This window comes from Sphaerimonospora mesophila (genome assembly GCF_001417795.1).
GTDB lineage: Bacteria > Actinomycetota > Actinomycetes > Streptosporangiales > Streptosporangiaceae > Sphaerimonospora > Sphaerimonospora mesophila.
Genome location: NZ_BCBX01000036.1, coordinates 1 through 114392 on the forward strand (window position 1 = coordinate 1; position 114392 = coordinate 114392).

108 protein-coding genes, 4 tRNA genes and 3 pseudogenes are annotated in these 114392 nt (G+C 68.1%); 60 read left to right on the top strand and 55 right to left on the bottom strand.

Features of this window, described 5'->3' with window-relative positions:
• Positions 1-286 precede the first annotated feature (286 nt).
• The 5 genes from AP234_RS15920 to AP234_RS15940 are packed head-to-tail and all read right to left on the bottom strand — an operon-like array spanning position 287 to position 4054.
• A complete protein-coding gene (locus AP234_RS15920; RefSeq protein WP_055480460.1) occupies positions 287-1159 on the bottom strand; it encodes an ABC transporter ATP-binding protein in 873 nt (290 codons plus the stop codon).
• A 1-nt stretch (position 1160) separates the two neighbouring features.
• Positions 1161-1958 carry a hypothetical protein gene (locus AP234_RS15925; RefSeq protein ID WP_055480461.1) on the bottom strand — a complete coding sequence of 266 codons (798 nt, stop codon included), beginning with the start codon at positions 1956-1958 and terminating at the stop codon, positions 1161-1163.
• Positions 1955-2656 (bottom strand): hypothetical protein, encoded by a 702-nt coding sequence (locus AP234_RS15930; protein ID WP_152990441.1) that lies wholly within the window; start codon positions 2654-2656, stop codon positions 1955-1957. Before AP234_RS15930 ends, AP234_RS15925 begins: the two co-directional genes overlap by 4 nt.
• Positions 2653-3498 (bottom strand): hypothetical protein, encoded by an 846-nt coding sequence (locus AP234_RS15935; RefSeq protein WP_152990442.1) that lies wholly within the window; start codon positions 3496-3498, stop codon positions 2653-2655. Before AP234_RS15935 ends, AP234_RS15930 begins: the two co-directional genes overlap by 4 nt.
• Positions 3482-4054 (bottom strand): RNA polymerase sigma factor, encoded by a 573-nt coding sequence (locus AP234_RS15940; protein WP_055480464.1) that lies wholly within the window; start codon positions 4052-4054, stop codon positions 3482-3484. The genes AP234_RS15935 and AP234_RS15940 overlap by 17 nt, the downstream gene beginning before the upstream one ends.
• Positions 4055-4923: 869 nt before the next feature.
• Between AP234_RS15940 and AP234_RS15945 the strand changes: the two genes are divergently transcribed.
• A complete protein-coding gene (locus AP234_RS15945; RefSeq protein ID WP_152990443.1) occupies positions 4924-5358 on the top strand; it encodes a hypothetical protein in 435 nt (144 codons plus the stop codon).
• A gap of 405 nt (positions 5359-5763) precedes the next feature.
• On the opposite strand, the gene AP234_RS15950 is transcribed toward AP234_RS15945, so the two are convergent.
• Genes AP234_RS15950 through AP234_RS39535 form a run of 3 tightly spaced genes read right to left on the bottom strand, consistent with a single transcriptional unit; the run spans position 5764 to position 6753 of the window.
• The gene (locus AP234_RS15950) at positions 5764-6270 is read right to left on the bottom strand and encodes a phosphatase PAP2 family protein (RefSeq protein WP_235558196.1); all 507 of its coding nucleotides are present in this window, start codon (positions 6268-6270) and stop codon (positions 5764-5766) included.
• Positions 6271-6314: 44 nt separating this feature from the next.
• Positions 6315-6443, bottom strand: a complete 129-nt coding sequence (locus AP234_RS39200) for a hypothetical protein (RefSeq protein ID WP_268778061.1) — start codon at positions 6441-6443, stop codon at positions 6315-6317.
• Positions 6403-6753, bottom strand: a complete 351-nt coding sequence (locus AP234_RS39535; protein ID WP_431998660.1) for a DUF6545 domain-containing protein — start codon at positions 6751-6753, stop codon at positions 6403-6405. The genes AP234_RS39200 and AP234_RS39535 overlap by 41 nt, the downstream gene beginning before the upstream one ends.
• Between AP234_RS39535 and AP234_RS15955 the strand changes: the two genes are divergently transcribed.
• On the top strand, positions 6746-7399 hold the full coding sequence (locus AP234_RS15955) for a tyrosine-type recombinase/integrase (RefSeq protein ID WP_431998662.1): 654 nt from the start codon (positions 6746-6748) through the stop codon (positions 7397-7399). The genes AP234_RS39535 and AP234_RS15955 overlap by 8 nt on opposite strands.
• Before the next feature lie 67 nt (positions 7400-7466).
• Positions 7467-7988: a hypothetical protein gene (locus AP234_RS15960; protein WP_063842954.1), complete on the top strand. Its 522-nt coding sequence runs from the start codon at positions 7467-7469 to the stop codon at positions 7986-7988.
• A gap of 187 nt (positions 7989-8175) precedes the next feature.
• Here AP234_RS15960 and AP234_RS36260 read toward each other — a convergent pair.
• From AP234_RS36260 to AP234_RS15980, 5 genes are all read right to left on the bottom strand, one after another.
• Positions 8176-8238: transfer RNA gene (locus AP234_RS36260), tRNA-Arg, on the bottom strand.
• Between the two features lie 312 nt (positions 8239-8550).
• A complete protein-coding gene (locus tag AP234_RS15965; RefSeq protein WP_055480467.1) occupies positions 8551-11541 on the bottom strand; it encodes a DUF499 domain-containing protein in 2991 nt (996 codons plus the stop codon).
• A 52-nt stretch (positions 11542-11593) separates the two neighbouring features.
• Complete coding sequence (locus AP234_RS15970; protein ID WP_055480468.1) at positions 11594-14338, bottom strand: DUF1156 domain-containing protein; 2745 nt, start codon at positions 14336-14338, stop codon at positions 11594-11596.
• On the bottom strand, positions 14335-17502 hold the full coding sequence (locus AP234_RS15975) for a helicase-related protein (RefSeq protein WP_200926545.1): 3168 nt from the start codon (positions 17500-17502) through the stop codon (positions 14335-14337). The genes AP234_RS15970 and AP234_RS15975 overlap by 4 nt, the downstream gene beginning before the upstream one ends.
• 617 nt (positions 17503-18119) lie before the next feature.
• Positions 18120-18851 (bottom strand): hypothetical protein, encoded by a 732-nt coding sequence (locus tag AP234_RS15980; RefSeq protein WP_055480469.1) that lies wholly within the window; start codon positions 18849-18851, stop codon positions 18120-18122.
• Between the two features lie 168 nt (positions 18852-19019).
• Here AP234_RS15980 and AP234_RS15985 point away from each other — a divergent pair, with 168 nt between their 5' ends.
• The 3 genes from AP234_RS15985 to AP234_RS15995 all read left to right on the top strand — a co-directional run bounded on the left by AP234_RS15985 (position 19020) and on the right by AP234_RS15995 (position 20497).
• A complete protein-coding gene (locus AP234_RS15985) occupies positions 19020-19373 on the top strand; it encodes a hypothetical protein (protein WP_055478081.1) in 354 nt (117 codons plus the stop codon).
• A gap of 1 nt (position 19374) precedes the next feature.
• Positions 19375-19836 carry a GntR family transcriptional regulator gene (locus tag AP234_RS15990; RefSeq protein WP_055480748.1) on the top strand — a complete coding sequence of 154 codons (462 nt, stop codon included), beginning with the start codon at positions 19375-19377 and terminating at the stop codon, positions 19834-19836.
• 67 nt (positions 19837-19903) lie between these two features.
• Positions 19904-20497, top strand: coding sequence for an HD domain-containing protein (locus tag AP234_RS15995; protein WP_055480749.1), 594 nt, complete (start codon positions 19904-19906; stop codon positions 20495-20497).
• On the opposite strand, the gene AP234_RS16000 is transcribed toward AP234_RS15995, so the two are convergent.
• A complete protein-coding gene (locus AP234_RS16000; protein ID WP_055480470.1) occupies positions 20438-20914 on the bottom strand; it encodes an NUDIX hydrolase in 477 nt (158 codons plus the stop codon). The genes AP234_RS15995 and AP234_RS16000 overlap by 60 nt on opposite strands.
• Positions 20889-21656, bottom strand: coding sequence for an XRE family transcriptional regulator (locus tag AP234_RS16005; protein ID WP_055480471.1), 768 nt, complete (start codon positions 21654-21656; stop codon positions 20889-20891). The genes AP234_RS16000 and AP234_RS16005 overlap by 26 nt, the downstream gene beginning before the upstream one ends.
• A 152-nt stretch (positions 21657-21808) precedes the next feature.
• Here AP234_RS16005 and AP234_RS16010 point away from each other — a divergent pair, with 152 nt between their 5' ends.
• Positions 21809-22027 (top strand): hypothetical protein, encoded by a 219-nt coding sequence (locus AP234_RS16010; RefSeq protein WP_055480472.1) that lies wholly within the window; start codon positions 21809-21811, stop codon positions 22025-22027.
• Between the two features lie 177 nt (positions 22028-22204).
• On the opposite strand, the gene AP234_RS16015 is transcribed toward AP234_RS16010, so the two are convergent.
• Positions 22205-22585 carry a GntR family transcriptional regulator gene (locus AP234_RS16015; RefSeq protein ID WP_055480473.1) on the bottom strand — a complete coding sequence of 127 codons (381 nt, stop codon included), beginning with the start codon at positions 22583-22585 and terminating at the stop codon, positions 22205-22207.
• A 106-nt stretch (positions 22586-22691) separates the two neighbouring features.
• Between AP234_RS16015 and AP234_RS16020 the strand changes: the two genes are divergently transcribed.
• The 15 genes from AP234_RS16020 to AP234_RS37260 all read left to right on the top strand — a co-directional run bounded on the left by AP234_RS16020 (position 22692) and on the right by AP234_RS37260 (position 36455).
• The gene (locus tag AP234_RS16020; RefSeq protein ID WP_055480474.1) at positions 22692-23030 is read left to right on the top strand and encodes a hypothetical protein; all 339 of its coding nucleotides are present in this window, start codon (positions 22692-22694) and stop codon (positions 23028-23030) included.
• Positions 23023-24375, top strand: a complete 1353-nt coding sequence (locus AP234_RS16025) for an FtsK/SpoIIIE domain-containing protein (RefSeq protein ID WP_055480475.1) — start codon at positions 23023-23025, stop codon at positions 24373-24375. The genes AP234_RS16020 and AP234_RS16025 overlap by 8 nt, the downstream gene beginning before the upstream one ends.
• A gap of 19 nt (positions 24376-24394) precedes the next feature.
• Positions 24395-25099 carry a DUF2637 domain-containing protein gene (locus AP234_RS16030; protein WP_055480476.1) on the top strand — a complete coding sequence of 235 codons (705 nt, stop codon included), beginning with the start codon at positions 24395-24397 and terminating at the stop codon, positions 25097-25099.
• Positions 25100-25118: 19 nt separating this feature from the next.
• Positions 25119-25259, top strand: a complete 141-nt coding sequence (locus AP234_RS37255; RefSeq protein ID WP_160330454.1) for a hypothetical protein — start codon at positions 25119-25121, stop codon at positions 25257-25259.
• A gap of 112 nt (positions 25260-25371) precedes the next feature.
• Positions 25372-26766 (top strand): replication initiator, encoded by a 1395-nt coding sequence (locus AP234_RS16035; protein WP_055480477.1) that lies wholly within the window; start codon positions 25372-25374, stop codon positions 26764-26766.
• Positions 26763-26954, top strand: coding sequence for a helix-turn-helix domain-containing protein (locus AP234_RS16040; protein WP_055480478.1), 192 nt, complete (start codon positions 26763-26765; stop codon positions 26952-26954). Before AP234_RS16035 ends, AP234_RS16040 begins: the two co-directional genes overlap by 4 nt.
• Positions 26951-28312, top strand: coding sequence for a tyrosine-type recombinase/integrase (locus AP234_RS16045; protein ID WP_055480479.1), 1362 nt, complete (start codon positions 26951-26953; stop codon positions 28310-28312). Before AP234_RS16040 ends, AP234_RS16045 begins: the two co-directional genes overlap by 4 nt.
• Positions 28313-28635: 323 nt before the next feature.
• Complete coding sequence (locus tag AP234_RS35020) at positions 28636-29100, top strand: glycosyltransferase (protein WP_235558220.1); 465 nt, start codon at positions 28636-28638, stop codon at positions 29098-29100.
• Positions 29101-29448: 348 nt separating this feature from the next.
• Positions 29449-29916, top strand: coding sequence for a general stress protein (locus tag AP234_RS16055; protein WP_152990444.1), 468 nt, complete (start codon positions 29449-29451; stop codon positions 29914-29916).
• A 22-nt stretch (positions 29917-29938) separates the two neighbouring features.
• Complete coding sequence (dnaK, locus tag AP234_RS16060) at positions 29939-31849, top strand: molecular chaperone DnaK (RefSeq protein ID WP_055480482.1); 1911 nt, start codon at positions 29939-29941, stop codon at positions 31847-31849.
• A 13-nt stretch (positions 31850-31862) separates the two neighbouring features.
• Positions 31863-32357: a nucleotide exchange factor GrpE gene (locus AP234_RS16065; RefSeq protein WP_083502159.1), complete on the top strand. Its 495-nt coding sequence runs from the start codon at positions 31863-31865 to the stop codon at positions 32355-32357.
• Entirely contained in the window at positions 32357-33346 is a 990-nt protein-coding gene (locus tag AP234_RS16070; RefSeq protein ID WP_055480483.1) for a DnaJ C-terminal domain-containing protein, read from the top strand. Before AP234_RS16065 ends, AP234_RS16070 begins: the two co-directional genes overlap by 1 nt.
• A complete protein-coding gene (locus AP234_RS16075) occupies positions 33343-33669 on the top strand; it encodes a chaperone modulator CbpM (protein ID WP_055480484.1) in 327 nt (108 codons plus the stop codon). The genes AP234_RS16070 and AP234_RS16075 overlap by 4 nt, the downstream gene beginning before the upstream one ends.
• The gene (gene clpB, locus AP234_RS16080; RefSeq protein WP_055480485.1) at positions 33660-36278 is read left to right on the top strand and encodes an ATP-dependent chaperone ClpB; all 2619 of its coding nucleotides are present in this window, start codon (positions 33660-33662) and stop codon (positions 36276-36278) included. The genes AP234_RS16075 and clpB overlap by 10 nt, the downstream gene beginning before the upstream one ends.
• A gap of 3 nt (positions 36279-36281) precedes the next feature.
• Positions 36282-36455, top strand: a complete 174-nt coding sequence (locus AP234_RS37260) for a hypothetical protein (protein ID WP_160330455.1) — start codon at positions 36282-36284, stop codon at positions 36453-36455.
• A 37-nt stretch (positions 36456-36492) separates the two neighbouring features.
• Here AP234_RS37260 and AP234_RS16085 read toward each other — a convergent pair whose 3' ends face one another.
• Positions 36493-37011 carry a C40 family peptidase gene (locus AP234_RS16085; protein WP_055480486.1) on the bottom strand — a complete coding sequence of 173 codons (519 nt, stop codon included), beginning with the start codon at positions 37009-37011 and terminating at the stop codon, positions 36493-36495.
• 180 nt (positions 37012-37191) lie between these two features.
• Positions 37192-37395: a hypothetical protein gene (locus AP234_RS39540; RefSeq protein WP_055480487.1), complete on the bottom strand. Its 204-nt coding sequence runs from the start codon at positions 37393-37395 to the stop codon at positions 37192-37194.
• 253 nt (positions 37396-37648) lie between these two features.
• Between AP234_RS39540 and AP234_RS16095 the strand changes: the two genes are divergently transcribed.
• Entirely contained in the window at positions 37649-38188 is a 540-nt protein-coding gene (locus tag AP234_RS16095; protein WP_055480488.1) for a hypothetical protein, read from the top strand.
• A gap of 308 nt (positions 38189-38496) precedes the next feature.
• Here the strand turns inward: AP234_RS16095 and AP234_RS16100 are convergent.
• Positions 38497-38569, bottom strand: a tRNA-Arg gene (locus tag AP234_RS16100).
• A 158-nt stretch (positions 38570-38727) separates the two neighbouring features.
• Between AP234_RS16100 and AP234_RS16105 the strand changes: the two genes are divergently transcribed.
• Both AP234_RS16105 and AP234_RS16110 read left to right on the top strand, forming a co-directional pair.
• Positions 38728-39744, top strand: a complete 1017-nt coding sequence (locus tag AP234_RS16105; protein WP_152990445.1) for a hypothetical protein — start codon at positions 38728-38730, stop codon at positions 39742-39744.
• A gap of 108 nt (positions 39745-39852) precedes the next feature.
• Positions 39853-40974 carry a D-alanyl-D-alanine carboxypeptidase family protein gene (locus tag AP234_RS16110; RefSeq protein ID WP_235558197.1) on the top strand — a complete coding sequence of 374 codons (1122 nt, stop codon included), beginning with the start codon at positions 39853-39855 and terminating at the stop codon, positions 40972-40974.
• A gap of 121 nt (positions 40975-41095) precedes the next feature.
• Here AP234_RS16110 and AP234_RS16115 read toward each other — a convergent pair whose 3' ends face one another.
• From AP234_RS16115 to AP234_RS16135, 5 genes are all read right to left on the bottom strand, one after another.
• The gene (locus AP234_RS16115) at positions 41096-41860 is read right to left on the bottom strand and encodes an SAF domain-containing protein (protein ID WP_055480490.1); all 765 of its coding nucleotides are present in this window, start codon (positions 41858-41860) and stop codon (positions 41096-41098) included.
• A 12-nt stretch (positions 41861-41872) separates the two neighbouring features.
• Positions 41873-42679 (bottom strand): S-methyl-5'-thioadenosine phosphorylase, encoded by an 807-nt coding sequence (locus tag AP234_RS16120; protein ID WP_055480491.1) that lies wholly within the window; start codon positions 42677-42679, stop codon positions 41873-41875.
• A gap of 160 nt (positions 42680-42839) precedes the next feature.
• A complete protein-coding gene (locus AP234_RS35025; protein WP_083502162.1) occupies positions 42840-43244 on the bottom strand; it encodes an FmdB family zinc ribbon protein in 405 nt (134 codons plus the stop codon).
• 350 nt (positions 43245-43594) lie between these two features.
• Complete coding sequence (locus AP234_RS16130; RefSeq protein ID WP_200926546.1) at positions 43595-45139, bottom strand: potassium/proton antiporter; 1545 nt, start codon at positions 45137-45139, stop codon at positions 43595-43597.
• Between the two features lie 202 nt (positions 45140-45341).
• Positions 45342-45917 carry a 5-formyltetrahydrofolate cyclo-ligase gene (locus tag AP234_RS16135; protein ID WP_055480493.1) on the bottom strand — a complete coding sequence of 192 codons (576 nt, stop codon included), beginning with the start codon at positions 45915-45917 and terminating at the stop codon, positions 45342-45344.
• Between the two features lie 25 nt (positions 45918-45942).
• Between AP234_RS16135 and galU the strand changes: the two genes are divergently transcribed.
• From galU to AP234_RS16170, 7 genes are all read left to right on the top strand, one after another.
• Complete coding sequence (galU, locus tag AP234_RS16140) at positions 45943-46848, top strand: UTP--glucose-1-phosphate uridylyltransferase GalU (RefSeq protein ID WP_055480494.1); 906 nt, start codon at positions 45943-45945, stop codon at positions 46846-46848.
• Between the two features lie 52 nt (positions 46849-46900).
• Positions 46901-48085, top strand: a complete 1185-nt coding sequence (glp, locus tag AP234_RS16145) for a molybdotransferase-like divisome protein Glp (RefSeq protein WP_055480753.1) — start codon at positions 46901-46903, stop codon at positions 48083-48085.
• A complete protein-coding gene (moaC, locus tag AP234_RS16150) occupies positions 48082-48603 on the top strand; it encodes a cyclic pyranopterin monophosphate synthase MoaC (protein ID WP_055480495.1) in 522 nt (173 codons plus the stop codon). The genes glp and moaC overlap by 4 nt, the downstream gene beginning before the upstream one ends.
• Positions 48604-48655: 52 nt before the next feature.
• The gene (locus AP234_RS16155) at positions 48656-49144 is read left to right on the top strand and encodes a MogA/MoaB family molybdenum cofactor biosynthesis protein (RefSeq protein WP_055480496.1); all 489 of its coding nucleotides are present in this window, start codon (positions 48656-48658) and stop codon (positions 49142-49144) included.
• Positions 49145-49413: 269 nt separating this feature from the next.
• Positions 49414-50058, top strand: a complete 645-nt coding sequence (locus AP234_RS16160; RefSeq protein WP_055480497.1) for a GNAT family N-acetyltransferase — start codon at positions 49414-49416, stop codon at positions 50056-50058.
• Between the two features lie 227 nt (positions 50059-50285).
• The gene (gene sepX, locus AP234_RS16165; RefSeq protein WP_055480498.1) at positions 50286-50939 is read left to right on the top strand and encodes a divisome protein SepX/GlpR; all 654 of its coding nucleotides are present in this window, start codon (positions 50286-50288) and stop codon (positions 50937-50939) included.
• Positions 50940-50989: 50 nt separating this feature from the next.
• Positions 50990-51066 (top strand) — tRNA-Ala (locus tag AP234_RS16170).
• A 150-nt stretch (positions 51067-51216) separates the two neighbouring features.
• On the opposite strand, the pseudogene AP234_RS39545 reads toward AP234_RS16170, so the two are convergent.
• A pseudogene (locus tag AP234_RS39545) lies at positions 51217-51339 on the bottom strand (MerR family DNA-binding transcriptional regulator); the annotation flags it as partial.
• Positions 51340-51545: 206 nt separating this feature from the next.
• Between AP234_RS39545 and AP234_RS16175 the strand changes: the two are divergent.
• Positions 51546-51926, top strand: a complete 381-nt coding sequence (locus AP234_RS16175; protein ID WP_055480499.1) for a hypothetical protein — start codon at positions 51546-51548, stop codon at positions 51924-51926.
• A 5-nt stretch (positions 51927-51931) separates the two neighbouring features.
• Here the strand turns inward: AP234_RS16175 and AP234_RS16180 are convergent, their stop codons facing one another.
• The 3 genes and pseudogenes from AP234_RS16180 to AP234_RS16185 all read right to left on the bottom strand — a co-directional run bounded on the left by AP234_RS16180 (position 51932) and on the right by AP234_RS16185 (position 53207).
• Positions 51932-52342: a hypothetical protein gene (locus AP234_RS16180; RefSeq protein ID WP_235558198.1), complete on the bottom strand. Its 411-nt coding sequence runs from the start codon at positions 52340-52342 to the stop codon at positions 51932-51934.
• 72 nt (positions 52343-52414) lie between these two features.
• Positions 52415-52546 (bottom strand): annotated as a pseudogene (locus tag AP234_RS39550) (TetR/AcrR family transcriptional regulator); the annotation flags it as partial.
• Positions 52518-53207, bottom strand: coding sequence for a MerR family transcriptional regulator (locus tag AP234_RS16185; RefSeq protein WP_055480501.1), 690 nt, complete (start codon positions 53205-53207; stop codon positions 52518-52520). The pseudogene AP234_RS39550 and the gene AP234_RS16185, both read right to left, overlap by 29 nt.
• An 84-nt stretch (positions 53208-53291) precedes the next feature.
• Here AP234_RS16185 and AP234_RS16190 point away from each other — a divergent pair, with 84 nt between their 5' ends.
• Complete coding sequence (locus AP234_RS16190) at positions 53292-53777, top strand: DUF4188 domain-containing protein (RefSeq protein ID WP_055480502.1); 486 nt, start codon at positions 53292-53294, stop codon at positions 53775-53777.
• Between the two features lie 67 nt (positions 53778-53844).
• Here AP234_RS16190 and AP234_RS16195 read toward each other — a convergent pair whose 3' ends face one another.
• Both AP234_RS16195 and AP234_RS16200 read right to left on the bottom strand, forming a co-directional pair.
• Positions 53845-55143 (bottom strand): hypothetical protein, encoded by a 1299-nt coding sequence (locus AP234_RS16195; RefSeq protein ID WP_055480503.1) that lies wholly within the window; start codon positions 55141-55143, stop codon positions 53845-53847.
• Between the two features lie 84 nt (positions 55144-55227).
• The gene (locus AP234_RS16200; protein ID WP_431998675.1) at positions 55228-56865 is read right to left on the bottom strand and encodes a dolichyl-phosphate-mannose--protein mannosyltransferase; all 1638 of its coding nucleotides are present in this window, start codon (positions 56863-56865) and stop codon (positions 55228-55230) included.
• A gap of 228 nt (positions 56866-57093) precedes the next feature.
• Here AP234_RS16200 and rsmI point away from each other — a divergent pair, with 228 nt between their 5' ends.
• The gene (gene rsmI, locus AP234_RS16205; RefSeq protein WP_055480504.1) at positions 57094-57915 is read left to right on the top strand and encodes a 16S rRNA (cytidine(1402)-2'-O)-methyltransferase; all 822 of its coding nucleotides are present in this window, start codon (positions 57094-57096) and stop codon (positions 57913-57915) included.
• Between the two features lie 16 nt (positions 57916-57931).
• Here rsmI and AP234_RS16210 read toward each other — a convergent pair whose 3' ends face one another.
• Positions 57932-59461 carry a hypothetical protein gene (locus AP234_RS16210; protein WP_083502165.1) on the bottom strand — a complete coding sequence of 510 codons (1530 nt, stop codon included), beginning with the start codon at positions 59459-59461 and terminating at the stop codon, positions 57932-57934.
• 95 nt (positions 59462-59556) lie between these two features.
• Here AP234_RS16210 and AP234_RS16215 point away from each other — a divergent pair, with 95 nt between their 5' ends.
• Together AP234_RS16215 and metG are read left to right on the top strand one after the other, a co-directional pair.
• Positions 59557-60780, top strand: a complete 1224-nt coding sequence (locus tag AP234_RS16215) for a glycosyltransferase (RefSeq protein ID WP_063842955.1) — start codon at positions 59557-59559, stop codon at positions 60778-60780.
• A 56-nt stretch (positions 60781-60836) separates the two neighbouring features.
• Positions 60837-62456, top strand: a complete 1620-nt coding sequence (gene metG / locus AP234_RS16220) for a methionine--tRNA ligase (protein WP_055480505.1) — start codon at positions 60837-60839, stop codon at positions 62454-62456.
• Between the two features lie 132 nt (positions 62457-62588).
• Here metG and AP234_RS16225 read toward each other — a convergent pair whose 3' ends face one another.
• The gene (locus AP234_RS16225) at positions 62589-63278 is read right to left on the bottom strand and encodes a hypothetical protein (protein ID WP_055480506.1); all 690 of its coding nucleotides are present in this window, start codon (positions 63276-63278) and stop codon (positions 62589-62591) included.
• A gap of 483 nt (positions 63279-63761) precedes the next feature.
• A complete protein-coding gene (locus AP234_RS16230) occupies positions 63762-64148 on the bottom strand; it encodes an SCO5389 family protein (RefSeq protein WP_055480507.1) in 387 nt (128 codons plus the stop codon).
• Positions 64149-64303: 155 nt separating this feature from the next.
• On the opposite strand from AP234_RS16230, the gene AP234_RS16235 reads away from it, so the two are divergent.
• From AP234_RS16235 to AP234_RS34295, 6 genes are all read left to right on the top strand, one after another.
• Positions 64304-65161 carry a TatD family hydrolase gene (locus tag AP234_RS16235; RefSeq protein ID WP_055480508.1) on the top strand — a complete coding sequence of 286 codons (858 nt, stop codon included), beginning with the start codon at positions 64304-64306 and terminating at the stop codon, positions 65159-65161.
• Positions 65162-65232: 71 nt separating this feature from the next.
• Positions 65233-66096, top strand: coding sequence for a 16S rRNA (adenine(1518)-N(6)/adenine(1519)-N(6))-dimethyltransferase RsmA (gene rsmA / locus AP234_RS16240; RefSeq protein WP_431998680.1), 864 nt, complete (start codon positions 65233-65235; stop codon positions 66094-66096).
• Positions 66097-66451: 355 nt separating this feature from the next.
• Positions 66452-67399: a 4-(cytidine 5'-diphospho)-2-C-methyl-D-erythritol kinase gene (locus AP234_RS16245; RefSeq protein ID WP_055480510.1), complete on the top strand. Its 948-nt coding sequence runs from the start codon at positions 66452-66454 to the stop codon at positions 67397-67399.
• A gap of 29 nt (positions 67400-67428) precedes the next feature.
• Positions 67429-69255, top strand: a complete 1827-nt coding sequence (locus AP234_RS16250; RefSeq protein WP_055480511.1) for an ABC-F family ATP-binding cassette domain-containing protein — start codon at positions 67429-67431, stop codon at positions 69253-69255.
• Between the two features lie 598 nt (positions 69256-69853).
• The gene (locus AP234_RS38020; RefSeq protein ID WP_200926547.1) at positions 69854-71488 is read left to right on the top strand and encodes a trypsin-like serine peptidase; all 1635 of its coding nucleotides are present in this window, start codon (positions 69854-69856) and stop codon (positions 71486-71488) included.
• Between the two features lie 542 nt (positions 71489-72030).
• Positions 72031-73548: a trypsin-like serine peptidase gene (locus tag AP234_RS34295; protein WP_063842956.1), complete on the top strand. Its 1518-nt coding sequence runs from the start codon at positions 72031-72033 to the stop codon at positions 73546-73548.
• A gap of 431 nt (positions 73549-73979) precedes the next feature.
• Here the strand turns inward: AP234_RS34295 and AP234_RS34300 are convergent, their stop codons facing one another.
• From AP234_RS34300 to AP234_RS16295, 7 genes are all read right to left on the bottom strand, one after another.
• Complete coding sequence (locus tag AP234_RS34300) at positions 73980-75461, bottom strand: trypsin-like serine peptidase (RefSeq protein ID WP_063842957.1); 1482 nt, start codon at positions 75459-75461, stop codon at positions 73980-73982.
• A 462-nt stretch (positions 75462-75923) separates the two neighbouring features.
• Complete coding sequence (locus tag AP234_RS38025) at positions 75924-77438, bottom strand: trypsin-like serine peptidase (RefSeq protein WP_063842958.1); 1515 nt, start codon at positions 77436-77438, stop codon at positions 75924-75926.
• 387 nt (positions 77439-77825) lie between these two features.
• Positions 77826-79334, bottom strand: coding sequence for a trypsin-like serine peptidase (locus tag AP234_RS34310; RefSeq protein WP_063842959.1), 1509 nt, complete (start codon positions 79332-79334; stop codon positions 77826-77828).
• A gap of 385 nt (positions 79335-79719) precedes the next feature.
• Positions 79720-81480 carry a trypsin-like serine peptidase gene (locus tag AP234_RS38030; RefSeq protein WP_200926548.1) on the bottom strand — a complete coding sequence of 587 codons (1761 nt, stop codon included), beginning with the start codon at positions 81478-81480 and terminating at the stop codon, positions 79720-79722.
• A 355-nt stretch (positions 81481-81835) separates the two neighbouring features.
• A complete protein-coding gene (locus tag AP234_RS16285) occupies positions 81836-82384 on the bottom strand; it encodes a MarR family winged helix-turn-helix transcriptional regulator (protein WP_055480512.1) in 549 nt (182 codons plus the stop codon).
• Positions 82385-82651: 267 nt separating this feature from the next.
• Complete coding sequence (locus AP234_RS16290; RefSeq protein WP_055480513.1) at positions 82652-83566, bottom strand: TetR family transcriptional regulator; 915 nt, start codon at positions 83564-83566, stop codon at positions 82652-82654.
• A gap of 142 nt (positions 83567-83708) precedes the next feature.
• On the bottom strand, positions 83709-84647 hold the full coding sequence (locus AP234_RS16295) for an acyl-CoA desaturase (protein WP_055480514.1): 939 nt from the start codon (positions 84645-84647) through the stop codon (positions 83709-83711).
• Between the two features lie 432 nt (positions 84648-85079).
• Between AP234_RS16295 and AP234_RS16300 the strand changes: the two genes are divergently transcribed.
• From AP234_RS16300 to AP234_RS16355, 12 genes and pseudogenes are all read left to right on the top strand, one after another.
• A tRNA-Gln gene (locus AP234_RS16300) sits at positions 85080-85150 on the top strand.
• 181 nt (positions 85151-85331) lie between these two features.
• Positions 85332-86783: a bifunctional UDP-N-acetylglucosamine diphosphorylase/glucosamine-1-phosphate N-acetyltransferase GlmU gene (gene glmU / locus AP234_RS16305; protein WP_055480515.1), complete on the top strand. Its 1452-nt coding sequence runs from the start codon at positions 85332-85334 to the stop codon at positions 86781-86783.
• A 231-nt stretch (positions 86784-87014) separates the two neighbouring features.
• Positions 87015-87992: a ribose-phosphate diphosphokinase gene (locus AP234_RS16310; protein ID WP_055480516.1), complete on the top strand. Its 978-nt coding sequence runs from the start codon at positions 87015-87017 to the stop codon at positions 87990-87992.
• A gap of 448 nt (positions 87993-88440) precedes the next feature.
• Entirely contained in the window at positions 88441-89031 is a 591-nt protein-coding gene (locus AP234_RS16315; RefSeq protein WP_055480517.1) for a 50S ribosomal protein L25/general stress protein Ctc, read from the top strand.
• Between the two features lie 220 nt (positions 89032-89251).
• Complete coding sequence (gene pth, locus AP234_RS16320; protein WP_055480518.1) at positions 89252-89875, top strand: aminoacyl-tRNA hydrolase; 624 nt, start codon at positions 89252-89254, stop codon at positions 89873-89875.
• Between the two features lie 183 nt (positions 89876-90058).
• Positions 90059-90703, top strand: a pseudogene (locus tag AP234_RS16325) (sugar transferase); the annotation flags it as partial.
• 2 nt (positions 90704-90705) lie between these two features.
• On the top strand, positions 90706-91494 hold the full coding sequence (locus tag AP234_RS16330) for a 3'(2'),5'-bisphosphate nucleotidase CysQ (protein WP_055480756.1): 789 nt from the start codon (positions 90706-90708) through the stop codon (positions 91492-91494).
• A complete protein-coding gene (cysD, locus tag AP234_RS16335; protein WP_055480520.1) occupies positions 91481-92395 on the top strand; it encodes a sulfate adenylyltransferase subunit CysD in 915 nt (304 codons plus the stop codon). Before AP234_RS16330 ends, cysD begins: the two co-directional genes overlap by 14 nt.
• 108 nt (positions 92396-92503) lie before the next feature.
• Positions 92504-93766 (top strand): sulfate adenylyltransferase subunit CysN, encoded by a 1263-nt coding sequence (gene cysN / locus AP234_RS16340; protein WP_055480521.1) that lies wholly within the window; start codon positions 92504-92506, stop codon positions 93764-93766.
• 298 nt (positions 93767-94064) lie between these two features.
• Positions 94065-95030 carry a sulfotransferase gene (locus AP234_RS16345; RefSeq protein WP_055480522.1) on the top strand — a complete coding sequence of 322 codons (966 nt, stop codon included), beginning with the start codon at positions 94065-94067 and terminating at the stop codon, positions 95028-95030.
• Positions 95031-95079: 49 nt separating this feature from the next.
• Positions 95080-95502 carry an aspartate 1-decarboxylase gene (gene panD, locus AP234_RS16350; protein ID WP_055480523.1) on the top strand — a complete coding sequence of 141 codons (423 nt, stop codon included), beginning with the start codon at positions 95080-95082 and terminating at the stop codon, positions 95500-95502.
• Positions 95503-95629: 127 nt separating this feature from the next.
• Positions 95630-95959, top strand: a complete 330-nt coding sequence (locus AP234_RS16355; RefSeq protein WP_055480524.1) for a hypothetical protein — start codon at positions 95630-95632, stop codon at positions 95957-95959.
• Between the two features lie 44 nt (positions 95960-96003).
• Here the strand turns inward: AP234_RS16355 and AP234_RS16360 are convergent, their stop codons facing one another.
• Positions 96004-97017 (bottom strand): EamA family transporter, encoded by a 1014-nt coding sequence (locus AP234_RS16360; protein WP_235558199.1) that lies wholly within the window; start codon positions 97015-97017, stop codon positions 96004-96006.
• Positions 97018-97123: 106 nt separating this feature from the next.
• On the opposite strand from AP234_RS16360, the gene AP234_RS16365 reads away from it, so the two are divergent.
• Both AP234_RS16365 and AP234_RS16370 read left to right on the top strand, forming a co-directional pair.
• Entirely contained in the window at positions 97124-97624 is a 501-nt protein-coding gene (locus AP234_RS16365; RefSeq protein ID WP_055480525.1) for a MarR family winged helix-turn-helix transcriptional regulator, read from the top strand.
• Between the two features lie 128 nt (positions 97625-97752).
• On the top strand, positions 97753-98430 hold the full coding sequence (locus tag AP234_RS16370) for a hypothetical protein (protein ID WP_055480526.1): 678 nt from the start codon (positions 97753-97755) through the stop codon (positions 98428-98430).
• Between the two features lie 130 nt (positions 98431-98560).
• Here AP234_RS16370 and AP234_RS16375 read toward each other — a convergent pair whose 3' ends face one another.
• Positions 98561-99487 carry a hypothetical protein gene (locus AP234_RS16375; protein ID WP_055480527.1) on the bottom strand — a complete coding sequence of 309 codons (927 nt, stop codon included), beginning with the start codon at positions 99485-99487 and terminating at the stop codon, positions 98561-98563.
• Between the two features lie 338 nt (positions 99488-99825).
• On the opposite strand from AP234_RS16375, the gene AP234_RS16380 reads away from it, so the two are divergent.
• Positions 99826-100206, top strand: a complete 381-nt coding sequence (locus AP234_RS16380) for a hypothetical protein (protein WP_152990446.1) — start codon at positions 99826-99828, stop codon at positions 100204-100206.
• A gap of 78 nt (positions 100207-100284) precedes the next feature.
• Here AP234_RS16380 and AP234_RS16385 read toward each other — a convergent pair whose 3' ends face one another.
• Positions 100285-101181: a LysR family transcriptional regulator gene (locus AP234_RS16385; protein ID WP_055480529.1), complete on the bottom strand. Its 897-nt coding sequence runs from the start codon at positions 101179-101181 to the stop codon at positions 100285-100287.
• A gap of 163 nt (positions 101182-101344) precedes the next feature.
• Here AP234_RS16385 and AP234_RS16390 point away from each other — a divergent pair, with 163 nt between their 5' ends.
• On the top strand, positions 101345-102223 hold the full coding sequence (locus AP234_RS16390) for an oxidoreductase (RefSeq protein WP_055480530.1): 879 nt from the start codon (positions 101345-101347) through the stop codon (positions 102221-102223).
• A gap of 137 nt (positions 102224-102360) precedes the next feature.
• On the opposite strand, the gene ehuA is transcribed toward AP234_RS16390, so the two are convergent.
• From ehuA to AP234_RS36275, 10 genes are all read right to left on the bottom strand, one after another.
• On the bottom strand, positions 102361-103122 hold the full coding sequence (gene ehuA, locus AP234_RS16395; RefSeq protein WP_055480531.1) for an ectoine/hydroxyectoine ABC transporter ATP-binding protein EhuA: 762 nt from the start codon (positions 103120-103122) through the stop codon (positions 102361-102363).
• Positions 103123-103168: 46 nt separating this feature from the next.
• Positions 103169-103822: an ectoine/hydroxyectoine ABC transporter permease subunit EhuD gene (gene ehuD, locus AP234_RS16400; protein ID WP_055480532.1), complete on the bottom strand. Its 654-nt coding sequence runs from the start codon at positions 103820-103822 to the stop codon at positions 103169-103171.
• Complete coding sequence (gene ehuC / locus AP234_RS16405) at positions 103819-104592, bottom strand: ectoine/hydroxyectoine ABC transporter permease subunit EhuC (RefSeq protein WP_063842971.1); 774 nt, start codon at positions 104590-104592, stop codon at positions 103819-103821. Before ehuC ends, ehuD begins: the two co-directional genes overlap by 4 nt.
• Before the next feature lie 17 nt (positions 104593-104609).
• Complete coding sequence (gene ehuB, locus AP234_RS16410) at positions 104610-105554, bottom strand: ectoine/hydroxyectoine ABC transporter substrate-binding protein EhuB (protein WP_055480533.1); 945 nt, start codon at positions 105552-105554, stop codon at positions 104610-104612.
• Between the two features lie 510 nt (positions 105555-106064).
• Complete coding sequence (gene thpD / locus AP234_RS16415) at positions 106065-106946, bottom strand: ectoine hydroxylase (protein WP_431998686.1); 882 nt, start codon at positions 106944-106946, stop codon at positions 106065-106067.
• 28 nt (positions 106947-106974) lie between these two features.
• Positions 106975-107370, bottom strand: a complete 396-nt coding sequence (locus tag AP234_RS16420) for an ectoine synthase (protein ID WP_055480534.1) — start codon at positions 107368-107370, stop codon at positions 106975-106977.
• 67 nt (positions 107371-107437) lie between these two features.
• Positions 107438-108697, bottom strand: a complete 1260-nt coding sequence (gene ectB, locus AP234_RS16425; RefSeq protein ID WP_055480759.1) for a diaminobutyrate--2-oxoglutarate transaminase — start codon at positions 108695-108697, stop codon at positions 107438-107440.
• 61 nt (positions 108698-108758) lie between these two features.
• Positions 108759-109235, bottom strand: coding sequence for a diaminobutyrate acetyltransferase (ectA, locus tag AP234_RS16430; RefSeq protein WP_200926550.1), 477 nt, complete (start codon positions 109233-109235; stop codon positions 108759-108761).
• 381 nt (positions 109236-109616) lie between these two features.
• Entirely contained in the window at positions 109617-110501 is an 885-nt protein-coding gene (locus tag AP234_RS16435; protein ID WP_055480536.1) for a hypothetical protein, read from the bottom strand.
• The gene (locus AP234_RS36275) at positions 110413-110892 is read right to left on the bottom strand and encodes a hypothetical protein (protein WP_152990448.1); all 480 of its coding nucleotides are present in this window, start codon (positions 110890-110892) and stop codon (positions 110413-110415) included. The genes AP234_RS16435 and AP234_RS36275 overlap by 89 nt, the downstream gene beginning before the upstream one ends.
• A gap of 187 nt (positions 110893-111079) precedes the next feature.
• Here AP234_RS36275 and AP234_RS16440 point away from each other — a divergent pair, with 187 nt between their 5' ends.
• Positions 111080-112174, top strand: a complete 1095-nt coding sequence (locus AP234_RS16440) for a glycoside hydrolase family 26 protein (protein ID WP_055480537.1) — start codon at positions 111080-111082, stop codon at positions 112172-112174.
• Positions 112175-112189: 15 nt separating this feature from the next.
• Here the strand turns inward: AP234_RS16440 and cysC are convergent, their stop codons facing one another.
• Both cysC and AP234_RS16450 read right to left on the bottom strand, forming a co-directional pair.
• Entirely contained in the window at positions 112190-113443 is a 1254-nt protein-coding gene (gene cysC, locus AP234_RS16445) for an adenylyl-sulfate kinase (protein WP_431998689.1), read from the bottom strand.
• A gap of 72 nt (positions 113444-113515) precedes the next feature.
• Entirely contained in the window at positions 113516-114250 is a 735-nt protein-coding gene (locus tag AP234_RS16450) for a methyltransferase domain-containing protein (RefSeq protein ID WP_162842203.1), read from the bottom strand.
• Between the last annotated feature and the right edge of the window lie 142 nt (positions 114251-114392).

Consider the following 114392-nt stretch of genomic DNA (forward strand, 5'->3'; position numbering starts at 1 on the left):
CTCTCCTGACTTCGGCTTGTCGCCCACTCCTGTCAGCTGTCAGGTCATCTCCTTGGAGGGCCGGGGTGCAGGGGGCGGAGCCCCCTGCACGGTTGTTGACCTCAGGAGCGGGTGCGTTCGATCGGCGGCCATGACGTCGGGAGCGGCGCGAAGGTGTTGGCCAGTCCGGAGCGGGACACGCCCGCCGGCGGGCCACAAGCCCGTCACGGATCTGTCGCAGACGGCACCGGTAGCGGCGTCGCGGGGAGCGGAACCACCGGCCCGTTGGCCGCACAGGGGGCAGGGATCACGCGGGTGCGGTGGTCTCCATCAGCGCGAGGTAGCCGTCCTCCAGGGTGGGCTCGGCGGGTTCGGCGGCCGGGGCGGGCGGTACGGGGGCGACGACCCGGTAGCGCATGCCGGCGCCGTGAGGGAGCGCGGCAACGATCCGGCCTGTCGACGGCGCCGTGCCGGAGGTGGTCACCGTCCACACCTGCCGGTACGCCCGTGCCACCAGCTCGCCGACGTGGCCCTGGAAGACCAGGCGCCCCCTGGCCAGCACGGCGAGGGACTGGCAGGTCTGAGCCACGTCTTCCACGATGTGGGTGCTGAGCAGGACGGTGCGATCCCCGGCGAGATGGGAGAGCAGCGTGCGGAAACGGATACGCTCCTCCGGGTCCAGACCGGTGGTCGGCTCGTCCACGATGAGGAGACGGGGGTTGTTGAGCAGCGCCTGGGCGATGCCCACGCGGCGCAGCATCCCGCCGGAGTAGCCCTTGAGCCTGCGATCGGCGTGCTCGCCGAGGGCGACGACCTCAAGCAGCTCGCCGATCCGCCGCCGCCGGTCGGACCGCCCGTCGATGCCCTTGAGCAGCGCGATGTAGTCGAGGAACCGCCGTGCGGTGAGGTCGGGGTAGACGCCGAGGTCCTGGGGCAGGTAGCCGAGTGCGCGCTGAACGGCGAGCCTGCCGTCCTGGGTGGTGATGTCGTGGCCGCCGAGGCGAACCGTTCCGGAGGTGGGCCGCAGCAGCCCGGCGAGGGTCCGCATGAGCGTGGTCTTGCCCGCCCCATTGGAGCCGAGCAGGCCGTACATGCCGGTGGGCACGTCGAGGTCGATCCCTTTGAGGGCGTGCACGCCGCCCTTGTACGTCTTGGTCAGCTGGGAGATCTGAATGCGCATGTCAGGACTCCGATCGGGCGGCGTGGAGGCGGGTGATCAGGAGGATCGCGATTGTGAGCGCGACCATGACGCCCATCCAGAGGACGGCGACGGCGGGGCTCGCCACCGGGCGGAGGGCGTTCAGCGCGGCATCCGGCCACGGCCCGTAGGCCAAGCCCTCGAACGTCTGACCGAAGAGGCCGTACGCCACGTATTCATTGGACGCCGCGAAGATCGTGTGCGACAGGGTGGGCATCATGTCGGCCGGGATCAGGTTGCCCCAGAACCAGTAGGCGACGAACAGCACCCGGAACGGCAGCGGAGGCATCAGCAGCGGCCCGGCCAGGGCGAGGGCGCCCAGGAAGGCCAGTCCGGGGAGGACGGCCGTCGGGAAGACCGCCACCGACCAGGCCAGTGCCTCGACCTTGCCTTCGGTCATCGCGTAGACGACGGCCCGCCCGAAGAAGGCCAAGGCGATCGGTACGGCCGTCGCCGCGCATACGCCCAGGTATTTACCGGTCAGGCGGCCGAACGGGTCGGCCGGCGAGGCGTCCATGATCGTCGCGACGCCGAGCCTTCGATCCCGGATGAGCCGATCGGCGATCAGGCATCCGTAGACGATCGGCAGCAGCACCATGATGAGCTTGGCCGACGTGAGCATGGCCAGTTTGGGATCGTGCCCGCCGTCGTCGGTGAAGGACAGTGTCCGGTACGCGGGCCAGAACACGGCGACGAGCGTGATGTAGGTCAGCCCGTACACGATCCACATGATGGGCCTGCGGATCTGCATGAGGAACTCGTAGCGCAGGGTGGCGATCATTCCTTCTCACCTCCGAGGATGCGCTCGGGGCGGCCGAGCAGGGGCCAGGCGGCCGCGATGAGCGGTACCGCGGTGCACAGCAGGACGACCCGGTTGGCGGTCCAGTCGCCGGGCACCGTTCCGCGCATGGTGGCGAACAGGTAGAACAGCCGGGACGCAGGGACCGACTGCAGGGTTTCGGTGGCCACCTGCTCGGTGATCCAGACGAACGCGACCGTGGTGGTGGCGGCGACGGCGCTGCCGAACGCGGCCGAGGCGAGCAGGCCCAGCGCGGCCAGCCACAACGCGGGAGCGAGCCAGACGAGCTGGACCGCCAGACCGTTTGGCGCGCCCGGGACGAGCGCCCACCAGCCGCCCAGGGTCAGTACGGCCGAGCCGGCCGCGGCGCACAGCCCGGTCCAGCCCGCCATGACGGCCAGCCGGCGCAGCACGGTCGAGCGGTAGCTCACCGGCAGGGTGAGCTGGAGCTCCACGGCGTGGTCCCGGCCGAGCGACGAGGCGGCGGCCATGCCCGTGATGAGCGGCATCGCCATCTCCAGGGCGCCGGCCAGCATGAACGCGGTGGTCGATTCCCGGGAGCCGAGCCACGCCCCGAACATGGAGAGGAGCGCCATGAGCAGCACCAGGGCCGGGGGCCCCGCCAGCGCGGCGGGTCCGGTCCTGCGCAGCTCATGCGCCCACAAATCGAGAGGTTTCACGGTCGGTGGGTAGCGCCGCCGAAGCGGATCGGTTCACGCCTGCCCGCCGCGATCACGGCGGCGAGGGCGAGTACGAGCGCCAGACCGAGCGTCATCGGGCTGCTGGCCCAGAAAGCGCGCATGCCGTCCATGGTCGGCAGCTCGACGAAGGTCAGCGCGTAGAGCGTCCAGACCGCGACCGCGACGCCGATCGCGCCCTCGGCGTGCCAGCACACCGCGAGCAGCAGGCTCAGCGCGGCCAGCAGCGCCATCGGTCCCAGCCATGCGATGACGAGAGCCGACATCCCCTCCGGGGCCGAGCCGTAGGCGTGTGCCACGGCCGAGCCGAGCAGCGCCAGTCCCAGGTCGTAGCCGAAGGCCAGTGTCATCCGCGCCAGCATGATGACGCGGCGTGATGTCGGGGTGGTGGCCACCAGCTCGGCTGCGGTGTCGCCGCCGCGTCCCGGGTCGTACGAACCGGCGACGCCGAAGCCGGCGATCAGCGGGGCGGCGAGGGACAGCATGAGCCGGGCGCTGTCGCCCCTGAGCAGAGCGAATCCCACGCCGGTCGCCATGATGAGCGCCGACACCAGCCAGATCGACCTGCGCATGATCTGGGCCTCGATCGTCAGAAGCGTCCACGCGCGTGCGATCGGCCCCGACGGGAGCCACCGCCGTGACCGGCAGGCGCCTCCCGCGTCCACCGGATCCTCCTCCCGCGGCGCGGGCGTCCTGTCGAGTGCGGAAGCCAGCAGGACGGCTCGTACGATCTCCGGCCCGGGCGGCTCCGGAACGCCGTACCGGAGGCCGCGCAGTTCGGGTGGCATCTCCGGTGGGCCGGAAGATTCACTCCATTCGTGCATCGACGTACCTCCTCAGTGTCGCGCGGGCGTGGTGCAGGCGGCTCTTCACCGTGCCTACGGGGATGTCCAGGATCTCGGCGATCTCCTTCAGGCCGAGATCGTCGAGGTAGGCGAGGACGACCACCTCCCGCTGGGCCAGCGGCAGGCGCTTCAGGGTCTGCTGCACCTGGTCGCCGCTCACCGCAAGCTCCTCGGGGCCCGCCTCCGGGGCGGCGCCGTCGGCCGGGTCCGCGGGCAGCGGGGGCGGGATGCCGCGTAACCGGTTGTGCGCCTGCCTGCGGGCCACGCCGAACAGCCAGGTGCTCACGCGTGAGCGGTTCTGGTAGGTGCCCGCGGACCGCCAGACGGCGAGCAGAGTGTCCTGGAGGATCTCCTCCGCCGTTCCCCGGTCTCCGGCCAGGCGGTACAGGAAGGCGAACATGGGCCGCGCGTAGCGTTCGTACAGTTCGCGGAGCGCGGATCCGTCGCCGTCGGCCACCCTGGCCAGGAGGTCCGCGTCTGCGGCCACGGCGGCAGGCGACCGGCGTTCCGCCGCATGGAACCAGCGCAGAGCCACGCCTTCAGCTCCTTCGTTCACGATGCGTAGGTAGCGCCGTGCCCGCCGCGGGGTTCACCGGTCGTCCAACCGGGTTCAGACGGTCGTCGGTGGATCCTACTGGCAGCACCCGGCTCCGGCGGCCGGTGCCTCCGCCTGCCTATCGCCGGATCCTGGCCCCGGGCTGGCGAAATCGTCGCCGCCATCACCCGGCTGCAAGCGCTCCCGATGCCGACCTGACCAGCAACAACCCACCCTGACGACGCAGAAAAGACACCCCGCGGGCCCATGAACCCCGCCCACCCGACGCGACAGCCAGGCCACCAACTGACCATGACCCCGAAATCACACTCCAGCCGAACCGCTCTCGACCGGCGCATCAGCCCGGCGAGGACCCGGCAGCCCTGCCAATCCGCGACCACACCCGACGCCTGATCGCCGAGTGCCTGCGCCTGGGCGCCCTCGACGAGCTGGCCGACCTCCGCCTGACCCAATGGGCGCACACGCTCACTTCCGCGGCTGGTTCTCCATCCGCTCACGCCGCTTCTCCACCACCCTCGGTGAGATCTGCACCGAACGGTAGGAACACGCCCGCGACGAGCAGATCACCACGGGCCGCCTGCCCCGCTGCGATGAGGGCACCTTCCTCGTGGTCACGCATCGGGAGTACGCAGGAAAGCCGCCGTCAGTCGATTACCGACAAGCCACCCGACGACCAGGGTTAGTAGGGCAACCTACTTCACCTTGGCCCCGGCCTGGCAGCCGAGGCCTTTCGCGTTGTCATCTCGACAACCTTTCACCAAGGCGGCGTCCCGTACGATGCGCTGGTGATCGAGAAGGTGAGGCGAGAGCGAGTCGGACGCCGGGCGTGGCCCTGGATGGTCTTGGCGGTGCTCGTCTCGACGGTGCCGTTCCTGCTGATGGCCATGACCGAGAGCGGCGGCATCGATTACCTGCCGATCGTCTCTTTCGCCTGGCGCTTCATCGGAGTCGAGGCGCGATACCTGCTCCCGCTCGATTTCCTCGTGGCGGGTGGCCTGCCGCTGCTCGTCCTGGTCGCGGCCGGCGCCTCCTGGCAATGGTGGCCGACGGGGATGGCGGGTGCCACGCTCCTCGGCGCCCTGGCGGTGGTCAACCTGGTGGTCTTCGTGGACGACTACCCGTGGCCGTTCACGCCGGCCGACATCAGCGCGGGTAGCCAGCCGGATTACTCTGCCGGTTTCGGTGATTCATGGGCGCCACCGCTGGCCGCCATCGCTTGCACTGTCGGCGCCGTAGCCCTGTCTATGGGCTCCCGGCGCCTGCGGGCGAACCGCCGCCGATGAGGAACGGGCGACACCCGCGCTTGTGACCTCCTGCCGTTGGCCGTATCAAGACGGCCTACGAAGTGCGGAAACGGCGCCACGTTTGGCTTGCGATCATTGGCCTACGGCTGCTTATCGCTGCTCTCGGCTGCCTCTGGGCTGTCACCTGCTCCTGTCAGTAAGCGCAGGTCAGAAGGCAAATCACAAGGTCAACTAGGTGCCTCGGCGAGGGACCGAGAAGAAGGGAAACCGGAGACACCGCCTCTGACCAGGTAGTTAGCGCCCGACAGCTCACGATCGAAGCGGTCCAACCCCTTCCACAGCGCCGTGTCCGTACGCTCCGCCTCGTTGCCAAGGGATGAACACGATGCATCATCCAACCGCTGGACATCCGTGGGGTAGTGCGTGAGCCATCGGCGCCCACGATCATAGGAAGATCGCGAGCGTGAGCCACGTCGCGGCTCCGCCTGCGAGCACTCCCGCGAGGGCCTGGGCGGGGCTGTGATCACGGATGACTATCCGGGACCAGGCGATCGCCGCCACCACCACGGCACCGGCCGCGTAGACCGGAAGCGGGGGCAGGATCCACGCGAGCATCACCACGCCGCCGGCTGCGACCGCCGTATGAAAGCTGATCTTCCACCAGAGCGTGATTGGACCGGTCACCGCCAACGTGGAGAGCATGGCGGTCGCGCCGGCGACCATAAGGCGTGGAGCGCCGAGCATGATCATCAGCGCCAGCGCGGCGACCACCAGAGCGACGATCAAACCGATCAGTTTCGGTCGCTGGGCACGGTCCTTGACGTGCATGTCGCCGAATCGTCCCGACCGAACGCCTACGAGAAGCACCCCGAGAGGAATCCCTCCGCACAGCACCGCGGTCAGCGCACCCCAGGCGACGCCCGCCTGACCGCTGGTGATCGCGCCTACCACCGGCGGTAGTCCTATGACGATGTGCGCGGGTGCGAATACCTCGGTCAATCCACGGGCGAAACGGTTTTCTCCTGGGCGACCTGCTTGTACGCCGCTGCGACCTGCCGAAGCCACTTGGTCTCCCTCTCGATGTCATCGGCGAGATCCGGTCCCGGAATGATCCCGGATGGCATGCCCCGCCCCTGTTCCACGTGGCTTGTCTGCAGCGCGGACGCGACCCATGCCGCCACTTCGCGTGAATCTTCGCTCGCTGTGTGGCGTGACGGAGGTGAGTGACAGCATCCCGTCGCGGATCTCCAGCATGCGCCGGTAGAGCCGGAACCGAAGCGATCCGTCCAAGTCCAGCACGATATCTGGATACCGACGAATCAGCGCTTCCCACAGCGGTCGCAGTTCGTGCAACGCGCTGGCAAACCCGCTGCACGCGGTGAAGTGGAAGCCTCCGAAAGCCGCCGGGACCGTCGACCCGTGAACCGTGGTCAACCCGGCTCAGGCGCGGGCGCTGCTCGACGCGGTGACGCAGGTGGGCCGGACGCGCGGCCTTCGGATGACGGCCATGTTCGCCTGTATGTACTACGCGGCCCTCCGCCCGGAAGAGGCTTCGGGGCTGCGTCGGCAGAACTGCGACCTGCCCGCCGAGGGGTGGGGCCTGATCACGCTTGAGAAGGCGCGGCCACAGGCGAACAAGCGACGGACGAACTCGGGGGAGACCCACGACGAACGCGGTCTCAAGCACCGTGCCCAGGGCGACACCCGCGAGATCCCGATCCCACCGGTCCTCGTCGCGATCCTCCGCGAGCACATCGAGACGTACGGCACGGCGAAGGACGGCAGGCTCTTCCGGACGAGCAAGGGCCGGCCTTTCTCCTCCTCGGCCTACTCCGCGGTCTGGCAAGAGAGTCGGCGGCTGGCCTTCACCGTCGAGCAGGTCGTGTCCCCGTTGGCGGCTCGCCCGTACGACCTCCGGCATGCGGCGGTCTCCTTGTGGCTCAACGCGGGCGTCCCGCCGACCGAGGTCGCCCAGCGTGCCGGGCACGGCGTTGACGTGCTCCTACGCGTCTACGCGAAATGCATCGAGGGGCAACGGGCGCACGCCAACGGGCAGATCACTAAAGCCCTGGAGCTGTAAGGTTCCGCCCTGCTGGTCTCAAGACAAGCGGTCGGGTCGTTGACCCGGCCGCTCTTATCGTTGAGAGGTGCCGGAAACCCTCGCCTACCGAGATCAGACCTTCATCAACTTTCGTGACTTCCGCTTCGACTCCCCAGCCGGGCATGCGTTCCGATGGGTCGACGTCAAGCGGTTCGATCTGCCTCGCTCTGATCCCGGCGACGACTGGTTGTTGACGGCGTTGATCGGCCATGTGGCCTTTCGAGACGACTACGCAGGGGGAGGCGTAGAGGCCGAAGGACTGCGGCATGGGCCCTACTGGCTGCGGCACATAACCCCAGCCCGATATGTCCACATCGATGAGGGGCGCGTGAACGAACTCCTTCGCGGCTGGGCCGAACAGTTCGGGGCGCTTCCCCCTGCCCTGACCGCTTGCCTGGAACGAGAGGTCTACCTATTGCTCGCGGTGGCGACGAACCGATATCAGCTTGAGGACCTCGGTCGCGAAGCCTTCCATGACTGGGGCGGAGTCCACACCGACTTCCACGAACTGATCCTCATCGACCGCGCGGCGGGTGTCCTCTCGCTGCTCGTGGCCGCTGATGACTGATGCGAAACCTGGCCGGAGAACCCCCCACCATCTGCGTTGACCTGGCCGAACGGCCCAAAGATCATCCCGTGCATATTCCGTGAACGGTGATTCAGGGCTGCTCCCGGTGGCCTATACCTGCACACAGGCGGAAGCCGTACCGGGGGAGAAGTCCCAGGTCAGACGGCAAGTTGCATGGTCAACTAGGTGCCCCCGGCAGGATTCGAACCTGCGGCACCCGCTTTAGGAGAGCGGGGACTGTACGGCTGGCTCATATGATGTGAGCTGCGCGAACGCCCCAAGGGTCCCGCTCCCTCCGCAAGATCATCCCGTACATGTCCCGCCGTTGACATGAGTTCCTCTTGAAGTCCCTGCGGGCAGGTGGGCACTCGCGGCCCGTCCACCACAATGCCAAGGACCATGTCAGTAGTTGATGTAGCGCGAACACCAACGCCCTGACCAGGACCTCCCCACGGATCCCGGTCAGGGCGCGTGTTCACCTCTCGACATCTCCCCCTGGTTTCCCCGCGTGATCACGCTTCTCGTGCCGGAGACAGCTGCCTCCGCGTACTGGACAGGGTCCTCAGATGTCCTTGAAGGTTGCGGTGATCCCCAACTCCTCCAGCCGCTGGCGGAGCTGTCCGGCTGCCTCGGCCTGCAGCACCATCTGTATCGTGCCCTGCAGATAGCTAATCTGCCGTTCGTCCAGCGACATGTAGAAGGCCCGGAACAGTGCGGCGAATTTATCGGTGGCATCGCCGCTGGCGAGCAGATTGCTGGTGAAGGAGAAGGCGACCTGCTGATCCTTGGCGACGGCTGGCTCCGGGTCACCGCCGCCGCCTCCGGGATCGGAGGATCCGCTGGTCCCGGCTTCTCCAGATCCACCCGGGGAACTCGATCCCGAAGTTTCGTCGTCTCCTGGATCGCCTTTGGCTGTGCATTCGCCCTCATGGGCCGGCTGGCCGCACTCTGAGCACACCTTCGGTTGGGGCTTGGCCAACCTCAGGCCGGTGCTTGAGAGATTGACCTGACCAGGAGCGGTCACCGCGACCTCGGCACCGGCCCCGTCCACGATACTTACCAGCCCGCCGCTGACGGCATCGTAGATCGCCTGCTGAAGGTCCCGGTCGCCGCTGTAGAGCAGCGGCAGCCGAGGGGCGCTGTAGAACGCGGCCCGAATGTCGGAGAGGGTCTTCCCATAGTCCTGGTCACGGAGGTTGTGCAGTAAAGCCTTGGCGCCGAATTGTCCAGAGTCGAAGACCTTGTCTCGGTCCGCGAGCCCCTTCCAGACGGTGGTGCCGTCGAGTGCGGTGAGGTTCTCCTCGTCGAACGTCAACTGATCCAGATACCGTTCCCCGTTTGGGTCCGGCTGAGCGAGAAAGACGACATGCTGGTAGGCCCTCTTTACGGACTTCTCCAGTTGCTGCTTCGCGTCACTGAGTTCCTTGGTCCCGACGGCCTTGAGTTCGTCATCGTTCTGGATTTCCGGCGCGGCCAGGGCCCGCTGTCGCGCCAGGTACTCGACCGCCATCCCGCGAGCCAGGCTGCGCCGCTGGGTGTTCGCCACAGCGAATACCGCGCTGCTGGCCCACTGTACGGGGAGTTGCTGGGCACCCTGGCCGAGCCCCATCGCGACGGTCAGCGCCTCGATAGTCGTCTGCTCCATGCCGTTGCGCAGACTGAACTGGGCGGGGTCGAGGATAAACAGCCGAGTGGTGTAAGCGGTGTCCAGGCCACCGGTGGCCAGAACATCGGCCGCAGGACGTGAGAGGTCAGCGGGAATGAATTTGTGGTCGCGGAACGGGCCGCTGCTGGCGATCTTCTTGGCGAATTCAGCGATGACTTCGTCCCGCTCCGCCGGGGTGATGGTGCGCCGGATGTTGCTGACCAGCATCCGGTGGGTCAAGCGGGTGGACAGGAAGTACCGGGCTGGCTTGTTGTTACCCTGACCAGGAACGATGTCGAGCGCGCTCATGCCGCGATCAGGATGGACCAGGCCATCAACCACGACATCGGCATCGGTGATCGTGTAACGCACGTCCGGAACGCTGGTAGCCGCCTTGACCTCCGGCGCGCTGGCACCGCGCCCGCGACCAGGCCGCAAGGTGCCGACGATGCTGGCCAGGAAAACGAACGTGGCCGCGCGCTCGGCCGCGCTCGGATTGGTGTCGCTCCAAGGCGCCGGGTCGCGCCCAAGGTCCTGCTTACGGGCAGTACCGGCCGTGCCATCGTGGTTGACAACCTCGATCTCGGCCAAGCTTCGGTAATTCGCGATCGTACGGTCGTCCTCAACCAGACCGCTGCCCAGCAACGCTTCTCGGACCGTACTGTCTGACAGAGGTAGGTCGCCAGGGCCGATGAGCACAGGTACCCACCCACCTGCCTTGCCGCGCTGTTGTAGGGCGTACACCGTGGCGGCGAAAATGCGAATGGTTGAACGGACCCGCTGAAACCCGGTGACCTTGCTCCATTCTTCCTTGGCGAGGTTGATGAGCATGGGATGGAAGGGATAGCTGGCGGCGACCTCGGCCTTCCACTGGTGCCGCCAGTCAGCTCCGATGGCATCCCAGACGTTCTTGGCCCATGCCTTCTCCTCGTGAACGGGCTCGAAGAGCGCGGCCGTAGCCTCGACCACCTCGGCGGCGGGCTCAGCGTCGAAGAGCCGTCGCCGCAGGATGTCGGCGAAGTCGCTCACTTCGGTGACGGTGGCAGGAAAGCCATTGCGTTCGAGCAGGGTGTTGAGATCGTCGCGACGTTCCCTACCGGCCTTGGACAAGGCGGACTTGTCGGCATCAGAGGCGATCATCACGACGAGCATTGCGACGTGCGGCACATCGTTGACAACGTCGAGTAGTGCGCGCAGGAAGGCCATGTCTTGGGCAGACAACTCGGGCTTGTTCGCGCCGTCAAGCCCGTTGCCGACGTAATCGAGCAACTCGTCGACAATAAGCAACAACGGCCGATTCACGGCACGGATAGCCTCGGCGATCTTGTGCTTGTCGTTCCAGAACGGCAGGTAGCGCTCATAGAGCGAGTAGTCCTTGGAGAACAGCCGCCACAGGAAACGCTCGTAGAGGCTGTTTGCCGGCCCGTCAATCTCCTGCACCCCTGCGCCTGGGGTCATGTGGTCACAGGGCAGGACGACAACGTGCGGACGCCCGAGATCGCTGGGCAGCTCCCGCCCCATCTTGGTGCGCGCCCGATTGGCGACCTGCTGACCGAGTTCCGTGCCGAGCAAGGTCTCAGGGTGGGCGGCCAGGTGGTAGGCGCCGATGCAGGCGTGCGACTTACCGCCACCCATGCCCTGGTCAAGCCGAGTGACTGCCCGTGCCTTCAGATAGTCGGCGCCGCCACCGACGCGGACGGCGATCTCAGTGAGCAGATCGATGAGCCGCTCCGTGGGGTGAGTGATCTCCCCGTAGTACGCGGCATCAGCGTACGGCGGCCGATCTGCCCCCTTGCCGTACACAGTACGGAACAGCGACATCTGCACGTCGTCGATCTGCCCGGACGCACTGAGGATCTCTTGGCGAAGCTTTAGGGCCTTCCACCAAGGCGTCACATTCGCCGTCACGGTAGTTCTCCTAGTGTGTAAGACACGGATACGCATTGGCTGCTCATCGTCGTCAGATCAACCTCAGCTGAGCGTCGTCAACCTCTTGGCGAAGGGCGCCCTCACGGCTACTCGCCGCGATCGACTCGGCCGCGTTGCTAATCCCTGTCCTAGTCCGCAGTACGCGGGTAAGCGCGACGGAATCCGGGTCGTTGGCGGGAAGCCGATCGGCCAGGAATTGGACAGCCGACCACAGATGGGTGTCGTTCCCTGTGCGTCCCGAGGCCACCAGTACCTGCCCCATAGCCTGCAGCCCCTCCTCCGACGCGGCGGCGAGTGCCAAGGCTACGTCGATGACGGCCGAGTCGCTATTGATCTTACCAATATGATCACGAGACGTGATGAAACGGACGCCTTTACCGACATCAGTCACCAGGTCACGGACCGCCGTCAGATCGAGAGAAGAGGCGAGAGCCTGCCAGCGCAGCTCGGACTTCGCTTGCGCCTGGCGGCCGTAGAGCCTGACCCACCACAGCGCGAATCTGGTTCGGGTGTCAAAGGCATCCAATGGCTCGTGGTTGATCTCGACAGCCATAGCCTCCTGGACCGCCGCACGCGCCAACGGCAGGAATGTGTAGATGTCGACGGGCTCGCCCTTGGCATCGAGAACCTCGCTGTAGCGGCCGACCGCTTCCATAGCGGGCCCCGCCGCTGCCATCAACATGTCCGCGGGCGCAAGACCCCACCGCTCCCAGTCGAGGTAGCGCTTCTTGATCTCCGACTTGATCTCGGCTTCGACGACACCCTTCCTGCCAACGGGGCGTCCGGAAGGGGCAGGGCGGCACGCCATCGTCAGGGTTGTGACGATGTTGGTGAAGCCAACCTTGCCACCCGCCTCGGTCTTGGCCGGCCATGCGCCCGTGAGGACGAGCCCAGCGTCGCGGATCGCGGTGAGTAGCCGTTGCCAGACCTCTGGTTCACCGTGGCCGAACACAATGGTGACGACACCGTCGTGTGCGACGACGCGCTGCGCCTCCCCAAACGCCTTGGTAATCAAGGAGTCGTAGTGCTGGCGGTTGCGGTGGTCGTTGTTGCTCGTCCCTCCCTTTTTGACGATGATTTCTTCTCGTTTCTCCTGCACACCGAATTCATGTGCGGTCATGCCCAACTCCGGCCAGGAGTCGACGAGGGCTCGTTTTATCCAAACGTAGAACAGATCGCTCGCGTCGCTGTAGTCGATCATCGCATCGTAAGGGGGGTCCGTGATGACAGCAGTGATGCTGCGGTCTCGGAAGGGGAGACTAATTGCCGAGCCGCGCGTCACCTCGCAGGGGACTGCATCCGGAAGCGGCATGGTTGTCTCAAGCGCCTTGAGCGTGCCATCAGCCACAGATGCCCAGCTTCCCGGACCGTCGGCCAGACCAACCTCGAAATAGTCGAACGAGAAGTTGAGGCTGGACTCGGTGGCGAAGATGTCGTGGACCCCGGCCCGGCTGACGTCAAGTGTGCAGCCCCGGGTGGCACGTCGGATCTTCCTAGCCAGTACTGCAGCGGCGTAGCCGGTAAGGGCCCGGATGTGATGGTCGCTGTTACCGTTTTTGGCTAGTTCCGCGCCGATATCGCGGATGCACTGCGCCAGCATGATGAACGACAGCGTCTGACGGGCGTTCATCATGTCGCCATAGGTGCGGGCGCCATAGACGGTCGCCTGCACGGTCCAGGTATTGCCATCGGGAATGCGCTCGTCGGGAACAGCGGCGAGGAAATGCCCGAATCTTGGTTGTTCTCGCAGGGCGACAGCGGCGGCCTCGATGGCGTCGAGTTCTTCCCGCTCCAGGAGGCGATAGGACTTGCCAACATCTGGGTCGATGTCGGCGGCGAGCAGTGGCGCGTCCTTCTGCAGGCCCTTCTCGAAGATGCGCATCTGCACCTGACGGTCGTGCGCGTGCGTACAGAAAGGGCACACGGCCAGGCGGCCGTTGCTGTCGTACTTGCTCTTACCGGGTGGAACCTGCCGTGTGGGTGCCCGTCTTGGGGAGCCTTCGTGAACAACTACGGACCAGGTGCCGCTGTCGTTGTCGGTGTCGATGTAGTACGACTGCCCGGGGTCGTGAAAGGTTTCCTTCGTGGTGCGGCTCTTGCGCTTGCTCGCCTTGCGCAAATCGAGTTGGCCGATGAGGGGAAAGTACCGCGAGCACTCCTGGCAGGGAATAGTGATTGCCCAGAGGTACCCCCAAGGATCCCGACCCGCGACCTGCGGGTAGTACTCCTTCATCGCGTCGCGGTGGCGTGTGCCGATCTCACTGAGTACCGCTTCGACATCCTGCACGAGCCGCGGCCTGGTCTCTACGAGAGTGGTGCCCTCCTTTTGGAAGGGGATTGCGGGTTCGTCATCCCAAGACCGGCAGGGGTAGTCCGTGAGCAGCCGGGAGGCCAGCACAGCGACCGGGCTGTAGTCCAGTGCGTGAGCGCTGATGCCCAGCCGTGCGGCTTCAAGTGGAATCATCCCGCGGCCGCTGAAGGGATCGAGGGCACTGACGCCTTCACCATGGCTGCGGATGATCTCACGCCGGATCTCCTCAGCCTTCGCGTAACGGCCCGTCATAGCGTCGCGGACCAATTGCTGGAGCCGCTGTTGTTCGACAGGGTCGTCGGGCCACGGCAGCAGAGAGCAGATGGTCGCTGCTTTGGCTTGGGCGGAGGGGCGCTTGGCAAACCACGTCATCACACCGACTTCGGCATTACCGCTGCCCCATCCTGATCGGCTGTTGGCGCTGACCTCCGCACAGGGGAACCATCGTTCGATCATGCGGGTCATACATTGCTCCCGGGTGCGTTCTTGAGGCTGCTGCCAGGAACGCGGAAGATCGCGCTCCCGACCATGTCGTCGGCGAAGAGGGTCGCGGGGTCCTGGTAGGCACCGAAGAAGCGCCCCTTGCCGTCGGCGCACTGGTCGACAACGTAGAGCCAGTACTCCTTGCGGTGCTGGGTTGCGATGAGGACTTCGTTCCCGGTCATCCGGATGCCCTCGCTGGCCGCACTGCTCAGGACGCCCTTGACTTCGATGTGACGGACCTGGCTGTTACGGCGGGCTTCCAGGTCGTACCCACGGCTTTCGGTGTGGACGTCCTCGACTACCCAGCCGTCGTTGACGAGTAGCTGCTGTACGTGCTGCATGGAAACCAGCTCGGCATCGATCTCGGCCTTGACGCTGATATCTGCTGCGGCTAGGACACGGATCCGCCCGACGAGCTTCGGCTCGGTGAGGTGCACGTCCACGAGCCGTTCGAGTTCTTTGAGCCGCTGCGCGGTCTGGGCCTGGAGCTGCCGCCGCAGCTCTAGCCGTGTGTCACGATCGTCGATTGTCTCAGTCAAGCTCAAGGGCAGGTTCATCAGATCCCTGCGAGCCTGGGCGAACCAGTCGGAGCGTACCTTCCGGTGCTCAGCGATAGTCTCCGCCGCCACGATGTTGGCTGCCGCGTCCGCGCTGTTCTCGCGCGCTGGATGTGGTGCGGTGCCGTGCTGATTGGTGGCCACGAGGTTGGCCAGGGCCTCCCACCGAACTGGCCGCGCATTGCCACTGTCATCGACTTTGATCAGGGTCGCCCACACACTGGCTCGCTTGCCGTCGTTTTCTGTCAGGGTCGCCTCGTAGGCGTAGAGGTCGTAGGGGGTGAGACTGGTCGGGTCGGCCGCCGCTCCGGACTGATAGAGGTCTTCGGCCAAACGCTGTGCGGCCAGGTCAATCAAGTCTGGGAACCCGGGCTCTCCCGGCCCGAGCGTGATGGTGTCGCCGATTTCGATGCTTCCCTCAGCTTCGCGCACCGCGTCCCCGCTAGTGGCTATATGGACCTCACTGCCGCCACCTAGGCTGGGAGGGAACGTGGCGCCCCCAGTGAGGGACAGCCGCCGGAACCCGATTCCCGCAGCGGTCGGCGCCGATCGCAGGATTCCGGCTGCCATGAGCCGGTCGAGGTATGCCTCGACGATCGCAGGATTGATTCGCGCGAACAGGTCGCGCTGCAGCAGCGTCAGCGCTGCTACCGCATCAACCTGGCTAGCCAGACGCCGTTCGTTGTCTCGGACCTGCCGAGCCACCCGAGCGAGTTCTTGAGCCTGTACGGCGCGGCCGGCTTCGATGGCCTGCTGCTTCTTGAGCTCATCGTCGCCGTACAAGTCAGAGAGCCACTTGTCGTAGTCGACGCCCGTGAGCTCAGCTACTGCCGACAGGCTGTCGAACATCTGGCCACGAAGCTCGTTCGCCGCCGTGACGAAGTTATCCAGCAACCGCAGGAGGGTCTCACCCTCACGGGTGTCGGTGGCGACCAGGTTGTAGAGGAAGACGTCGCGCTGCTGACCGACACGGTGGATGCGGCCCATCCGTTGTTCAAGGCGGACCAGGGACCACGGGATGTCGTAATTAACCAGGATATGTGCGGCCTGTAGGTCGATGCCTTCGTTACCAGCGTCGGTGGTGACGATGATCTGGAACTCGCCACGCATGAACGCCTTGCGGACCTCGTCGCGTTCCGGCTTGCTCTGCCGGCCCGAATACAGCCGAGCACTGTAGCCCTCGGCACCGAGCCGTTCGGCGATCCATGCGGCAGAGTCTGCGTACTCGGTGAAGATGACTGCCTGCTCGCCGTTTCCAGGATGAATCCCGTGCTTGGCCAAGCAGTCGTCCCTGAGCCGGTTCCATTTCGAGGGTCGCCAGCGGGGATCCCTGATCGTGGCATCGATCTGTTCCGCAAGGCTCTTGATCGCGGCGCGTTCGGCCCTGGCGGAGGTCGAGCTCGCGTTGACGACCTTTGCCTCCTCAACCTCGGCTTCGTCACCGGGATCCGCGCTCTCGGCGATGAGTGCGGCCTCGGCTTCGCTCATCGCTCCCATGTGGTCGTAGCGCCTGCGCAGGGTCTCGGCGAGGGCATGCAGGCTGGAGGCAGCGCGCTTGCCATACACCATGCGGGCCAGCCGCTGCGCGGTCGGCGGAAAGAACTGGTCGACCATGTCCAGGGCGGCCTGGTAGTAGCTGTACTCGATTTGCGACAGCGGCACGTTGTGGTTCTGGGCCGTGCGGCCCTTGAACAACCTCGTCTTGCCGTCGTAGTCGACCAGGTCCTCCTTCATTCGCCGAAGGAAATGGATCGGGCCGGGCCGCAGGGCGCTGAGCTTGACATTGGGGTCACTGCCTGGATCCGGGTAGATCGCCGGGTCGACGAGGTGTAGCAGATGCCGGAAGAGCCATTCCTTACCCCGGTGGGGGGTTGCGGTCATCAGAACCGCACGAGGAGTGTTCTTGGCTAGCAGTCGTCCGACCTGGTGGAATCCGGCCGCAGTTGGGGTCAGCCGGTGCGCTTCGTCGAAGACCACCAGATCCCATCCAGCCTTGTCCGGTCGGATGGCATCTTGGACCGCTGGGTTGACCGCCGCCAGCTCCAGCGACACCACCCACAGGTCGTTGGAGTTCAGTGCGTCCTCGCGCACGGTGGCCGATGTGAGCTGACGTAGCCCGCCGCCCAGTAGGCGTTGGAAGTCGTCCACCCACTTTGTGGCGAGATTCGCAGGGCACACGATTAGTGCGCGTTTGACCAGCCCCAAACGCTGCATCTCCCGGATGTACAGGCCTGCCATGATCGTCTTGCCGGTGCCTGGCTCGTCAGCCAGCAGAAACCGCAGCAGCGGCTGCGGCAGCATTGCACCGTAAACGGCGGTCGTCTGGTGCGCGTATGGCTTCAACGGTGTCGACGCCATCGCGCTGGACTCGGCGTTGGTGGCCGCCGCGTCCATCCACCGGGTCCACATGGCGGCCAGCACCCGGGCGGAATCGGCCCGTCCGTCGCTGACCAGCGGCCGGACCGTGACTGCGTCACCAGCCGCGAGATTCACCTCGTGTCGGCGATCCTCGTCATCAACCAGAATGAGGTCCCACGACCCAGGCTTGTCCCCCGGGAGCGCGAACCGGATCGTCGCGAACTCGGGCACTCCGTCCTTCTGGACCCGGACCCGTTGCCCCCGCTCAAACACCGCTTCTCCGTGAGGTTGCATGCTCATACGCGCGTCTCGTAGGTGTTCCGGATCTTTAGGGCCAGCATTGGGTCAAGCACCAGCACGTCCTTGATCATGTCGGCCTCGTGCCGACGGCCGACCATCCGCTCAGGCGAAACCGCCCGTCGACCTCAAACGAGGTCATGGTTTCCGACATCGCCGACTCCAAGAAATCGCTCCAAGACTCCGCATGGAGGTACGCAGAAGGGTACTCGTGCGGTACGCCCACGGTAGGTCCATGTCCCGCTCTGGCTGGAGTCCGCCACCCCGTCATTCGATGGCAAGGCCCGACGAAGGAGGGCCGCGGCAGCCGATCGCCCCAGCCCCGTACGGGACAAGCCGAAGCCGGCGATCGTCACGGCCGGGCCCTGAACAAGCAACTTCAGGGAAAGACGGACGCGGCTTATGAGCGCGCGGGCGGCGTCGGCAGGGACCGGCCGAAGAGCCGCATGCCCGGCCGGCTAACCGACCGGCGCGCGAGGCGGGCCGCCGTAGGCTGCTCGCCCTTGATACCGGGAAGAGAAGTTGCTTTCGATCATGATGGGGCGGCTGGGTCAGTCTGTGTTGATGCGTTCTGCGGTTGTCCAGACGGCTTCGAGGCTGGCGAGGTAGACGGCTGCTGTGCCCTCGTCTGCGGTTGTCCTCATGTGGATGACGGGGGCGTGGGCTGCTGGGGTGCCGTAGGCGTGGGTGTTGACGAGAAGGTCGTCGTCTGCGCGGTAGATGGAGTTGTAGAGCACGGTGCGGTGGAGGCGGATCTCGATGTCGTCCACGTCCTGGAGTTGGCGGTAGAGGGTGAGTGCGTTTCTGGTTCTGGCGGCCATGACGTCGGGGCCGATGCCTTCTTCGGTTCCTCGGGCTGCTACCTGGGGGCTGTCGGGGTCGCCGAGGAGGATGCGCACGCGCACGCCTTCGTGCGCGCGGCTGGCGAGTAGGCGGATCATGCCGGTGTCTTCGGCGAGGAACATGCCGCTATAGGTGAGGATGTCGATCTGCCGGGTGGCGGCCTGGAAGTGGCGTCGCCAGACCGCTTGCGGGACGGTCCAGCGGTGGGCGTAGACGGCCTGGACCTCGGAGACGATGGGCCGGCGGGGTTTGACGATGTCGGGCCAGAGGTCGGCCTCGTCTACATGGAGGAGATCAGCGATGGCCCACCGGTGGCGAGGGTAAGGAATGCGGCCTTTGAGCCAGCGGTCGACGGTCTTGGGATCGACTGCCAGGGCGGCGGCGACGTCGACGGTCTGGAGCCGGGCGCGGGTCAGGGCGTGGCGCAGGTTGTCGCTCACCGGTGGTGCACCTCCTGTGACGGGGGTTGCTTCTGCCTGCGACGTTAACATGAGACGTCCCTAGACGTCCCTGAGTTGCGGTGTAGAGGTTCCCTTGCTCTGGCGGACGCTCGTACGGCAATCGGCGCGACACCGGGCGCGCCGTACGAGTCGAAGGGAGCACAGGGCATGGAGCCGATGCGGACGATCCGCGAGAAGCAGCAGGAATACCAAGAGAGGCTCTTGACCGAGCTTCGGGATGAGCTGGAGGAGCGCGGGCTGACCACGGTGTTGATCGTGGATCAGAAGGGGCGGCCCGCGCTGGAGGTTCTCGATCGGTGCTTGCGGTCGCGCCGGGTCTACGTGCATCTGGCGTTCCTGTGGTTCTACTGGGGCGACCAGCTCGACGAGCGCGTCTCGTGCATGCAGCTGCTGCCCGCGGCTGCGCGGATCGAACAGGCCGCGCAGGAGGGCTGGCGCGAGGGGGAACAGGGAGACCTCGGCATCAACCTGAACAAGATCCTCGATGCGCACCGGTCCTGACATGCCTAAGCGATGGCTGACCGGGTGGCGGGTGCATGGGCAGATCGCCGAGCGGCTGCGTGAGCGCATCACCACGGGCGCGTATCCGGCGGGGTCGGCGCTGCCGTCGGAGGCGGTGCTGTCGGCGGAGTTCCGGGTTGCCCGCAACACCGTTCGCCGGGCGCTGCACGCGCTGGAGGTCGAGGGTCTGATCGTGACGGTTCCGGCCAAGGGGCGGATCGTGCGGGCCGATGGGTACGTCGTGGATTCGGCCTACCGCTATGAGGTGATCGCTCGGGACCTTCGGGGGCGGATCGAGCGGGGTGACCTGGCCCCTGGGGACGTGCTGCCCAGTGAGGCGGAGCTGTGCTGGTTGTATGACGTGTCGCGCAACACGGCACGGCAGGCGTTCACGATGCTGGAGCGGGAGAAGCTGATCGTGTCCCGGCACGGCAAGGGCCGGTTCGTCCGCCCTCAAGGTTGAGACGTCCTGGGACGTCTGAGTTGGCACCCTAGGTCTGGATGGGCCTGGGGTGCCTATCGTCTATCCCGTGGGACACGTTGAGTGGGCGCGCGACCTGGCCGAACGACTCCTTGCAAAGCCGCTTTCCCGGCGGTGGGCGCATACGCAAGGGGTGGCGGCGCGGGCCGCATCCCTGGCCCCGATCCTCGGCGACGACTCCGACACGCTGACCGCCGCTGCTTACCTCCACGACATCGGCTACTCGCCCGAGTTGGTCGACACCGGGTTTCACCCCCTCGACGGCGCCCGATACCTGCGCGATATCGCCGGGGCCGATGAGACGTTGTGCCGGTTGGTGGCACATCACTCGTGTGCGGTCAACGAGGCGACCGAGCGCGACCTGTACGACGCCTTGACCAAGGAGTTCCTCCCGGAGCGGCGGGAGCTGGCCGACGCGCTGACCTACTGCGACATGACCACCGGCCCGGACGGGCGGCACCTGGACGTGCTCGACCGCCTGGCCGAGATCCATTCTCGCTACGGCCCCGGCCACCTGGTCAGCCGCTCGATCACCGCCTCGACCCCGTGCATCCTGACCGCCGTCCGCAGCATCGAGACGGCACTAGCCGATGTGCGGGAGACCGGTTCCGCTGAGGTAGTGGCCGACCCTCAAAGCCATTGACCGGTCCATCTGCAGGGCCTCGACCTGGTCGCGGGGGACCCAGCGGACTTCGGTGGATTCACTGCTTGGGGTTGGCTCGCCGTCGACGGCGCGGGCAGTGAGCACAATGGAGAACTCCTGGCGAGCCTCACCGTTGCTGGTATAGAGGATCACGTGCTTGGGATCGGTGTACGTCCCTACCAAGCCTGTGATCTCGCACAGGATGCCGGTCTCTTCGACGGTTTCCCGTACGGCGGCCTGCGGCAGCGACTCGCCGAGGTCGATCGCGCCACCGGGGACGGCCCAGTTGCCGTTGTCAGAGCGGCGGATCATCAGCAGGTCTCCGGCGTCGTTGGTGACCACGACGTTGACGGACGGCACGAGGCTGTTCGGCTTGGGAGCGTCGGGGTCGTCATAGAAGTCGATCCGGCGGGCCATGCCATGACTCTAACGGTCGGGCCTGCTCCCACACCCGTTCGAAGCTGTCGAGGTAGGTGGTGACCATGTCGCCGCCGAGGACCTTGCGCAGGTGCAGGACGGGGGCGTTGCCGGCGGGCATGCCGTACACGTGGGTGTTGACGAGAAGCTGATCGTCTCCGCGGTAGATCGAGTTGTACAGCACCGTGCGGTGAAGGCGGAACTCCACCCCCGATAGTCCCCGGATGGGCTTGTACAGGACGAAGACGTTGCGGATCTTGGCGGCCATGCCGTCGTCGATGCCCTCGTCCGCGCCGCGCTGGGCGACCTCGGCACTGTCGGGATCGCCGAGCAGGATCCGCACCCGTACCCCGGCCCCGGCCTTCTCACCGAGCATCCGCACGATCCCCGCGTCGTCGGCGAGGAATAACCCGCTGTAGACGAGGACGCCGATCTCTTGAGTGGCGGCGGCGAACAGCCGTCCCCAGGCGTCCCGGGGGACGGCCCAGCGGTGCGGATAGACGGTGACGATCTCACTCTCTGATGCTGAGGCGACCTGTTCACGGGTCAGCGCCTCCGGCCACAGGTAACTCTCGTCCATGCCCAGGTAGGCGGCCACGGCGTAGCGGTGCCTGCGGTAGGGGGCACGCCCTTTGGTGATCCAGCGTTCGACGGTCTTGGGGTCCACCTCGATGGCGGTCGCCAGGTCCGCGATGCTCACTCCGCGTTCCAGCAGCGCCGCGCGCAGCCGATCGTTGGCCATCTCACCTGCCACGTTCGAGGACGTCCAGGGACGTGGCAATCGTAGGCCGGACGTCTTGAACATGTCCCGTCGTGTAGTGATCTCGTCCTGCTCTTCTCGCGCACTCTCGGTGTCACAACGCAGCACCGACAGCGACGAAAGGAGCAGGAATCATGACGAACACGACGATCAGCCCGGTCGACGAGCCCGCCGGTTGCGAGTGCGGGGCGGCCGTGGAGGAGGGGCAGGCCCGCTGCCGTAAGTGCCTGGCCCGTGACCGGTGGGGCCGGCGGCAGGCCGCCCGTCGCAGGGCCGACAAGCGGCGCGCGATCACCCGGCGTCCTCCGCGCGGCCCGCTCGGTGCTGCCGCGCTGGGAGTGATCTGGTCATGAGCATGCTGCCGCTGATCCTCGCCGTGATCCTCACCGCAGGGGTTGCCGTGGGCTACGTGGCGGTCCTGGTCGGCATCCGCCGGGAGGACAAGGCGATGAGTGGTGGGGTCGCCTCGCCCGAGGGGGCGGCCCGGCTCGCCCGGCACGTCACCGGGCTGCACGTCCGGGGCGGCGGCCCTAACTCCCGGATCGCTGAGACAACCGTTCTTCGATGCGGGACAAGCGCCGCGACAGGTCCTGTACGGCGGTGCGCAGCTTGACGACCTCACCCGCCAGATCCTCGGCCGCTGCCGTGCCGGCCTCGTCGGCCTGGACGCTCTCGGCGGTGTCGTCGCTCTCCCGGACGAATACGCCCTTGCCCTGCTGGCCGATGACCAGGCCCTCGTTCCGTAACAGCCCTACCGCCATCTTCACGACGCTGAGTGATGCGTCGTACTGCTCGGCGAGCTGGGCCGTGGACGGCAAGGGCGCTCCGGGCGGCAGAGATCCGCCGCGGATCTGCTCACGCAGATCGTCGGCGATCTGGAGGTAACCGGGGCGTCCCGTCTTCTTGACCATCGCCTCTATCACACCACGACATGGCGACCAAGCCAACCGAGAGAACATTGACAACCAGGCCAACCTAGTTAACTATGTTGGCAACGAGTCGAAGGAGGTCCACACCATGCGCACCATTCCGATCCCGGTCGACGTGACCAAGCTGCAGTTCGTCTGCGTCCGCGCGCCCCGCCCCCGCGTCCTCAACCAGGACACCGGCGAGATCAAGACCGACAAGAACGGCAACACCGTCTACGAGATCGTCCTGTCGGTAGAGGACGAGTTCGGCCGCATCGAACTCGTCAAGGTCGGCACCTCCGGCGAACCCCAGATCACCGCCGGGCAGGACGTCACCCCGAACGGCCTCGTCGGCTACGTCTGGGAGATGACCCGGGGCGGTGAGGCCCGCTGGGGCATCAGCTACCGCGCCGCCTCCATCATCCCCGCCGGTGGCGCCCATGCCTGACACCCTCCCACCGCTGCTCGCGGGCCTGGCCGCCCTGGTAGCCGGCCTGTGGGCCTGGCGCCGCTACCACTACCGGTCGTTCTGGCTGCTGATCGGCTTCCCGATCGTCGCCGTGACCGTGCGGGCGACCTGGCGCACAGTCGCCCTCGGCTGCGGCCTGACCAAGAAGCGGCAACGCTGGTGGTTCACCACCGTCCCCGGCGCGATCGCCTCAACCGGCATCGTGAAGGTACGGCGGCGCTTCCAACGGGTCGCGGTCGACACCAAACCGTTCATGCTGCTACCGCGCCCAACCCGGTACGGCTGGCGGGTCACCATCCACACCCTGGAAGGGCAAATCCCCGCCGACTACGCCCAAGTCGCCGAACGACTCGCCCACTCCTGGGGCGTACACGCCGTCCGCGTGTCATCCCCACGTCCGGGCCGGATTGTCCTGGCGGCCACAGTGCGGGACCCGCTCGTCCGCCTCGACCACCTCCCGCCGTCAACCGAACTGCTCACCGTGCACGTCGGCAGGTTGGAGACCGGCGGGCTGTGGACGATCGACTTCCGCATGATCCCGCACTGGATCAACGCCGGGGCCACCCAATCGGGCAAGTCCAACCTCGCCAACGCCCTCTTGGTCGGGCTGGCTCCGCAACCGGTGGCGCTGGTCGGCATCGACCTCAAAGGCGGGGTGGAGTTCACCCCGTACGCGCCGCGGCTGTCGGCCCTGGCCACCACCCGGGCCGAGAGTGTGAGCCTGCTGGATGACCTCGTGGGCCTGATGGTCGACCGGATGGGGCTGTGTCGTACGGCAGGAGCGCGCAATATCTGGCAGCTCCCGCCCGGCGTGCGCCCGGTGCCGGTCGTGGTCTTGGTCGATGAGTTGGCCGAGCTGTACCTGATGGCCGACAAGTCCGAGAAAGACGAGATTGCCCGTACTTCTACGGCGCTGCTGCGGGTGGCTCAGCTCGGGCGGGCGTTCGGGATCTACCTGTTCTGCTCCGGTCAGCGGATCGGCTCCGACCTCGGCCCCGGCGTCACCGCGCTCCGTGCGCAGTGCTCGGGCCGGATCTGCCACCGGGTCAACGACCCCGAGACGGCCACGATGACGCTTGGTGACCTCGACCCGGCCGCCCTGGTCTCCGCGCGGGCCATCCCCGCCGAGACACCCGGCGTCGCGATCGTCGCCTCCCAGGACGGCCAGTGGTACCGCGCCCGCTCCTTCTACGTGAGCGAGCAGGCCGCCGAACACGCCGCCCACACCCACGCCCACCTGACCCCGGACTGGGTTGAGATCACCCAGCCCGCCCGCTCCGCTCAGGTGGGCGGGGCAGGCCTGTCCGAACTCCTGTCCGCCTGAGCGATGAAAGGGGGTAACGATGCGACGCCTGGCCTCCTGGCTGCTCGACTCCGGGCCGGTCCTCGTCCTGGCCGCGATCGCGGGTGCCGGATCGTTCACCCACATCCGCGACACCGCCACCGACCACGGGCAAACCGGCTGGATGTCCTGGGCGGTGGCGGTCTGCGTCGACCTCACCTGCGTCATGGCCGCCCGTGAACGCCAGCGGGACAAGAAAACCGGCCGCCAACGCAACGGCGCGGTGTCGTGGCCGACGCTCGTCCTGACCGGCGGGATCGTCCTGTCCCTGGCCGCCAACCTCCATCAGGCCGAACCCACCGTGTGGGGTTGGATGACCGCCGCCACCCCGGCCGGGGCGTTCCTCATCGCGGTCTCGATGCTGGAACGCCGCGCCTCCGGCCCTCGTCCTGAGCCGTCCGCGCTCGTGTCGTCCCCGTCTCCGGTTTCGTCCGCGGACCTGTCCTCGGCGGTCCCAGGCTCGTCCGCACCGGACGGCCGACCGTCCCGCCTTTCCGTCCTCGTCCCCGCCGAAGAGGACGGGCAGGACGGCGAGACTGGGCCGTCCCTGGCGCTGGTCGAGTTCGCCCGGCGCGTGGCCGACGAACACCACGCCAAGCACGGCAAGCCGATCACTCGTGACTTGCTGCGCGCCCGGCTGGGCGTGTCCAACCAACTCGCCTCCGACCTGCTGCGCACCTTGCGCACGGCTCCGGAACACGCCTGAAGGAAGGAGACGACACCACATGACCGACACCGAACAGGTCCCGTCCCCGACAGCCATGGAGATCACGCCCAAGCGGTGGCAGTGCTGCCACTGCGGCGGGGGCGGCCTCGACTCCCACGGCGACACCTGCCGCCACTGCGAGGGACTCGGCTTCTGCTGAACCTCTCCGCCCGCTGATCGCAGCGCCCCCGGCCTGGCCGTACATCCGCCAAGACACACGCCAGGTCGGGGGCCATCCCCTCACCCGCAACGAGTGAAAGGAGGTCTCCATCTTGCCCGCATCTGTCGTCAACGCGCACGCGATCCGCGACGCCATCGCCCGGCTCGATGACCCGAACTACTCCCGGTGGGCCGCCCAGATCCGCCGCGCGGGCGGCTGCCGCCAGCCGATCCACCTACGCGGCCGGGTCGAACACTGGGACACCGTGACCGGGACCCTGCTGCACCACTACACCACCCGGGCCGAACCCGACGGCATCCTCCGCGTCCCGTGCAAGAGCCGCCGCGCCTCGCGCTGCCCGTCCTGCGCCGAGACCTACCGGGCCGACACCTTCCACCTGATCCGCGCGGGCCTCGTCGGCGGCAAGGGCGTCCCCGACACGGTGACCGCGCATCCGTGCCTGTTCGTCACGCTCACCGCGCCGTCCTTCGGCATCGTCCACGCACGGCGGGAGAAGAACGGCAAGATCCTCCCCTGCCACCCCCGGCGCGACGCCGAGACGTGCCCACACGGGCGCGTCCTGTCCTGCACCGCCCGGCACGGCGCCGACGAAGACTGCCTCGGTGAGCCGCTGTGCCCGGACTGCTACGACTACACGGGCTCGGTGCTGTTCAACGCCACGGCGCCGCTGCTGTGGAAGCGCTTCGCCGACGCCCTTCGCCGGCACCTGGCCAAGCTCGGCGGCCTGACCCTGGGCGAGATGCGCGAACAGCTCGTCGTGTCCTTCGCCAAGGTCGCCGAATACCAGCGGCGCGGCGTCGTCCACTTCCACGCCGTTATCCGCCTCGACGGCCCGGACGGGCCGGTCTCGCTGCCCCCGGCCTGGGCAACGCTCGACCTGCTCGGCCAAGCCGTACGGCACGCCGCCTCCGTGGTCACCGCGAAGATCCCCGCCGTCGACGGCCAACCGGCCCGGGTGCTGCGCTGGGGGGATCAGCTCGACGTCCGGCCGATCAGCATGGACGGTGAGGTGACCGATCAGGCCGTCGCCGGCTACATCTCCAAGTATGCGACCAAGGCGGCCGAATGCGTCGGTACCCTCGACCGGCGCATCAGCCCGGCCGAGGACCTGGCCGCCCTAACCATCCGCGACCATGCCCGACGCCTCATCGCCGAATGCCTGCGCCTGGGCACCCTCGGCGAGCTGGCCGACCTCCGGCTGACCCAGTGGGCGCACATGCTCGGCTTCCGCGGCCACTTCTCCACCCGATCACGCCGCTACTCCACCACCCTCGGCGAGATCCGTGCCGAACGGCAGGACCACGCCCGCGACGAGCAGATCACGACAGGTCGCCTGCCCCTCTTCCACGAGGACACCGTCCTCGTGGTCACGCACTGGGAGTACGCCGGAAAGGGCCTATCGCCGGGTGACGCCCTTGTCGCCGCGCTCAACGGGTCGCCGCTAATGCCGCCCTCGCCGTCACCGTTCGGGGGCGATGCCCGATGACGCGCAACGACCGGCTCCTGACCGTGCCTGAGGTGCTTGCCGAGCTGGGCGGCGTCTCCCGCCGGACCTTCTACCGTTGGCGCGAACTCGGCCACGCGCCCAAGTGCATCAAGCTTCCCAACGGAGAGATCCGCGTCTGGCGGAGCGACCTCTCGGCCTGGCTGGACTCCCTTCGGGAGGCTGCGTGAACACCTCCTACGACGTGAAGTTCTGGGAGATCCAGCGCCGGACGGACAGGAAGACGGCGGCCTTCCTCGTCCGCTGGACCGTGGACCGCAAGGCCAAGTCCAAGAGCTTCCGAACCAAAGGGCTGGCGGACAGCTTCCTGTCCGACCTCCGGCAGGCCGCCAAGGCAGGGGAGGCGTTCGACGTCGTGACAGGGCTTCCGGTATCGATGCTCACGCCGGAGCCTACGGGGCCTTCATTCCTGGAGTTCGCGCAGTCCTATGTGCTCCGGCGCTGGCGTACCTCGGCGGCCAGGACTCGGGAAACGGACGCTTACGCGCTGCTCACCTTGGTGCCCGCGCTCGTGGCTGACGTTCCGGGGCGTCCCGATCCCGAGGAGCTACGCGCTGCGCTCCGGGCTCATGCCCTGCTGCCCGAGGACCGGCGGGCCGAGCTGACGAGTCAGCAGGCCGCGGCTCTGCGCTGGGTGGAGAAGGCATCTCTCCCGATGTCGTCGCTGGGGGAGCCTGCCACGTTGCGCCTGGCCCTCGACGCGATCTCGGCGACCTTCTCGGGCAAGGCGGCCGGAGCGAACACGGTACGGCGCAAGCGGGCGGTCCTGCATCACCTCCTGGAGTTGGCCGTGGAACAGAAGCTCTTCCCCGGCAACCCGCTGGACGAGATCAAGTGGACCCCGCCCAAGGCTGTCACCGTTGTTGATCCTCGGACCGTCGTCAACCCGACTCAGGCCCGCGACCTCCTCGACGCTGTCTCCAAGGTGGGACGCAAGCGCGGTGCCCGCCTCAAGGCGCTGTTCGCCTGCGTCTACTACGCTGCACTCCGGCCGGAGGAGGCCGCCGACCTGCGGGAAAAGAACCTCACCATGCCCGACTCCGGATGGGGACTGATCGTCTTGGAGCGTGCGCGGCCCCAGGCAACGAAGCGCTGGACCGACACCGGCCAGACTCACGAATCCCGTCGTCTTAAACACCGTGCGGACAAGGAAACTAGAGAGATCCCGATCCCTCCGGTCCTCGTCACCATCCTCCGAGAGCACATCAAGGACTACGGCGTCGCCAAGGACGGCAGACTGTTCCGCACCGCTACAGGCGGCTTTTACTCCAGCTCGGCCTACTCCTCCGTCTGGCAGGAGGCCCGCAAGCTAGCTCTCACTCCGGCTCAGGTCGCCTCATCCCTGGCAGCACGGCCGTACGACCTGCGGCACGCCGCCGTCTCGCTCTGGCTCAATGTGAGCGTCCCGGCTCCAGAAGTAGCCAAGCGCGCCGGCCACAGTGTCGATGTCCTCCTTCGCGTCTACGCAAAGTGCCTCGACGGGCAGCAGGACCACATTAACGGAAAGATCAACGACGCGCTCGAATAGCTCCAACCCATCCACCTCGGCCCCGGCTCACATCGCCGGGGCCTTCTGCTTGCCGTACGGCTGGCCATTGCTCTTCCGATCCTCGACGGCACGTCAATCGCCGGGCTGAGGAGCTCGTCAAGGCGGAGCGTCCGGAGCGGAGGGAGGAGGTACCACCTTGACCGGCGAGGAAGAACAGCCAAGGTCAGAACGCCGAGGGATCGAAGGGGTAGGCCTGTTGACGATCAGATGGTAAGGCGGCGCGATGCTGTCGCCGACCGCCTATCCGGTGCTGTCCGCGCCCGGTCAGGAGGCGGTCAGCCGCCTGGGCGGCCGGCCGGTCCATCGTCCTTGCGGGCAAGCAGACGGAAGGAGCCGAACAGGCGTACTTCCGGGAGCACGTCGAGCCGCTGCTCGGCCGGGCGGCGCGGCACGTAGGCGAGGCTGACGCCGCGCTGAAGCGTGACCTGCTGTCCCGGGCTCGTTGCCTGGTGTTCCCGGTGCAGTGGGAGGAGCCGTTCGGCATGGTCATGATCGAGGCTATGGCCTGCGGCACACCGGTGGTGGGACTGGGCAGGGGTGCGGTTCCCGAGGTCGTCCTGGATGGGGTGACGGGCAGTGTCCGTCACGAGGTCGGGCAGCTCCCGATCGCCATCGAGGAGGCCGGGAGGCTGGAGCCGGCGGCCGTGCGCGCCTACGCGCTGCAACACTTCGACACCCTGGTGATGACCGAGGCCTACGAACGCGTGTACCAGCAGGTCTTCGCGCGGATACATGACCCGGGCCGTCCGGCGGGACGGGAAGGGTGAATTCCGGGGAGCCACGACGCCTGACCGAGTAAGTACGGAGTTGCTTCGCATCTGGCGCTCCCCCTGGGCGACCTGCCACTGCTCATGAGAGGCAGATGAGGGGCAGGAAGGGTGGTGTGAGGGAACGGCAGGCGGGATCCTGGTATGAGGGAGACGAAAATTCCGTCGGGGTGTTCCACAAGCCGACGGGGGATACGCGTCACAGGGATTTATTGTTCTCGCTGGTAGAGCCCTGACACCGCCAACGTCGAAGGTGGCGTGGATTCCGGTTCTCCCGCTCGGGCCGATGCGCATCGGCGGCGGAGCGAGTTGTCTTCACGAGCTGGAATAGCCTAGGGGGTTGGTCCCGTGAGCGTCCCGAGAACAGCAGGGTCCCACAAGGTGGTGCTGGCCACCTACAGCGGCTACGACGCGGCCCAGCACGCGGTGGACGTCCTGGCCCGCCACGACTTCCCGATCGCACACGTCACCATCGTGGGCTGCGATCTGCGGTGGGAGGAGAAGGTGCTCGGGCGATGGGGCCTCGGCAGGGCGCTCGTCACCGGCGCGGGTACCGGCGGCTGGATCGGTCTTCTCATCGGCTTGATATTCGCGATCTTCAGCCCGTGGGCCGGGTGGGCCATCGGCTCCTCGATCGTGCTCGGGCTGATCTTCGGCCTCGTCTGGGGTGCGATCAGTCACGTGGTGCAGCACCGGGCGTTCGCCTCGATGCCTGCGGTCGTCGCCGACCACTACGACATCCTCGTGGACCCGGAGTTCGCCGACGAGGCCCGGCGCGTGCTGACGCACGCTCGTGAGGCCGCTGCGCTCAGGTGAGCGTCAGGAGGGGGATGAGGACATGGCCAAGGCGGTGGGCATCGACCTCGGCACGACGAACTCGGTCATCGCGACCACCGAGGACGCGCATCCGACGGTCGTCCCGAACGCCGAGGGGTCGCGCACGACTCCCTCGGTGGTGGCCTTCACAGACCAGGGTGAGGTGCTGGTGGGCCAGATGGCCAGACGCCAGGCGATCCTCAACCCGAAGGGCACGATCTATTCGGCCAAGCGCTTCATCGGGCGCAAGTTCGACGAGGTGCAGAGCGAGATCAAGGCGGTCTCGTTCGACGTCGTGCCGGGCCCGGACGGCGCCGTGCGGTTCAAGGTGCGCGACAAGCTGTACGCGCCGGAGGAGATCTCCGCCTTCGTGCTGCGCAAACTGGCCTCGGACGCCGGGAAGTTCCTGGGGGAGAAGGTCAACGAGGCCGTCATCACGGTGCCCGCGTACTTCAACGACGCGCAGCGGCAGGCCACCAAGGACGCCGGCAAGATCGCCGGCCTGGAGGTCCTGCGGATCATCAACGAGCCGACCGCGGCGGCCCTGGCATACGGCCTGGACAAGAAGGGCAACGAGACCGTTCTCGTGTTCGACCTGGGCGGGGGCACGTTCGATGTCAGCGTCCTCGACATCGGCGAGGGCGTCATCGAGGTCCGCGCCACCTCGGGCGACACTCACCTGGGCGGCGACGACTTCGACCGGCGCATCGTCGACCACCTGGCCGACGAGTTCCACAAGCAGCAGGGCATCGACCTGCGGCGCGATCCGCAGGCCCTCCAGCGGCTGTTCGAGGCCGCGGAGAAGGCCAAGGTGGAGCTGTCGGCGGTCACGCAGACGCAGGTCAGCCTGCCGTTCGTCACGGCCGACGCGACCGGCCCCAAGCACCTGAACACGACGCTCATGCGCTCGACCTTCGAGCAGATCACCCACGACCTGCTCGAACGCTGCCGGGGCCCGGTGGAGCAGGCCATGGCCGACGCGAAGCTGACGACGAACGACCTCGACGAGGTGATCCTCGTCGGCGGCTCCACCCGCATGCTGGCCGTGCAGCAACTTGTGCGGCGGCTGACGGGCAAGGACCCGAACATGACGGTCAACCCGGACGAGGTCGTGGCCGTCGGCGCGGCCGTCCAGGCCGCCATCATCAAGGGCGAGCTGAAGGACGTCGTGCTGCTCGACGTCACGCCGCTGTCGCTCGGCGTCGAGACGCTCGGCGGCGTGATGACGAAGATCATTGACAGGAACACCACGATCCCGGCCCGCCGCACGGAGACGTTCAGCACGGCGGACGACAACCAGTCGGCCGTGGACGTGGTCATCCTGCAGGGCGAGCGCGAGCGGGCCGCCGACAACCGGGTGCTCGGCCGGTTCCGGCTGGAGAACATCCGGCCCGCGCCGCGCGGGGTGCCGCAGATCGAGGTCACCACCGACATCGACGCCAACGGCATCCTGAACGTCTCCGCCAAGGACAAGGACACCGGCGCCGAGCAGCGCATCACGATCAGCGAGAGCTCCAACCTGGACAAGAGCGAGATCGACCGGATGATCGCCGACGCGGAGCGGCACCGCACCGAGGACGCGCAGCTTCGCGCCGCGATCGACGCGCGCAACGAGCTGGACTCGGTCGCCCACCAGGTGGAACGCCGGCTGTCGGAGCTGGGCGAGGCCGTCCCGGTGCACGAGAAGGCGCGGGCCGAGCAGCTGATCATGGAGGCGCGTCAGGCGATCAAGGAGGAGGTGCCCGTCGACCGGCTGCGCGGCCTGACCGCGGAGCTGCAGCAGGTCTACCACGGCCTCGGCGTGGCGGCGTCCGCCGCCCAGGCCCAGACCCAGGCCCAGACCCAGGGGCCGGCTCAGGCCGGGCCCGGCCAGGCCGCCGCCGGCCCTTCGGACGAGGACGTCATCGACGCCGAGTTCACCAGCTCCGAATAGCCCGTGACATGACATGACCGAGCGGAATGAGACACCACCTCCGGAGCCCCGGCAGGCCGTCGACGAACCCGTTGCGGAGAAGCTCGCCGAGCTGGAGGACCGGTGGCTGCGGGCCGTCGCCGACCTCGACAACCTCCGCAAGCGTGTCGCGCGCGACATGGACCGGCAGCGGATCGACGAGCGCACGCGCGTCGCGGCCGAGTGGCTGCCGGTGATCGACAACCTCGAACTCGCGCTGAAGCACGCGGGCGCCGACGCCGACGCGGTGATCGAGGGGGTCCGGGCCGTCCGCGACCAGGCGGTCGGCGTGCTCGCGCGCCTCGGCTTCCCGCGCAGGGACGACGTCGGCACGCGGTTCGACCCCGCCAGGCACGAGGCGGTCAGCACGGTCGCCGTCCCGGACGCCGACCCCGGCACCGTCGTCGAGGTCGTACGGCCCGGCTACGGCGACGGCGCGCTGCAACTACGCCCGGCCTCCGTCGTCGTCTCCACGAAAGCCGACGAGTGATGGCGGAGCGCGACTTCTACGAGATCCTGGGCGTGCCGAGAACGGCGGACCAGGACGAGATCCAGCGGGCCTACCGGAAGCTGGCCCGCACCTACCATCCCGACGTCAACAAGTCCCCCGACGCCGAGGACCGCTTCAAGGAGGTCTCGGAGGCGTACGAGGTGCTGTCGGACCCCGGGACGCGGCGGCGGTACGACGCGTTCGGGCCGGACTTCCGCCGGGTGCCCGAGGGCGTGGACCCGGCGGCGTACGCGCGCGCCCGCGCCGGAGCGGGAGCCGGCGCGGGGCCGGGCTGGGCGGGGCCGGGGCCCGCCTGGGCGCGCGGACCCGGCGGGGAGGAGATCCACTTCACCACCGGCGAGGGCTTCGAGGGCATCGACCTCGAAGACCTGCTCGGCGGCGTCTTCGGCAGGCGCAGGCGCGGCGCGACCGGCCGCGGCTGGGGCCCGGTGCCCGGCGCCGACCAGGAGGCCGAGCTGCCGCTCACGGTCGAGGAGGCCTACCGCGGCGGCCGGCGGACCATCACGATCCCCGGCCCGGGAGGCGGGCGGACCCTCCAGGTGAACATTCCCCCTGGCGTGACCGACGGCCAGCGGATCCGGCTCGCGGGCCAGGGCGGCGCGGGCAGCGACGGCGCCAGTGCGGGCGACCTCTACCTGATCGCGCGGATCGCCGACCACCCCCGCTACCGCCTGGAGGGGCGCGACATCCACGTCCGCCTCCCGCTGACGCCGTCGGAGGCCGCGCTGGGGGCGACCGTCGCGGTCGACACGCCCGGCGGGGAGGCGAAGGTCAAGGTGCCGCCGGGTACCTCGTCCGGGCGCCGCCTGCGCCTGCGCGGACAGGGCATGCCGAACCCGCGCGGCCGGCCCGGAGACCTGCTGGCCGAGGCCCGGATCATGGTGCCGCCCACGCTCGGCGACGAGGAGCGCCGCCTGTACGAGCAACTGGCCAGGATCTCGGCGTTCAACCCGAGGAGCCCGTCATGACCTATCCGCTCGTCCGGCTCGCCCAGGTGGACGTCGGGCACCTGGACCTGGAGTCCTTCTCCCGCGCCACGGGACTGCACCCGGAACTGGTGCGCCGCCTGGTGGCGCTCGGGCTGATTGACGCCTGGACCGGCTTCTCGGGCGGCCTGTGCTTCCCGCCCACCCAGGTCGCCGCCGTGGGGCGCCTTCAGCGCCTGCACGCGGGGCTCGCCGTCAACTACGCCTCCCTCGGCCTCGTGACGGACCTCCTGGACCGCATCGCGGAGCTGGAGGCGGCTCTGCGCACCCATACGAGATGGACCGGAGACAGATCGTGGACCTGAACCGCCTGACGCAGAAGTCGCAGGAGGCCCTGCACGACGCCCAGACCGCGGCGATCCGCTTCGGACACACCGAGGTCGACGGGGAGCACCTGCTGTTGGCGCTGGTCCGGCAGCCCGACGGGCTCGTCCCGCGCCTGCTGTCCGCCGCCGGCGCCGACCCGGACAAGCTCCGGCTCGAACTGGAGCACGAGCTGGAGCGGCGGCCCCGCGTCACCGGTCCCGGCGCCGCCCCCGGCCAGGTCTACGTCACCCAACGGCTGTCGCGGCTGCTCGATGCCGCCGAGCGGGAGGCCGGCCGGCTGAAGGACGAGTACGTGTCGGTCGAGCACCTGCTGATGGCGCTGCTGGACGAGGGCGTCGACAGCGCGGCGGGCCGGCTGCTCAAGGGACACGGGCTGACCCGTGAGCGCTTCCTGCAGGTCCTGACGCAGGCACGCGGGAATCAGCGGGTGACCTCCGCCAATCCGGAGGTCGCCTACGAGGCGCTTGAGAAGTATGGGCGCGACCTCGTCGCCGCGGCGCGGGCGGACAAGCTCGACCCGGTCATCGGGCGGGACGGCGAGATCCGCCGGGTCGTCCAGATCCTGTCCCGCAAGAGCAAGAACAACCCGGTCCTGATCGGCGACCCGGGCGTGGGCAAGACGGCGATCGTGGAGGGCCTCGCGCAGCGCATCGCGCGCGGCGACGTACCGGAGGGCCTGAAGGACAAGACGATCTTCAGCCTGGACATGGGCGCGCTCGTCGCGGGGGCGAAGTACCGCGGCGAGTTCGAGGAGCGCCTGAAGGCCGTGCTCACCGAGGTGACGGCGTCCGAGGGACGCATCCTGCTGTTCGTCGACGAGGTGCACACGGTGGTCGGCGCGGGCGCCGCCGAGGGGGCGATGGACGCCGGCAACATGCTGAAGCCGATGCTGGCCCGCGGCGAGCTGCACATGATCGGCGCGACGACCGTGACGGAGTATCGCAAGCACATCGAGAAGGACGCCGCGCTGGAGCGCCGCTTCCAGCCCGTCTTCGTCGACGAGCCGTCAGTCGAGGATTCCATCTCCATCCTGCGCGGGCTGCGCGAGCGGCTCGAGGTCTTTCACGGCGTGAAGATCCAGGACGGCGCGATCGTCGCCGCGGTTGTGCTGAGCCACCGCTACATCTCCGACCGCTTCCTCCCTGACAAGGCGATCGACCTTGTCGACGAGGCGTGCGCCATGCTCCGTACGGAGATCGACTCGATGCCCGCGGAGCTGGACGAGCTGACCCGCCGGGTGACGCGGCTGGAGATCGAGGAGGCGGCGCTCGCCAAGGAGGACGACCCGGCGAGCCGGGAGCGCCTGGAGACGCTACGCAAGGAGCTGGCCGACCTGCGGGCCGAGGCCGACGCCATGCGGGCCCAGTGGGAGGCCGAGCGGCACGCCCTGCGCAAGGTACAGCAGCTGCGCGAGGAAATCGAGAGCGTACGCCGGGAGGCCGAGCAGGCCGAGCGCATGTACGACCTGAACCGCGCGGCCGAGCTTCGACACGGCAGGCTTCCCGAACTGGAGCGCAGGCTGCGTGCCGCGGAGGAACAGCTGGAGAGCAAGCAGGGCGGGCACCGGCTGCTGCGCGAGGTGGTGACCGAGGAGGAGATCGCCGGCATCGTGTCGCGGTGGACCGGCATCCCGATCAGCCGCTTGCAGGAGGGCGAGCGGGAGAAGCTGCTACGGCTCGATGAGATTCTGCACCAGCGGGTGATCGGCCAGGACGAGGCCGTGCGGGCGGTCGCCGACGCCATCATCCGGGCGCGCTCGGGGATCAAGGACCCCCGCCGCCCGATCGGGTCGTTCATCTTCCTCGGGCCGACCGGAGTCGGCAAGACCGAGCTGGCCAAGACGCTGGCCGAGGCATTGTTCGACACCGAGGAGAACATCGTCCGCGTCGACATGAGCGAATACCAGGAGCGCCACACCGTCAGCCGCCTCGTCGGCGCCCCGCCCGGGTACGTCGGCTACGAGGAGGGCGGCCAGCTCACCGAGGCCGTGCGGCGCAAGCCCTACTCCGTGGTGCTCTTCGACGAGATCGAGAAGGCACACACGGACGTGTTCAACACCCTGCTGCAGGTGCTGGACGACGGGCGGCTCACCGACGCCCAGGGGCGCACGGTCGACTTCCGCAACACCGTGATCATCATGACGTCCAACATCGGCTCGCACTACCTCAGCGAGAAGGCGGCGCCGTCGGGCGAGATCGACCCGGAGGTGCGCGAGATGGTCATGGCGGAGCTGCGCGCCCGCTTCCGCCCCGAGTTCCTCAACCGCATCGACGACATCGTGCTGTTCAAGCCGCTCACCGAGGCCGAAATCGAGCAGATCGTCAAGCTGATGTTCAACGACATCAGAGCGCGGCTCGCCGAGCGCAGGATGACGCTCGAGATCAGCCCGGAGGCGGTCCGCCACATCGCCGAGCGCGGGTTCGACCCGATCTACGGAGCCCGTCCGCTGCGCCGCTACATCGCCCGCGAGGTGGAGACCTGCGTCGCGCGGGCGCTGGTCGCCGGCGACGTCCGCGACGGCGCGACCATCCGGGTGGAACTGTCCGGCGGCGAGCTCGTCGTCACCTACGACAACCCGGAGGGCTGACCGATGCCGCCGAAGGTCACGGAGTCGAGCGTCGTCCGGTGCCCGCACTGCGGCCGCAACAATCGCGTGCCCCGGGCGGGTGCCGGGGTCCCGCGCTGCGGCGAGTGCCGCAAGTCGCTGCCCTGGGTGGTGGACGCGGGGGACGAGGACTTCGCCGAGGTCGCCGAAACGAGCTGACCGCCGAGGGGATCTCCGCAGCCGAGGCCGAAGGCCGCTACTGCGGCCGACCGCCCGCACTGGCCGGCGCCCGACTCGAGGAAGTGCGGGCGGCCTTCCGAGACCAGGGCACCTCGATCGCGGCCCTCGCACGTACCCATGGGGTGAGCCGGGCCGCTGTACGGACCGCTCTAGCCGAGCTACTGCCCGACCAGCCGGTCCTGCTGCAGCGGGCCTCGATGGCCTGGCCGTCTCCGATGACGAGGGCGACGTGCCCGGGACGGCCGGGGCCGTTGCCCGGGCCGGTGGAGAAGAACACCAGGTCGCCGGGCTGCTCCTGACCGGCCGGGACGCGGATGCCGAAGGGCCACTGCTCGAACGTGGTGCGCGGGATGGTCAGGTCCGCCGCCTTGTAGGCCGCGTAGACGATGCCCGAGCAGTCGTACCCGGCCGGGCCGGTCCCGCCCCAGATGTAGGGCCTGCCGATCTGCCGTCGGGCGTAGGCGATGATCGCCTCCACGAGGTCGCCGACAACGCCGTACTCGCCGGCCTTGGCCAGCACCCGGTCGCGTACCACCAGGCGTGGTAGTAGGCGAACAACGCTCGCCGCATGTCGGTGGCCGCGCCCGAGGCGCACAGGTACGCGGCCGCACTGTAGATCGCATCCGCGGGGTCGTGCGGCTCCTACTCCAGCTCGGCCTACTCCTATGTCTGGCAGGAGACACGCAAGCTGGCGCTCGCTCCGGCTCAGTTCGCCTCATCCCTGGTCGCCCGGCCGTACGACCTGCGGCACGCCGCCGTCTCGCTCTGGTTGAACGCCGGTGTCCCGGCCCCAGAGGTCGCCAAGCGCGCCGGCCACAGCGTCGATGTTCTTCTTCGCGTCTACGCGAAGTGCCTCGACGGCCAGCAAGACCACATCAACGGCAAGATCAACGATGCCCTCGACGGATGACTCACCCATCCACCTCGGCCCCGGCTCACATCGCCGGGGCCTTCTGCTTGCCGTACGGCTGGCCATTGCCCTTCCGATCCTCGACGGCACCTCAATCGCCGGGCTGAGGCTCGTCAAGGCGGGGCGTCCGGAGCGGAGGGAGGAGGTCAGCCAAGGTCAGAACGCCGAGGGATCGAAGGAGTAGGCCTGCTGACGATCAGATGGTCATTCGCTCCAGAATTGCGCAGCCACCCCCTGATTCCCCTCACTGGAGAGGTTGCCGATGCCCCTCGTCACCGGAAGATCTGCGTGGTGCTACCTGCGTTGGTGGGTGGCGGCGCTCGTGGCCTGCGTCAGCGGCTTTGCGTCCCTCTGGCTGCCGCTGCTGTTCGAGGGTGATGGTGCGGTCGGTTGCGCGGGCTACAACCCTCTCCCGCCGGGCCTATCGGCTCTGTGGCCCGACCTTGAGCGGATGTGGCTCGATCTCCGCCAGGCTCTCCATCTCGTAGAGCGCTGGGTGTCCTATGCCTGGAACCTTCTACCGTCTACCGTCGCCCTGCTCGGAGGGGTGCTGAATGTGTGGACTGGGCGAAGGTTCGGCAATGCAATCGGCTTATTGGCTGCCCTGTGTGTCGCGGTCGTGGCGCTGGACTGGGCCTTCTGGTCGTTTTCGTACCTCATGATGCTCAACTGCGGTGGATGGGACGGCAGGGTCTTGTGGTTGCTTTGGCGGATGCTGCCAATGGTCTGCTACGCGACAGCAGTCGGCTTGCTGATCAAGGCGATTCGCGCACGGCGACAGGTGCCTGCCTCGACGCTGTGACAAGGAGGGCCGCTATCGCGTCAATCGGCCATGGTCACCGATGCCGCGGGGCCGGCCAACGAGGTTCTGCGGCGATGATCGCCCCCGGCCCCGTACGTTGCTCAGCCGTCGTGGGCGATCGTCACGGCCTGAGTTCGCACTCTCCTGTGAGAGGCCGCCGAACTGGGCAAACGCCTTCAAGATTGGTTCGCGTATGGTTCGCGATCACTGGCCTACGGCTGCGTTTCGCTGCTCGCGGTGGTCTATCAAACAAAGGGCCTGCGGCAGAGAAACCGCAGGTCGGATGGTGTTTTGCCTGATCAGATACGTGCCCCCGGCAGGATTCGAACCTGCGGCACCCGCTTTAGGAGAGCGGTGCTCTATCCCCTGAGCTACGGAGGCTTGTCGCGCTATGTAAGCCTAGCGAAAGGTTGGGCCAGCTCGCGCCTCCCGGGGGGAGTGTCGCTCGAGCCGGGCCGGTCATCGCTTGGCTGACGTGCGGTAAAGGGCTGGCAAGTGGTCGTGTTCCGGCTTGCTTGCGACGGTTACCGTCACGGTTCGTGACCGTAAAGCGACGTACGTATGTCCATAGGCTGCGCCCGCTGATGTTCATCACCGCGATGATCGTGCCTGCGATCCTGGCCGTGGTCATGCTCATGGCGAAGCTCGCCGGCTACGAGGACGCGGCGCGGGGCAGCGTCGCCGACGGCGAGAAGGCGGCCGCGCAGGTGAGCCAGCCCTCGGGAACCGCTACGCCGGAGACCGAGACGCCCGCCGGAGCGCCCTACGTGACCGTCCTTCCACCCACGGTCACACCGCCGAGCGGCCGCAGACGGGAACATGCCGAGGCGGAGGATCGACGGGACGGCGCGGGACGCGAACACCGAGGCGACGCAGTGCGGGACGACGCGGCCGCCCCGACTCCGTCGCCGAGTCCCGGACCGTACGGCACGGCCGAGGCGGCGAGCAAGGACCATCGAAACGCGGGCCGTCAAGACGTCGCTCCTAGCCGGCCCGACCCCAAGAACAGTGAGAACCCCGAGAACGCCGGAAAGACCGCGACCGTCGAGAACGGAAACGGCGGCGAGACGACGGGGAGCCGGGAGAACACGGGCGACGGGACTCCTGTCAACGGAGGACAGGAGAACGACGCCGGTGTCGCGGCGGCGATGGCCGTCGACGGTACGGCGGGCGACGCACAGTCGGCGACGTCCGTACAGGCCGGGCGGGACGCGGTGCTGGATCCTACCCGGGTCCCCGAGCCTCTCGGGCCGGTGCGGGTCTACGGCGGCCTGATCCGGATCCCGCAGCCCGAGCCCACCCCGCAGGCTCCGCCCGCGGTCGTCAGGCGGACGCCGAAGCCGCCGGCACCGACCGCACCGAAGGAGCCGAGTGAGCCGGCGACCGTGGAGACGCCGCTCACCTGCTCGCCCGAGTGGCGGGACACCTGGCTGTGGGAGCTCTGCCGGGAACACACGCTGGCTCTGGAGACATCCCCGCGCACTGGCGAGACCTTTCCGCGCCAGGGCGCGGTCCGGCAGGGCAAAGCGCTCGAAAGGGACGTGACCGGTAGATAGCACATCTGGTGAGCGAGGTCCGGTCACACAGCTCTCTGTAGTAACGTGCGTCCCTGACCCAGGTCACGAGTTCGCATGGAGGAGACGATCGTGCCCTCTCCTCGATCAGTGGGTCTGATCGCGGTCGTCACGGTGATGGCTTCGCTCTCCGCTGGGATCCCGTACGGCACGGCCGCGGCAGCCACCCACGCCACGGCCGCCCAGGACACCGCCACAAGGAGTGTCACCACGCGGAGTGTCGCCGCCCGGGGCGCCGGTGCCGCCGAGGGCAAGGATCCGACCACGCTCACCGAGTTGCGACGCCAGGCGCAGCAGGCCTACCAGGGGATCGAGGACGCCACGAAGGTCCTCAAGTCTCGGCAGAAGCGGTTCGAGTCGTCGCAGAAGCAACTCGTGGCGAAGCTGACCCAGCTTCAGACGGCCTCGCAGCAGCTCAGCAAGCTGCGCAAACCCCTGTCCGATCTCATCCAGGTCATTTACCAGGATCCCGCCATGTCCGGCATCAGCCCGTTCAGCGCGAGCGGCGACGACAGTGGGGCGCTGCGGGCGATGAGCGACCTGGATTATCTGGCCAACGCACGTAACACGGTGCTCACCGACGCGGCGCGGCTGCAACGGCGGCAGGAACGGCTGGCGGGCGAGGCGCAGGAGCTGCGCGCGGCGAATCTCCTGCAGGAGGCCCAGCTCGACGCGGAGATCAAGATGCTGCGGCAGCGTTCGTCCAAACTCGTCAAGTCCCTGACCAAGGCACTCGTCAAGCTGGGGGTCAAGCTCGGAAAGGCGAACAAGAACGGGTGCGACCCGACGAGAGTGGGGATCGCCGAGCAGTACCCGAACGGCCTGCTCCCGCAGAGCATCCTGTGCCCGCTGCCGCAGCGAGGCGAGGAGTTGCGCGCCGACGCCGCCATCGCCTTTGCCGACCTCAACCTGGCCTACCAGAAGCGGTTCGGCAAACCGATCTGCGTTTCCGACAGCTATCGCAGCCTCGGAGAGCAGCAGGCGGTCTACTATCGGCGTCCCGGATTCGCCGCCACGCCCGGCAAGAGCAACCACGGCCTGGGGTTGGCCGTCGACCTGTGCGGCGGCATCCAGATCTTCCGCTCGGCGGAGTTCAACTGGCTGGAGGAGAACGGCAAGCGGTTCGGCTGGATTCACCCCGACTGGGCCTACCGCAGCCCCTTCGAGCCCTGGCACTGGGAGTACGACCCGCAGGTCGGCTCCCTCCTCTGAGAAGCCGACCCCAGAAACCGATCCCAGAACAGAAACCGCCCCCAGAAGCCGGCCCTCTCGAGAGACCTCCCCAAAAGGCCGGCCACGCCGCCGACTTCGCACCGGCGGATCCCGGGGGGCCTCAGCGGGGATGGATCGCGACCGAGAGTCGCCCGTGGGCCTGTGCCTGCGCGAGCCGGGCGGCCTGGCCCGGGGTGGTCGCCAGTACGAGCAGGACGCCCTCGCCTCCCTCTCCGGATGACGGCGGCGTCATCACCCGCACCTCACGCGCGACCATGACGGCCTGCCGCGCGGCACCCTCCGATGACGCCCTCTCGAAGCCACCTGTGTCGTCCGCCGCCGCGCTCCCGGCCGGCTCCTCCGGCGGCGCCCCCGCGAGCGGGTCCGCCCCGAGTGGGCCCGCCGCGAACGGATCCGTCTCGAACGCGGCGAGGACGTCGACGACGTCACCGGGTGAGAGCAGCTCGCCGGCGGCCGGGTCGGCGATCCTGACCGGCGTCGCCACCATTCCCGGCCCCTGCGTCGAGAGCATCCCCCGCCCCAGGATCCGCGCGTCGGTGAGCGGCTCGCCCCGGCGCATCGGCCCGGCGACGACCCGTCCCGTCAGCGTGGCTCCCGGACGGAAGACGCCGTCGGGCACCGCGTCGGGCGGCAGCCGTACGACCATGACGTCGGAGGCGGACAGCCGACCCCCACCCAGATCGTGGGCGGCGGCGAGGACCTCCACGCCGCCCGGCGGCCCTATGGATGCCAGCGCGCATGCCATGGCCGCACCCGCGAGGACCGCCGCGATCAGGCGGCGATGAGCGGCGAGGCGGCGGGTGATGGAACGACGGCGCTGAGTAGTCGTGTGATGGCGCGCGAGCAGACGGCTCAGGGCACTCATGGCGCGTCCGGGCTACGGCAGGTCGAAGGGGAGTTTGACGCCGTCGAGGGCGCTGCCGCAGGCGCAGTCACGTTCGACCGGGAGGGCCTCGGCGACCGAGCCGACCAGCGTGCGCATTCGCTCGACGTTGGCGGCGAAGAAGGCGAGGACCTCCTCGTGGGTGACCCCCTCGCCGGCCTCGACGCCCGCGTCGTGATCCGTGACGAGCGACAGCGCGGTGTAGCAGAGCGCCAGCTCCCGGGCGAGCACGGCTTCGGGATGCCCGGTCATGCCGACGATCGACCATCCCGCCGCCGAGAACCACTTCGACTCGGCGCGGGTGGAGAAGCGCGGCCCCTCGATCACGACCAGGGTGCCGCCGTCGACCGTGTCCCACCCCGCCTCGACCGCCTTGGCCACGGCGGTGGCCCGGCCCAGCGGGCAGTAGGGGTCGGCGAACGACACGTGTACGGCACAGCCGGTGTCGTAGTAGGTCTGCACCCTCCCGCTGGTCCGGTCCACGAGCTGGTCGGGAACCACCAGCGTGCCCGGCCCGAGCTCGGGGCGCAGCGAGCCGACCGCGTTGGGCGCGAGCACCTGACGTACGCCGAGGGAGCGCAGCGCCCACAGGTTCGCACGGTAGGGAATGCGGTGCGGAGGATGGACGTGGCCGCGACCATGCCGGGGGACGAACGCCACCGACCGGTCGCCGATCCGGCCCAGTGCGATCTTGTCGCTGGGTGGGCCGTACGGCGTCTCCACGTCGACCTCCTCGGCGTCGTCGAGAAGGGAGTAAAGCCCCGAGCCGCCGATGATGCCGATCTCTACGCGATTGACCATGTCGCCGACCCTAACGAAATCGTCCTGCTCCGGCGGCAGCCGACGGCGTCCTGTGGATAACCGTCCGCACCCCGGATCCGGGCGGCCCGAATTCCAGGAAACCCAGGACCTCAGAGCCTCGGGAAACTCAGGACCTCAGAGCCTCGGGAAACTCAGGACCTCAGGCCGCCGTGGTCGAGCCCGACGAACCAGAGGAACCCGACGAACCAGAGGACGAAGAAGACGAAGAAGACGAGGAGGACGCGGCGGTCTCCTTCTTGCCCGATCCACCCGACGACTTCGACTCGCCGCCCGAACCGCTGGAGCCGTTCGCGCCACTCGAGTCGTTCGACCCGCTCGACCCGTTGGAGCCGTTCGACGAGGCCGCCACCGACGACGACGAACCGGAGGAACGGCTGTCCGTGCGGTAGAAACCGGAGCCCTTGAACACGATGCCCACGGCGGAGAAGACCTTGCGCAGCCGCCCCTGGCAGGACGGGCACTCCGTGAGCGGGTCGTCGGAGAACTTCTGGACGACCTCCAACTGCTCGTCGCAGGCCGTGCAGGCGTACTGGTAGGTGGGCACGCGTTCCTCCCGGAACTAACACTTGAAACCAAGGTCGTGTTCGGCGAATCGACTTCTGCCGCATGGGCGCGGACGCCGTTCGCGACCGACAGCATTCACCGAAAACTGTCTAGCACTCGGCTAGGACGATTGCTAATGGTAAGCAACCCACGAGGCCAAACGCCACTCCGGACCGGTTTATTGCCGTCCGGGTCGCCTGTCTCGATTGTCCCGTTCGTGGGTCGCCCATGCTCCCGGCTGTCCGTCTGAGCCCGCGACTGTCCGGCTGTCCGTCTGAGCCCGCGACTGTCCGGCTGTCCGTCCGAGCCCGCCCCCATCGTGCTCACGTCTCACAGATCACGGCTCATAGATCACAGACCGCGTTCGCCGTACCAACCGGCCAGCTTGCCGCGCCGGCTCACGGCTCGCAGCCGGCGCTCGACGGCCTTCCGCTGGCTGGCCGTGACGACGATGAGGAGCTGGTCTCCCGCGACGAGCCGCGTGGTCGAGGTCGGCACGAACGACTCACCGTCGCGTACGACCAAGGTCACCATCGCGTTCGCGGGGAGACGCAGCTCGAAGATCTCCACCCCGTGCAGCAGGGAGCCGGACGGGATGCGCACCTGGAGGAGATCCGCGTCGAGCTCCTCAAGCGGGGCGGAGTCGACGTCGAGCTCCCGGGCCTCGCCCTCCGACGTCACCCCCAGGAAACGTGCCAGATATGGCAGCGTCGGCCCCTGCGCGAGGGTGAAGACGACGACGATGATGAAAACGTCGTTGAAGAGGCTTTTGGCCCCCGGCACCCCGGCGTTCCAGGGGATCGTGGCGAGCACGATGGGTACGGCTCCGCGCAGGCCGGCCCACGACAGGAACGTCTGCTCACGCCAGGGGATCACCCCGATCCGGGTGAGCCGTGCGTTCCGAGGGAGTCGGACATTCCAGGCCAGCCGTACGAGCACGGCCGAGACGGCGACCGAGAGCGGCCGGGCGAACAGAACCAGAGCAATCCCGGAGACGAGGGCCGGGATGATCACCTCGGGCAGCTCCGACGGGCTGGCCAGCATGCCGAGCATGACGAACAGGCCGATCTGGGCGAGCCAGGCCGAGCCCTCGGCGAACCCGCGAGTGTCGGCGGCGTGCGGGAGCCGGGCGTTGCCCAGCATCAGTGTGGCGACGTAGACGGCGAGGAACCCGCTCCCGTGCAGCAGTGCCGCCCCGCTGTAGGCGATGAAGGCCAGGGCCAGGACCGCGAGGGGATAGAGCCCCGATGCGGGGAGCGCGACCCGGCGCAGCGCGAAGATCCCCGCCGGTCCGACCAGCACGCCCACGGCCGCGCCGATCGCGAGCTCGATCGCCGTGTGCAGCACGATGTTCCCGGGCGCGGGCAACGGACCGGCGGCCACGCTGAGCGTCATCACGATGATCACAGCGGGCGCGTCGTTGAACCCGGATTCCGCCTCCAGGATTCCGGCCAGCCGGGGAGGCAGCGGGAGACGCCGGAGCACGGAGAACACGGCGGCGGCGTCGGTCGGCGCGAGCACCGCGCCGAGCAGCAGCGCACTGCGCCAGTCCATGCCCAGCAGGGCGTGTACGGCCACCGCGAGCACGACGACGCTGACCGCGACGCCGAGCGTGGCGAGGACCAGGGCGGCGGGTACGCAGTCGCGGACGTTCTTCCAGTTGGTGGTCAGGCCGCCTTCGGCGAGGATGACGGCGAGCGCGATGAGGCCGAGCTGCTGAGCGAGCTGGGAGTTCTCGAACTGGATGCCGCCGATCCCGTCCTCGCCGATCACCAGGCCCAGGCCGAGATAGATCAGCAGACTGGGCAGGCCGGTGCGGTGGGCGATTCGGACGGATGCGATGGCCGCGATGACGACGGCGGCGGAAACGAGAAGCCAGACGTTCAGACGCTCCACCCGCTTCCCGTCTCGATTGTGCCGATCGATCCCTGTTTTTCTGATGTATCGGTAATCCGTGGCCCGGCTGTTCCGGCTACCCGTTTCGCCAAGCGTCAGACGCCCTGAACGACCCAAGCGCGCCGGAGGTCGGCCCCGTGCCCGATGTCCCGCCGGCTTCAGGCGCCCCGACAGGCTCCGGACGCGGAGAACCGCCGGATCGTCAGGGGACCGCCAGGTGGACGATCCCGCTGGGCAGAGCGGCGTGACTCACCCGTCGATCGTGCGGCTCCGCCGGGACGCCGTCGAGGAGTTCGCCCTCGTGCAGCAGCGCCACCGTCGGCACGTTGGGCCCGACACGGGCCAGCGCCCTGTCGTAGGACCCACGGCCACGGCCGAGCCGTACGCCCGTCGTGCGGTCGACGGCGAGGGCGGGCACGAGGACCAGGGCCGCGGTCCGGATGGCGTCGACCCCGCGCCGAGTGTCCACCGGCTCCATGATCCCAGACGGGCCGGGAGCGAGTGAGTCCGGCCCGTCGTAAACGGCCCAGTCGAGGTCGCCGTCCGGTAACTGCACCGGAAGGATCACGGTCGAGCCGTGCTTCCACAGCGCCAGGACCAGCCCGTGGGTCGACGGCTCGGTGCCGATCGACCAGTAGCACGCCACCAGTCCGGCCATCTGCACCCATGCCTGGTCGAGCAGGGTTTCGCGCGTCGCGACCGACGACTCCCGCAGCGTCGCGGCGTCGAGCCTGGCCCTGCCGTCCAGGATCAGCCGACGCAGGTTCATCTTGTCCATGGGCTGCTCCGTTAGTGTTTCAGTCATGGCTGACTTCGACCCCGTGACCAAAGCCGTCGTGCCCGCAGCGGGTCTGGGCACCCGATTCCTGCCCGCGACGAAGGCGACCCCCAAGGAGATGCTGCCGATCGTCGACAAGCCTGCCATCCAGTACGTCGTGGAGGAAGCGGTATCCGCAGGCCTGCTCGACGTGCTGATGGTGACCGGCCGCAACAAGCGGTCCATCGAGGATCACTTCGACGTAGCGTACGAGCTTGAGGACGCGCTTCGCGCCAAGGGCGACGAGGAGCGGCTCTCGCAGGTTCAGGAGCCGGTCGACCTCGCCATCATGCACTACGTACGGCAGGGTGAGCCGAAGGGGCTCGGCCACGCCGTGCTGTGCGCCAAGCAGCACGTCGGCCACGAGCCGTTCGCCTGTCTGCTCGGTGACGACCTCATCGACCCGCGTGATCCACTGCTCAAGCGCATGATCGAGGTGCGTGCCACCTATGGCGGCAGCGTGGTCGCGCTCATGGAGGTGCCGCGCGAGCAGATCTCCCAGTACGGCGCCGCCGCGATCACGCCGACCGACCAGGACGACGTGGTCCGCGTCACCGACCTCGTGGAGAAGCCCCCGGCCGACGAGGCCCCCTCAAACTGGGCGATCATCGGACGGTATGTGATCGATCCCACCGTGTTCGAGGTGCTCGAGAACACCCCGCCCGGGCGCGGCGGCGAGATCCAGCTCACCGACGCCCTGCGCACGCTGGCCGCCCGCGGACCCGGGGACGGTGGTCCGGTGCACGGAGTGCTGTTCCGCGGCCGGCGCTACGACACCGGAAACAAACTCGACTACCTCCGCACGGTCGTGCAGTTCGCCGCCGACCGCGACGACCTCGCCCCCGAGTTCCTGCCATGGTTGCGGGAGTTCCTCGACGACGCGAAGTCGTGAGGGCAGGCCGTGGCGGAAAGCGAAGCCCAGTCATAACGAAAGCGGGATCATGATGAAAGCCGTCGACCGGCATCTCGCCGACATCCTCGGGGCCGTCCGGCCGCTGGCCCCGATGGAAGTCGACATCGAGAACGCACTCGGCACCGTGCTCGCCGAGGACGTGGCCTCGCCCATGCCGCTCCCGCCGTTCGACAACTCGGCGATGGACGGCTATGCCGTACGGGCCGAGGACGTCGCGGCCGCTCCGGTCACCCTGCCGGTGATCGAGGACGTGGCGGCCGGGGACGGCGGGGTGTACGCCGTCGGGCCGGGGCTGGTCGCCCGCATCATGACCGGGGCGCCCGTGCCCGCCGGCGCGGACGCCATCGTGCCGGTGGAGTGGACCGACGGCGGCACCGCCCGCGTCACGATCAACATGCCGGCGCCGTTCGGCAACGCGATCAGGCGGGCGGGCGAGGACGTGGAGGCGGGCGACCTCGTGCTCCGCGCGGGCACCCGGATCGGCCCCGCCCAGGTCGGCATCCTCGCCGGGGTCGGCCGCCGCCAGGTGATCGTACGGCCCAGGCCCCGGGTGGTGGTGCTGTCCACCGGCGCGGAGCTGGCCGAGCCCGGCACGCCGCTCGGGCCCGGACAGATCTGGGAGTCCAACAGCTTCATGCTCGCGGCGGCCGTACGGCAGGCCGGGGGAGACGGCTTCCGTGCCGGGGTGGTGACCGACGACCCGAGGGAGTTCCTGGAGGCGCTCGACAACCAGCTGCTGCGGGCCGACGCCGTCATCACCAGTGGCGGGGTCTCGATGGGGGCGTACGAGCCGGTCAAGGAGGCCCTCGCCCCGCTGGGCAAGGTCGCCTTCGAGAGGGTCGCCATGCAGCCGGGCATGCCGCAGGGCTTCGGGCTGGTCGGTCCGGACGCGGTGCCGATCTTCACGCTGCCCGGCAACCCGGTCTCGTCGTTCGTGTCGTTCGTGCTGTTCGTCAAGCCGGCGCTGCTGGCCATGCAGGGGCTGCCCGCCGGGCCGCCGCCGACCGTGCGGGCGGTCACGTCCGCGCCGTTGCGGTCACCGGAGGGCAAGCGGTCCTTCCTGCGTGCCGTGCTGTCCGGCGGCGTGGTCGCCCCCGTGCACGGACAGGGCTCCCACCAGCTCGCCGCCCTGGCGAGCGCCAACGCCCTGATCGTGCTCCCGGAGGACGTGACACAACTGCCCGAAGGGGCCGAGGTGGAGGTGATCCCGCTGTGAACCGCGACCCCGCGAGCAGTCGCACCGGAGGTCTCACGCACATCGACGAGTCCGGCGCGGCCCGGATGGTCGATGTCTCGGAGAAGGGCGTCAGCGCGCGTACGGCCACCGCCACGGGGCGCGTCCTGCTCGCGCCGGAGGCCGTCGCCGTGCTGCGTTCTGGGGAGGTGCCGAAGGGTGATGCGCTCGGGGTGGCCAGGATCGCCGGGATCATGGGGGCCAAGCGCACCCCCGACCTGGTGCCGCTCTGCCATCCGATCGCGCTGCACGGGGTGAAGGTGGAGCTCACCGTCGTCGACGCCGGTGTGGAGATCACCGCCAGGGTGAAGACGGCGGACCGGACCGGGGTCGAGATGGAGGCGCTGACGGCCGTCGCGGTCGCCGGGCTCGCCCTGATCGACATGATCAAGGCCGTCGATCCGGGCGCCGTCATCACCGACGTCAAAGTGGCGGAGAAGACCGGCGGCAAGACCGGCCGCTGGACCCCTTCCGACGCGAGCCGATCGGAGCCCGGCTGACCCGCCGGGTGGGGCACTGAGGGTCGGGTGGGACAGAGAGAGGAGCGCGGCGGTGCGTGCGTTGGTTGTCACGGTGTCGAACCGGGCGGCTGCCGGGATCTATGAGGACAGATCCGGTCCGCTGCTGGCGTCACTGCTGGCCGAGGCCGGCTGCGACGTGGTGGACGGGCCGCGGGTGGTGCCCGACGGCGAGCCGGTCGAGGCCGCGCTGCGCGAAGGCGTGACCGAGGGATACGACGTGATCGTCACGACCGGCGGCACCGGTGTCACCCCCGGGGATCTCACCCCCGAGATGACCCGGCGCGTCATCGGCCGCGAGATCCCCGGCATCGCCGAGGCCGTACGCCTGGTCAACCGCGATCGCGTGCCGACGTCGATCCTCTCGCGCGGCCTCGCCGGCCAGGCCGGCCACACCTTGATCGTCAATCTGCCCGGCTCGTCCGGTGGCGTACGCGACGGCATGGCCGTACTCGCGCCGATCCTCCGGCACGTCGTCGACCAGATCCACGGCGGAGACCACCCCCGCCGCCCCACCACATGACCCGCGTTGAACCCCACCCCGTGATCTTGCGAATTCTGGCAGGGGAGCCCGTTGACCTGCCCGACCTCCCTTCGTGATCTTGCAGAAACTCGCACGCAAGGCCGCCCACCAGGGCGAATGCCTTTCGTGATCTTGCACTGCGCGATCGCGTACGGCCGTCCCGGCATGTCGGCCTCGGCGTCCGCGCCGTGATTCCGAACCTGCCGACCTTCGCGCGGCACGCCGCCCCCACATGGCGCGTTGACCGTCCTTCGGAGGATGATTGAACGATGGATCGACTTCGCGGCTGGCCGGCGACCCTGGCGGAGGGGCCGGTGGGGCTCCGCCCGCTACGTCTGCGTGACGTCCGGAACTGGCGCGACACCCGCCTGCGCAACGCCGAGTGGCTGCGTCCGTGGGAGCCGAGCAACCCCGAGACCCCGCTGTTCCGGACCGGGCTGGGGCCGTACGTCTCGATGGTGGGGACGCTCCGCCGCGAGGCCAGGCAGGGGCTCGCCATGCCGTGGGTCGTGACGTACGAGGGCAGGTTCGCCGGTCAGCTCACGATCGGGGCGGTCGTCTGGGGTTCGGCGCGCTCCGCCCAGGTGGGGTACTGGATCGACGGCGCCCTCGCCGGGCGTGGCATCATTCCGACGGCTCTGGCCATGGCGGCCGACCACTGCTTCTTCACCACCGGTTTACACCGTTTGGAGGCGAGCATCAGACCGGAGAACCACGCCAGCCGCAGGGTCGTGGAGAAGCTCGGGTTCCGGGAGGAGGGCATCCGCAGGCGGCAGCTCCACATCGACGGCGCGTGGCGTGACCACATCTGCTACGCGCTGACCGTGGAGGACGTGCCCCGCGGGCTGCTCGTCCAGTGGCGCAGGACGAGGAACGAGGCGGCCGCCCGGCGGAGCGAGTCCAGCCCCGGCTGACGCGGGCAGCGTGATCGTACGGAGCCGCACCGGGGAGATGCGGCGCGGTTAACCGGCCGGGATCCGGGCAGTGCGGGATCGAATTACAGGAAGGGCTTTGACGATCTCGCGACACACCGGACCGAATGCTCGTCAATCAGTGACAGTCCGCTCTACCGTGCGTGACGTGAACACTGCTCCGCCGACACTGGTCCCCGGCAGTGTTCACGCTGCCCGGAGGTGGCCGTATGGGTAGCGCCATCCTCTACTTCGCCATCGTCGTGATGTGGCTGAGCGTCCTGCTGCCCATGTGGCTGCGCCGCGACCGGCACGTCGACGAGGAAGTCTTCAACGATCATCCCACCGACGACACCGACACCGACACCGACACCGAGGGCGAGGCCGACACGGTCGTCGAGCCGCCCGCCGAGCAGTCCGGACAGGAGGCGAGCCCACCAGGCGAACCCACTGACATCCCCTCTCCCGTCGAGGCCACGACTCCGGAAGAATCGGCTGCCGCCGCGCCCCGCCCCGCAGCGGTACGGCAGCACGCCGGCAAGCGGAGGGCCCGCATCCTCGCCCGCCGCCGCAGGCGGCTGCTGTGGAGCGTTCTGCTCGTCCTCGCCTCCGTGGTCACCGCGGCCGTCCGGGTGATGCCGTGGTGGGGGGTGGCGCCGTCGGGCGTCCTGCTCGTGGGCTACCTCGCCGTGCTGCGGATCGCCGTACGGATCGATCGGGAGCAGCGGGAGCGGGCCGCCGCGGCGCGGGCGGCGTACCTGCGCAGGCAGCGGGAGCGGCGCCGAGCCATGGCCCGGGAGGCGGAGATCATCGAGTTCGAGGCGCGCAGGCAGGTCAAGGTCTTCGACCAGTACGCCGAAGGCCGCCGTGCGGTCGGAGACTGAACGGATGGCGCGAGAAGCCCACAGAGTTTGCTAACCTAGTCGAGGTCGTTGGGGCTATAGCGCAGTCCGGTAGCGCACTTCGTTCGCATCGAAGGGGTCTGGGGTTCAAATCCCCATAGCTCCACCACGACAGAGGCCGGTTCCGCCTAGCGGGACCGGCCTTCTGGTCTTCTGGGTGACTAACTGAGTGACTACGGGTTGAACAGATCATCCCTCGTCGCCGTGCCTTCCAAGAGGATCGGCCGGAGCTTGAGACGCTTCGGCGCCGGAACAACCGCACCAGCTCGACCGCGTCCTCGCCGTAGCGACGCTGCCCCGAAGGCGTCCGCTCCGGGCTGAGCAAGCCCTGCTCTTCGTGGTAGCGCAACGCACGCCGCGAGCGGATGTCCGGGGCCGACATCGTACGAGGCGAGAGCGTCGTCCCAGATCACCCGCGCGGGCTGACTCATGCATGCTCCCGATTTCCCTCCTCTTGTGGCTCCGTCGCGCCACACCGGAAATGACTCATTGAATCGACTTGATTACTTAGAGTGTCCAATGAATAGGCACCGATGCTTGCCATTCGCCTCGGTGCCGCACTGCGAACGGAAGGACAACGTGATCACTATGACGTCGCGCGCACGCCTGGCAGCCGGAGTGCTGGCCGCTACCGCGATCCTGACGCCCACCACGGCTTACGCGGCGGCACCGTCGCCCTACGCTCAGGCCGCCGCCGCCGTCCAGGCCGACGGCACTCTTGCCTACGGCAAGAACATCGTCTCCGTCTCACGGTGGGGCGTCGGCCGCTACTGTGTCCGCGTCGGTGCCGACATTGACCTCGCCCGCGAGGTGGTACAGGTCACTCCGTGGAAGGACTACAACAAGACCTACGGAGTCTGGACCCCGCACAGCCACTGCAAAAACCAGGTCAACACGCTTCTGGTCGCCATCAACGAAAGCGACACCAAGCAGCCCGCCGACGCCGGCTTCTACCTGACGATCCCGTAAGGGTCTCACTGAAAGATCGCCTCAGGAGGGCGCGGCTCGCGAGATCGGGCGGCGCCCTCCGGGCTTCCGGGGGCGAGAAGTATGGCGAGCGCGCGGGCACGGACGTCCGGGCCGATCCGTTCGGCGGCCCTGGCCGACCCGATCAGCAGCGCGATCAGCTCGGGTACTCCGATGTCCGTGCGAATCGCGCCCGCGTCCTGTGCCCGGGTGAGCAGTGTGCCGAGCGCCTCGGCCAGCTCCGTGCCCACTCGTGATACGGCTTGCTCTCCTCCGGCGGCGTCCGCCGCCTCCGACAACGCGTCGGCGTACGCGCTCTGCCCGGCGGCCTGGTCCACCGCGTAGGTGAAGAAGGCGAGAAAGGCGGCGCCGCCGCTCGCTTCCGAGAGGGACTCGGCCTTTTCGGCGAGCTTGCGCACCTGCCGGAGGAAGACCGCCTCGATCAGCGCTTCCTTGGTCGGGAAGTGGCGGAAGACGGTGCCGATGCCGACGCCCGCCGTGCGCGCGACGTCCTCGGCGGAGGCGGAGGTGCCGTGGGCGGCGAAGATGGTTTCGGCGCCCTGGAGGATGCGTTCCCGGTTGCGCCGCGCGTCGTCACTCTTCGTCCGAAGGCCCTTTCTCAGGAGCGGCGGCGCAGTCGGCCGGCGGACGGGTGCTGAAGTGCCGGGCCGACTCGGACTCCTGGGCGAGGCGGCGTAGCGCGTCGAACGCCTTGCCGTACAGGACCTGGCAGATCACGAGGGCCTCGACCGTGGTGTCCCGCGGACCGTCCAAGGGAATCTTCCTGATGTCGTGCTCCTTGACCAGGGTGTCCGCGGCTCTCGCGTAGGGGAGCAGGTCGTCACGCGTCGCCGGCATGCCGAGGTGCTTCAGAGTGACCAAGGTCTGCGCCAGTTCGTCGCGAGTGGGGGCGTCGGGATGCACGCGGTGCCAGTCGAGGTCGGCGACCAAGTGATCGACGATCTCCCGGGCGGAGCGCCAGTCCTCGTCGTCGGGGACCGGCTCGGGTGCCGGGCTCAGCGCGTAATGAGCGGTCCCCAACATCCCATGGATGTCGGTCCCCTCGTCCTCGACGGCTTCGATGATCTTGCGGATCACCGCCACCGGCAGCCGCCCGACCTCCAGGAGCGCCCGGATGAGCCGCAGCCTGCGCAGATGCGACTGGTCATACTCCGCCCGGGTGGCCGACGTCTGCTCGCCCTGGGGCAGCAGCCCCTCGCGTAGGTAGAACTTGATCGTCGGGATGGCCACCCCGGATTCGGCGCTGAGCTGGGATATCCGCATAGCTGGATAGTACTACTTGCCAACCTCGCTAGATAGCTCTAGTATCCAATCATTGAATAGTGACAGTATCCAAGAGGGGTGGTTATGCGGCACAGCGCGCGGATCGACGGCGACTTCGTCGTCTTCCTGATCGGGATGCGGATCAATCGGTTCAGGGCACTGCGCAAGTGGTTTCCGGTGGCCCGCACGATGGCCCCGATGATCAAGGAGCTGCGGGCCGACCCTGCCCACGGGCTGCTGGGCTTCGAGAGCTTCTTCAACGGCAGGACCACGCTGATGGTGCAATACTGGCGGAGTACGGACCACCTGCACGCTTACGCCAAGAACCGCGACGGGAACCACTGGCCCGCCTGGAAGCGCTTCTTCCGGGAGGCGTACCGGAGCGAGGCCGTAGGGATCTGGCATGAGACCTACACGGTCAGCGGATATGAGACCGTCTATGTCAACATGCCGCCGTTCGGCCTCGGCCAGGCCGGAGAACTCGTGCCCACGGCACGGCTGGGCAACACATCCGCAGAGCGCCTCGCCGCAGGGAACCTACACCTCGAGAGCGCTTCACAGCCTGGCTGAACCCAGCCCCCTGTGAACCTGGCCTCCTGTGAACAGGGCCTCTCCAACCCGGCCCGCCGAGCCCCGTCTAGCCGAGCCCCGCGTACTGCCGCGGACGCAGGGCCTGGGCGCGCAGCGCGGCCAGCGCGGCCGACCGGCCGGCGGCGCTGAGCTGCCAGGGGGAGTTCCACCCGCAGTCGACACGCAGGCCGAGGGCGTCGAGGCGGCGCTCCAGCTCACCGAGCGGCGCGGTCAGATCGAGGGTGGACACCCGGTCGCCCCGTGCCGTACGCCAGCCCTCGCCGTTCACCACCTCGGCCACCCGGGCACGCAGCTCGCCGAAGTCCAGCGAAGCGCCGTCGGCGAGCAGCATCAGCGCAGACTCGCGTGCGGAGATCTCGAACTCGTGCTCGCCCGCCGCCGGGGTGAGCAGCGCGGTCGTGGCCGCGGTCCACAGTGCTCCCCGGTCGTCCAACAGCTCCCGTCCGGTCGGGGTGAGGATGAGCTTGCGACCGGTACGGCGCAGCACCCGCAGCTCCCGGACGGCGATGCCCTTGAGCGTGGTCAGCGCGAACACCTCGGCCTCACTGCGGACCGATCCCGTCGTGTTGGTCTCCCAGCCGAAGCGCTCCACGGACTCGACGGCGACGGCCCGGGCCAGGTTCAGCCGTTCGGTGAGGCGGATGCCGTGCCGGGCCAGCCCGAGCAGCCACCGCAGCGGCTCCAGATGCGGACCCTCCGGCGGCGGGACGGGGGCGTGCAGCCGCACCTCGAAGGGCTGGGCGAGCTCACGGCGGGCCGGGCCGCGGCCGAGCACCCAGCGGTTGAGCCGCTCCCCGTGGACGCGGTGCAGCCAGCAGTCGCCGCCGAGCTCCGTGCGGGGAACGGTGAGCCAGCGCCGGGTCAGCTCGGCCCGGTCCACCGGCTCGCCGGACACGATCGCGAGCTCCAGGGCGGCGGCACAGGCGACGTGCGCGCCCATCTCCTCCGGCCCCATGATCGAACTCCAGGACAGCTCCGCGATGTCCGGGGGCACCACCCCGGTCGCTTCGAGCGCCTGGTGATAGGCGGCCATTCCGGCCTCCTCGCCCTCCCGGGCGTACGTCCGCAGGATCCGTGCCGTGACCGGTGAGTCGCAGAGGGCGGCGTATCGTTCCATGCCACCCAGCCGCAGCAGTTCGCCGAGCGCCCGCGCGATGGTCCGGCGGTCGCCGGCCACCTTGACGGGCAGGGTGTACCAGAGGAACTCGCATACATCGAGCTGGCTGATGGTCTCCAGCGCTTCGCCGCCGGCGAGCCATTCGACGGCCACACGGGCCGACTCGGCGATGTGCGGCTCCGAGCGCTCCAGCCGTGCCAGAAGCGCGGCCACATCAGGTGCGGGCATGACCCGCAGTCTGCCGTATGGACCCCATCGTTGACGACGACCCGGCATCATGGCGACCACCCCCGCGACCAACGATACGGGGGATCAAACCCACGATCGGAAAAGCATCCGGGCAAACCAGTCGTCGTACGGTAGGACCTCGGCGGCGATCACCGGATAGAGCCACCAGAAGTTGGCCAGCGCGAGCAGGGCGAACGTCCCGGCTCCCACGATTCCGCCGAGGCGACGCCGGCGCGAGGTGTCCGTGCCCCCGATGAGGAGCCCGAGGGCCAGCACGATCGCCAAGACCATGAACGGCACCAGCGGCATCGCGTAGAACAGGAACATCGTCCGGTTGCCGGCGATCGCGAAGTAGAACCAGGGCAGCCATCCGGCGGCGTAGCCGACGAGCACCGCGCCCGCACGCCAGTCGCGCGTCGCCACGTACCAGGTGACCATCGTGATCAGGGCGATCAGCCCGCCGTACCAGATCACCGGGGTTCCGGTGCCGAGCACCGCCCACGAGCACGACGACGTCCCGCAGGTCGTCGGCTGCTCGTAGAAGAACGCGACCGGCTTCAGCAGCAGCGGCCACGACCACGGGGTGGACTGGTACGGATGCGAGGTCTGCAGCCCCTCGTGGAACGTCAGAACCTGGACCTGGTAGTCGATCCAGGAGCCCAGGGACTTGGACACGAAGTGGAACGGCCCGCCCGACGTCGCATCGGCCCAGTTGCGGCCGTAGCCGCCGTCGGTGGCGAACCAGCCGGCGAACGACGCGACATAGGCCACCGCGGGGATCAGGCCCGCCCAGAGGGCGGCGAGCGGCAGATCCCGCCGGAACATCCCGATGTACGGCCTGCGCACGCCGACGGCCCGCCGCGCACCCGCGTCCCAGACCAGCGACATGATCCCGAAGGCGAGGATGTAGAACAGGCCGGTCCACTTGGTGGCCAGCGCGGCGCCCAGGCACAGGCCGGCCGCGAGCCGCCAGGGCCGCAGACCGAGCGACGGGCCGACGCCCCGGGCGTCGTCGGAGGGCCCGGCCTCGTGCCAGTCGGCCAGCCGTGCGCGCACCCGGTCGCGGTCGACGACCAGGCAGGCGAACGCGGCCAGGACCCAGAACATCAGGAAGATGTCCAGCAGCGCCGTACGGGACAGCACGAAGTGGAGGGCGTCGAGCGAGAGCAGGAACCCGGCCAGGCAGCCCAGCAGCGTCGACCGGGTCATCCGCCGGGCCACCCTGGCGAGGATCAGGATGGAGATCGAGCCCACCAGCGCGGCGGCGAACCGCCACCCGAACGGGTTCATCCCGAAGATCATCTCGCCGAGACCGATGAGCCACTTGCCGAGCGGCGGATGCACCACGTAGTTGGCGCACTGGTCCACCTGCTCGCAGTGCTTGAAGATGTTCAGGTTGCCCGCGTTCACCAGGGCGTCGGCGCCGTCGACGAACTGCCGCTCGACGCCGAACTTGATCGTCGAGTAGGCGTCCTTCGCGTAGTAGGTCTCGTCGAAGACGAGGACCTTGGGCGTGCCGAGATGCAGGAATCGCAGGACCGCACCGAACGCCGCGACCGCGATCGGGCCGATCCAGCCCCACAGAGCGTCGCCGCTCAGGGGCGGGACCAGCCGGTCGCGCAGGGAGACGGCGGGCGAGTCGGATGAGTCCGGGTCGCCACCTCGGGAGGTCGGGGACCCCTGCTCGGGCTGTTCGAACGCCTGGTAAGGGGAATCGGTCACGGCCACTCCGACAGCGTACTGGCGAGGGCGGGCCTCGAACATGGCCTACGCGAGGATTGGGGATATCTGGCCGTTCACGGGTGAACGTTTCAGCTGGAAACGGTGAGAACTCTCCAAGGGCTTATGCGCGACCTTTCCGAGAACTCACCCGCGTCTTTCCGAGGGCTTACGCGTCGAGCGGCTCGACCGTTTACGACTGAGAAGTCGGCGAGGTCATAGGCTGGATCGGTGCTGATTCTCGCAGGAGCCCCGATCGGCCGTACGGGAGACGCGACGCCGCGGCTCCGCGAGGCACTGGGAACCGCCGACGTGATCGCCGCCGAGGACACCCGGCGGCTGAGACGGCTCGCGGCCGACCTGGGCGTGACCGTGACCGGGCGCATCGTTTCCTATTACGACGCCAACGAGAGCCGGCGGGCCGCCGAGCTGCTGGAGGCACTGGTCCAGGGCAGCACGGTCGTGGTGATCACGGATGCCGGCATGCCGGGGGTGTCCGATCCCGGTTATCGACTCACCCGGCTGGCCGTGGAGGCGGGCGTGCCGGTGACCGCCCTGCCCGGCCCGTCGGCCGTCACCACCGCGCTCGCCGTCTCCGGCCTGCCCAGCGACCGCTTCTGCTTCGAGGGGTTCCCGCCGCGCAAGCCGGGGGAGCGGGCCAGACGGCTCGCCGGCCTGGCCGCCGAGGAGCGCACGATGGTGTTCTTCGAGGCGCCGCACCGCCTGCGCGCCTGCCTGGAGGCGATGGCCGAGGCGTTCGGCCCCGACCGCGAGGCCGCGGTCTGCCGCGAGCTCACCAAGACGTACGAGGAGGTGCGACGCGGCACCCTCGCCGAGCTGGCCGCCTGGGCGGCGGGCGAGGTCAGGGGGGAGATCACGCTCGTCGTGGCGGGACTGCCGCCCGACGTCGCGCCGCCCGACATGGCGGAGCTGGTCGACGAGGTGGCCCGGCGGGAGGCCTCGGGCGTGTCGCGCAAACACGCGATCGTCGACGTGGCGAAGTCGGCGGGCGTTCCCAAACGCGACCTGTACGACGCCGTCCACGGCCGCTGAGATCCCCGCCGGACGCCTACGAGGGGCGGCGGCGCCACCCGGACCAGCCCGGCCGGCCGGGCGCGTCCGGCCATCCGGGGATGGCGAGGTCGTCCACCGCGGGTGAACGCCGCCCGGCGATCGCGATCGCGGCGGCGAGGCAGGCGAGCGGGATCGCGGGAACCAGATAGCGGTAGTCGAACTCCGCTGTCGCCGCCGGCGCCAGGATCAGCCCGGCGCCGCCGAGGAACGGCAGCAGGGCCGGCCCGCCGAGCTCCCGCCACCGCACGGCCACGCCGTACAGGCCGACGAGCAGCAGCAGGCCCAGCCCGAGGCCGGGGAACCGCACGATCTTCTGATAGCCGATCATGATGTCGGACCACGGCGAGACCGCTCGGGTGGCGGCCGGGCCGTTCTCGTAGGCCTCGACGTCCCGATCCGTCGTGCTGCCGTACGAGCTCCACTTCGGGATCGAGCGCGTGTACTCGTTGCTGAACTCGTACAGCTTGAAGGTCTTGGCGTCCGGGAACTGCGGCCGGTCCCAGCGGAAGGCCCGGAAGAAGTCCTTGGCCACGGCCGCCAGGTAGTCGCCAGGCTGGGCGAGGATCGCCTTCTTGGCGAACTCGCTGGCGTTGGCGTTGATCTCCGGGGTGAACTTCATGCCGGAGCCGAAGACGTGCAACTGGTTCTGGTCGTCCCACCACAGGTAGGCCTGGGCCGAGGGCACGCGCTGCTCCGGCGGCGTGTTGATGCACAGCAGCGCCAGCTCGAGCTCCTCGCGCTTGTCCACGTTCATCTTGTGGCAGTCGGCGAACAGGGACGTGCGCATGTACAGGATGACCCCGTCGCTGTTGGTCATCGCGAACTGCCCGTTGACCGCCTTGAACCAGCTCATGTACGCGACGACGGGCAGGGCGCACGCGACGACCATGGCGGCGATCGGCCGCCACCCGGCCCGCTTGATGAGCAGGTAGCAGACGACCAGGACCAGGATCGGCAGGCCGATGCTGCGGGTCAGCGCGGTCATCGCGAGCAGCAGCCCGACGGCGGCCCCGACCCGCCACGACATCCTGCGATGCCACAGCACCAGCGTGACGACGCCCACCACGAGCAGGATGAACATCGCGTCCGACATGATGAGCTGCTCGAGCTGGATCTGGTACGCGTCGAACAGCACGGGGGCGGCGGCGAGCGTCGCCCCCCAGGGTGGAATGCCGAATTTCCTGGTCAGCAGTGCATAGATCAGCACGGCGGTCGCGAGGCCCATGAGGTGCTGGGTGAAGACGACCAGGGCGAAACTGTGCAGAGGCTTGAGGATGAGCAGCCAGAAACCGTAACCGTCGGGGCGGATCGGATGCGGCCGGGGCCGCAGCGCCACCGACACGTAGTCGTAGGAGTCGTTGAACCACATGGCCGGGCCGAAGCCGAGCATGGTGACGACCCGCAGGACGGCTCCCAGCACGAGCGCGGCCGTGAAGAGCCGGTGACGGCGCGGCAGGGCGGTCAGCCGACGCCACCCCCGGACCGGGGAGGCGACGACTACCGGAGGATCAGCGACCGCGACCATGGTTACAGAATGCCAGCCGTTTCGGGGACTTGACCCGGGCGCTACAGGGAAGCGGGCATCATTGGTACCTGGCGTCATATGCAAGGAGTTGCGACGTGGAACTGACCGTTGTCATGCCATGCCTCAATGAGGCCGAAACCGTGGAGACCTGCGTACGCAAGGCCCTCGCCTGCATGCGTGAGCACGGGATCATCGGCGAGGTGGTGATCGCCGACAACGGCAGCACCGACGGCTCCCAGCAGCTCGCCAGGGACGCCGGAGCCCGCGTGGTCCACGTCGACCAGAAGGGGTACGGCAACGCCCTGATGGGCGGCATCCGGGCCGCCCGCGGCAAGTTCGTCATCATGGGCGACGCGGACGACTCCTACGACTTCACCGGCCTGCTGCCGTTCGTCGAGCAACTCCGCGACGGCGCCGACCTGGTGATGGGCAACCGTTTCAGAGGCGGGATCGCGCCGGGCGCCATGCCGCCGCTCCACCGCTACCTGGGCAACCCGGTCCTGTCGTTCATCGGCCGGCTGTTCTTCCCGAGCGAGATCGGGGACTTCCACTGCGGCCTGCGCGGGTTCCGCCGCGACTCGATCATGCGGCTCGGCCTGCAGACGGGCGGCATGGAGTTCGCCTCGGAAATGGTCGTCAAGGCCACGCTGCAGGGGCTGGACGTCAGGGAGGTGCCCACGACCCTCTCGCCCGACGGCCGCTCGCGTCCGCCGCACCTGCGCTCCTGGCGGGACGGCTGGCGCCACCTGCGTTTCCTGCTGCTCTACAGCCCCCGCTGGCTGTTCTTCATCCCCGGCCTCGCGCTCATGACCTTCGGTCTGGTCGCCGGAGCCGCGCTGACCTTCGGCCCGGTCTACATCGGCAAGCTCGCCTTCGACGTCGACACGCTGGTCGGGGCGTCGGCCATGGTGGTGATCGGCTTCCAGGCCGTGCTGTTCGCGCTGTTCACGAAGGTGTACGCGGCGGAGGAGGGCTTCCTCCCCGAGGACCGCAGGGTCCGGCGGCTCGTGGACATCATCACGCTGGAGAAGGGCCTGATCGCGGGCGGGCTGCTCGCGGTGGCCGGTCTCGGCGGCCTGGTCGCCTCGCTGGCCCACTGGGGCGGACGCGGGTTCGGTGAGCTGATCCCGGCCGAGTCGCTGCGCCTGGTGGTGCCGTCGGCGACCGCGTTCATCATGAGCTTCCAGACGATTTTCGCGGCGCTGTTCATCAGCATCCTGGGCATCCGCCGTTCGAAGGAGACCCCGGTCGACATCGCGGCGTCGGCGGCCGAGGAGGCGGCGGAGGCCGTCAGCCACGAGCCCGCCGTCGGCGCGTAATCGCCGCGGGGCCCTAATCGCGGGAGGCATGGGCGCCGGGCCGATAGGATTTCGGCATGGCGGCTACAGGATCGACTACAGCAGGGGAGTCGGCGTTCTACGTCACGACGCCGATCTACTACGTCAACGACGCTCCCCACCTGGGCCACGCCTACACGACCGTCGCAGGGGACGTGCTCACGCGCTGGCACCGCCAGCGCGGCGAGAAGGTGTGGTACCTCACCGGCACGGACGAGCACGGTCAGAAGATCATGCGTACGGCCGAGGCGAACGGCGTCACACCGCAGCAGTGGTGCGACAAGCTCGTCGAGGAGGCATGGAAGCCGCTCTGGTCGCATCTGTCCATCGCCAACGACGATTTCATCCGTACGACCGAGCCGCGCCACACCAAGCGCGTGCAGGAGTTCGTGCAGGACCTCTACGACAAGGGCGAGATCTATCGCGGCGGTTACGAGGGGCCGTACTGCGTCGGCTGTGAGGAGTACAAGTCGCCCGGCGATCTGCTGGAGGGCGACCTGTGCCCCGTCCACAAGCGGCAGGTCGAGTGGCTGAAGGAGGAGAACTACTTCTTCCGCCTGTCCGACTACGGCCCGCGCCTGCTGGAGTTCTACGAGAGCAACCCCGACTTCATCCAGCCCGCGTCCGCGCGCAACGAGGTCCTCCAGTTCGTACGGCAGGGCCTGCAGGACCTGTCGATCTCGAGGTCGACCTTCGACTGGGGCATCCCGATCCCATGGGACCCCAAGCACGTCATCTACGTCTGGATCGACGCGCTGCTCAACTACGCGACCGCCGTGGGGTACGGCTCCGACCAGATCAAGTTCGACGCGACCTGGCCGGCGAACGTGCACCTGGTCGGCAAGGACATCCTGCGGTTCCACGCCGTGATCTGGCCGGCCATGCTCATGGCCAACGGCCTGCCGCTGCCCGGCAGGGTCTTCGCCAACGGCTGGCTGATGGTCGGCGGCGAGAAGATGAGCAAGTCCAACCTGACGGGCATCTCGCCGCGGCAGCTCACCGACCACTTCGGCGTCGACGCCTACCGCTACTACTTCCTGCGGGCGATCCCGTTCGGCCAGGACGGCTCGTTCTCCTGGGAGGACTTCTCGGCCCGGTACACCTCCGAGCTCGCGAACGACTTCGGCAACCTGGCATCCCGGGTGGCCGCCATGGTGGGCAAGTACTTCGACGGCGTCCTGCCGGAGGCGGGCAACAGCGGCACTGCGCCGGAGGCGGTGGCGTCGGGGCCGGCCGAGCAGGCGATCGCCGACGGGCTGGCCGAGTCGACCGCCCGAGCGGACACGCTGATCGGCGACAACCTGGACTTCGCGGGCGGCATCGCCGCGATCTTCGACTTCGTCAAGCAGGTCAACGGCTATCTGACCGAGCAGGCGCCGTGGAAGGTCGCCAAGGACGAGTCGCCGGAGGGCCGGGCCCGCCTGGCGACGATCCTCTACACGGCGGCGGAGTCGCTGCGCGCGATCGCGGTCCTGCTCAACCCGGTCATGCCCGCCACCTGCGCGAAGCTGTGGGCCTCGCTCGGAGCCGAGCCCCATCTCGGGCCGCTCGCCGACCAGCGCGTCGCCGACGTCGCCCGGTGGGGTCGGCTGCCCGCCGGTGCCCACGTCACCAAGGGCGAGATCCTCTTCCCCCGCCTCGAAGACCCCAAATCCTGACGTTCGAGACAGGCCAGGAACCGGAGGCCTCGGGTTTTGAGCGAGCTTCCTGATCGATCTTGACGTTGTTGCGCGAAAACGGCCCCTCGGGGAGCAATAACGTCAAGATCGATTACGTGGGCGCGTCCTCGGCTACGGCATGACCCCCGCTCGCCGGAGCAGACCGCCTATCTCCCGCACGATCAGGTCGGGCGTGTGGTGCATGTGTGCCTTGGTGTACCGACGTAGTGCCCATCCCGCATTGAAGATCCGGTTCTGCCGGTCCACATCGTCGAGCCAGCGCCGCTCGTGATTTTCCCCGTCGTACTCGATTCCCAGCTTGATCTTCGGATAGGCGAGATCGACCCGGCCCATCAGCAGGAAGTCCTCGTTGTAGATCTCGTACTGGCTGACCGGTGGCGGAAGCCCACCACGAACGAGCAGCAGCCGGAGCCTCGTCTCCATGGGCGACTCGGCGAGCGGGTCGCTGAGCCGTACGATCTCGGGCAGTCGGCCCACCCCGCGTACGCCGGGATGACGCGCTGCGTAGTCAAGCAGGGCCGACGGCGCGAAGTGGCGATGCGCGGCGATCCGGGCCAGCGCATCCACGATCACGACGGCCTCGCAGAGGTCGGGCTCGCTGCGGGCGAGATCGAAGGCGATCCGGAGCGGCCGCAGCGTGGGCAACCGCCGCACCATGCGGATTTCGTCATCGGCGAGCCGGTAGGAGTGGACGACGATCCCGGGACGCGACCGCATGTACGTCCCAGGTGGGATCACGACATCGACGGGGTCGTTGCGCTCCTTGCTCAGCAGGTTGGCCCCATACAGCCATGCGGCCACCCGCCCTCCGATGACCCCGCCCCTGGGTAACAGCAGCGAGGCACCCGCAGCCCGCACCCAGGGCGTGATGGGGACATTTTCGTGAACGTACACATCACGAAATATCCGAATCCAGGGTGGTTTGCGGAGCTGTGCCATCGTCACGATCCGGGCGCGGACCGCCGCCGAGCCCAGAAACGGGCCCTTGAGCAGCTTTCGCGGCGGGGCGGGAGCTGGGGGCACGCACCAAGACTGCCAGGCGGCCCTAATCGATGCGCGGCTCTTGCCAGAACCTGCGCCTGAGCTTATCGATCTTGACGTTGTTGCGCGAAAACGGCCCCTCGGGGAGCAATAACGTCAAGATCGATATTTCCCTGTCCTGAGAGTGGGATCGACGGGGTCACGGAGCATGGCGGGACCCCGTTAGGGCGGGGGAGAGGCGGCAGGAGACTTCGGCAAGGAAAGAGCCCCCGGCGGAACCGGGGGCTCTCAGATCTTGATGGGTCAGCAGTTGACCAGCTCGGGGCTCTGGTTGAGGACCTGGGCCTCCGGGGTGACGAACTCGGCGTACGCCTTCTCCGCCGACGGGTCGAAGACGGCGACCCGGTGGCAGTTCTGGAAGGCCAGGCGGACGCCGAAGTGATCCTCCAGCGCCTTGCGGATGGACGTGCTGGCGAGTGCCCGGAAGAGCTGCCCGTAGGCCGCCTCGTCCGGCGGGGCGACCTGATTGTCGACGAACTCGGCCCCGGTCGCCTCACGGCGTCGGGCCAGATCGCTGACGAGAGACCAGGCGAAGGGCAGGGAGTCGCGGATGCAAGCGAGGAAGGCGGTGTTGTCGATCTTTCCCCGTTGAGCTTGCTCCAGCAGATCAGGGGGTACGGTCAGTGACATGTCACCTCCATTGGGATATCACCGACGCTAGGTGGCCCTGACCGCAGAGTCTATCACCTAGTGGTAATGGTTGTCATTCCGCTGAGGGCACTGGAGGGTGACCTTCGACCGCGGCGTGGAGAACGGGCGGGACGCCGGGCGGTAGGTTTGGGGACATGTCGCATGAGCTTCCCCCGACGCCGGAGGCGCTGCCCGCCGAGGTTTTCGACAGCCACTGCCACCTCGACATCATGGTCGGCAGGCGGAAGGTCACCTCAGGCGATCCGATCGCCCAGGCGGCCCAGGCGGCGGCCGCCACGGTCGAGACGATCCTCGACGAGGCGAGAAGCGTCGGCGTCACCCGGCTGGTGAGCGTCGGCTACGACCTGCCGTCGTCCCGATGGAACGCGGACACGGCCGCGGCGCACGCGGACGTCTACGCGGCCGTGGCGATCCACCCCAACACGGCGCACGCCGCCACCCCCGAGACGTTGGCCGAGATCGAGGAGCTGGCGCGGCGGCCGTACGTGCGGGCGGTGGGGGAGACCGGGCTCGACTACTTCCGCGACAGCGCGGCCAAGGAGGACCAGCACGCGAGCTTCCGGGCGCACATCGAGATCGCCAAGCGGACCGGCAAGGCCCTCGTCATCCACGACCGGGACGCCCACGACGACGTGTTGAAGGTGCTCGCCGACCAGGGCGCCCCCGACATCGTGATCTTTCACAGCTTCTCCGGGGACGCCGACCTGGCCGAGCAGTGTGCCGCCGCGGGCTATTACATGTCGTTCTCCGGTCCGGTGACGTACAAGAACGCCGGTTATCTCCGCGAGGCGGCGCGCGTCGCGCCCCAGGAGCTCACGCTCGTCGAGACGGACGCGCCCTATCTGCCTCCCGTGCCGCACCGGGGCAAGCCCAACGCGCCCTACCTCATCCCGCTGACGCTCCGCTGCCTGGCCGAGGTCAAGGGCGTGGACGTCGCCGACCTCGCAGCCGCGATCATGGCGAACGGCGAGGCCGCCTTCGGCGCCTGGTGACGCCCCGCGTCCCTGGCCGGGGGGCGTGACGAATGGCGCGGAGCCGCCTTCCGATGCCCGACACTGGAGGCATGAGTCTGCTCGGGCCGGTCGAAGTGCGCGCGTTGGCGGAGAAGCTGAACATCCGGCCGACCAAGAAGCTGGGGCAGAACTTCGTGATCGACGGTGGCACGGTCCGCCGCATCGTCCGTGTGGCCGAGGTGACCCCCGAGGACGTGGCCATCGAGATCGGGCCGGGGCTCGGCTCGCTCACGCTCGCCCTGCTGCCCGAGGTGGCGAAGGTCGTCGCGGTCGAGATCGACCCGGTGCTCGCCGGACAGCTGCCGTCCACCGTGACGGAGATGGCCCCGGAACTCGCCGACCGGCTGACGGTCGTGCACGCCGACGCGCTCCGGGTCGGGCCCGCCGATCTCGGCGCCGACCCGACCGTGCTGGTGGCCAACCTGCCCTACAACGTGTCGGTGCCCGTCGTGCTGCACCTGCTCGAGGTGCTGCCGTCGCTGCGCCGGGGCCTGGTGATGGTTCAGGCCGAGGTCGCCGACCGCCTCGCCGCCCGCCCGGGCTCCAAGATCTACGGCGTGCCGTCCGTGAAGGCGGCCTGGTACGCCGACGTGCGCCGCGCCGGTCCGGTCGGGCGCAACGTGTTCTGGCCCGCTCCGAACGTCGACTCCGGCCTGGTCTCCCTTGTACGGCGGGATCCGCCGAAGACGTCGGCGCCCCGCGAGGAGGTGTTCGAGGTGATCGACGCGGCGTTCGCCCAGCGCCGCAAGACGCTGCGTGCCGCGCTCGCCGCCTGGGCGGGTACGGCCGCAGCCGCCGAGGAGGCCCTGGTCGAGGCGGGGGTGGACCCGTCCGCGCGGGGCGAGCAGCTCGGCGTCGAGGACTTCGCCCGAATCGCCGAGCATCGCCGTACCGTCGCACGTTCGACCCGCTGAGTATCGCCGTACCGTCGCACGTTCGACCCGCTGAGTATCGCCGTACCGTCGCACGTTCGACCCGCTGAGTATCGCCGTACCGTCGCACGTTCGACCCGCTGAGTATCGCCGTACCGTCGCACGTTCGACCCGCTGAGTATCGCCGTACCGTCGCACGTTCGACCCGCCGAGTATCGCCGTACCGTCGCACGTTCGACCCGCTGAGCATCGCCGTACCTTCGCACGCTCGACCCGGAGGATCTCTTGGCTTGGCGTAGGCGCAGGTCGCGTTAGGCTCGTGGTTCGTGTCCGTACTGAAGCCCAGAGCGATCCGACCGGCCGGCGAGCGCCCGGAGACGGTGGCGGTGAACGGCTGATGCGCGCGATCACCGTGCGCGTCCCCGCGAAGGTGAACCTCCAGCTCGCCGTGGGTCCGCTCCGCGAGGACGGCTACCACGACCTGGTGAACGTCTTCCACGCGGTCTCCCTTTTCGACGAGGTGACCGCGGCCGAGCCGGGCGATCTCGTCGATCCGGGCGATCCGAGGGGCCTGGGGGGCCCGATCAGGGTCATGGTTCGCGGGGCGTCAGCGGCAGAGGTGCCCGTGGACGAGAGCAATCTCGCCGTCCGGGCGGCTCAGGCGCTGGCCAGGTCAGCGGGCCGTTCCTACCGTGCGGAGCTGGTGATCGACAAGGCCATCCCGGTGGCCGGCGGCATGGCGGGCGGCAGCGCCGACGCCGCGGCCGCACTGGTCGCCTGCAACGAGCTGTGGGGCCTCGGCCTGCCCGTCGAGGACCTCATGGAGATCGCTGCGGACATCGGCAGCGACGTGCCGTTCGCGCTGCTCGGCGGCACCGCCGTAGGCACCGGCCGGGGTGAGCGGCTGACGCCGCTGGAGACCACCGGGACGTTCCACTGGGTGTTCGCGCTCGCCGACGGCGGACTGTCCACGCCCCGGGTGTACGGCGAATGCGACCGGCTGCGGGCGGCCGCCGGGGCCGGTGTGCCCCGGCCCGTGGCGAGCGAGCCGCTTCTGGCCGCGCTGCGGGAGGGAGACGCCGAGGGGCTCGGGCGGGCGCTGTGCAACGATCTGCAGCCCGCCGCGCTCTCGCTGCGCCCGTCGCTGGCGCGTACCCTCGAGGCGGGCCGTGAGCTGGGCGCTCTCGGCGCGATCGTCTCGGGCTCCGGCCCCACCTGCGCATTCCTCGCGGAGTCGCAGGCGCACGCGGCCGGCCTGGCCGCCGCGCTCGGAGAGGACGGGGAGATCTGCCGGTCGGCCGTCACCGCCTCCGGGCCCGTCCCCGGTGCGATGCCGGCCGACTGAGGCGACCGGCCGGATAGGCTTTACAGGCGATGAACCTGGTCAATCTCGAATCTGTTTCCCATGCCTTCGGGCCCAAGCCGCTGCTGTCCGACGTCTCCCTCGGCATCGAGCAGGGCGACCGCATCGGCGTGGTCGGTCGCAACGGCGGCGGCAAGACCACGCTCATCTCGATCATCGGCGGCGACCTGCCGCCCGACAGCGGCCGGGTCACCCACACGCGCGGCCTGCGCGTCGGCATGCTGTCGCAGCGGGACGACTTCGAACCGGCGGCGGCCGTACGCGATCTGGTCCTCGACGGCCGGGCGGAGCACGAGTGGGCCGGGGACCCCGCGATCAGGGAGATCCTGTCCAACCTGCTCGCCGACATCGACCTGTCGTCGCGGGCCGGCGACCTGTCCGGCGGGGAGCGGCGCCGTACGGCCCTGGCCCGGCTGCTCATCGGCGAGCACGACCTGATCATTCTCGACGAGCCGACGAACCACCTGGACATCGAGGCCATCGCCTGGCTCGCCCGGCACCTCGCCCAGCGGAAGTCCGCGCTGCTGGTGGTCACCCACGACCGGTGGTTCCTCGACGCGGTGTCCACCCGGACATGGGAGGTCGTGGACGGATCGGTCGAGCGTTACGAGGGCGGATATGCCGCCTATGTGCTGGCGAAGGCCGAGCGGGCGCGGATCGCACAGGCCGCGGAGGAACGCCGGCAGAACCTCATGCGCAAGGAGATCGCCTGGCTGCGGCGCGGTCCGCCCGCCCGTACGTCCAAGCCCAAGTTCCGCATCAACGCCGCCGAGGCGCTCATCGCGGACGTTCCGCCGCCTCGGGAGACCGTGGAACTGCTGCGGTTCGCCTCGGCCCGGCTCGGCAAGACGGTCGCCGACCTCGAGGACGTGACGCTGCACGCCGGGGGTCCCGGCTCCGGCCCGCTGGTCCTCGACCGCTGCACCTTCCAGTTCGGCCCGGGTGACCGGATCGGCCTGATCGGGGTGAACGGTTCGGGCAAGTCGTCGGTGCTGCGCCTGCTGTCCGACACGGTCGAGCCGGACTCGGGCCGGGTCGTGCGCGGCAAGACCGTACGGCTGGCCCACCTGTCGCAGGAGCTCGGCGAGCTCGACCCGTCGCGACGGGTGCTGGAGACGGTCGAGGAGATCCGCAAGTACGTCCAGGTCGGGAAGAAGGAGTGGTCGGCCTCCCAGCTCCTGGAACGCCTCGGCTTCCGGGGCGAGGCCCAATGGAAGGTCGTCGGCGACCTGTCCGGTGGTGAGCGCCGCCGTCTGCAGCTGCTCAGGCTGATCATGGACGAGCCGAACGTGCTGCTGCTCGACGAGCCGACCAACGACCTCGACATCGAGACGCTCACCGAGCTGGAGGACCTGCTCGACGGCTGGCCCGGCACGCTGGTGGTCGTCAGCCACGACCGCTACTTCCTGGAGCGGGTCGCCGACCGCTGTGTCGCCCTGCTGGGCGACGGCAGGCTCTCGATGCTGCCCGGCGGCGTCGACGAGTATCTGGAGCGCCGGGCCGCGGGAACCGCCCTGTCCGCCCGTGCGGCCGGTACGGCTTCCGCCGCCACGGCGGCGGCCCCGACAGGCTCTCCCGGGGCCTCGGACTCCACCGGCTCCTCGAGTGGGCTGTCCGCCAAGGAGCTGCGGGAGCTGCAGAAGGAGCTCGGCCGCCTGGAGCGGCAGCTCGACAGGCTGAGTGAAGAGGAAACGAGCCTGCACGCCGAAATGGCCCGGGCCGCGACCGATTTCGAGCGTCTGGCGAAGCTTGACGCCGAGCTGCGCGACATCGGCACCCGCAAGGAGGCCGTCGAGGCAGAGTGGATGACCCTCGCCGAGCGCCTCGACTCTGCCTGAGCCTTCCACGCCGTTCCGCCGCCCCTCATCTTGTGATCTTGTGAATCGCGTACCCCGGGTGGCCGGTCGGCGATGACCCCTGCCGTGATCTTGCGGTTGGTGTGCAACTGCAAGATCACGTCGCATGTTTCCGCAGCTCATCGCCCCTTCGGCAGAGTTTCTGCAAGATCACGCTCGAAGAATCGCCAGGTGGGCGCTGCTCGCTGCGAGAAATCGCAAGATCACGACGGGGATCGGAGTGGGGGCTCGCGGGGTGCGGGGTGCGGGGTGCGGGGTGCGGGGTGCGGGGTGCGGGGTGCGGGGTGGAATTCTGACGTGATCACGAGGGGTTTTGGTTTCATCCAAAATTGTGGCCTTTGTCACACTTTTGCCGTGAGTCTGATGGGAGAAAATCCGGGTTTTTCGCTGTCCGAAACCCCTCATGATCAGCGTAAACATCGAAAAAAGACCTGGTCGTACGGGCGGCGCTCGGTGGCGGTGTGCGTCGGGGGAGGGGGTTTGTGCACCTGGCCTTTCCCAATTTTTGGGCTAGCTTGCTGGGTGTTCCTTTACTGACGCATGGGGCGCAGGCGCCCCACGCCAGACCAAGGAGATCGTTTTGAAGCGCACTCTCGCTTTCGGTGGCGTCGTCGCCACCGCCGGCCTGCTGGCCGCCGGCCTCGCGGCCACTCCGGCCGTGGCCGCCGACAAGCCTGCCGACGTCAACCTCGCCAACACCAACGAGGCTGCCCGCCAGGTGGCGACGTTCTGGTACGGCGAGAACAAGGCCAAGCTGATCCAGGCCACGCCGTACGCCGTGGAGACCACCGTTCCGGCCAAGCACGTGTCGGGTGGCGGTCCTGCCGCGGACACCAAGCCCGGTGTCGTTCCGGCGATCGGCGACGAGAAGAAGGCCGCGAGCAAGTCGAAGAACGTCAACCTGCCCAAGACCTCGGGCAAGGTGTTCTTCATCGGTGCCGACGGCAAGCCGCACTGGTGCTCGGCCTCCTCGGTTCAGTCGCAGTACCGCAACCTGGTCGCCACGGCCGGGCACTGCGTGTACGACACGAAGTCCAACAAGGCGACCCTCGACAAGTGGGTCTTCATCCCCGGGTACTACCAGGGCAAGACCCCGTGGGGCATCTACGTCGGTAAGACCGCGTACACCCACTACGACTTCGACGTCTACGAGGACGGCGACCGCAACTACGCGTTCGTGACCGTCTACAACGGTGTGCTGCCCACCACCGACCGTCCCACCTCGGGCAAGGACTACTCCTACAAGTCGGAGCTCTTCCGGACCGAGCGCGAGGCCAAGGCTCACCTGGCCAAGCTCAAGGCCGACAAGAGCACCGTCTGGTCCGCTCTGAAGATCGAGAAGGTCGAGGACAAGGGCGGTAAGGGCAAGGGTGGCAGGCACCACCACCAGTACCAGGAGGTGCCGGCCGGCGTTGCCGAGGTCAAGCGCGCCAACCCGCGGGCTGACCTGACGGCCGCCAAGGTCGACCTGAGGAAGGGCTGGAAGGCCGGCGACCCCGTCGAGGTCACGGGCAGGGAGTACGGCCAGACCCGGGACGACTCCTACGTCAGCAGGGACGGCAAGACCCTCTACTGGCGTGTCAAGGTCGAGAAGCAGGACGACCGTCGCGACGACCACCGCGGTCGTGGCGACGACCACCGGGGTCGTGGCAACGACCACCACAACAAGGGTGGCAAGCACCACACCGAGTACAAGTACTACAAGCGGACCTTCACCAAGCTGGTCAAGGCGCCGGCTCGGTCCGTGACGAAGTACCAGGTCGTCGGCTGGAAGCTGACGATCGGCCTGAAGGACGTCGGTCGCCTGGGTGACAACGTGGGCGGTCAGGGCCTGGCCTACAACCAGAAGGTCGGCTCGAACGTCTTCGTGTTCGGCTACCCGAGCGGGTCGCACCCGGACGGCAACTACGCCTTCTCCGGCCACACCCTCAAGTGGGCGTACGGCAAGACCTTCGCGGCGACCGCGCCGGCCATCAAGGGCGAGGAACTGCTCGGGGTCAAGTCGTCCTTCACCGGTGAGGGCTCGATCGGTTCGTCCTGGCTGCTCAAGTACCAGAGCGCCAAGCGGATCGGTTACCTGAACGGTGTGACCATCGCGGTGGCCGACCGCGATGGCAACAAGCGGATCGACACCAGCCTCTCGCCGTACTTCGACGGTGAGACCTACGGTGTCTACCAGGCCGCGGCCAAGAGCTGGTCCGGCAAGATCGTCTAATCCCTTCCCGGATGACGACAGAAGGGGCCCGGCGGTAAGCCGGGCCCCTTCGTGTTTCCTGAGGCGGCCACTTTCCTGAGGCGGCCTTTCCTGAGGCGGCCACCGAGCCCTCTGCCTGCGATCACGCCCTGGCCGGGGAGCCGCCTGAAGGCTCTCTGCGGGCCGTTCGAAGGGCTCGGGACGTTCATCCCCGGTGAAGCGCCGGCTCGCCGGTCTGCCGCCGATTGGCGGGCGCGGAGGCGGGACGTCTCAGACGTGATCACAGGCCCTTTCGGTTTCCTCCATCTAATGTGACCTTCGTCACATTTCTGCCTTGCCTGTTTGGGGGAGCGTGCCGGGGTCCGGGCCGACTGCAACCCGTCATGTACAGGGGAAACGTGCTGTCAACGGGGGCGTGAGGGGGCGGGTGTCGGGCCCCTTGGCGACGGAAGACGTGACTCACCCGCCTACCTTTTCGCAATTTTCCCGTATACCTTGCTGACCGTTCCTTTACTGACGCATGGGGCGCAGATGGTGCCTCACGACAGACCAAGGAGATTCCCTTGAAGCGCACTCTCGCATTCGGTGGCATCGTCGCCAGCGCCGGCATGCTGGCCGCCGGCCTCGCCGCCACCCCCGCTCAGGCCGCCGGTGACGTCGCCAGCGACACCCTGGCCAACACCAACCTTGCCGCGCAGCAGGTCGCCATGTTCTGGTATGGCGAGAACAAGGCCAACCTGCTCAACGCCAAGCCGTACGCGGTGGAGACCAAGGTCTCCGCCAAGCACGTTTCGGGTGGTGGCCCGTCCGCGGACACCAAGCCCGGTGTGGTTCCGGCGATCGGCGATGAGAAGAAGACCGCGTCGAAGTCGAAGAACGTCAACCTGCCCAAGACCACGGGCAAGGTGTTCTTCATCGGCGCCGACGGCAACCCGCACTGGTGCTCGGCGACCTCGGTGCAGTCTTCGTACCGCAACCTGGTCGCCACGGCCGGACACTGTGTGTACGACACCGAGTCCAACAAGGCCACGATGGACAAGTGGGTCTTCATCCCGGGTTACTACCAGGGCAAGACCCCGTGGGGCATCTACGTGGGTAAGACCGCGTACACGCACTACGACTTCGACGTCTACGAGGACGGCGACCGCGACTACGCGTTCGTCACGGTGTACAACGGTGTTCTGCCCGACGGCGCCTGGGGCAGCAAGGACTGGAAGTCCAAGTCCTTCAAGAAGGAGAGCCACGCCAAGTACTGGCTGAAGAAGCTCCAGAACGACAAGAAGACCGGCTACTCCGACCTGCAGATCGTGGCCACCCCGGACATGAAGCAGAAGGTGAAGCTCGGCACGCCGGACTCCACCAAGGTCGAGCCGGCCAGTGTGGCCGACCTCGCGGTCGACCCGGCCACCGTCAACGGAGCTCGGACCACCCTGGAGAACCAGGCCAAGCAGGGTACCTCCACGTACAGCGATGGAACGTGGGGCGTCACCGTCAAGAGGGTCTGGCGCGGCCAGGAGGGCTGGAACAGCACCGACCCGGCCAAGCAGACGGTCTACACCTTCAAGAAGGACGGCAAGACCTACCAGGCGACCTTCTGGGGCGCCTTCAAGGTCAAGGACTACGTCATCACCGGCAAGATCCTCCGGATCGGCCTGAAGGACGTCGGCCGTCTGGGCGACAACGTCGGTGGTCAGGGCCTGGCCTACAACCAGAAGCTGGGCAAGGCGCACTTCGTGTTCGGTTACCCGAGCGGGTCGCACCCGGACGGCAACCACGCGTACACCGGCAAGACCCTCAAGTGGGCGTACGGCAAGACCTTCGCGGCTACCGCGCCGGCCATCAAGGGCGAGGAGCTGCAGGGCATCAAGTCGTCCTTCACCGGTGAGGGCTCGCTGGGCTCCGCCTGGCTGCTCAACTACAAGAGCGCCAAGCGGATCGGTTACCTGAACGGTGTCACCATCGCGGTGGCCGACCGTGACGGCAACAAGCGCATCGACACCAGCCTCTCGCCGTACTTCGACGGTGAGACCTACGGCGTCTACGCCTCCGCGGCCAAGAACTGGTCCGGAAAGATCGTCTGATCCCTTCCCGGCGGACGACAGAGAAAGGGCTCGGCAGCCAGCCGGGCCCTTTCCCGTGTCCGGGGTCAGTCCGATTCGTACGCCTGCGGACCGGGCGAGCCCGGCTCTCGCCGGAATCGGCACCCGACCCGATCGATCACGACGTTATTGCGCGAAAACGGGCGCCAGAGCAGCAACAACGTCATGGTCGATTGGCTTCGATCATCGGCGGGCCGGGGTACGGAGATTTCCGGCCCGCGGATTTCGTACGGAACGGTCCCGGTGGATCGACGGGTGGGAACGGGAAAGGGCCCGGCCGGAGGGGCGGCCGGGCCCTTGGACCTCCGCCTACCCGGAGGCCTTTTCATCGCCGCCCGGAACGGTGACCAGGGAAGCCGGACCGGGCGGACGGATGGGCGGGGTAACCGCCGGCCTCGTCGGGAGGCGAAGACTCAGGCGATCTTGCCGGACCACATCTTGGCGGCGGCCTTGTAGACGCCGTAGGTCTCACCGTCGAAGTACGGCGAGAGGCTGGTGTCGATGCGCTTGTTGCCGTCGCGGTCCGCCACCGCGATCGTCACACCGTTCAGGTAGCCCAGACGGCGGCTGTTCTTGTAGTTGAGCAGCCAGGCGGAGCCCAGCGAGCCCTCACCGGTGAAGGACGACTTGACGCCCTGCAGTTCCTGAGCCTTGATGGCCGGGGCCTGCGCCGCGAAGGTCTTGCCGTACGACCACTTGAGGGTCTTGCCGGAGTAGGCGTGGTTGCCGTCCGGGTGCGACCCGCTCGGGTAACCGAACACGAAGACCTTCTTGCCGATCTTCTGGTTGTAGGCCAGGCCCTGACCACCGACGTTGTCGCCCAGACGGCCCACGTCCTTCAGGCCGATCTTGAGGACCCTTCCGGTGATCTTGTAGTCGAGGTCGTAGTTGATCCAGTAGGTGCGGGTGACGTACTTGTCACCCTCCTTCTTCCAGTAGAAGGTCTTGCCGTCGGCCGACTCGTGGCCCTGGTTCCAGCCGGCGGGCTTGGTGTCACTCTTCTTGGTGGTGACGCCGGTGCCCTGCTTGAACGGCCCGTTAGCGGGGGTGCCCTCGGGGTTCAGCTTCTTCCAGTCGGCCCGCTTGACGTAGACCTTCTTCGACTCCCTCGTGCCCTCCTTGACGACGTGGCGGGTGTCGATCACCGACCGGATGCGGAGGTGGCTGTAGCCGGTGCTCTTGTCGGCCCGGAGCTTCCGCAGCGCCCGCGTGGCCTGCCAGTGGGTCTCGTAGTTCTTGGACTGGTACCTCTTGCTGCCCCCGGTCGAGGTGGGCAGCACGCCGTTGTAGACGGTCACGAACGCGTAGTCGCGGTCGCCGTCCTCGTAGACGTCGAAGTCGTAGTGGGTGAAGGCCTGCTTGCCCACGTAGATGCCCCACGGGGTCTTGCCCTGGTAGTAACCGGGGACGAAGACCCACTTGTCCATCGTCGCCTTGTTCGACTTGGTGTCGTACACGCAATGGCCGGCGGTGGCGACGAGGTTGCGGTAGTGCGACTGCACCGAGGTGGCGGTGCACCAGTGCGGCTTCTTGTCCGCGCCGATGAAGAAGACCTTGCCCGTGGTGCGGGGCAGGTTGACGTTCTTCGACCGGCTTCCCGAGGTCTTCTTGTCGGCGCTCGACGGCACGATCCCGGGTTTGCTGTCGGGAGCGGGCCCGCCCTTGGAGATGTGCCTGGCCGGGACGGTGGTCTCCACGTTGTACGGCTTGGCGTTGCGCAGGTTGGCCTTGTTCTGGCCGAACCAGAAGGCCGCGACCTGCTGCGCGGCGAAGTTGGAGCCGACCAGGGTGTCCTTGGAGACATCGCCGCCGGCGTTCGCGGGGGTAGCGGTAACGACGGCCGAGGCCAGCAGGCCGGTGGCCGCGATGCTACCGAGAGTGAGGGTGTGCTTCAAGGGTGTGCTCTCCTTGCTCTGTCGTGGGGGCCGTTCCACGCCCCAAACGTCAGTAAAGGAACTCCCTTAGCAAGCTATAAGAGGAATCTGTGAATAAAACAGGTCAACCGCCGCGCCGGCCGTCGGGGAGGATGCGCTCTTCCTTGATCACCTCTGGCGGGCGATCGAGTTTCTCCTGTTGAGGGGTGAGATCGCGAAAGGCCTGATCACATGGGGTGAGTGATCGTACGGTGAGAAAGTGTGATGTAAATCACATCTTTGGAAGGAAACCGAAAGCCCATGTGATCACGTCTGATATTGCCCGCAGCGGCACCCGGGCATCCTCGACGGAACGCCCCCAGGCGGGCGCCGTCTCGGCCGTACGGCCCGCTCCGCTCCGTGTGGGGGAGCTTCCGGGGGGAACGGGAAAGGGCCCGGCTGGTGACAGCCGGGCCCTTCCTTGGGTCGTCAGGAGGCGATGCCTTAGACGATCTTGCCGGACCAGTTGTTGGCCGCAGCCTGGTAGACGCCGTAGGTCTCACCGTCGAAGTACGGCGAGAGGCTGGTGTCGATGCGCTTGTTGCCGTCACGGTCGGCCACCGCGATGGTCACACCGTTCAGGTAACCGATCCGCTTGGCGCTCTTGTAGTTGAGCAGCCACGACGAACCGACCGAGCCCTCACCGGTGAAGGACGACTTGATCGCCTGCAGTTCCTCGGCCTTGATGGCCGGGGCCTGCGCGGCGAAGGTCTTGCCGTACGCCCACTTGAGGGTCTTGCCGGAGTAGGCGTAGTTGCCGTCCGGGTGCGACCCGCTCGGGTAGCCGAACACGAACACGGCCTTGCCGATCTTCTGGTTGTAGGCCAGGCCCTGACCGCCCACGTTGTCGCCCAGGCGGCCGACGTCCTTCAGGCCGATCCGGAGGATCTTGCCGGTGATGACGTAGTCCTTGACCTTGAAGGCGCCCCAGAAGGTCGCCTGGTAGGTCTTGCCGTCCTTCTTGAAGGTGTAGACCGTCTGCTTGGCCGGGTCGGTGCTGTTCCAGCCCTCCTGGCCGCCCCAAACCTTCTTGACGGTGACGCCCCACGTTCCATCGCTGTACGTGGAGGTGCCGACGACGGCCTGCTCCTCCAGCGTGGCCCGGGCGTTGTCGATGGTGGAGGGGTCGACCGCGAGGTCGGCCACGCTGGCCGGCTCGACCTTGATGGAGTCCGGCGTGCCGAGCTTCACCTTCTGCTTCATGTCCGGGGTGGCCACGATCTGCAGGTCGGAGTAGCCGGTCTTCTTGTCGTTCTGGAGCCTCTTCAGCCAGTACTTGGCGTGGCTCTCCTTCTTGAAGGGCTTGGACGTCCAGTCCTTGCTGCCCCAGGCGGCCTCGGGCAGCACGCCGTTGTAGACGGTCACGAACGCGTAGTTGCGGTCGCCGTCCTCGTAGACGTCGTAGTCGTAGTGCGTGTACGCGGTCTTACCGACGTAGATGCCCCACGGGGTCTTGCCCTCGTAGTAGCCCGGGATGAAGACCCACTTGTCGAGGGTCGCCTTGTTGGACTCGGTGTCGTAGACGCAGTGGCCGGCCGTGGCGACCAGGTTGCGGTACTGCGCCTGGACGGAGGAGGCCGAGCACCAGTGCGGCTTGCCGTCGGCGCCGATGAAGAACACCTTGCCCGAGGTCTTGGGCAGGTTGACGTTCTTCGACTTCGACGCGGTCTTCTTCTCGTCGCCGATCGCCGGAACCACGCCCGGCTTGGTGTCCGCGGTCGGGCCACCACCCGACACGTGCTTGGCCGGAACGGTGGTCTCCACGGCGTACGGCGTGGCCTGGATCAGGTTGGCCTTGGCCTCGCCGTACCAGAACGCCGCCACCTGCTGCGCGGCGAGGTTGGTGTTGGCCAGGTTGACCGCGGCGGGCTTGTCAGCGGCCTGAGCCGGAGCGGCGAGACCGGCGGCCAGCAGGCCGGCGGAGGCGACAATGCCGCCGAAAGCGATCGTGCGCTTCAAGGGGGTTCTCCCTGGTCTGTCGTGAGGCGTCACTTGCGCCCCATCCGTCAGTAAGGAACGAGATGAACGTTATACGAGGAATGAAGGGAAGATCTGGTAAGAATGCGGTGCCAGATCCGGCGACAAATATTTCGGCCGCCGCCCTCTCATCTAGAAAGAGTTGCGGTCGGAGACGTTTCCGCTGATCATCGCCTGCGTTCCGTCATCTAGATCACGGGGAGTGATGGATCGATCCACCAACCTGTGTGACGTAAATCACACAGGTTCGTGAAACGGTTGGTCCCCCGGAGTGCGTCTGAGCCTGCCGACATCGCTCGGCCGGGACACGGGAAAGGGCCCGACCGGAGACGGTCGGGCCCTTCCTTCGGGTCGTCAGGAGGGGATGCCTCAGACGATCTTGCCGGACCAGAGGCTGGCCGCGGCCTTGTAGACGCCGTAGGTCTCACCGTCGAAGTACGGGGAGACGCTGGTGTCGATCCGCTTGTTGCCGTCGCGGTCGGCCACCGCGATGGTCACGCCGTTCAGGTAGCCGATCCGCTTGGCGCTCTTGTACTGGAGCAGCCAGGCCGAGCCCAGCGAGCCCTCACCGGTGAAGGACGACTTGACCCCGACCAGCTCCTCGCCCTTGATGGCGGGGACCTGCGCGGCGAAGGTCTTGCCGTACGACCACTTGAGGGTCTTGCCGTTGTAGGCGTGGTTGCCGTCCGGGTGAGACCCGCTCGGGTACCCGAACACGAAGACGTTCACGCCGACCTTCTGGTTGTAGGCCAGGCCCTGCCCGCCCACGTTGTCGCCGAGACGGCCGACGTCCTTCAGGCCCACCCACAGGACCCTGCCGTGGAGCACGTAGTCCACGTCGTACTCGATCCAGTAGGTGTGCTTGTAGTACTTGCCGCCGGAGGTGTAGAAGTACGCCTTGCCGTCGGCCGAGACGCCGTCGTTGCCCGCCTTCGCGGCGGCCTTGGCGGTCTCCCAGGCCTGCTTGGCGTTGTCGCCGGTGAACTCCTGGCGGTTCACGCCCGTGTGCGGGGCGTAGGTCGCCGGGTAGCCCTTGCTCGCGTTGTTGCCGACGGCCTTGAACGCGGCGCGGGTGACGTCGGTCTTCTGCACCTCGGAGCCGGCCGGGTCGGGGCCGATCTTCTTGGTGTCGACGACACGCTCGATCCAGAGACGGGAAGCCCCGTTCTCCTTGTTCGCCTCGATGTCGGCCTTCGCCTTCTCGGCGAGCGCCTTGGTCTCGAAGGCCACCGGGTCCTTGGAGACGGCCGCTCCGGTGGGCAGGACGCCGTTGTAGACGGTCACGAACGCGTAGTCGCGGTCGCCGTCCTCGTAGACGTCGAAGTCGTAGTGGGTGTACGCGGTCTTACCGACGTAGATGCCCCACGGGGTCTTGCCCTGGTAGTAGCCCGGGATGAAGACCCACTTGTCGAGGGTCGCCTTGTTGGACTCGGTGTCATAGACGCAGTGGCCGGCCGTGGCGACCAGGTTGCGGTACTGCGACTGGACCGAGGTCGCCGAGCACCAGTGCGGCTTCTTGTCCGCGCCGATGAAGAACACCTTGCCCGAGGTCTTGGGCAGGTTGACGTTCTTCGACTTGCTCGCGGCCTTCTTCTCGTCGCCGATCGCCGGAACCACACCGGGCTTGGTGTCCGCGGCAGGACCGCCACCCGACACGTGCTTGGCCGGGAGCGTGGTCTCGACGTTGTACGGCGTCGCGTTGATCAGGTTGGCCTTGTTCTCGCCGTACCAGAACTTGGCGACCTGCTGGGCGGCGTAGTTGGTGTTGGCCAGAACATCCTTGGCGACCTCGTCGGCGGCCTGGGCGGGCGTGGCCAGACCGGCGGCCAGCAGGCCCGTGGCGGCGACGATGCCACCGAAGGTAATGGTGCGCTTCACGGGGGGTCTCCCTGGTCTGTCGTGAGGCGTGACTTGCGCCCCATCCGTCAGTAAGGAACGAGAAGCACGTTATATGAGGAATGACGGGAAAATCTGGTAAGAACGCATGTCGGATTTACCGACGAATATTCGGTCGCGCCTCTGGCGTCTGGCGAGGGCGGCGATTCGCGTCGTTTCCGCTGATCATCGCCCGCATCCTGTCACCTGGAGAGCGGGGAGCGGTGGATCGATCCATCAGCCTGTGTGACGTAAATCACACGGCCTTGAGGAACGGATATCCCTCTCGACTACGTCTGAGATTGCCGGCATCGCTCGGCCGGGACACGGGAAAGGGCCCGGCCGGAGACGGTCGGGCCCTTCCTTCGGGTCGTCAGGAGGGGATGCCTCAGACGATCTTGCCGGACCAGAGGCTGGCCGCGGCCTTGTAGACACCGTAGGTCTCACCGTCGAAGTACGGCGAGATGCTGGTGTCGATGCGGTTGTTCTTGTCGGTGTCGGCGATGCCGATCGTCACACCGTTCAGGTAACCGACGCGCTTGGCGCTCTTGTACTGGAGCAGCCAGGACGAGCCGATCGAGCCCTCACCGGTGAAGGACGACTTGACTCCGACCAGTTCCTCGCCCTTGATGGCCGAGACCTGCGCGGCGAAGGTCTTGCCGTACGACCACTTGAGCGTGTGGCCCGTGTAGGCGTAGTTGCCGTCCGGGTGCGACCCGCTCGGGTAGCCGAACACGAAGACGTTCGCGCCGATCTTCTGGTTGTAGGCCAGGCCCTGACCACCGACGTTGTCGCCGAGACGGCCGACGTCCTTCAGGACGATCTTCACGTACGGCTTGGGCTTGCTGTGACCGTTGTGCTTGGACTTCGCCCAGAAGGTCCGCTTGTAGTACTTGTAGCGGTCCTTGCCCCTGTCCTTGTCCTTGCCCTGGTCTCCGTGGAACCGGGCCGAGGTCGCGGTCTCCGTCGGAGTCGGGGTCGGAGTCGGGGTCGGGGTGGCGGTCGTGTCCGGGGTGGCGGTCGTGTCCGGGGTGGGGGTCTCGGTCGGCGTGGAGCGCGCCGCCTCGTCCTGCTGCCCGCCCTTCTTCCAATCGTCGCGGTCGCGCCAGTCACGGTCGCGGTCGTTCCGATCGCGGTCGTGGTCGCGGCCGTCCCGGACCTTCTTCTTGAAGTAGAGGGTCTTGCCGTCGCGGCTCACGTACCAGTCGCGGCGGTCCTGGTACTCCCTCTCGCTGATCTCCTGGGTGGAGGCACCCGTGCCGTTCGCCCAGGGGCCGTTGCCGGTCAGGTCGCGGTTCCCGTTGAGGCGCTGGAACTCACGGACGCTGATCTGGCGGACCTTCGAGTGGTCGTCGTGGCGCCCGCGGTCGTTCTTCCACTCGCGGTCATCGTGACGATTGTCGTTCTTCCCCCGGTGGTCGTGGTCCTTCCCCCGGTGGTCGTGGTCCTTGCCGCGGTGGTCGTGCTTACCGCGGTGGTCGTGGTCCTTGCCATGGTCGCGGCCGTCGTAGCGGACCACGGTGGGCATGACGCCGTTGTAGACGGTCACGAACGCGTAGTCGCGGTCGCCGTCCTCGTAGACGTCGTAGTCATAGTGGGTGAAGGCCTGCTTACCCACATAGATGCCCCACGGGGTCTTGCCCTGGTAGTAACCCGGCACGAAGACCCACCGGTCCAGCGTGGCCCGGTTGGACTCGGTGTCGTACACGCAGTGCCCGGCCGTGGCGACCAGGTTGCGGTACTGCGACTGGACCGAGGTCGCCGAGCACCAGTGCGGCTTCTTGTCCGCGCCGATGAAGAACACCTTGCCCGTGGTCTTGGGCAGGTTGACGTTCTTCGACTTCGACGCGGCCTTCTTCTCGTCGCCGATCGCCGGAACCACACCCGGCTTGGTGTCCGCGGACGGGCCGCCCCCCGACACGTGCTTGGCGGAGACCTTGGTCTCCACGCCGTACGGCGTGGCCGCGATCAGCTGTGCCGCGTTCTCCGCGTACCAGAACGTGGCCACCTGGCGAGCGGCCTCGTTGGTGTTGGCGAGGATGACCGACGGTACAGAGTCCCCCGCGGCCTGCGCGGGGGTGGCGGCGAGACCGGCGGCCAGAAGGCCGGCGGTGGCGACGACGCCGCCGAAAGCGAGTGTGTGCTTCAAGGTAGATCTCCCTGGTCTGTCGTGAGGCGTCACTTGCGCCCCATTCGTCAGTAAAGGAATGACTAGAAAGCTATCCGAGAGATCAGGCGGCGATTACGCTTTTTTCGGTCTACTTTTGGGCTGACCAAAACTTACCCATCTGGGTGCGCCTCGGGTCGCCGCGACGGCGCCTCGGCGTCTTTGCTGATCACGTGGCATTACGGCCGACGGCGCTTCACACAGCGTGAGGGAACGATCCGGCTCCTGTGTGAGGTAAATCACACAGGAACGGGGGCACGGGTGGTACGGCGCGACACGTCCGAGAACGTCTCCGCCGGGATCCGGCCGTCCAGGGCCTGGCGGTGGGACGGGAACGTCAGGTGCGGCCGGAGGACGAATGTGCTCCGCCGTTCTCGGCGGAGGCGTCGAAGGGGACGAGCAGCGTGCGCAGCAGTCCGGCGAGGGCCTGTCGTTCCTCCTGCCCAAGGCCGGCCAGCAGCTCGTGTTCCCGGCGCAGCAGGTCGGTGAAGGCGGCGTCGACCTGGGCCAGCCCGGCCTCGGTCAGGCGCACCAGCACGCCGCGGCGATCCTCCGGGTCGGGGTTCCGGGTGACCAGTCCGGCGGCGGCCAGCCGGTCTATGCGGTTCGTCATCGTCCCGGAGGTGACGAGCGTGGCCCGCAGCAACGCCCCGGGGCTGAGTTCGTACGGTTTGCCCGCGCGGCGCAGCGCCGTCAGCACGTCGAACTCCCATGACTCCATGTCTTGCCCGGCGAAGGCGGCACGGCGCTCGCGTTCGAGATGCCGGCTCAGCCTGGACACCCGGCTCAGCACCTCGAGCGGGGAGACGTCTAGATCGGGCCGCTCCTGTCGCCATGCCGCGACCAGCCGGTCAACCTCGTCCTCGGCGGGCCTCGAGAAGGTCATGCACTGAGTCTAGCTGTCTTGATGTCGAGATATCCCGGAAAATACCCGGCGTTCTGACATCGGGATCGGGGCGCGACGAGCGGCGGGGGATGGAAGTTTACGCCGTCCGCGGCAGCCGTACGGCACGGTGTGCCCGCTCCTGCGGATCTTCGCCGGGGCGCGCCTCCGATCGGCCACCCGGCGTGGATCGAGCGGGGCCGATCGGACTCAAGGGTCCTGTTCGGCCTCGGAAGGATGCTGAGCTCGATCAGAGGGTTCCGATCGAGCTCAGAGGGGTCTGACCGGTTTCGGGCGGTGCTTCTCCTGCTCGCGCTGCTCCCGCTCGCGATGCTTGGCCCGTTCGCGCTGCTCCCGCTCGCGGAGCTTCTCCTGCTCGCGCAGCGCCTTCTGCTGCTCCTTGAGCTCGCGCTCGCGCTGTTTCTCCTGCTCGCGGCGGAGCTTCTCCTGCTTCTTGAGCTTGCGTTCCCGGGCCTTCTCCAGCTCCTTGAGCTCCCGTTCGCTCGGCCGGGCCGTACGGAACTCCGACACGGAGGCGAGCACGAGGCCGCGCGATCCCGGGCTGAGGGCCGGATTCGGATCGAGACCGGTGAGGCCGTGCCACGAGAGGTTGACCAGGTGGGCCGCGACCTCCTCGCGGTGCGGTTCGCGGACGTCGAGCCACCACTGGCCGGTCAGCGCCGTCATCCCGACGAGCATCTGGGCGTACATGGGGGCGAGATCGGGGTCGTAGCCGCGTTCCCTGAACTCGTCGGCCAGCACGTCCTCGACCTGGCTGGCGATGTCGCTTATCAGGCTCGCGAAGGTGCCCGTTCCGGATGCGGCGTGGGAGTCGCGCACCAGGATGCGGAATCCCTCACTGCTCTCCTCGATGTACTGCAGGAGCGCGAGCGCGGCGCGCTCCAGCTTCACCAGCGCGTGCGACGCCGAGAGGGCCTGGGTGACCAGGCTGAGTAACCTCTGCATCTCGCGGTCGATGACCACCGCGTAGATGCCTTCCTTGCCGCCGAAGTGTTCATAGACGACGGGCTTGGAGACCTTGGCGTTGGCGGCGATCTCCTCGACGGAGGTGCCGTCGAAGCCCTTCTCCGCGAACAGGGCCCGGCCGACCTGGATCAGCTGCTCGCGTCGCTCCGCGCCGGTCATGCGTTTTCGGGTCCGGGAGGATTCGCTCACGGTTTCCATAATGACGTGTCCTCTCGGGCGGAGCCGGTCGGCGGGCCACCGCAGGGGAATTCGACCCACGGGCCGGAAGTGCGCCGGGAGGATCCCGCGGTCTCACTCCCATCCGCTCGGCTCCCCTGCGGTGCCGTGGCCCACGGAGCGGTCAACCGAGCCGCTTCGCCGCCAGGCGCTCCGGATTCGGCCAGCGCACGTCGTACACCCAGCCGGCCTTTTCGAACCAGCGGATCAGGCCGGCGCTCAGGTCGATCTGTCCCTTGAGTACGCCGTGACGGGCACAGGTCGGGTCGGAGTGGTGCAGGTTGTGCCAGGACTCGCCGAACGACGGGATCGCCAGCCACCACACGTTGCGCGACTTGTCGCGAACCTCGAACGCCTCGTCGCCGAAGACGTGGCAGATCGAGTTGATCGACCAGGTGACGTGGTGCAGCAGCCCGATCCGGATCAACGTGCCCCAGAAGAACGCCGTGACCATGCCCTGCCAGGACCAGGTGAGCAGGCCGCCCAGAACGGCGGGGAGCAGCACCGAGGTCGCCGCCAGAGCGGGGAACCACTTGTGCAGCTTCATCACGTCCGGGTCCTTCATCAGGTCCGGCGCGTACTTGGCCCGGTTGGTGCGCTCGGCCTCGAACAGCCAGCCGCAGTGCGCGTAGAGAAGGCCCTTGGCCATCGCCTTGATGCCGGTGCCGAAGCGCCAGGGGGAGTGCGGGTCGCCCTCCTTGTCGGAGAACTTGTGGTGCTTGCGATGGGTGGCGACCCAGTCGAGCACGGACATTTCCAGCGAGAGGCTGCCGGCGATGCCCAACGCGATCTTCATGGGCCGCTTCGCCTTGAACGAACCGTGCGTGAAGTAGCGGTGGAAACCGACCGTGACACCCAGCCCGGTGACGATATAGAACGTGAGCGCGATCGCCACATCGGTCCAGCCCAGGCCCCAACCCCAGGCGAACGGCACTGCGGCGATCACTGCGACGATGGGCGCCCCGACGACGATGCCGAAGATGATCAGCTCGGTCTTCGTCTTTTTCGCGGCCTCGAATTCCGGCTTCGGCTGTGGAGCTGGGCGCTCGGTCAGTACGGTCATGGGCTACCTCACGGCTATCGCGACGAAATGACTGGCTACGTAACCGTTGACTGGCTACGCAACCGTAACTTACGCCATCGTAAGTTAGGTGTGGCCAAGGGCGAATGTTGGGAAGGTGACGCTCGCGCATGCATCTGGTGGTGACTCCATGCCTTGCATCATGGGCGGCCATCTGCTAAACGACGCTCCCTTCCCTGCGTGGAGCGGCATATGCAGGCCAGGCCCCGATTCGCACCTTTCGTAATCTTTCGATGGCGACCGGTGATCAAGGCTCGCGCTCGACGATCTTCCCGTCGGGGTGATCGCGATGGCGGGTCGAGGGATGGTGTGGTGGCGACGTGATTCGGTGCGCCGAAGAAGGGGTGGGCTCTGTATCCTTGAGGTCGGATTCTGGCTGGAGCGAGAATCCGGACAATTGGGATTAAAGATCCATCCCGGGTCGTCTAGGGGCAAGACTACAGATTTTGGTTCTGTCAACGGAGGTTCGAATCCTCCCCCGGGAGCTGTGAAACGGATGCGCGACTCGGCCCTCCCCGGGCGTCGGCCGGGGGAGGCCTGGATCGGATCCGGGGCGTGGACGGTAAGCTTTGACCTTGTCGGGCGGATGACCGTGTGGATGTCCCGAATGGGCGCGCGGGAGGCGTTCCGACCCGTGTCAGCCGCGATGCCGAGGGAGCTCAGTCCGTGAGTGTGCCGGGCCCGGCCGCAGTCATCGTCCTCGCAGCGGGCGAGGGCACCCGGATGAAATCGAAAACCCCCAAGGTCCTCCATGAGATCTGCGGTCGCGCGCTCGTGGACCACATGCTCGTCGCAGCCCGGGGGCTCGCCCCGCAGCGGCTGATCGTCGTCGTCGGCCACGAGCGGGAGCGGGTGACGGCCCACCTCGGGGCCACGTCGCCGGACGCGGTGACCGTCGTGCAGGAGAAGCAGAACGGCACCGGCCATGCCGTACGGACCGTCCTCGAAGCGGTGGGGCCGATCACCGGGACCGTCCTCGTGACGTACGGCGACACGCCGCTGCTGCGTACCGAGACGCTCGCGGCCCTGCTCGACCGGCACGCGGGGGAGGGCAACGCGGTCACGGTCCTCACCGCCGAGGTGCCCGATCCAAGCGGATACGGCCGGATCGTCCGTGACGCGGACGGTGCCGTACTCGAGATCGTCGAAGACCGGGACGCGACCCCCGAGCAGCGGGTGATCCGGGAGATGAACTCGGGCGTCTACGCGTTCGACGGCGCGCTGCTGGCCGACGCCGTGCGACGTGTCGGCGCCGCCAACGCCCAGGGTGAGGAATACCTCACCGATGTGCTCGCCATCCTCAGGAAGGACGGCCACCGGGTCGGCGCCCACATCGCCGCGGATCACGTCGAGGTCGAGGGCGTCAACGACCGCGTGCAACTCGCCTTCGCCCGGCGCGTGCTGGGCGAGCGCATCCTGAGGGAACATATGCTGGCCGGGGTCACCGTCGTCGACCCCGCCGCCACGTGGATCGACGCGGACGTGACGCTGGAGCCCGACGCGGTGATCCACCCGGGCACCCACCTCAGGGGCGCGACGAAGGTCGCCTCCGGCGCGGAGGTGGGTCCGGACTGCACGCTGACCGACACCGTCGTCGGGGCGGACGCGGTCGTGCGCAACGCGGTCTGCGACGGCGCGGAGATCGGGCCGGAGGCGCTCGTCGGCCCCTTCGCCTATCTACGCCCGGGCACCGTGCTCGGCCGCAAGGGCAAGATCGGCACGTACGTCGAGACCAAGAACGCGACGATCGGCGAGGGCTCCAAGGTCCCGCACCTGACCTATGTCGGAGACGCCACCATCGGCACCTGTTCCAACATCGGGGCGGCCTGCGTCTTCGTGAACTACGACGGCGTCGCCAAGCACCACACCGTGGTGGGCGATCACGTGCGGGTGGGCAGTGACAACATGCTCATCGCGCCAGTGACGATCGGCGACGGCGCCTACACCGCGGCCGGTTCCGTGATCACCGTGGACGTCCCGCCCGGGGCCATGGCGGTGGCACGCGGCCGGCAGCGCAATATTGAAGGGTGGGTGTCCCGCCGGCGGGCCGGCACCGCCTCCGCGGAGGCCGCCCGGCGTGCCATCGCCGCCGGGGACGTGGAGGACACGGCCGACTAGGGAGACACGACCCGAAACAGAGACCCGTACGGCGGCTCGGCCCGGTCGGCCGCGTGTGCCGTACGTAAGCGGGAACAGCGAAGAAAGAGAAAGAAAGTTCGATGCGCGGACCCGAGCGCGCAGCCTCCGATCGCGGGGGCGGGAGGACACCGTGAGCTACCAGCGGGACCGAGCATGCGACCAGGCATGTCAACGGGCATGGGGGCAGGGTCGAAAGGTGAGGAGCGCGGCATGAGCGGCAAGAAGACCACGGGAGAGCGGAACCTGATGTTCTTCTCCGGCCGTGCGTACCCGGAGCTGGCCGAGGAGATCGCGGCCAATCTCGACATCGAGATCACCCCCACCAAGTTGCTGGATTTCGCCAACGGCGAGATCTATGTCCGCTATCTGGAGTCGGTACGCGGATGCGACGCCTTCGTGCTCCAGAGCCACACGGCCCCGATCAACCAGTGGATCATGGAACAGCTGATCATGGTGGACGCCCTCAAGCGGGCCTCGGCCAAGCGGATCACCGTGATCATGCCGTTCTACGGCTACGCGCGGCAGGACAAGAAGGGCCGCGGCCGCGAGCCGATCACGGCCCGCCTGATCGCGGACCTGTTCAAGGAGGCGGGCGCCGACCGGCTGATGTCGATCGACCTGCACACCTCCCAGATTCAGGGATTCTTCGACGGTCCGGTCGACCACCTGTTCGCGATGCCCGTGCTGATCAAGTACCTCCAGGGCAAGCTCGACCCGGCGACCACCACGATCGTCTCGCCGGACACCGGCCGGGTGCGGCTGGCCGAGCGCTGGTCCGACACGCTGGGCACGCCCGTGGCGTTCATCCACAAGCGGCGCGACCTCGACGTGGCCAACCAGGTGAAGGTGCACGAGGTGGTCGGCAAGGTCCGGGGCCGGACCTGCGTGCTGATCGACGACATGATCGACACGGGTGGCTCGATCTGCAAGGCGGCGGACGCGCTCTATGAGCACGGCGCCACCGACGTGATCGCGGCGGCGACGCACGCGGTGTTCTCCGACCCGGCCGTCGATCGTCTGAAGAATTCGCGGATCTCCGAGGTGGTCGTCACCAACACGCTGCCGATTCCGGAGGAGAAGAGGTTCGACAGCCTCACGGTCCTGTCGATCGCGCCGCTGATCGCCCGCGCCATAGAGCAGGTCTTCACCGACGGCTCCGTCACCAGCCTCTTCGAGGGCGACTCCTGACCTCCGCTCTCCCATCACATCACCCCCCACCGCCATCACCCCCCCACCGCCATCACCCTCCGTGATCTTGCGCTTTCTCGCACTGAAGTGCTCTGAGCTGCGTGAACGCATGGCGTGATCTTGCAGAAACTTCGGCGCTTCCGCGCTCACCTGGACATTCGCTTGTCGTGATCTTGCACTGCTCGCCGGACCGCGGGCGCGTACGGCGGGCCGTGTCGCTGCAAGATCACGGAGTGTGAATTCCCAGGTGGCAGGCACCTGGTGCGAGTTTCTGCAAGATCGGCGAAGGGGGAAGCCCAGGTCATGGGGCGTCGCTGCGAGTAATTGCAAGATCACGCGGGGAGGGGCGGTAGAGTGACGGGGTTGCGCTCGTAACGCCTTCCGCTAGGGCGGGTGAGGGGGAGCGCACTCATCCATCCGTCGAGTTCTCATCCCTAGGAGATGTGCCGTGCCTGATGTAGCCATCACCGTCGAGTCGCGTAACGAGTTCGGCAAGGGCGCCGCCCGCAAGATCCGTCGCGCTCACAAGGTCCCCGCCGTGCTGTACGGCCACGGCACCGAGCCGCGGCACCTGACCCTGCCGGGTCACGCGCTGCTGCTCGCGCTGCGCACGCCGAACGTGCTGATCCACCTCCAGGGTGAGGGCATCGACGAGATAGCGCTGCCCAAGGGCGTTCAGCGCGACCCGATCAAGGGCCACCTCGAGCACGTCGACCTGCTCCTGGTCAAGCGGGGCGAGAAGGTCACCGTCGAGATCCCGATCAACGTCCTGGGCGAGCCGATCGGCAGCGCGATCGTCGACCAGCAGCTCGTCACGCTCGCCGTCGAGGCCGAGGCGACCCACATTCCGACCGGTGTCGACGTGGACGTCGCCGGCAAGGACGCCGGCTTCGTCGTCAACGCGGGCGACATCACGCTGCCGGAGGGCACGACGCTGGTCGACGACCCCGAGGCGCTGGTGCTGCAGGTGATCGCCGCTCCGGTCGCCGCCCTGCCGGAGGAGGCCGCCGCCGAGGGCGAGGCCGAGGCCGCCGAGTAACGAACGAATCGACCGTCGGCGTGACGGTCGAGCGGGAGAGTCCTCCACGGCATCGCCCGTGGAGGACTTCTCTGTCTGTGATGTCTGTGATGCCTGTGTTGATCTGTGATGACCTGTGTCGATCTGTAGTGACCCGTGCTGACCTGCGATGGCTGCGATGACGCGCGACGACCTGCGATCCTCTATGCGGACGCGTAGTGACCTGGCTGAGGAGACGGCGATGTTTTCCCGCGGCAATGGAGTCGCCGAACGGCGGTGGCTGATCGTCGGCCTGGGCAACCCGGGGCCGGAGTACGCCGGAAACCGGCACAACGTCGGTTTCATGGTGCTCGACGAGCTGGCGGCCCGGATCGGCGGACGGTTCAAGGCGCACCGGTCGCGGGCCGAGATCGTCGAGGGCAGGCTGGCGGGCACGCCGGTCGTCCTGGCGAAGCCGCTGTCGTTCATGAACCTGTCCGGCGGCCCGGTCAAGGCGCTCGCCGACTTCTTCAAGGTCACGCCGGACGGCGTGATCGTGGTGCACGACGAGCTGGACATTCCGTACGGCGCGCTGCGCACGAAGTCGGGCGGCGGCGACAACGGCCACAACGGGCTCAAGTCGATCACCAAGACGCTGGGCACTCGTGACTACCTGCGGATCAGGTTCGGCATCGGGCGGCCTCCCGGGCGGATGGATCCGGCGACGTTCGTGCTGCGCGACTTCGCCACGGCCGAGCGCAAGGACCTGCCGTTCCTGGTCGACCGGGCGGCCGACATGACGGAGTCGCTCATCACCGCAGGCCTCGAGGCCACCCAGAACAAGTTCCACGCCGCCGACCTCAATCCGGCGAAGCCACCCCGCTGAATACACGCCGGGCCGCCATCGACGCCGACGACCTTGGGTAATTCTATAATCACCGTTGGTAGTCGAATTGCGATGAGCAGCCTGGAGGCGTGCGTGCTGGACGGCGAGATGCCCGCGGCGACCACCGGAAGGTCCCCGTCCCCCAGCAGGCCCCGGCGCGCCGGGAGGTCACCGCTCCCCGGCGGGCCGCGGCCCACCACACGGCCGGTCGGGCCGACGGGCGCCCGACGTCTCGTCAAGGCCGGCTTCGACCGGCTGATCGCCGCCGTCGCACTGATCGTCCTGGCGCCGGTCATGGCCGCGATCGCCGTGGCCGTACGGATCACCGGTCCCGGGCCCGTGCTGGACCGTCAGCGGCGGATCGGCAGGGACGGCGCGGAGTTCACGCTCTTGAGGTTCCGTACGACCCGGCCCGGCGCGCAGGACCGGAAGATTGAACTCGTCGGAGACCTCGTCAGCGACCGGCACGGCCCGCTCCTCAAGATCGGGCGGGATCCGCGTATGACGCCGCTCGGCGGCCGGCTCAGGCGGCGCTCGCTCGACGAGCTCCCTCAGCTGATCAATGTGCTGCGCGGCGACATGTCCCTGGTCGGCCCGCGTCCCACGTTGCCCGAGGAGATGGAGCGGTACGGTGACGACGTGCGCGCGCGCCTGGTGGTCCGGCCGGGGATGACCGGGCTGTGGCAGATCGACGGCGGGGCCGACCTGTCCTGGGAGGAATCGGTACGGTTGGACCTGCGTTATGTCGAAAACTGGTCTGTGATGTTGGATTTGCGGATCCTGTGGAAGACGTGGTCCACGGTGGCCCGCGGGGCGGGAGCGTACTGAACATGCCGATCCGGGACGATCATGCCCTCGCCGGTGACCTGGCGACCGAGGCGGGAGAGCGGCTGCTCAAGCTCCGCGTCCGTCACGGGTTCGAGGACCAGCGGGCCCTGCGGGACGCCGGAGATCGCGCCGCGCACGTCTTCCTCATGGAGGCCCTGGGGCGCCTCCGGCCGGACGACGCGGTGCTGTCGGAGGAGGCGACCCACGAGGAGCGGACCGATCCCCGGCGGACGTCCGCTCGGCGGGTGTGGATCGTCGATCCCCTCGACGGCACGCGCGAGTTCGGTGAGGAGGGACGGTCGGACTGGGCCGTGCACGTCGCGCTGTGGGAGGACGGGAGGCTGGCGGCCGGTGCCGTCGCGCTTCCGGCCCAGGGGCGTACGCTCACGACCGCGGAACCACCCGCCCTGCCCGAGCCCGGGGGACGGATCAGGATCGCGGTCAGCCGCAGCAGGCCGCCGCAGTTCGTGCGGGATCTGGCCGATCTCGTGGGCGCCGAGCTCATGCCCATCGGCTCCGCCGGCGGGAAGATCGCCGCGGTGCTGAGCGGTGAGGTCGAGGCGTACGTCCACGCGGGCGGGCAGTACGAGTGGGACTCGGCCGCCCCGGTGGCGGTGGCGCTGGCGGCGGGAGCCCACGCGAGCAGGGTCGATGGCTCACCGCTGACCTACAACAGAGCCGACCCCTGGCTGCCCGATATCCTGGTCTCCCTACCGGGTCTGGCGGTAACCTTGCTCGCCGGAATCCGTGACCTGCAGTCTCCCCGAAGGAAGCCCAATGCTTCAGCGTGACTACACGACGTCGCAGCTCGACGTGCTCGAAGCCGAGGCGATCCACATCATGCGTGAGGTCGCGGCGGAGTTCGAGCGACCGTGTCTGCTCTTCTCGGGCGGCAAGGACTCGATCGTGATGCTGCGGGTCGCGGAGAAGGCGTTCTGGCCGGCCCCCATCCCGTTCCCCCTCATGCATGTGGACACCGGCCACAACTTCCCCGAAGTGATCGAATTCCGCGACCGGCGGGTGGCCGAGCTGGGTGTGCGGCTGGTCGTCGCCTCGGTGCAGGCGACCATCGACGCAGGCCGGGTGGTCGAGCAGACCGGACGGCGAGCCTCACGCAACCGGCTGCAGACCACGACGCTGCTCGACGCGATCGAGGAGAACCGGTTCGACGCGATCTTCGGCGGCGGCAGGCGCGACGAGGAGAAGGCCAGGGCCAAGGAGCGGGTGTTCTCCTTCCGCGACGAGTTCGGCCAGTGGGACCCGAAGAACCAGCGGCCCGAGCTGTGGAACCTCTACAACACCCGGGTTCGCCCGGGCGAGCAGATCCGCGTGTTCCCGCTGTCCAACTGGACCGAGCTGGACGTGTGGCACTACATCCGGCGCGAGGGTGTGGAGATCCCGCCGATCTACTACGCGCACACCCGCAAGGTCTTCGAGCGCGACGGCATGCTGCTCGCGGATTCGGCGATCGTCCAGCGGGGCGAGGACGAGCCCGTCTTCGAGGCCACGGTCCGCTATCGCACGGTCGGCGACATGACCTGCACCGGAGCCGTGGAGTCCACCGCCAGGACGGTCGACCAGATCATCGACGAGATCGCCGCCACCCGCATCACCGAGCGGGGCGCCACCCGGGCCGACGACCGGGCCTCCGAGGCGGCCATGGAAGACCGCAAGAAGGAAGGCTACTTCTGATGCGCCTTCACGACGCGTTTCCGACGTGCCTTCACGACGCGTCCACGCGCGCCGGCGACCTTCCGGGCGAGAGCCGTACGACCTTCGGAGAGCAGGAGTAGCGGAGTAATGGACATCCTTCGGTTCGCGACCGCGGGTAGCGTCGACGACGGCAAGTCCACACTGATCGGACGGCTGCTCTTCGACTCCAAGGCGATCTTCGAGGACCAGTTGGAGGCCGTCGAGCGCACCTCGCGCGACCGCGGCACCGAGTACACCGACCTGTCCCTGCTGACCGACGGCCTGCGTGCCGAGCGGGAGCAGGGCATCACGATCGACGTCGCCTACCGCTACTTCGCCACCCCCAGGCGGAAGTTCATCATCGCCGACACACCGGGGCACATCCAGTACACCCGGAACATGGTGACCGGCGCCTCGACGGCCGACCTGGCGATCATCCTGATCGACGCGCGCAAGGGCGTGCTGGAGCAGTCGCGGCGGCACGCGTTCCTCACGACGCTGCTGCGGGTGCCGCACCTGGTGCTCGCGGTGAACAAGATGGACCTGGTCGACTACTCGGAGAAGCGGTTCGAGGAGATCCGCGAGGAGTTCACCGCGTTCGCCTCGAAGCTGAACGCCGCCGACCTCAAGTTCATCCCGATCTCCGCGCTGCACGGCGACAACGTGGTCTCCCGCTCGGAGAACATGCCGTGGTACGGCGGCTCCTCGCTGCTGCACCACCTGGAGAACGTGCACATCGCCTCCGACCGCAACCTGGTCGACGTGCGGTTCCCGGTGCAGTACGTCATAAGGCCGCACAACGCCACCAGTCAGGAGCTGCACGACTACCGGGGGTACGCCGGGCAGGTCGCCGGGGGTGTGCTCAAGCCGGGTGACGAGGTCCTGCACCTGCCCTCGGGTCTCACGACCACGATCACGAGGATCGACACGTTCGACGGCCCGGTCGAGGAGGCGTTCTCGCCGATGTCGGTCACGCTCCGGCTCGCCGACGACATCGACATCTCGCGCGGCGACATGATCTGCCGGCCCAACAACCAGCCGAAGGCCGCCCAGGAGGTCGAGGCGATGGTCTGCTGGATGGCCGACGGGCTGAAGCTGCAGCCGCGATCCAAGCTCATCATCAAGCACACCACGCGTACGGCCCGGGCGCTGGTCAGGGACCTGCACTACCGGCTCGACATCAACACCCTGCACCGGGACGAGTCGGCGACCTCGCTCGGCCTCAACGAGATCGGCCGGGTGTCGCTGCGCACGACGCAGCCGCTCTTCGTCGACGAGTACGCGCGCAACCGCCTCAGCGGCGGGTTCATCCTGATCGACGAGGCCACCAACGGCACGGTCGGCGCCGGGATGATCATCGATTCCCGCTGAGGCTCGAAAGACTCGAAAAGAGGGGGGACGGGCGGAAACGGGCGACCGCTCCGGCCGACCGTGACAGTCGCGGTCTGGTGTGCGAGGCCTCCGGCCTCCTCGGGCGCGGTGGTCTCGGGCACGGTCTCACGTCGGCCGGAGCACCCGCCCGCTCCCGCCCTCACGTCCCACGGCGCCGAAGCGGGCGATCACGTTCAAGGTGTTCTCCAGCGGTTGTAGATCATTAGTGGATGGTCGTTCCGGCGGCGAGACCCGGCGTTAGGTTCATCGCGTTCCATATCGAGGACGTGGAGGACCAGTGGTCGAGGCCGATCCGGTGATCTTCATAGGGGGGCTCGGGCGTAGCGGCAGCATGCTGCTGGAGCGTCTGCTCGGTGAGCTGCCCGGAGTCGCACCGCTCGGTGAGGTCGCTCACCTGTGGCGGCGCGGCGTACCGGCGGGCGAGCCCTGCGGCTGCGGACAGGCGTTCGAGCATTGCCCGTTCTGGCGGAAGGTGGGCGCCCGGGGCTTCGGCCAGTGGCGGGAGAGCCAGGTCGGCTGGCTGACACGGCTGAGCGTCCGGGTCGACCGCACCCGTCGCATTCCGGCGTACGCCCTCGGACTCGTGTCGCGGGAGGCGGAGCTGGTCGAGTACGTCCGCTCGTACGCCCGAATCTACGCCGCGGCCGCAGAGATCGCCCACGCCCATACCGTCGTGGACTCGAGCAGGCAGGCCTCCCTGGCGTACTGCCTGTCCGCGATCATGGATCTGCGGATCGTCCACCTGGTGCGTGATCCGCGTGCGGTGGCCGCCTCCAGGTTCGGAAAGGTGCGGCGGGGGAGGGTCCGCCGAGCGGAGGACGGCCGGCCGATGACCCGGTGGACGCCGCTCAGGACGGCCGTCCACTGGCTCGTGCAGAACCTCGCCTTCGAGGTCCTGCGCGGCAAGGGCGTGGACGTCGTCCGCGTCCGCTACGAGGACCTGCTGGCCCGTCCGGCGGAGACGCTGAACGCGCTGACCACGCGGCTCGGCCTGCCGCACGCGACGGGCGACTTCGGCTTCCTCGGCGACCGGCAGGCGCGGCTGGGCGTCGCGCACACCGTCTCCGGCAGCCCGGCGCGGCTCGCCGTCGACCGGATCGGGATCGGCGACCGCCCGGCGCGGCTTCCGGCCACCCAGCGATGGCTGGTCACCGCGCTGACCTGGCCGCTGCTCCTCTGGTACGGCTACCGCCTCGGCGGCGCCTGGACGGTACGACGGCGGGCGGTCGCATCGCGGGTGTGACGGCCGCATATCATCGACGGCGCATCGTCCTCCGATCCAGCGAGGGGTCATGTTCCGCACGCTGATGAAGTCGAAGATCCACCGCGCCACCGTCACCCAGGCCGACCTGCACTACGTCGGATCGGTCACCATCAGCGCGGACCTGATGGCGGCCGCCGATCTCGTGGAGGGTGAGAAGGTCGACATCGTCGACATCGACAACGGCAACCGCCTGTCGACGTACGTCATCGAGGGCCCGGCGGGCTCCGGGACGATCGGGATCAACGGCGCGGCCGCCCGGCTCATCAGCGTGGGCGACCTGGTGATCATCATTGCGTACGCGCTCGTGGCCGAGGAGGAGCTGGGCTCCCTCAAGCCGCGCGTCGTCTTCGTCGATAAGGACAACGAGATCGTCCAGGTCGGCGCCGATGCCGCGGACGTGCCCGACGGCACCGGCCTGATCCGCGGCGATTCAGCCCGCCCCACCGGCTGACCGCGGCTCCCCGCCGTCATCACCCGGATCCGGAACGAGGAGCCACGGCTGGACGGCATCGAGCGGTCGCTTCGCGATCTGCTCGGCGACTGTCTCGCCAAGGACCCCCTGCGTCGCCCGTCGGCCCGTGAGATCCTCGACCGCCTGGTGGGCACCGCCGACGACCTCCTCGCGCCCCCCGGCGCAGACGGAGTCCCCTCGGCCGTCACCGGCGCCGTCCCAGCTGGTCGAGCTCGGTCCGGGACACTTCACCGACTACTGCAAGTCGATCGGCTGGGAGTGGGTGGAGTATCGGGAGACGCCCCAGCCGGGCGCCTACTGCGTCAAGAACAAGGACAAGGCCACCATGTACCTGACGCAGAGCCAACGCGACGCCGGATGCCGTTGGCGCTTCAACGACCCGCACGCCTTCCACAGGTTCAAGGGCAAGTCCAACTACTGCTACGCCTACCGATGACCGAGAACGGCTGAATTCCGGGCAACCGGGGCTCGGCCGCGAAGTCAGCGCGTCCGGCAGCTCTCATCGGTGAGAAGTCGTCGGGCAGGGTCCGGAACAGGTGATGGCGGTCGTTCCGCACGATCGACTCCCCTGACCGGGTCGCCGCCGTCTCCGACGACGACGGCGGCGGGCTTCGCCTGTGTCTGGCCGAGCAGCGTGCCGCCGAGGGCGATGGTCATGCCCAGCAGCTGGAGCGGGGTGAGGGTCTGGCCGAGGGCGGCCCAGCCGATCACCGCAGCGGACAGCGGGCTGATCAGGGTGAGGAAGGCGATCGAGGTGGCGGGCAGCCGGGACAGGCCGCGGAACCAGAGCCAGTACGCCACGGCGGTGCCGACGATTCCGAGATAGGCGTAGCCGAGGAGGTTCTCTCCGGTGAGTGCGGGCGGCGGACCCTCGATGAGCAGGGCGACGGGGGCGAGCAGCAGCCCGCCTGCGGTGAGCTGCCAGCCGGTGAGGGTGAGCGCGCTGACGCCCTCGGGGCGGCCCCATCGCTTGGTGAGCACCGTACCCGCCGACATGAGCGCGGCCCCGGCCAGTCCGGCGAGCACCCCGACGGTGTCGAGCCGGGCGTCGGCGCGCAGGACGACCAGGCCGACGCCGAACACTCCGGCGAACCCGGCCAGCAGTTTGCGCGCCGTCGCCCGTTCGGCGAGCAGCGCGGCGGCGAAGCCGAGCGCGAACAGCGGGCCCACCGCGCCCAGCACGGCCGCGACGCCGCCGGGCAGCCGGTACGCCGCCAGGAACAGCATCGGGAAGAACGCACCGATGTTCAGCACGCCGAGCACGGCCGCCCGCAGGATCCACACCCCGCGCGGCGGCGTCCGGGTGATGGCGAGCAGCATCAGACCGGCCGGCAGCGCCCTCATCAACGCGGTGAACAGCGGGCGGTCGGGCGGCAGGAACTCCGTGGTGACGGCGTAGGTCGAACCCCACACGAGCGGGGTGAACGTCGTGATTACGAGAATTCCCGCGTACGGCAGGGCCAGGGTGCTGTGCCTACCGGCGAAGACGCCCAACCTTGATCGCTCCTTATTGATAATCTCAACATTGAGATAACAGCACGACCCTCGTCTCTACGTCAAGTAGATGAACGTTCATAATCTCTCCAGTGAGAGGAGTCCGATGGGCGACGCGGTGGACGTGGTGCTGGCCCAATGGCGGCGGGAGCGGCCCGATCTCGACGCGTGGCCGATGGGCGTCATCGGGCGGATCTCCCGGCTGTCACGGCTCCTCGACCGTGAGCTGAAGGACTTCTTCGCCGACCATGGGCTGGAGCGCTGGGAGTTCGACGTGCTGGCCACGTTGCGCCGCTCCGGTCCGCCGTACGAACTGACGGCCGGTGCGCTGAACCGGGCGGCGATGGTGACCTCCGGGGCCATCACCAACCGGATCGACCGGATGGCGGCCAAGGGCCTGGTCCAGCGGATCCCGGACGAGGAGGACCGGCGGTCCGTACGCGTCCGGCTGACCGAGCCGGGGCTGGCGAAGATAGAGGAACTGGTCGATCTGCACGTGGCGAACGAGGTGCGCCTGCTGGCGGCGCTGGCCCCCGAACAGCGTGATCAGCTGGCGGACACGTTGCGCACCCTACTGGAGTCGCTGGGCGACACCCCGCCGGAGTGAGGGGACCATACTCGCCTCGGCCGTGGCGGATCCGGCCCGTCGCTCACCGCGGCATTCCGGCGGACTCGACGTGAAGCGCAATCGAACTGCAATCACCGTATAACCGGCGGAATGTGACAATTTGCGCCATGAACCAGAATCCCACACCGGGCCCGGCCGACCCGACTGCCTGGCCGCCGCACGCGCAGCAGCAGGGCGGGCCGTACGGACCCGGTGCGTACCTACCTCCCCCCGGTTACCAGCCGCCCGGACCGGCGCGGCCGGCCGGTCCGGTCCGTCCCCGGCTGCTGTGGATCTTTCTTTCCTGGGCGCTCTTCCTCGTCCTGCTGATCGTCGGCATCGTCGGCTTCGCGGGCAACCTGGTCTCCACGATCAACGATTCGGCACCGACCACCACCTTCGGCAGCGGCAAGACGGTGAGCGTCGAACTCGACGCCAAGGACAAGCCCGCGATCTACGCGGCGGCCGATCAGCCGACCGACGTGCAGTGCCAGGTCGGAGACGGCCAGGATCCGCGGATCAAGCTCACCCAGCCGGCCGGCTCCCAGGTCGTCACCGTGGACGGCACGAAGTGGGAGCTGCTGTTCAAGGTCGACGTACCGGAGGCGGGCACGTACCAGGTGACCTGCGAGGGCGCGGGCGTCACGTTCGGTGTCGGCAGGGAGCTCGCCGCCGAAACGGACAAGCTCGTCGGCGGTGTGATCGCGCTCGTGGCGCTGCCCGTCATCGGCTTCCTGATCGCCCTGGTCGTGACCACCGTCGTGCTCGTACGGCGGAGCTCGGCCCGTCGCAACCTGGCGAGATGACGGCCCGCCCCTGAGCCCGATCGCCTCCAGCCGCCTGCCGGGCTCGAGTCATGGCAGGAGGTCGAGGCCGTAGACCGGCTCCGAGAGTCCGCCGCTGCGCATCTCGGGGCCGGTGGCTGTGTCCGGCCTGTCACCTCGTGGTGAAGATGGCGGCGTAGACGCCGTTCTCCATGTCGATCCAGGTCGGGTAGAGGCCCTTGGCGGTCATCTCGTTGAACCGGGCCTGATACTGGGCGGCGGTCAGTCCGTGGACGGCGTACCCGGTGCCGATCTTGTCCTTGCGCCAGACGGTGGTGTAGGACCTGCCGTCGGGCCCGACCGCGATGGCGGACGGCCGGTATCCGAGCTTGACCTGCGAGTCGAAGACCCGCTGGTACTCCGATGCGGAGACGGAGATCGTGACGTTCCAGGCGACACGCGACGGGTTGTCCGCCCAGACGGCCACGTAGCGCGGGTCGGACGGCGTGCCGTACACGTTGACCGAGACGGGGATGTAGCCGTCACGGTGCGCCTGGGAGTTGGCCGTGCGGAGGCCGGCGGTGTTGACGTCGTGGCGGGCGAAGAACCTGCCCGGCCTCTTCTCGAAGATGGCGGCGAACTCGGCACCCGACCCGCTGCCCGTCGCGCTCACCACCGTGGGCTGGTACGACGGACGCACCCGGTTGCCTCCCTCGTCGAGCTCGATCTCCGGCTCGGTGAGGGTGTCGAACAGCTTCTGGTATCCGCCGGCCGAGACCATCCGCTGCAGCCACGCGGGGCCGGGCCGGCTGTCCCAGAACGCCGCGTACCTCTTCTGCGACTGCTGGAGGCCGACCGAGAGGGCAACCGGGCGGAGCGCCTTGTTCTCGCGATATGCCTTCGTACGGTTGTAGGAGCCGAGGAAGTCCACGCCGTGGTAGGCGCGGTACTGATACCCGGCGGTGGTGGCGGCCCGGGAGGCGTCCGCCGTCGCCGCCGGGGCGGCGGCCACCGAAGCAGCGGTCAGCGAAACAGTGCCCATCGAAACAGCGGCCAGGGCCGACGCGGTGGCTGCCATGATCTTCCGTGGCGTGCCCATCGTCTCCTCCGTTGAGGGTTCGTGTCCGGGCCCGGCCGGACAGCGGGGGTGGTGTGCGACAGCCGGCACGAGAGGGTCTGAAAGATGCATGACCGACCCGTTCCTCCGGGCTCTGAGCCTGAAGGCGTTCGCTGTGACATCCGATGTCTACGGCCGATCGCTTTCACACCGCTTACCACCGCCTTGATGACCACCTAACTGTGCGTCCCCGTCCTGCCGTCGCTCGACCGGTACGAGACTGTCGGCGTGGTGGCGGCCGTTCTTCTGCAAATGGCGCAACAGGCGGGAGAGGGTGGCGCTAAGCTCCTGATGCTCGTTTCATCAATGAATGGGGAGAAATGTCCATTTCTCTTGCCCGGCCGCTCGCCGTCGCCGTCGCGGTCGCCGTCGCCCTTCCGCTCGCGGGTTGTGGAGCAGCCGAGGATGTTGCGGCCACGGCGACGGATACGACGGAGAAGAGAACGGTGTGCACGGAAGTCGGCAAAGCCCTCGAGGGGGTGACGAAGGCGCTCTCGAAGGAGACGGCCGATGTGAAGGCCATGGAATCCGCCGTCGACGACATGCGGGCCAAGTTCGGCGACCTCGCCAAGCAGGCCGGTGACACCGAGCTGGCGAAGGCTCTGCAGGAGTTCGCCCAGGACGTGAAGGTGGACAGCCCGGGCGACCTGCTCAAGTTCTCCGAGGAGATGAACAAGCTGAGCGTCAAGGCCTGCGGCTGAGCCCGCTTCGTTCCAGTGCCCGATTTCCTCCCCGGAATCGGACGTACGTTATTGCCTGCGACGCGACGACGGTTGGTCCTACCCGGCGATTTCGCGATTTTCGACCGGGTCGCCGATGTCGCCCTCTTTCAATCGTTCAGCCGTTTCCACGAGTTCGGCCAGTGCCGCAGATCGGACGCCGGCGGGCCAGGCGAGAAGGGTCGTGACCGAAGGGGCATCGAGGACGGGGACCGCGACGTGTTCCGGCCATTGCCAGGCGCGGCTGGAAGCCGGGATCACCAGTAGCGTTCGTCCGAGAGCGACGAGTTGAGCCAGCTGGGACTGGCTACGGACCTCGGGTCCGGGGCCGGGCGGGTAGGTGTTGTCATGGCGTGGCCACCGGGCGATCGGCAAGTCGGGGACATCGCTTACCTCGGCCATCGTCAGGCTGGAGCGTTGGGCAAGCGGATGCGACGCCGGCACGATGGCGACCTGGCCTTCCGTCAAGATCTCAGTGCTGTCAAGGCCGGTCATCACGTCGAACGGGGCGTGCATGATCGCCACGTCGGCGCGACCGTCGCGCAGGAGTCGTCCCTGCTCACCGATCTCACACAGCAACACGTCGATCTCAACGGCTCCGGGCCGTGCGGCATAGGAGTCGAGAAGCTCTTTCAGTAACTCATGGGAGGCGCCTGCCTTCGTGGTGAGCACCAGGGCGGACTGCGCCGATGCGGCACGGCGGGTGCGGCGTACGGCTGCGTCAACGGCATCGAGTGCGAGTCGGGCCTCCGCCAGCATGACCCCGCCTGCGGTGGTGAGCGAGACCCCCCGACGATCTCGGTTCAACAGTAGGACCCCCAGGCGGCGCTCCAGCTGTTGGATGGCGCGGGATAGCGGCGGCTGGGCCATACTCAGACGCTCGGCGGCACGGCCGAAGTGCAGCTCTTCGGCCACGGCTACGAAGTACCTCAATTCGCGAGTTTCCAGTCCGTCCACGGTTGCAGGATACCGGTGATACCGGTGGGGTATCAGGTTCGATCGAACCGGTCTTGGACAGGGTCGCCTCCTCGCGTGCACCATTTCGGGGCGGGCAGTACCTGAACGGTAAATAACAAGGAGCCGTCAGCGTCTTTCCCCGCTCTTACGAAAGGCCGGAAACTTGAGCACGATTTCTCCTTCCCTTCCCGGCGGCTCATGGACCCTGGGCGATATGACAGTGCCGCGATTCGGCTACGGCGCCATGCAGCTCGCCGGGCCCGGGGTGATGGGGCCGCCCGCGGACCGTGACGGCGCCCTCGCCGTCCTCCGCGAGGCCATCGACCTCGGAATCGCGCACATCGACACCGCGGATGCCTATGGCCCTCGCGTCACCAACGAACTCATCCGCGAAGCGTTGCACCCGTACCCCGACTCGCTGCACGTGGCCACGAAGGTCGGAGCGACCCGTGATGAGCAGGGCGGATGGCCGCCGGCTCGTGAGCCCGACCAGTTGCGCCACGCGATCGATGAGAACCGCAAAAGCCTCGGGCTCGACACGCTGGACCTGGTCTACCTGCGCCTCGGTAACGCTGAGGGGCCCCAGGCCGGCTCGCTTTCCCGGGCATTCGAAACGCTCGTCGAGCTGCAGCAGCAGGGCCTGATCCGGCACCTCGGCGTAAGCAACGCGACAGCGGAGCAGGTATCGGAAGCCCAGGCGATCGCGCCGATCGTGAGCGTGCAGAACATGTACAACCTCGCCTACCGCCACGACGACGAACTCATCGACCGGCTCGCCGCCGAGAACGTCGCATACGTACCCTTCTTCCCGCTCGGCGGCTTCAGCCCACTTCAGTCCGCGGCGCTTTCGGCAGTGGCGACACGATTGAACGCCACACCGATCTCCGTCGCGCTGGCGTGGCTGCTGCAGCGGTCGCCGAACATTCTGCTGATCCCGGGGACCTCGTCCGTACGGCATCTGCGGGAGAACGTCGTCGGCGCCGGTCTCTCGCTCAGTGGCGAGGACGTCGCCGAACTTGAAGAAATCAGCGGCCAGGCCTAGGGAGTGTCTAGGCGATCGAGTTCGAGGGAGCTTGATCTGGTTGAAATCCGCGTGGGCGATGCGAGGGGCCGGCGACGCGCGCCGTCGCCGGCCTCCCGCGGCCTTTCGCGATCCCCCGCTTCGCGGGAGGCGCGTCCTCAGGCGTTCAGCACCGCCTGCAGGAATTCCCTGGTGCGCTGGTGGGCCGGCTCGCTGAAGATCTGCTCGGGCGGGCCGTCCTCCACGATCTGTCCCTGGTCGAACATGAGGACCCGATCGGAGATGTCCTTGGCGAAGCGCATCTCATGGGTGACGCAGAGCAGCGTCAGGTCACCCCGGTGCGCGATGTCGCGCAGCAGGTCCTGCACGCCCGAGACGAGCTCCGGGTCGAGTGCGGAGGTGACCTCGTCGAGCAGCAGCACCTCGGGCTCCATCGCGAGCGCCCGCGCGATGGCGACCCGCTGCTGTTGGCCGCCGGACAGCCGCGACGGGTGTTCGAGCGCCTTGTCGGCCAGGCCGACCATCTCCAGCAGCTCGCGGGCCTTCTCCTCGGCATGCTCCCTGGGCACGCCGAGCGACCGCACCGGCGCCTCGGTGATGTTGCGCAGCACGTTCATGTTCGGGAACAGGTTGAACTGCTGGAACACCATGCCGATCTTCTTGCGGATCTGCCGCAGGTGTCGCTCGTCGGCGGGCAGCAGTTCGCCACCGCGCCTCATGTGGGACAGACACTGCCCATCGACCTCGATCGTGCCCGAGGTGACCCGTTCGAGGGTCATCAGCAGGCGCAGGATGGTGGTCTTGCCGGACCCACTCGGCCCGATCAGCGTGACGCGCTCGCCGGGCCGTACGTGAAAGTCCAGCTCACGCAGGACCGTGAGGTCGCCGAACCGTTTGACGACCTTGTCGAACCTGATCATCCACTGCGGATCGGTCCGGACGGACGAGTCGTTTCGGGTCGAGGCTTCAGTTGCCAAGGCGGCGCTCCAGACGACGGACGAAGATCGAGGCCGGGATCGCCACGAGGAGGAAGAACAGACCGGCGATGGTCATGGGCTCGAGATAGCGGAACCGCTCCGAGCCGAGCTCCCGGGCGAAGCCCACCACGTCGACGACGGTGATGATGGACAGTTGGGGCGACTCCTTGAAGATCGCAATGAGGTAGTTGCCCAGGGCGGGCAGCGATCGGCGTACGGCCTGCGGCAGGACGACGCTGATCCAGGTCCAGCGGCGGGGCAGGTTGAGCGCGATCGCCGCCTCCCACTGTCCCTTCGGCACCCCGTCGATGCCGGCCCGGTACACCTCGGAGGTGTAGGAGGCGTAATGCACGCCGAGCCCGATGATTCCCGTCATCAGCGCGGTCATCTTGACGCCGAAGTCGGGCAGCACGTAGTAGACGACGAACAGCTGCACCAGCAGCGGCGTGCTGCGGACGAACTCCATGACGGCGCCCACCGGGCGGCTCACGAACGGGTTGCGTGAGCGGCGCAGCAGCGCAACGAAGAGGCCCAGGACGAACGCGAGCACCGCGCCGCCCAGCGTCGCCTGGAGGGTGACGAGCAACCCCTGGGTGAGCAGCTCGGGGAGGATCTCCAGGGTCCAGTCCCAGTCCCAGATCATCGGGCTCCCTCCACTGACGGGGTCTCCGCCGGTGAAACGGGCCGGCGCGACCACCGGCGGTTCTTACGCCGTCCGCTCCTCGGCCCGCCGCGGCCGACCATGCGCGCGGCCCGCCCCTCGACGAACCGCATGATCAGTGTGATCAGGTAGGAGAACAGGAAGTAGATCAGCAACAGCAGCGCGAAGACGATCAGTTGGTCGCTGCCGGAGTTCACCAGCAGCCTGCCCTGGTACGTCAGGTCCGCCACGGTGATGACGGACAGCAGTGACGTCGCCTTGAGCAGCTCGATGAGGAGGTTGTTCATCGGCGGGATCATCCCCACGAACGCCTGCGGCAGGATGACGTACCGCATCCGGTGGTAGGGCGAGAAGTTCAGCGCGATGGCCGCTTCTCGCTGACCCTGAGGTACGGACTGCACCGCGCCGCGCACGACCTCCGAGCCGTACGCGCCGAGGTTGAGGCCGAGCGCCAGGATGCCGGCGAAGGACTTGTCCAGCTGGAAGCCGGTGAGGATGGGCATCGCGTAGAAGATCCAGAACAGCTGCACCAGGACCGAGGTGCCGCGGAAGAACTCCATGTAGACGCGAGCGACTCCCCGTACCCAGGCGTGGCCCGACATCGCCATCAACCCCACGAGCAGGGCGATGGCGATGGCGAGCAGTGAACCTCCCAGGGTGCTCTGGAGAGTGATCACCGCTCCCTCGCACAGGAACGGCATCGCCTCGCCGAGGGTGCCGGGCAGTTCCGCGCTGCATGGGCTGATCGTCATCAGGGTCATCCGTACGGTCAGGAGACCGCGCAGAGCTGGTCGGCGGTGAGCTGGGCGGCCTTGTCGACCTCGGTCGCGCTGAACCCGAACTTCTCGATGAGCGGCAGCACACCCCCCGCTTCCTGCAGCTTCTTCAACTCCGCGTTGAAGGCCTCGCGCAGCGCGGTGTCCTCGTTGCGGAAGCCGAATCCGCCGGCGCCCGTCTGCTCCTTGCCGTCGACGACCGGCACGAAGGACTCGGTCACCTCCAGCGGCTCGCCGGCGTACTGCTGCTGCAGGGTCCAGCGCAGGGAGACCGCGGTCAGTGCGATCGCGTCCACCCGACCGGCGAGGATGCCCTTGAAGGCGGCGTTCTGGTTGGGGAAGACCTTGATCTGGTCACCCGCCACGCCGCTGCTCTCCGCGTACCCCTTCTCGACGGCGCCTTCGAGCACCCCGATCTTCACGTCGCTCTTCGCGACGTCCTCGAAGCTCGTGATGCTCTTGGGGTTGCCCTTGGCCACGAGGAACGCGTTGGCCGCGGCGTAGTCGGGGTTGGAGAACGCGATCTGCCGGCACCGCTCCGGCGTGATGAACATGCCCGCGGCGATGATGTCGTACTGCTTGGACTGCAGCCCGGGGATCAGCGAACCGAAGGAGTCGACGATCTGCGCCTCCAGGTTGTCGATGCCCAGCGCCTTGAAGATCGCCCGTGCCACCTCGGGGGCCTCGCCGGTCAGGGTTCCGGACTTGTCGCGATATCCGTACGGCTGTTCGTTGGCGACGCCCACCTTGATCGTGCCCGCCTCCCTGAACCGGGCGAGCGGGTCGGCACCGGTCTCCGCGGTGGCGGAGGTGGCGCCGCTGCCGCCGTCGTCGACGCGGCTGCAGGCGGTGAACAGGGCGGGCCCGCCGATCACTGCCGCCGCCGTCAGACCCGAACTCCTGAAGAAATCACGACGCGTCCACCTCTGGGCCGTCACATTCCGCTCCCGTTCGTGTCGCTGCGGTTTACTGTCCTGCGCTTTGCTGATCTTCCGAGCGGATCTCGACGAGACGATGCGCCCACCGCTCGGTGAGCCTCGAACCTAGCGAACGGCCTTCCTCGAGCACCTTCGCCGACTTTGGGCTGCGATGTTTGGACATGGCACATCCCCGGGTAGGGCGACATGTTTGGCCGGTCCGCCCCACGGCTCGACCTGCCGGGACCCGTGGGAGGCGTCGATACCCAAGGCAGAGCAGGGGGTTTCGCCGATGGGCGAGCGGCCGGTCCGCCGTGGTGCGCACCTGGCGCGCGGCCGCGATTTCCCCGCCTGAGCGCCCGGAAAAGATAAATTTTTGTGAGGGAGGTCACATCATATTGATGTCAACCTGTGACCTGGGTAAAGCGACGCGTTCGGGGTCCGTTCGCGTGGACCTGCCGGGGGCGGGCCGCACCACCCTGCCCGGTCGGGACCCGGTGGTACGGCCCCCGCGGACGTGGGCCGAACCGGTCAGCCGACCGGGGTGAAGTCACGTGAGGCGATGAACGACGGGCGCCTCGACTGTGCGGCGAACGGCTCCGCGCAGGCGTTGTCCACGCTGTTGTAGACGAAGAACACGTTCGAGCGCGGGAACGGGGTGATGTTGCCGTTCGAGCCGTGCATGCAGTTGCAGTCGAACATCGTCGCCGAGCCGGCCGGTCCGGTGAACAGCTCGATCCCGTGCTTCTCGGCCAGCAGCCTGAGGCTGTCGGGGTCCGGAGTCCCGATCTCCTGACCCTTCAGCGACTCCTTGTAGTGGTCGGACGGCGTCTCGCCCAGGCAGCAGACGAAGGTCCGGTGCGAGCCCGGCATGATCATCAATCCGCCGTTGTGCACGAAGTTCTCCGTGAGCGCGATCGAGATGCTCACCGCGCGCATGCGGGGCATCCCGTCCTCAGCGTGCCAGGTCTCGAAGTCGGAGTGCCAGTAGAAGTCCTTGCCCTGGAAACCGGGCTTGTAGTTGACCCGGCTCTGGTGGATGTAGACGTCCGAGCCGAGGATCTGCCGGGCCCGGCCGACGATGCGCGGATCGGCCGCCAACTCGGCGAACACCTCGCTGATCCGGTGCACCTCGAAGATCGAGCGGACCTCCCGCGACTGTCGTTCCGTGATGACGCGCTCATCGTCCTTGAGCCCCTCGTCCATGACGAGGCGGTGCAGCTCGGCGCGGTATCGCTCGACCTCCACCGGATCGATCAGCTGATCGACGGTGAGGAACCCCTTCTCCGCGAACCCCTTCAGCGTCCGCTCGTCGATCGGGCCGTCCTCCGGCCCGCCGTACACCACCGGGTCCTGCCGGAAGATGAGGGTCGGTTCTGTCGTCTTGCGCGTGGGATAGATGTCCATGAGCATGCCGATCTTTCCTCCGAATTCCGTCGCTTCAGGAGCCGGTCTCGGTGACCAGGGGATAGACGCCGTTCTCGTCGTGCACTTCCCGGCCAGTGCAGGGCGGGTTGAACACGCACACCGTGCGCAGGTCGGTGTGCGCCCTCACGGTGTGACGCTCGTGCCCGTCGAGGAGGTACATGGTCCCGGGGCCGATCTTGTGCGTCTCGCCGGTCTCGTGGTCGATGAGTTCGCCGGTCCCGGCGATGCAGTACACGGCCTCGATGTGGTTCGCGTACCACATCCTGGTCTCGGTCCCCGCGTAGAGGATCGTGTCGTGCAGCGAGAAGCCGACCCGCTCCTTGGCGAGCACGAGACGCCGGCTGCACCAGGTCGACGCCTCGACGTCGCGTTCGGTGCCGATGATGTCGTCCAGCGAGCGAACGATCACGGGAATCTCCTTTCCAGAGGGTTGGGCACTGTGGTCACGGGCTGCGGAGTCATGGGACCGCCGCAGGTCAGGCGGGTTGCTTCGCGCAGACGGCGGCGACGGACTCGGCGATCAAATCGAGCCCCTCCGCGAGTTCCTCGTCGGAGGTGGTGAGCGGCGGAAGCAGCTTGGCCACCTCGTCCTCCGGGCCGGAGGTCTCCATCAGCAGGCCGCGTTCGAACGCCGCGGCGCACACCTTCGGCGCGAGCTCGGGCCGGTCGAAGACGAGCCCCCAGGCCAGGCCGCGCCCGCGCACTCCGGTGATGACGTCGGAGTGCTCGGCCGTGATCAGGTTCAGGGCCTGCCGGACCTGCAGTCCCTTCTCGACGGTCTCCTTCGCCAGCCTCTCGTCGGTCCAGAAATCCAGGGCGGCGGCCGCCGTGACGAAGGCCGGATTGAAGCCGCGGAACGTCCCGTTGTGCTCACCCGGTTCCCAGACGTCCAGGTCAGCGCGGATGAGCGTGAGGGCGAGCGGAAGTCCGTACCCGCTGAGTGACTTGGACAGGCAGACGATGTCGGGCGTTATCCCGGCCGGTTCGAAGCTGAAGAACGGGCCGGTCCGCCCGCAGCCCATCTGTACGTCGTCGACGATGAGGAGGATGTCGTGCCTCCCGCACAGCCCGGCCAGGCCACGCAGCCACTCGGCGCTCGCGGGGTTGAGGCCGCCCTCCCCCTGTACGGTTTCCACGATCACCGCGGCGGGTTTGTCGATGCCGCTGCCGCTGTCCTCCAGCAACCGCTCGAAGAGCAGGAAGTCGGGGGTCCGGCCGTCGAGGTAGTTGTCGTAGGGCATCGTGACGGTGTGGTTCAGCGGGACACCCGCCCCGTTGCGCTTCATCGAGTTGCCGGTGACCGCGAGGGAGCCGAGGGTCATGCCGTGAAAGGCGTTGGTGAAGTTGACGATCGTCTGGCGGCCGGTGACCTTGCGGGCGAGCTTCAGCGCGGCCTCGACCGCGTTGGTCCCGGTGGGACCGGGGAACTGGATCTTGTAGTCGAGTCCCCTGGGTGAGAGGACGACCTCCTGGAATTTCTCCAGGAAATGGCGTTTGGCCACCGTGTGCTTGTCGAGGCTGTGCACGATGTTGTCGCCGGCGAGATAGTTCAGGAGACTCGACTTCAGCTGCGGATGATTATGGCCGTAGTTGAGCGCTCCGGCGCCCGCGAAGAAATCGAGATAACTCCCCCCGTTCTCGTCGTATACGCGGCTGCCCAGCGCGGTGCGGAACACCGTGGGCCAGCTCCGGCAGTAGCCTCTTACCTCTGATTCGAGTTGTTCGAAGATTTCCATCATTCACCGTGTCCTTGGTCGTGATCGCGAGTGTCGAACGGCCGGCGGAGGTCGCCGTTCGCTAACTCCGGGGTTCCAGCGCGCCGATGCGGAAGAGCACCTCGGGCTCGTGCGAGGCGGGGAAGTGCTCGCGTCCGAAGACCTCGCGCCGCTCCAGTGAGCTCCCCCAGTCGCGGGCGAACGACTCGAAAAGGCGGGTGGACGCCGTGTTGTCGGGGGTCACCGTGGCCTCGAGGAACCGGTGCCCACGGGCGATCATCCGCTCGGCGAGCCAGTCGAGCATCCGCCGGGCCAGCCCCCGGCCCCGCCAGGAGTGATCGACGGCGACCTGCCAGACGAAGAACGTGTCCGCGGCCTTGGGGCGGGTGAATCCCGTCACGAAACCGCACGCGTCGTCGCCTTCCCGCGCGATCACCGAGGTGTCAGAGAAATCGCGGCACCACAACAGATAACTGTAGGGAGAATTCACGTCCAGCGTTTTGGAGTCACGAGCGATGCGCCACAGTCGCGGCCCGTCGTCGATCGTGGGCTCCTCCATGTAGGTGTTTCTTCGGTCTCTCGCAATATGCGTCCGTTTCGGGACGCGTTCGCCCGACATGGGACACGAACTTAGCGAACCGACCGCAAGGCTCCGAAGTCATGAAGCACGGCCCGATGTTTAGGTTCACTTGCCCGGGGTAGGACAAGATTCTTTTTGGCCTTTCGGGATCTTGGGTGATCGTGCTCGACGCCGGAGAAAATGCGCAATCCGTGTCTGGGCAGGCGAAATCACGGCCGTCGGAGGGCCGTCGCCGTGCCGCGCGACCGTCGTCGACCGGGACGTCGATGGCGGCCGCAAAGTGATGGTTTACCGAGAGATTGTGTGATTCAGATCACAGTGCATCGATATCGATCCGTGACCTGCCCGGGGTTCGAGCACTCAAAGCAGGCACTCCAGGTGATCGACCGCAGGGTTGAGCCACTCGCTCGGGGGTCCGAACGGTTCGTGGCCGTCCCGCAGGTGCCGGTCGGCGATGGTGATCAGATAGTGGGCGGCGGTCCGGCGCGCGTCCGCGGTCGACATCCCGAGCAGGCGGTCGGCTCGGGCGAGGCAGGCGGCGGCGGCCTGGCTCGGCCGCATCCGGCGCAGGCAGCGATGGAAGAAGTAGTGCAGGGCGTCGAAGCCGTACGGCACGCCGGTGCCGAATCGCGCCCAGTTCCGCACCAGCAGTCGCCCGTCGGCCGAGACCGTCACGTTCCACGGCGTGAAATCGCCATGCCAGGCGTGGCCGCCGTCGGCGTCGAGGGCGGCGATCTCCGCGACGGCCGCCTCGAGCAGGTCCGCTGACGGACGAGATCTCACGAACGGGCGGGACCTGACGGGTGGGGTGGACAGCAGCAGCACCTCGGCGTCCCGCCACACCCCGTGATGCAGCACGGCCGGGGGCATCACGACCTTCAGCGGCCGATCCGCGAGCATCCGCAGGACCACGCTCTCGTGCCTGACCGCCTCGCGGGCCGGCTCCGTTTCGCCGATCTTGACGATGCCGGCCCGGCCGTCCGGATCGTACGCCTCCAGGACCGGCCCGTGGTGAGCCCGGCGGGCCGGGGGCCGTACGACGACCCGGATCGGCCGGCCGAGCACCTCGCTCAGATGGGCCCCCACCGCGTCCGGACTCTCGGCGATCGACGGGCCGCCGCCGAGTGCGTCACGCTCCCGGCGAGGCGCGGCATGGTCAGGCGGGAGGGGGTGTCGGCCGGCCTCGCTCCCCATGCTCTCCGCACGTGTCGTGGCCCGCTTCCCGTCGGCCGCGCGATGAAGCATGCGTAAGCCCTCCTCCGTATGACGCGATTTCCGGACCGATCGCCGGGGAATCTCCCGATGCCGCATCGCCGCGCTGTCGCGATTTCGTGAAATCGCGAATTCCAGTCATTTCGGCGATGATGTCGTTGATGGCGGGCAATTGCGCGCTCTGCGATTGTGTGTCGAGATTGAGCGGTTTGTGTTGCCAGAGCATCGACGGATCGACGTGGCCGGGCGCCCCCGTCGTCGGCGCCCGGAGCGGGAGCACGAACGCCTGCTCAGGCGGGGTGACGGCGAGCAGGATGAGGCCGATGGCACCCCCGCCGGCCAGCCAGACGACGAGCTGACGCCGCCGCCGGCGAAGCGCCGGGCCGCGCTCCGCGAACTCCCGGCTGTGCGGTGGCAGACTCATGAACATCTCCGTATCTCGGTTCCGTGTCCCGAACTATAGGACGAGCCGGTCTTTTGCCCGCCGGTTATTCACAATTTTCCGCCAACTTTCCGCCGGTGAGATGACGGAAACCGCTGCCGAGAGGTCGCCGGTTGGGCAATGGTGAATTCTGTCCGATCGCAGGAGTTCGCGAGGAGAGGGGGACGCGATGCGGGGAACGGGCTTGGCCGGACTGCTGGCGGGGGGATGCCTCGTGGTGTGCGCCGCGTGCGCGGTGGCGTCCGGAACGTCGAACGGCGCTCCGGCGCCGGGCGCGTGGCCGAAGAGCACGCGGGCAGGCGCGTCGCCGGGTGCGGGAATGCCCGCCGGACGTGCGACCCCGGAGGCCTGCGCGGTGACGGACAAGCTGATCCCGACCTGCGGGGCGTGGTGGGGGATCGCCTCCGACGTCTCCCCCGGACGGGGATCGCTCCGGGCGACCGAGGTGGCCGAGCGGCGGATGGGCCGCCGGGCCGACATCGTGCACGTCTATCACCGCGGCGCCGAGCTGTTCCCGACGCCGCAGGAGCGCGAGGTCGCCAGGGGCCCCCGGCTGCTGCTGATCAACTGGAGGCCGGCGCCGGAGCGCACCTGGGCACAGATCGCCAGGGGAGCGGTCGACGATCGCATCGACCGGCTGGCCGATCACATCGTCCGGACCTTCCCCGGCCGGTTCTTCCTGACGATCCATCACGAGCCCGAGAGCGAGGTACGGCGTGGCGCCGGCTACTCGGCCACCGATTACGTCGCCATGTACCGCCACGTCGTCACCCGGCTCCGGGGCCGGGGCGTACGCAACGCGGTGACCGTGATGACCTACGGGGGAGCGCTCGACTGGGTGTCCAAGCCCTGGTTCGACCGCCTCTACCCGGGCGACGACGTGGTCGACTGGGTGGCCTTCGATCCCTACGCCGACAACCGGGTGAGCGACTTCGCCGGCCTGGTGAACCGGACCCGGCGCGATAACCCGGGATGGCCTGGTTTCTACCAATGGCTGCAGCAGCGATTCCCGGCAAAGCCGATCATGCTCGCGGAGTGGGGCGTCTTCGAACGCCCCCGCGTCCCCCGCTACAAGCGGGACTTCTTCGCCTCGGTCAAACGGCAGATCGGCGACTACCCGCAGATCAAGGCGATGGTCTACTTCGACTCGCCGCTGGCGCCCAGGGGGGACACCCGCTTCGACACCACGCCGGGCGCCGGCAAGGCGTTCTCCCGGCTGGCCCGCATCCCCCGGTTCACCGCCACCCCCGTCCCACCCGCCTGAGCCGGACGCGAGGCGTCAGCGGATCCAGCCGCCGGAGGTGAGGGCGCCGAGCACGGTGCCGACGGCACGTTCGACGCTGATGCCGGTGGTGTCGATCACAAGGTCGGCGTCGTCCGGCTCCTCGTAGGGGTCGGAGATGCCGGTGAACTCCGGGATCAGCCCGGCCCGCGCCTTGGCGTACAGGCCCTTCCGGTCGCGGCGCTCGCACTCCTCCAGCGGGGTGGCCACGTGGACGAGCAGGAAGTCGGCGCCGACCTCCTCGACCATGGCGCGGACCTCCTCCCTGGTCGCCGCGTACGGCGCGATCGGCGCGCAGACGGCCAGGCCGCCGTGCCGGGCGACCTCGGCCGCCACGAAGCCGATCCGCCGGATGTTGCGGTCGCGGTCCTCCCGGGAGAACGTGAGCCCGGCCGACAGCATCCGCCGTACGACGTCGCCGTCCAGGTAGGTGATCGTCCGCCCGCCGCGCTCCAGCAGCGCGTCGCGCAGCCCCCTGGCGATGGTCGACTTGCCCGAGCCGGACAGGCCGGTGAAGAACACGACGAGCCCGCGGCGGTGCGGGGGGCCGGGGATCGCGATCGGCGCCGGTCCGGCGTAGTGCTCGGTCGCGCCGTAGTTGCGCGCCACGTGCTCACGCAGCTCCAGGTCGATCTCGGCGTCCTCGCGTGGCGCGAGCGGCACGGCCACCACCATCGAGCCGGGCAGCCGCTCGGCCGCCTTGAGCGCGGCGCGCACCACGGCCGGACCGCCCTCACCGAAGACCAGGGGCATCAGCACGATCGCGGCGTCCAACTCCTCCGCGGTGGCCGCCACGTCCTCGAGCGCCGTGCCGTCCAGCGGCCCGCGCATGGTCACCGCCAGGATCTCCCCCTCGGGCAGTTCCTTGCGCACCTCGGCGGGGGTACGGCGCAGCCGTGCGAACGGGCCGTACACCGGCGAGTCCAGCGCCTCCACCGGGCCGGCCACGTGGCAGCCGCCGTGCCCGTCGTCGTCCAGCTCCCGGACGGTCAGTACGGCCACCGCCGCGCCCTCGGGATCACGGAGCGTGACCCGGTCGCCTGGCCGGATCTCGTCGGGCCGGATCTCGCGCGGCAGGGCGAGCATGATCGGATCGGGCCACGGGGTGCCGTCGGGCAGCCGGCCGTGCTCGACGACGCCGTGTGCCACCTCGGTGCTGAGGAATCCGGTCAGTGGGGCGAAGGCGCCGGAGAGCAGCAACTCCAGGTCGGCCAGCTCCCTGGCGTCGGGAATCCACTCAGTCATCGTCACCGCTTCCGATCGTCCGTCGGCTACGCACCTTATCCGGATTTATCGGCATCCGGAGCCCTCTGAGCGGGGCGTTCAGATCAGCCGGGCGAAGTGGTTCTGCGGGCGGCGGATCACCATCGTGATCTCGTCCTCGGTCTCGTCGAGCCGGCCACGCGAGAGCACGGCCACGCCCCGGCAGACCGCGGCGACCAGGTCGCCGTACGGACCCTGCCGGGCCGGGCCGCTCATCGCCGAGTAATCCTCGGCGATCATGAGTCCGCGGGTCAGGCAGAACGCCCGCATGCCCTCGCGCGACGCCAGCGGTTCGTAGACCGCCGGGAGCGGTCCCACCGATCCGTCGGGGGACAGCCTGCGCCACAGCACACGCCGCAGCCACCCGGGGACGGCCCGGTCGCAGAAGCCGTACGCCGAGCGCCGGTCACGCATCTTGAGCAGCAGCAGGCCGCCCGGCCGCAGCGCGGCGACCAGCCGGTCGAGGACCACCTCCGCACTGCGGATGCGCTCCAGCAGGAAGGACACATAGACCACATCGAACGTGCGGGGCCGGATCGGCACCTGACGCAGGTCGCCCAGATGCACCTCGTCCAGGTCCTTGCGGTCGACGGCATGGGCACGCAGCGGGGGCAGGTCCTCGTCCACCCCGCAGATCCGAGGCTCGAACCGCCCGACGTCCAGAGCGCCGTCCCGGCCGCATCCCGCGATGAGGATGTCGAGCCGCCGGCCCAGCTGATCGGTCCACTGCTCGCGGATCCGCTGGCCGAACACGTCGCCGGAGTCCGCGGACGACCATTGAACCTGAGAAGACATGAGACCGAGAGTAGTCATGCCGGCACTATCGGTAGTGGATTCGCCTCGCCAAGATTTCGGACGCCCCCGCGCGGGCAGTGTCCGTACGGGCGTAGCCTGGTAACCCCCGGTCCGGACTCGGCTCGGGGTTGTTTCGCTTGCC

What these genes read in the sequence shown, in the direction of transcription:
- AP234_RS15920 (WP_055480460.1), bottom strand. Translation starts at nt 1,159, where the DNA reads ATGCGCATTCAGATCTCCCAGCTGACCAAGACGTACAAGGGCGGCGTG.
- AP234_RS15925 (WP_055480461.1), bottom strand. Translation starts at nt 1,958, where the DNA reads ATGATCGCCACCCTGCGCTACGAGTTCCTCATGCAGATCCGCAGGCCC.
- AP234_RS15935 (WP_152990442.1), bottom strand. Translation starts at nt 3,498, where the DNA reads ATGCACGAATGGAGTGAATCTTCCGGCCCACCGGAGATGCCACCCGAA.
- AP234_RS39200 (WP_268778061.1), bottom strand. Translation starts at nt 6,443, where the DNA reads ATGCCATCCGGGATCATTCCGGGACCGGATCTCGCCGATGACATCGAG.
- AP234_RS15970 (WP_055480468.1), bottom strand. Translation starts at nt 14,338, where the DNA reads ATGACCCGCATGATCGAACGATGGTTCCCCTGTGCGGAGGTCAGCGCC.
- AP234_RS15985 (WP_055478081.1), top strand. Translation starts at nt 19,020, where the DNA reads ATGGAGCCGATGCGGACGATCCGCGAGAAGCAGCAGGAATACCAAGAG.
- AP234_RS15990 (WP_055480748.1), top strand. Translation starts at nt 19,375, where the DNA reads ATGCCTAAGCGATGGCTGACCGGGTGGCGGGTGCATGGGCAGATCGCC.
- AP234_RS16000 (WP_055480470.1), bottom strand. Translation starts at nt 20,914, where the DNA reads ATGGCCCGCCGGATCGACTTCTATGACGACCCCGACGCTCCCAAGCCG.
- AP234_RS16005 (WP_055480471.1), bottom strand. Translation starts at nt 21,656, where the DNA reads ATGGCCAACGATCGGCTGCGCGCGGCGCTGCTGGAACGCGGAGTGAGC.
- AP234_RS16010 (WP_055480472.1), top strand. Translation starts at nt 21,809, where the DNA reads ATGACGAACACGACGATCAGCCCGGTCGACGAGCCCGCCGGTTGCGAG.
- AP234_RS16015 (WP_055480473.1), bottom strand. Translation starts at nt 22,585, where the DNA reads ATGGTCAAGAAGACGGGACGCCCCGGTTACCTCCAGATCGCCGACGAT.
- AP234_RS16020 (WP_055480474.1), top strand. Translation starts at nt 22,692, where the DNA reads ATGCGCACCATTCCGATCCCGGTCGACGTGACCAAGCTGCAGTTCGTC.
- AP234_RS16025 (WP_055480475.1), top strand. Translation starts at nt 23,023, where the DNA reads ATGCCTGACACCCTCCCACCGCTGCTCGCGGGCCTGGCCGCCCTGGTA.
- AP234_RS16030 (WP_055480476.1), top strand. Translation starts at nt 24,395, where the DNA reads ATGCGACGCCTGGCCTCCTGGCTGCTCGACTCCGGGCCGGTCCTCGTC.
- AP234_RS37255 (WP_160330454.1), top strand. Translation starts at nt 25,119, where the DNA reads ATGACCGACACCGAACAGGTCCCGTCCCCGACAGCCATGGAGATCACG.
- AP234_RS16040 (WP_055480478.1), top strand. Translation starts at nt 26,763, where the DNA reads ATGACGCGCAACGACCGGCTCCTGACCGTGCCTGAGGTGCTTGCCGAG.
- dnaK (WP_055480482.1), top strand. Translation starts at nt 29,939, where the DNA reads ATGGCCAAGGCGGTGGGCATCGACCTCGGCACGACGAACTCGGTCATC.
- AP234_RS16065 (WP_083502159.1), top strand. Translation starts at nt 31,863, where the DNA reads ATGACCGAGCGGAATGAGACACCACCTCCGGAGCCCCGGCAGGCCGTC.
- AP234_RS16070 (WP_055480483.1), top strand. Translation starts at nt 32,357, where the DNA reads ATGGCGGAGCGCGACTTCTACGAGATCCTGGGCGTGCCGAGAACGGCG.
- AP234_RS16075 (WP_055480484.1), top strand. Translation starts at nt 33,343, where the DNA reads ATGACCTATCCGCTCGTCCGGCTCGCCCAGGTGGACGTCGGGCACCTG.
- AP234_RS37260 (WP_160330455.1), top strand. Translation starts at nt 36,282, where the DNA reads ATGCCGCCGAAGGTCACGGAGTCGAGCGTCGTCCGGTGCCCGCACTGC.
- AP234_RS39540 (WP_055480487.1), bottom strand. Translation starts at nt 37,395, where the DNA reads ATGGGTGAGTCATCCGTCGAGGGCATCGTTGATCTTGCCGTTGATGTG.
- AP234_RS16095 (WP_055480488.1), top strand. Translation starts at nt 37,649, where the DNA reads ATGCCCCTCGTCACCGGAAGATCTGCGTGGTGCTACCTGCGTTGGTGG.
- AP234_RS16115 (WP_055480490.1), bottom strand. Translation starts at nt 41,860, where the DNA reads ATGAGTGCCCTGAGCCGTCTGCTCGCGCGCCATCACACGACTACTCAG.
- AP234_RS16120 (WP_055480491.1), bottom strand. Translation starts at nt 42,679, where the DNA reads ATGGTCAATCGCGTAGAGATCGGCATCATCGGCGGCTCGGGGCTTTAC.
- AP234_RS16135 (WP_055480493.1), bottom strand. Translation starts at nt 45,917, where the DNA reads ATGGACAAGATGAACCTGCGTCGGCTGATCCTGGACGGCAGGGCCAGG.
- galU (WP_055480494.1), top strand. Translation starts at nt 45,943, where the DNA reads ATGGCTGACTTCGACCCCGTGACCAAAGCCGTCGTGCCCGCAGCGGGT.
- glp (WP_055480753.1), top strand. Translation starts at nt 46,901, where the DNA reads ATGAAAGCCGTCGACCGGCATCTCGCCGACATCCTCGGGGCCGTCCGG.
- AP234_RS16160 (WP_055480497.1), top strand. Translation starts at nt 49,414, where the DNA reads ATGGATCGACTTCGCGGCTGGCCGGCGACCCTGGCGGAGGGGCCGGTG.
- sepX (WP_055480498.1), top strand. Translation starts at nt 50,286, where the DNA reads ATGGGTAGCGCCATCCTCTACTTCGCCATCGTCGTGATGTGGCTGAGC.
- AP234_RS16175 (WP_055480499.1), top strand. Translation starts at nt 51,546, where the DNA reads ATGACGTCGCGCGCACGCCTGGCAGCCGGAGTGCTGGCCGCTACCGCG.
- AP234_RS16185 (WP_055480501.1), bottom strand. Translation starts at nt 53,207, where the DNA reads ATGCGGATATCCCAGCTCAGCGCCGAATCCGGGGTGGCCATCCCGACG.
- AP234_RS16190 (WP_055480502.1), top strand. Translation starts at nt 53,292, where the DNA reads ATGCGGCACAGCGCGCGGATCGACGGCGACTTCGTCGTCTTCCTGATC.
- AP234_RS16195 (WP_055480503.1), bottom strand. Translation starts at nt 55,143, where the DNA reads ATGCCCGCACCTGATGTGGCCGCGCTTCTGGCACGGCTGGAGCGCTCG.
- AP234_RS16210 (WP_083502165.1), bottom strand. Translation starts at nt 59,461, where the DNA reads ATGGTCGCGGTCGCTGATCCTCCGGTAGTCGTCGCCTCCCCGGTCCGG.
- metG (WP_055480505.1), top strand. Translation starts at nt 60,837, where the DNA reads ATGGCGGCTACAGGATCGACTACAGCAGGGGAGTCGGCGTTCTACGTC.
- AP234_RS16230 (WP_055480507.1), bottom strand. Translation starts at nt 64,148, where the DNA reads ATGTCACTGACCGTACCCCCTGATCTGCTGGAGCAAGCTCAACGGGGA.
- AP234_RS16235 (WP_055480508.1), top strand. Translation starts at nt 64,304, where the DNA reads ATGTCGCATGAGCTTCCCCCGACGCCGGAGGCGCTGCCCGCCGAGGTT.
- rsmA (WP_431998680.1), top strand. Translation starts at nt 65,233, where the DNA reads ATGAGTCTGCTCGGGCCGGTCGAAGTGCGCGCGTTGGCGGAGAAGCTG.
- AP234_RS16245 (WP_055480510.1), top strand. Translation starts at nt 66,452, where the DNA reads ATGCGCGCGATCACCGTGCGCGTCCCCGCGAAGGTGAACCTCCAGCTC.
- AP234_RS16250 (WP_055480511.1), top strand. Translation starts at nt 67,429, where the DNA reads ATGAACCTGGTCAATCTCGAATCTGTTTCCCATGCCTTCGGGCCCAAG.
- AP234_RS16285 (WP_055480512.1), bottom strand. Translation starts at nt 82,384, where the DNA reads ATGACCTTCTCGAGGCCCGCCGAGGACGAGGTTGACCGGCTGGTCGCG.
- AP234_RS16290 (WP_055480513.1), bottom strand. Translation starts at nt 83,566, where the DNA reads ATGGAAACCGTGAGCGAATCCTCCCGGACCCGAAAACGCATGACCGGC.
- AP234_RS16295 (WP_055480514.1), bottom strand. Translation starts at nt 84,647, where the DNA reads ATGACCGTACTGACCGAGCGCCCAGCTCCACAGCCGAAGCCGGAATTC.
- AP234_RS16310 (WP_055480516.1), top strand. Translation starts at nt 87,015, where the DNA reads ATGAGCGGCAAGAAGACCACGGGAGAGCGGAACCTGATGTTCTTCTCC.
- pth (WP_055480518.1), top strand. Translation starts at nt 89,252, where the DNA reads ATGTTTTCCCGCGGCAATGGAGTCGCCGAACGGCGGTGGCTGATCGTC.
- AP234_RS16330 (WP_055480756.1), top strand. Translation starts at nt 90,706, where the DNA reads ATGCCGATCCGGGACGATCATGCCCTCGCCGGTGACCTGGCGACCGAG.
- cysD (WP_055480520.1), top strand. Translation starts at nt 91,481, where the DNA reads ATGCTTCAGCGTGACTACACGACGTCGCAGCTCGACGTGCTCGAAGCC.
- cysN (WP_055480521.1), top strand. Translation starts at nt 92,504, where the DNA reads ATGGACATCCTTCGGTTCGCGACCGCGGGTAGCGTCGACGACGGCAAG.
- panD (WP_055480523.1), top strand. Translation starts at nt 95,080, where the DNA reads ATGTTCCGCACGCTGATGAAGTCGAAGATCCACCGCGCCACCGTCACC.
- AP234_RS16365 (WP_055480525.1), top strand. Translation starts at nt 97,124, where the DNA reads ATGGGCGACGCGGTGGACGTGGTGCTGGCCCAATGGCGGCGGGAGCGG.
- AP234_RS16370 (WP_055480526.1), top strand. Translation starts at nt 97,753, where the DNA reads ATGAACCAGAATCCCACACCGGGCCCGGCCGACCCGACTGCCTGGCCG.
- AP234_RS16375 (WP_055480527.1), bottom strand. Translation starts at nt 99,487, where the DNA reads ATGGGCACGCCACGGAAGATCATGGCAGCCACCGCGTCGGCCCTGGCC.
- AP234_RS16380 (WP_152990446.1), top strand. Translation starts at nt 99,826, where the DNA reads ATGTCCATTTCTCTTGCCCGGCCGCTCGCCGTCGCCGTCGCGGTCGCC.
- ehuA (WP_055480531.1), bottom strand. Translation starts at nt 103,122, where the DNA reads ATGATCAGGTTCGACAAGGTCGTCAAACGGTTCGGCGACCTCACGGTC.
- ehuD (WP_055480532.1), bottom strand. Translation starts at nt 103,822, where the DNA reads ATGATCTGGGACTGGGACTGGACCCTGGAGATCCTCCCCGAGCTGCTC.
- ehuC (WP_063842971.1), bottom strand. Translation starts at nt 104,592, where the DNA reads ATGACGATCAGCCCATGCAGCGCGGAACTGCCCGGCACCCTCGGCGAG.
- thpD (WP_431998686.1), bottom strand. Translation starts at nt 106,946, where the DNA reads ATGCTCATGGACATCTATCCCACGCGCAAGACGACAGAACCGACCCTC.
- ectB (WP_055480759.1), bottom strand. Translation starts at nt 108,697, where the DNA reads ATGGAAATCTTCGAACAACTCGAATCAGAGGTAAGAGGCTACTGCCGG.
- ectA (WP_200926550.1), bottom strand. Translation starts at nt 109,235, where the DNA reads ATGGAGGAGCCCACGATCGACGACGGGCCGCGACTGTGGCGCATCGCT.
- AP234_RS16435 (WP_055480536.1), bottom strand. Translation starts at nt 110,501, where the DNA reads ATGCTTCATCGCGCGGCCGACGGGAAGCGGGCCACGACACGTGCGGAG.
- AP234_RS36275 (WP_152990448.1), bottom strand. Translation starts at nt 110,892, where the DNA reads ATGAGTCTGCCACCGCACAGCCGGGAGTTCGCGGAGCGCGGCCCGGCG.
- AP234_RS16440 (WP_055480537.1), top strand. Translation starts at nt 111,080, where the DNA reads ATGCGGGGAACGGGCTTGGCCGGACTGCTGGCGGGGGGATGCCTCGTG.
- AP234_RS16450 (WP_162842203.1), bottom strand. Translation starts at nt 114,250, where the DNA reads ATGTCTTCTCAGGTTCAATGGTCGTCCGCGGACTCCGGCGACGTGTTC.